Annotated in this window: 94 protein-coding genes, 1 tRNA gene and 3 pseudogenes (1 of these 98 running past the window's edge); 45 read left to right on the top strand and 53 right to left on the bottom strand. The window is 69.9% G+C overall.

Going from position 1 to position 115,343, the window contains the following annotated elements:
* From ACLZN2_RS35035 to ACLZN2_RS35000, 8 genes are all read left to right on the top strand, one after another.
* Positions 1 to 200: the end of a methyltransferase gene (locus tag ACLZN2_RS35035; RefSeq protein WP_416983493.1), read on the top strand. Its footprint begins 1,330 nt before the window's first position; the window shows 200 of its 1,530 coding nt (coding positions 1,331–1,530); its start codon lies off the left edge, out of view; its stop codon occupies positions 198 to 200.
* Positions 201 to 396: 196 nt separating this feature from the next.
* Entirely contained in the window at positions 397 to 2,583 is a 2,187-nt protein-coding gene (locus ACLZN2_RS35030) for a protein kinase domain-containing protein (RefSeq protein ID WP_416983492.1), read from the top strand.
* A 197-nt stretch (positions 2,584 to 2,780) separates the two neighbouring features.
* A complete protein-coding gene (locus tag ACLZN2_RS35025; protein WP_358988753.1) occupies positions 2,781 to 2,978 on the top strand; it encodes a hypothetical protein in 198 nt (65 codons plus the stop codon).
* 292 nt (positions 2,979 to 3,270) lie between these two features.
* Positions 3,271 to 6,144: a type I DNA topoisomerase gene (topA, locus tag ACLZN2_RS35020; RefSeq protein WP_416983491.1), complete on the top strand. Its 2,874-nt coding sequence runs from the start codon at positions 3,271 to 3,273 to the stop codon at positions 6,142 to 6,144.
* 202 nt (positions 6,145 to 6,346) lie between these two features.
* On the top strand, positions 6,347 to 9,724 hold the full coding sequence (tmk, locus tag ACLZN2_RS35015) for a dTMP kinase (RefSeq protein WP_416983490.1): 3,378 nt from the start codon (positions 6,347 to 6,349) through the stop codon (positions 9,722 to 9,724).
* Positions 9,725 to 9,847: 123 nt separating this feature from the next.
* Complete coding sequence (locus tag ACLZN2_RS35010) at positions 9,848 to 11,053, top strand: DNA polymerase III subunit delta' (RefSeq protein WP_416983489.1); 1,206 nt, start codon at positions 9,848 to 9,850, stop codon at positions 11,051 to 11,053.
* A 106-nt stretch (positions 11,054 to 11,159) separates the two neighbouring features.
* Complete coding sequence (locus ACLZN2_RS35005; protein WP_416983488.1) at positions 11,160 to 12,788, top strand: alpha/beta hydrolase; 1,629 nt, start codon at positions 11,160 to 11,162, stop codon at positions 12,786 to 12,788.
* Between the two features lie 107 nt (positions 12,789 to 12,895).
* Positions 12,896 to 12,969: transfer RNA gene (locus ACLZN2_RS35000), tRNA-Thr, on the top strand.
* A 128-nt stretch (positions 12,970 to 13,097) separates the two neighbouring features.
* On the opposite strand, the gene ACLZN2_RS34995 is transcribed toward ACLZN2_RS35000, so the two are convergent.
* Positions 13,098 to 14,702: a tyrosine-type recombinase/integrase gene (locus ACLZN2_RS34995; protein ID WP_416983486.1), complete on the bottom strand. Its 1,605-nt coding sequence runs from the start codon at positions 14,700 to 14,702 to the stop codon at positions 13,098 to 13,100.
* The gene (locus ACLZN2_RS34990; protein ID WP_416983484.1) at positions 14,699 to 15,379 is read right to left on the bottom strand and encodes a helix-turn-helix domain-containing protein; all 681 of its coding nucleotides are present in this window, start codon (positions 15,377 to 15,379) and stop codon (positions 14,699 to 14,701) included. The genes ACLZN2_RS34995 and ACLZN2_RS34990 overlap by 4 nt, the downstream gene beginning before the upstream one ends.
* Before the next feature lie 94 nt (positions 15,380 to 15,473).
* Between ACLZN2_RS34990 and ACLZN2_RS34985 the strand changes: the two genes are divergently transcribed.
* The 5 genes from ACLZN2_RS34985 (at position 15,474) to ACLZN2_RS34965 (ending at position 21,092) form a co-directional block, all read left to right on the top strand.
* Complete coding sequence (locus tag ACLZN2_RS34985) at positions 15,474 to 15,704, top strand: hypothetical protein (protein ID WP_381307977.1); 231 nt, start codon at positions 15,474 to 15,476, stop codon at positions 15,702 to 15,704.
* Between the two features lie 227 nt (positions 15,705 to 15,931).
* On the top strand, positions 15,932 to 17,215 hold the full coding sequence (locus ACLZN2_RS34980; RefSeq protein WP_416983482.1) for a DUF3631 domain-containing protein: 1,284 nt from the start codon (positions 15,932 to 15,934) through the stop codon (positions 17,213 to 17,215).
* Between the two features lie 451 nt (positions 17,216 to 17,666).
* A complete protein-coding gene (locus ACLZN2_RS34975) occupies positions 17,667 to 18,470 on the top strand; it encodes a DUF2637 domain-containing protein (RefSeq protein WP_416983480.1) in 804 nt (267 codons plus the stop codon).
* Positions 18,471 to 18,819: 349 nt separating this feature from the next.
* Positions 18,820 to 19,380, top strand: coding sequence for a MobC family plasmid mobilization relaxosome protein (locus ACLZN2_RS34970; protein ID WP_416983606.1), 561 nt, complete (start codon positions 18,820 to 18,822; stop codon positions 19,378 to 19,380).
* On the top strand, positions 19,377 to 21,092 hold the full coding sequence (locus tag ACLZN2_RS34965; RefSeq protein ID WP_416983479.1) for a relaxase/mobilization nuclease domain-containing protein: 1,716 nt from the start codon (positions 19,377 to 19,379) through the stop codon (positions 21,090 to 21,092). The genes ACLZN2_RS34970 and ACLZN2_RS34965 overlap by 4 nt, the downstream gene beginning before the upstream one ends.
* Before the next feature lie 202 nt (positions 21,093 to 21,294).
* Here the strand turns inward: ACLZN2_RS34965 and ACLZN2_RS34960 are convergent, their stop codons facing one another.
* From ACLZN2_RS34960 to ACLZN2_RS34915, 10 genes are all read right to left on the bottom strand, one after another.
* On the bottom strand, positions 21,295 to 22,284 hold the full coding sequence (locus ACLZN2_RS34960; RefSeq protein ID WP_416983478.1) for a carbohydrate kinase family protein: 990 nt from the start codon (positions 22,282 to 22,284) through the stop codon (positions 21,295 to 21,297).
* A 41-nt stretch (positions 22,285 to 22,325) separates the two neighbouring features.
* Entirely contained in the window at positions 22,326 to 23,168 is an 843-nt protein-coding gene (locus ACLZN2_RS34955) for a carbohydrate ABC transporter permease (RefSeq protein ID WP_416983476.1), read from the bottom strand.
* A 5-nt stretch (positions 23,169 to 23,173) separates the two neighbouring features.
* The gene (locus ACLZN2_RS34950) at positions 23,174 to 24,163 is read right to left on the bottom strand and encodes a carbohydrate ABC transporter permease (RefSeq protein ID WP_416983475.1); all 990 of its coding nucleotides are present in this window, start codon (positions 24,161 to 24,163) and stop codon (positions 23,174 to 23,176) included.
* 79 nt (positions 24,164 to 24,242) lie between these two features.
* Positions 24,243 to 25,586: an ABC transporter substrate-binding protein gene (locus tag ACLZN2_RS34945; RefSeq protein WP_416983474.1), complete on the bottom strand. Its 1,344-nt coding sequence runs from the start codon at positions 25,584 to 25,586 to the stop codon at positions 24,243 to 24,245.
* A gap of 95 nt (positions 25,587 to 25,681) precedes the next feature.
* Positions 25,682 to 27,160: a glycoside hydrolase family 32 protein gene (locus ACLZN2_RS34940; RefSeq protein ID WP_416983473.1), complete on the bottom strand. Its 1,479-nt coding sequence runs from the start codon at positions 27,158 to 27,160 to the stop codon at positions 25,682 to 25,684.
* Between the two features lie 597 nt (positions 27,161 to 27,757).
* A complete protein-coding gene (locus ACLZN2_RS34935; RefSeq protein ID WP_416983472.1) occupies positions 27,758 to 28,816 on the bottom strand; it encodes a LacI family DNA-binding transcriptional regulator in 1,059 nt (352 codons plus the stop codon).
* Between the two features lie 499 nt (positions 28,817 to 29,315).
* Entirely contained in the window at positions 29,316 to 29,498 is a 183-nt protein-coding gene (locus tag ACLZN2_RS34930) for a DUF397 domain-containing protein (RefSeq protein ID WP_416983471.1), read from the bottom strand.
* A gap of 9 nt (positions 29,499 to 29,507) precedes the next feature.
* The gene (locus ACLZN2_RS34925; RefSeq protein ID WP_416983470.1) at positions 29,508 to 30,362 is read right to left on the bottom strand and encodes a helix-turn-helix domain-containing protein; all 855 of its coding nucleotides are present in this window, start codon (positions 30,360 to 30,362) and stop codon (positions 29,508 to 29,510) included.
* Positions 30,363 to 30,369: 7 nt separating this feature from the next.
* Positions 30,370 to 30,894 carry a DUF6879 family protein gene (locus tag ACLZN2_RS34920; protein ID WP_416983469.1) on the bottom strand — a complete coding sequence of 175 codons (525 nt, stop codon included), beginning with the start codon at positions 30,892 to 30,894 and terminating at the stop codon, positions 30,370 to 30,372.
* Complete coding sequence (locus ACLZN2_RS34915) at positions 30,866 to 31,273, bottom strand: hypothetical protein (protein WP_416983468.1); 408 nt, start codon at positions 31,271 to 31,273, stop codon at positions 30,866 to 30,868. The genes ACLZN2_RS34920 and ACLZN2_RS34915 overlap by 29 nt, the downstream gene beginning before the upstream one ends.
* Before the next feature lie 363 nt (positions 31,274 to 31,636).
* On the opposite strand from ACLZN2_RS34915, the gene ACLZN2_RS34910 reads away from it, so the two are divergent.
* Both ACLZN2_RS34910 and ACLZN2_RS34905 read left to right on the top strand, forming a co-directional pair.
* Complete coding sequence (locus tag ACLZN2_RS34910; protein WP_416983467.1) at positions 31,637 to 32,362, top strand: ATP-binding protein; 726 nt, start codon at positions 31,637 to 31,639, stop codon at positions 32,360 to 32,362.
* A 305-nt stretch (positions 32,363 to 32,667) separates the two neighbouring features.
* A complete protein-coding gene (locus tag ACLZN2_RS34905) occupies positions 32,668 to 32,976 on the top strand; it encodes a hypothetical protein (RefSeq protein ID WP_416983465.1) in 309 nt (102 codons plus the stop codon).
* Positions 32,977 to 33,253: 277 nt separating this feature from the next.
* Here the strand turns inward: ACLZN2_RS34905 and ACLZN2_RS34900 are convergent, their stop codons facing one another.
* From ACLZN2_RS34900 to ACLZN2_RS34840, 13 genes are all read right to left on the bottom strand, one after another.
* Positions 33,254 to 35,380: a glycogen debranching N-terminal domain-containing protein gene (locus ACLZN2_RS34900; protein WP_416983464.1), complete on the bottom strand. Its 2,127-nt coding sequence runs from the start codon at positions 35,378 to 35,380 to the stop codon at positions 33,254 to 33,256.
* A gap of 143 nt (positions 35,381 to 35,523) precedes the next feature.
* Positions 35,524 to 37,164 (bottom strand): glycoside hydrolase family 13 protein, encoded by a 1,641-nt coding sequence (locus tag ACLZN2_RS34895; protein WP_416983463.1) that lies wholly within the window; start codon positions 37,162 to 37,164, stop codon positions 35,524 to 35,526.
* A 119-nt stretch (positions 37,165 to 37,283) separates the two neighbouring features.
* Positions 37,284 to 38,168, bottom strand: a complete 885-nt coding sequence (locus ACLZN2_RS34890) for a carbohydrate ABC transporter permease (RefSeq protein ID WP_416983462.1) — start codon at positions 38,166 to 38,168, stop codon at positions 37,284 to 37,286.
* Between the two features lie 6 nt (positions 38,169 to 38,174).
* Entirely contained in the window at positions 38,175 to 39,149 is a 975-nt protein-coding gene (locus tag ACLZN2_RS34885; RefSeq protein WP_416983461.1) for a carbohydrate ABC transporter permease, read from the bottom strand.
* A 37-nt stretch (positions 39,150 to 39,186) separates the two neighbouring features.
* A complete protein-coding gene (locus ACLZN2_RS34880; RefSeq protein ID WP_416983460.1) occupies positions 39,187 to 40,485 on the bottom strand; it encodes an extracellular solute-binding protein in 1,299 nt (432 codons plus the stop codon).
* A gap of 99 nt (positions 40,486 to 40,584) precedes the next feature.
* Entirely contained in the window at positions 40,585 to 43,167 is a 2,583-nt protein-coding gene (locus ACLZN2_RS34875; RefSeq protein ID WP_416983459.1) for a beta-glucosidase family protein, read from the bottom strand.
* A 191-nt stretch (positions 43,168 to 43,358) separates the two neighbouring features.
* A complete protein-coding gene (locus tag ACLZN2_RS34870; protein ID WP_416983458.1) occupies positions 43,359 to 44,369 on the bottom strand; it encodes a LacI family DNA-binding transcriptional regulator in 1,011 nt (336 codons plus the stop codon).
* A 1,476-nt stretch (positions 44,370 to 45,845) separates the two neighbouring features.
* A complete protein-coding gene (locus ACLZN2_RS34865; RefSeq protein ID WP_416983457.1) occupies positions 45,846 to 46,040 on the bottom strand; it encodes an acyl-CoA carboxylase subunit epsilon in 195 nt (64 codons plus the stop codon).
* Between the two features lie 19 nt (positions 46,041 to 46,059).
* Entirely contained in the window at positions 46,060 to 47,631 is a 1,572-nt protein-coding gene (locus ACLZN2_RS34860; protein ID WP_416983456.1) for an acyl-CoA carboxylase subunit beta, read from the bottom strand.
* A gap of 11 nt (positions 47,632 to 47,642) precedes the next feature.
* The gene (locus tag ACLZN2_RS34855) at positions 47,643 to 47,885 is read right to left on the bottom strand and encodes a hypothetical protein (RefSeq protein WP_416983455.1); all 243 of its coding nucleotides are present in this window, start codon (positions 47,883 to 47,885) and stop codon (positions 47,643 to 47,645) included.
* Positions 47,885 to 48,481, bottom strand: coding sequence for a VOC family protein (locus ACLZN2_RS34850; RefSeq protein ID WP_416983453.1), 597 nt, complete (start codon positions 48,479 to 48,481; stop codon positions 47,885 to 47,887). The genes ACLZN2_RS34855 and ACLZN2_RS34850 overlap by 1 nt, the downstream gene beginning before the upstream one ends.
* Before the next feature lie 37 nt (positions 48,482 to 48,518).
* Positions 48,519 to 50,222, bottom strand: coding sequence for a (2,3-dihydroxybenzoyl)adenylate synthase (locus ACLZN2_RS34845; RefSeq protein ID WP_416983452.1), 1,704 nt, complete (start codon positions 50,220 to 50,222; stop codon positions 48,519 to 48,521).
* A gap of 84 nt (positions 50,223 to 50,306) precedes the next feature.
* On the bottom strand, positions 50,307 to 55,658 hold the full coding sequence (locus ACLZN2_RS34840; RefSeq protein ID WP_416983450.1) for a type I polyketide synthase: 5,352 nt from the start codon (positions 55,656 to 55,658) through the stop codon (positions 50,307 to 50,309).
* Between the two features lie 321 nt (positions 55,659 to 55,979).
* Here ACLZN2_RS34840 and ACLZN2_RS34835 point away from each other — a divergent pair, with 321 nt between their 5' ends.
* Positions 55,980 to 56,429 (top strand): MarR family winged helix-turn-helix transcriptional regulator, encoded by a 450-nt coding sequence (locus tag ACLZN2_RS34835; protein WP_416983448.1) that lies wholly within the window; start codon positions 55,980 to 55,982, stop codon positions 56,427 to 56,429.
* Positions 56,430 to 56,444: 15 nt separating this feature from the next.
* Here ACLZN2_RS34835 and ACLZN2_RS34830 read toward each other — a convergent pair whose 3' ends face one another.
* The 4 genes from ACLZN2_RS34830 to ACLZN2_RS34815 all read right to left on the bottom strand — a co-directional run bounded on the left by ACLZN2_RS34830 (position 56,445) and on the right by ACLZN2_RS34815 (position 61,755).
* A complete protein-coding gene (locus ACLZN2_RS34830) occupies positions 56,445 to 58,301 on the bottom strand; it encodes an FAD-dependent monooxygenase (protein ID WP_416983447.1) in 1,857 nt (618 codons plus the stop codon).
* 105 nt (positions 58,302 to 58,406) lie between these two features.
* Positions 58,407 to 59,756, bottom strand: coding sequence for an NAD(P)/FAD-dependent oxidoreductase (locus tag ACLZN2_RS34825; RefSeq protein WP_416983446.1), 1,350 nt, complete (start codon positions 59,754 to 59,756; stop codon positions 58,407 to 58,409).
* A gap of 63 nt (positions 59,757 to 59,819) precedes the next feature.
* Entirely contained in the window at positions 59,820 to 60,560 is a 741-nt protein-coding gene (locus tag ACLZN2_RS34820; protein WP_416983445.1) for an AfsR/SARP family transcriptional regulator, read from the bottom strand.
* Positions 60,561 to 60,846: 286 nt separating this feature from the next.
* The gene (locus ACLZN2_RS34815) at positions 60,847 to 61,755 is read right to left on the bottom strand and encodes a LysR family transcriptional regulator (RefSeq protein ID WP_416983444.1); all 909 of its coding nucleotides are present in this window, start codon (positions 61,753 to 61,755) and stop codon (positions 60,847 to 60,849) included.
* A gap of 186 nt (positions 61,756 to 61,941) precedes the next feature.
* Here ACLZN2_RS34815 and ACLZN2_RS34810 point away from each other — a divergent pair, with 186 nt between their 5' ends.
* Positions 61,942 to 63,387 (top strand): MFS transporter, encoded by a 1,446-nt coding sequence (locus tag ACLZN2_RS34810; protein WP_416983443.1) that lies wholly within the window; start codon positions 61,942 to 61,944, stop codon positions 63,385 to 63,387.
* Between the two features lie 30 nt (positions 63,388 to 63,417).
* On the opposite strand, the gene ACLZN2_RS34805 is transcribed toward ACLZN2_RS34810, so the two are convergent.
* Positions 63,418 to 64,146 (bottom strand): LuxR C-terminal-related transcriptional regulator, encoded by a 729-nt coding sequence (locus ACLZN2_RS34805; protein ID WP_416983441.1) that lies wholly within the window; start codon positions 64,144 to 64,146, stop codon positions 63,418 to 63,420.
* A 525-nt stretch (positions 64,147 to 64,671) separates the two neighbouring features.
* Between ACLZN2_RS34805 and ACLZN2_RS34800 the strand changes: the two genes are divergently transcribed.
* The 3 genes from ACLZN2_RS34800 to ACLZN2_RS34790 all read left to right on the top strand — a co-directional run bounded on the left by ACLZN2_RS34800 (position 64,672) and on the right by ACLZN2_RS34790 (position 68,592).
* A complete protein-coding gene (locus ACLZN2_RS34800) occupies positions 64,672 to 66,003 on the top strand; it encodes a cation:proton antiporter (protein ID WP_416983440.1) in 1,332 nt (443 codons plus the stop codon).
* A gap of 49 nt (positions 66,004 to 66,052) precedes the next feature.
* The gene (locus ACLZN2_RS34795; RefSeq protein WP_416983438.1) at positions 66,053 to 66,385 is read left to right on the top strand and encodes a putative quinol monooxygenase; all 333 of its coding nucleotides are present in this window, start codon (positions 66,053 to 66,055) and stop codon (positions 66,383 to 66,385) included.
* A gap of 932 nt (positions 66,386 to 67,317) precedes the next feature.
* Positions 67,318 to 68,592 carry a hypothetical protein gene (locus ACLZN2_RS34790; RefSeq protein ID WP_416983436.1) on the top strand — a complete coding sequence of 425 codons (1,275 nt, stop codon included), beginning with the start codon at positions 67,318 to 67,320 and terminating at the stop codon, positions 68,590 to 68,592.
* A gap of 7 nt (positions 68,593 to 68,599) precedes the next feature.
* Here the strand turns inward: ACLZN2_RS34790 and ACLZN2_RS34785 are convergent, their stop codons facing one another.
* A complete protein-coding gene (locus tag ACLZN2_RS34785; protein WP_416983435.1) occupies positions 68,600 to 69,205 on the bottom strand; it encodes a hypothetical protein in 606 nt (201 codons plus the stop codon).
* Positions 69,206 to 69,429: 224 nt separating this feature from the next.
* Between ACLZN2_RS34785 and ACLZN2_RS34780 the strand changes: the two are divergent.
* Positions 69,430 to 69,606 (top strand): annotated as a pseudogene (locus ACLZN2_RS34780) (WYL domain-containing protein); the annotation flags it as partial.
* A gap of 539 nt (positions 69,607 to 70,145) precedes the next feature.
* Here ACLZN2_RS34780 and ACLZN2_RS34775 read toward each other — a convergent pair.
* Positions 70,146 to 71,591 (bottom strand): MFS transporter, encoded by a 1,446-nt coding sequence (locus ACLZN2_RS34775; RefSeq protein WP_416983434.1) that lies wholly within the window; start codon positions 71,589 to 71,591, stop codon positions 70,146 to 70,148.
* 823 nt (positions 71,592 to 72,414) lie between these two features.
* Between ACLZN2_RS34775 and ACLZN2_RS34770 the strand changes: the two genes are divergently transcribed.
* Complete coding sequence (locus ACLZN2_RS34770) at positions 72,415 to 72,636, top strand: hypothetical protein (RefSeq protein WP_416983432.1); 222 nt, start codon at positions 72,415 to 72,417, stop codon at positions 72,634 to 72,636.
* A 59-nt stretch (positions 72,637 to 72,695) separates the two neighbouring features.
* On the opposite strand, the gene ACLZN2_RS34765 is transcribed toward ACLZN2_RS34770, so the two are convergent.
* Positions 72,696 to 73,502 (bottom strand): nuclear transport factor 2 family protein, encoded by an 807-nt coding sequence (locus ACLZN2_RS34765; protein WP_416983431.1) that lies wholly within the window; start codon positions 73,500 to 73,502, stop codon positions 72,696 to 72,698.
* A 271-nt stretch (positions 73,503 to 73,773) separates the two neighbouring features.
* On the opposite strand from ACLZN2_RS34765, the pseudogene ACLZN2_RS34760 reads away from it, so the two are divergent.
* Positions 73,774 to 74,321 (top strand): annotated as a pseudogene (locus ACLZN2_RS34760) (Tn3 family transposase); the annotation flags it as partial.
* 252 nt (positions 74,322 to 74,573) lie between these two features.
* Here ACLZN2_RS34760 and ACLZN2_RS34755 read toward each other — a convergent pair.
* The 5 genes from ACLZN2_RS34755 to ACLZN2_RS34735 all read right to left on the bottom strand — a co-directional run bounded on the left by ACLZN2_RS34755 (position 74,574) and on the right by ACLZN2_RS34735 (position 79,161).
* A complete protein-coding gene (locus ACLZN2_RS34755) occupies positions 74,574 to 75,872 on the bottom strand; it encodes an MFS transporter (RefSeq protein ID WP_416983429.1) in 1,299 nt (432 codons plus the stop codon).
* A gap of 88 nt (positions 75,873 to 75,960) precedes the next feature.
* The gene (locus ACLZN2_RS34750) at positions 75,961 to 76,860 is read right to left on the bottom strand and encodes a dihydrodipicolinate synthase family protein (protein WP_416983428.1); all 900 of its coding nucleotides are present in this window, start codon (positions 76,858 to 76,860) and stop codon (positions 75,961 to 75,963) included.
* 88 nt (positions 76,861 to 76,948) lie between these two features.
* On the bottom strand, positions 76,949 to 77,656 hold the full coding sequence (locus ACLZN2_RS34745; RefSeq protein WP_416983427.1) for a B3/4 domain-containing protein: 708 nt from the start codon (positions 77,654 to 77,656) through the stop codon (positions 76,949 to 76,951).
* Positions 77,657 to 77,702: 46 nt separating this feature from the next.
* A complete protein-coding gene (locus ACLZN2_RS34740; protein ID WP_416983426.1) occupies positions 77,703 to 78,293 on the bottom strand; it encodes an FMN-binding negative transcriptional regulator in 591 nt (196 codons plus the stop codon).
* Positions 78,294 to 78,324: 31 nt separating this feature from the next.
* On the bottom strand, positions 78,325 to 79,161 hold the full coding sequence (locus ACLZN2_RS34735; RefSeq protein ID WP_416983425.1) for an EamA family transporter: 837 nt from the start codon (positions 79,159 to 79,161) through the stop codon (positions 78,325 to 78,327).
* Between the two features lie 118 nt (positions 79,162 to 79,279).
* On the opposite strand from ACLZN2_RS34735, the gene ACLZN2_RS34730 reads away from it, so the two are divergent.
* Positions 79,280 to 79,855 carry a helix-turn-helix domain-containing protein gene (locus tag ACLZN2_RS34730; RefSeq protein ID WP_416983424.1) on the top strand — a complete coding sequence of 192 codons (576 nt, stop codon included), beginning with the start codon at positions 79,280 to 79,282 and terminating at the stop codon, positions 79,853 to 79,855.
* Positions 79,856 to 80,010: 155 nt separating this feature from the next.
* Here the strand turns inward: ACLZN2_RS34730 and ACLZN2_RS34725 are convergent, their stop codons facing one another.
* Positions 80,011 to 80,802: an ester cyclase gene (locus ACLZN2_RS34725; RefSeq protein ID WP_416983423.1), complete on the bottom strand. Its 792-nt coding sequence runs from the start codon at positions 80,800 to 80,802 to the stop codon at positions 80,011 to 80,013.
* A 266-nt stretch (positions 80,803 to 81,068) separates the two neighbouring features.
* Between ACLZN2_RS34725 and ACLZN2_RS34720 the strand changes: the two genes are divergently transcribed.
* From ACLZN2_RS34720 to ACLZN2_RS34695, 6 genes are all read left to right on the top strand, one after another.
* Positions 81,069 to 81,554: a MarR family winged helix-turn-helix transcriptional regulator gene (locus ACLZN2_RS34720; RefSeq protein ID WP_416983422.1), complete on the top strand. Its 486-nt coding sequence runs from the start codon at positions 81,069 to 81,071 to the stop codon at positions 81,552 to 81,554.
* Between the two features lie 18 nt (positions 81,555 to 81,572).
* Positions 81,573 to 82,454, top strand: a complete 882-nt coding sequence (locus tag ACLZN2_RS34715) for a dioxygenase (RefSeq protein ID WP_416983421.1) — start codon at positions 81,573 to 81,575, stop codon at positions 82,452 to 82,454.
* 11 nt (positions 82,455 to 82,465) lie between these two features.
* Positions 82,466 to 84,088, top strand: coding sequence for an ATP-binding protein (locus ACLZN2_RS34710; RefSeq protein ID WP_416983420.1), 1,623 nt, complete (start codon positions 82,466 to 82,468; stop codon positions 84,086 to 84,088).
* 19 nt (positions 84,089 to 84,107) lie between these two features.
* A complete protein-coding gene (locus tag ACLZN2_RS34705) occupies positions 84,108 to 84,761 on the top strand; it encodes a response regulator (protein WP_416983419.1) in 654 nt (217 codons plus the stop codon).
* A 149-nt stretch (positions 84,762 to 84,910) separates the two neighbouring features.
* Positions 84,911 to 85,270 carry a protocatechuate 3,4-dioxygenase gene (locus ACLZN2_RS34700; RefSeq protein WP_381297892.1) on the top strand — a complete coding sequence of 120 codons (360 nt, stop codon included), beginning with the start codon at positions 84,911 to 84,913 and terminating at the stop codon, positions 85,268 to 85,270.
* A complete protein-coding gene (locus ACLZN2_RS34695) occupies positions 85,263 to 86,120 on the top strand; it encodes a class III extradiol dioxygenase subunit beta (protein WP_416983418.1) in 858 nt (285 codons plus the stop codon). Before ACLZN2_RS34700 ends, ACLZN2_RS34695 begins: the two co-directional genes overlap by 8 nt.
* A 14-nt stretch (positions 86,121 to 86,134) precedes the next feature.
* Here the strand turns inward: ACLZN2_RS34695 and ACLZN2_RS34690 are convergent, their stop codons facing one another.
* Both ACLZN2_RS34690 and ACLZN2_RS34685 read right to left on the bottom strand, forming a co-directional pair.
* Complete coding sequence (locus ACLZN2_RS34690; RefSeq protein WP_416983417.1) at positions 86,135 to 86,560, bottom strand: nuclear transport factor 2 family protein; 426 nt, start codon at positions 86,558 to 86,560, stop codon at positions 86,135 to 86,137.
* Positions 86,557 to 88,155 carry a bifunctional 3-(3-hydroxy-phenyl)propionate/3-hydroxycinnamic acid hydroxylase gene (locus ACLZN2_RS34685; protein WP_416983416.1) on the bottom strand — a complete coding sequence of 533 codons (1,599 nt, stop codon included), beginning with the start codon at positions 88,153 to 88,155 and terminating at the stop codon, positions 86,557 to 86,559. The genes ACLZN2_RS34690 and ACLZN2_RS34685 overlap by 4 nt, the downstream gene beginning before the upstream one ends.
* 220 nt (positions 88,156 to 88,375) lie before the next feature.
* Between ACLZN2_RS34685 and ACLZN2_RS34680 the strand changes: the two genes are divergently transcribed.
* From ACLZN2_RS34680 to ACLZN2_RS34650, 7 genes are all read left to right on the top strand, one after another.
* The gene (locus tag ACLZN2_RS34680) at positions 88,376 to 89,416 is read left to right on the top strand and encodes an AraC family transcriptional regulator (protein WP_416983415.1); all 1,041 of its coding nucleotides are present in this window, start codon (positions 88,376 to 88,378) and stop codon (positions 89,414 to 89,416) included.
* A 96-nt stretch (positions 89,417 to 89,512) separates the two neighbouring features.
* Positions 89,513 to 90,730: a CaiB/BaiF CoA transferase family protein gene (locus ACLZN2_RS34675; protein WP_381297902.1), complete on the top strand. Its 1,218-nt coding sequence runs from the start codon at positions 89,513 to 89,515 to the stop codon at positions 90,728 to 90,730.
* Entirely contained in the window at positions 90,720 to 91,592 is an 873-nt protein-coding gene (locus ACLZN2_RS34670; protein ID WP_416983412.1) for a citryl-CoA lyase, read from the top strand. Before ACLZN2_RS34675 ends, ACLZN2_RS34670 begins: the two co-directional genes overlap by 11 nt.
* A complete protein-coding gene (locus ACLZN2_RS34665) occupies positions 91,585 to 92,466 on the top strand; it encodes an extradiol ring-cleavage dioxygenase (protein ID WP_416983411.1) in 882 nt (293 codons plus the stop codon). The genes ACLZN2_RS34670 and ACLZN2_RS34665 overlap by 8 nt, the downstream gene beginning before the upstream one ends.
* On the top strand, positions 92,463 to 92,822 hold the full coding sequence (locus ACLZN2_RS34660) for a hypothetical protein (RefSeq protein ID WP_416983410.1): 360 nt from the start codon (positions 92,463 to 92,465) through the stop codon (positions 92,820 to 92,822). The genes ACLZN2_RS34665 and ACLZN2_RS34660 overlap by 4 nt, the downstream gene beginning before the upstream one ends.
* A gap of 52 nt (positions 92,823 to 92,874) precedes the next feature.
* Positions 92,875 to 94,212: an MFS transporter gene (locus ACLZN2_RS34655; RefSeq protein WP_416983408.1), complete on the top strand. Its 1,338-nt coding sequence runs from the start codon at positions 92,875 to 92,877 to the stop codon at positions 94,210 to 94,212.
* Positions 94,213 to 94,306: 94 nt separating this feature from the next.
* Positions 94,307 to 95,266 (top strand): amidohydrolase family protein, encoded by a 960-nt coding sequence (locus ACLZN2_RS34650; protein ID WP_416983407.1) that lies wholly within the window; start codon positions 94,307 to 94,309, stop codon positions 95,264 to 95,266.
* Between the two features lie 15 nt (positions 95,267 to 95,281).
* On the opposite strand, the gene ACLZN2_RS34645 is transcribed toward ACLZN2_RS34650, so the two are convergent.
* The 3 genes from ACLZN2_RS34645 to ACLZN2_RS34635 form a co-directional block, all read right to left on the bottom strand.
* A complete protein-coding gene (locus ACLZN2_RS34645) occupies positions 95,282 to 95,557 on the bottom strand; it encodes a muconolactone Delta-isomerase family protein (protein WP_381297913.1) in 276 nt (91 codons plus the stop codon).
* A 37-nt stretch (positions 95,558 to 95,594) separates the two neighbouring features.
* Entirely contained in the window at positions 95,595 to 96,302 is a 708-nt protein-coding gene (locus ACLZN2_RS34640) for an alpha/beta fold hydrolase (protein WP_416983406.1), read from the bottom strand.
* A gap of 157 nt (positions 96,303 to 96,459) precedes the next feature.
* The gene (locus ACLZN2_RS34635) at positions 96,460 to 96,873 is read right to left on the bottom strand and encodes a winged helix-turn-helix transcriptional regulator (RefSeq protein WP_381297917.1); all 414 of its coding nucleotides are present in this window, start codon (positions 96,871 to 96,873) and stop codon (positions 96,460 to 96,462) included.
* A 191-nt stretch (positions 96,874 to 97,064) separates the two neighbouring features.
* Here ACLZN2_RS34635 and ACLZN2_RS34630 point away from each other — a divergent pair, with 191 nt between their 5' ends.
* The 7 genes from ACLZN2_RS34630 (at position 97,065) to ACLZN2_RS34600 (ending at position 102,527) form a co-directional block, all read left to right on the top strand.
* Positions 97,065 to 97,925, top strand: a complete 861-nt coding sequence (locus ACLZN2_RS34630; RefSeq protein ID WP_416983405.1) for an ester cyclase — start codon at positions 97,065 to 97,067, stop codon at positions 97,923 to 97,925.
* Positions 97,926 to 97,997: 72 nt separating this feature from the next.
* Positions 97,998 to 98,399: a GlcG/HbpS family heme-binding protein gene (locus ACLZN2_RS34625; RefSeq protein WP_416983404.1), complete on the top strand. Its 402-nt coding sequence runs from the start codon at positions 97,998 to 98,000 to the stop codon at positions 98,397 to 98,399.
* 48 nt (positions 98,400 to 98,447) lie between these two features.
* The gene (locus ACLZN2_RS34620; RefSeq protein ID WP_416983402.1) at positions 98,448 to 99,524 is read left to right on the top strand and encodes an amidohydrolase family protein; all 1,077 of its coding nucleotides are present in this window, start codon (positions 98,448 to 98,450) and stop codon (positions 99,522 to 99,524) included.
* A complete protein-coding gene (locus tag ACLZN2_RS34615; RefSeq protein WP_416983401.1) occupies positions 99,524 to 99,955 on the top strand; it encodes a metal-sulfur cluster assembly factor in 432 nt (143 codons plus the stop codon). Before ACLZN2_RS34620 ends, ACLZN2_RS34615 begins: the two co-directional genes overlap by 1 nt.
* Positions 99,955 to 100,992, top strand: coding sequence for an alpha/beta hydrolase fold domain-containing protein (locus ACLZN2_RS34610; RefSeq protein WP_416983400.1), 1,038 nt, complete (start codon positions 99,955 to 99,957; stop codon positions 100,990 to 100,992). The genes ACLZN2_RS34615 and ACLZN2_RS34610 overlap by 1 nt, the downstream gene beginning before the upstream one ends.
* Positions 100,993 to 101,094: 102 nt before the next feature.
* On the top strand, positions 101,095 to 101,844 hold the full coding sequence (locus ACLZN2_RS34605; RefSeq protein WP_416983399.1) for a PIG-L deacetylase family protein: 750 nt from the start codon (positions 101,095 to 101,097) through the stop codon (positions 101,842 to 101,844).
* Positions 101,841 to 102,527, top strand: coding sequence for a 4-carboxy-4-hydroxy-2-oxoadipate aldolase/oxaloacetate decarboxylase (locus ACLZN2_RS34600; protein ID WP_416983605.1), 687 nt, complete (start codon positions 101,841 to 101,843; stop codon positions 102,525 to 102,527). The genes ACLZN2_RS34605 and ACLZN2_RS34600 overlap by 4 nt, the downstream gene beginning before the upstream one ends.
* A gap of 88 nt (positions 102,528 to 102,615) precedes the next feature.
* Here the strand turns inward: ACLZN2_RS34600 and ACLZN2_RS34595 are convergent.
* From ACLZN2_RS34595 to ACLZN2_RS34575, 5 genes and pseudogenes are all read right to left on the bottom strand, one after another.
* Positions 102,616 to 102,849, bottom strand: a pseudogene (locus ACLZN2_RS34595) (IS21 family transposase); the annotation flags it as partial.
* 203 nt (positions 102,850 to 103,052) lie between these two features.
* On the bottom strand, positions 103,053 to 103,268 hold the full coding sequence (locus ACLZN2_RS34590; protein WP_416983398.1) for a hypothetical protein: 216 nt from the start codon (positions 103,266 to 103,268) through the stop codon (positions 103,053 to 103,055).
* A 475-nt stretch (positions 103,269 to 103,743) separates the two neighbouring features.
* A complete protein-coding gene (locus ACLZN2_RS34585; RefSeq protein WP_416983397.1) occupies positions 103,744 to 104,163 on the bottom strand; it encodes a PIN domain nuclease in 420 nt (139 codons plus the stop codon).
* Positions 104,163 to 104,417, bottom strand: a complete 255-nt coding sequence (locus ACLZN2_RS34580; protein WP_416983396.1) for a type II toxin-antitoxin system VapB family antitoxin — start codon at positions 104,415 to 104,417, stop codon at positions 104,163 to 104,165. The genes ACLZN2_RS34585 and ACLZN2_RS34580 overlap by 1 nt, the downstream gene beginning before the upstream one ends.
* A gap of 1,068 nt (positions 104,418 to 105,485) precedes the next feature.
* A complete protein-coding gene (locus tag ACLZN2_RS34575) occupies positions 105,486 to 106,316 on the bottom strand; it encodes a hypothetical protein (protein ID WP_416983395.1) in 831 nt (276 codons plus the stop codon).
* 537 nt (positions 106,317 to 106,853) lie between these two features.
* On the opposite strand from ACLZN2_RS34575, the gene ACLZN2_RS34570 reads away from it, so the two are divergent.
* Positions 106,854 to 112,667, top strand: coding sequence for an AAA domain-containing protein (locus tag ACLZN2_RS34570; protein ID WP_416983394.1), 5,814 nt, complete (start codon positions 106,854 to 106,856; stop codon positions 112,665 to 112,667).
* Positions 112,668 to 113,073: 406 nt separating this feature from the next.
* On the opposite strand, the gene ACLZN2_RS34565 is transcribed toward ACLZN2_RS34570, so the two are convergent.
* The 4 genes from ACLZN2_RS34565 to ACLZN2_RS34550 form a co-directional block, all read right to left on the bottom strand.
* Positions 113,074 to 113,493, bottom strand: a complete 420-nt coding sequence (locus ACLZN2_RS34565) for a PIN domain nuclease (RefSeq protein ID WP_416983393.1) — start codon at positions 113,491 to 113,493, stop codon at positions 113,074 to 113,076.
* On the bottom strand, positions 113,493 to 113,747 hold the full coding sequence (locus ACLZN2_RS34560; RefSeq protein WP_013001761.1) for a type II toxin-antitoxin system VapB family antitoxin: 255 nt from the start codon (positions 113,745 to 113,747) through the stop codon (positions 113,493 to 113,495). Before ACLZN2_RS34560 ends, ACLZN2_RS34565 begins: the two co-directional genes overlap by 1 nt.
* Positions 113,748 to 113,990: 243 nt before the next feature.
* Positions 113,991 to 114,413, bottom strand: coding sequence for a hypothetical protein (locus tag ACLZN2_RS34555; protein WP_416983392.1), 423 nt, complete (start codon positions 114,411 to 114,413; stop codon positions 113,991 to 113,993).
* Entirely contained in the window at positions 114,410 to 115,240 is an 831-nt protein-coding gene (locus ACLZN2_RS34550) for an IS5 family transposase (RefSeq protein WP_416983391.1), read from the bottom strand. The genes ACLZN2_RS34555 and ACLZN2_RS34550 overlap by 4 nt, the downstream gene beginning before the upstream one ends.
* Positions 115,241 to 115,343: the final 103 nt, after the last annotated feature.

Raw genomic sequence — 115,343 nt, 5'->3', positions numbered from 1 at the left:
ACCGCGGGATGCGCCGCGCCACGAAGGTGGACACGGTCGGCGCGGGCTTCGCGGGCGTGTGCGACGGCTCCCTGAGCGCGGGCCGCATCCTGGACGCCATCGCCCAACTGGTGGGTGAGGACCCGGTGTCGCTGCGCGACCGTACGCCCGCCCAGATCCGGCTCCTGGTGGAGCAGGGCTTCCTGGAACCGGCGCAGTGAATCCGCCCTGAACCCGCCCGCAGCCCGTCTCGCCCGGGGCGGGGCGCGGCTCCTGGTACCCATGCGCCCGTTCTGGCGGGATTGGCAGGATTGCTGCGGAAAAGGCCTCCTGTCAGTGGTGCGTGCGAAGCTACCTTCAAGGGGACAAACTCCGCGCGTACTCGGGGGAGGCGCGCGCTGTCTCGGGGGAGGCGCGATGGCGGGGGAGACGCCGGACCGGGGTGCGGGCCGGATCGTGGGCGGCCGGTACCGGCTGCGGCGCACGCTGGGCGCGGGAGGCATGGGCCGCGTCTGGCTGGCGTACGACGAGGAGTTGGCCTGCGAGGTCGCGATGAAGGAGATCGCGCTCCCGGAGACGGCCACGGACGCCACCGAACCCGCACAACGCATCGCGAGGGCGCGCAGCGAGGCCCGGCACGCGGCCCGTCTGCGCGGCCACCCGCACGTGGCGACGGTGCACGACGTGGTGGTGCACGAGGGCCTGCCGTGGATCGTCATGGAGTACGTCCCGGACGCGGTCGACCTCCAGGCGGTCGTACGGCGTTCAGGGCCGCTCCCGCCCGCCCAGGTGGCCCGGATCGGGCTCGCCGTCCTCGACGCGCTCACCGCGGGACACCGCATCGGCATCCTCCACCGGGATGTGAAACCGGCCAACATCCTTCTCTCGCCGGACGCTTCGGGGGACTCCTACGCGCGCGTGCTGCTCACCGACTACGGCATCGCGCTCCAGCCCGAGTCCCGCGAACCCCGGCTCACCGCGACCGCCGGCATCCTCGGCACCCCGGGCTATCTCGCACCGGAACGCGCGCGGGGCGAGCCGCCGACCCCGGCCGCCGACCTCTTCTCACTCGGCGCCACGCTGTACACCGCCGTCGAGGGCCGCGGCCCGTTCGACCGCCACGGCGACTACGCCACCCTCACCGCCCTGCTCGGCGAGGACCCCACCCCACCGGCCCGCGCCGGCCAACTCGCCCCGGTGATCCTCGGGTTGCTGGTCAAGGATCCCGTGCGCAGGTCGTCACCGGAGGCGGCGGCCCGAGGGCTGGAGCAGATGGCCCGGCCCCTGGGGGACATGGCGCCTCCTGTGCAGGGCGCGCCTCCGGTTCACGGCCCCCACACACCGTCCGCCGCGGGAGCGGGCACGCCGCCGACGCCTCCGACGCCTCCGACTCCGCACACACCTGGTGTCCCGCCCGGCGCCCACACACCCGGAGCCTCGCCCACCCCGCACCCGCCCGGTGTCCTGCCCGGGGCTTACACGCCCGGTTTTCCGCCCGGTCCCCACACGCCCGGAGTCCCGCCGCGCTCCCACACGCCCGGCGACTCTCCCGGCCCCGCCCCCTACGGCCCCTGGTGGCCGCCTGCCGGGCAGCAGGCCCTCGGCGCCGGCAACCCCTACGCCGTGACGGCCGACCCCACCCCGGCCCCCGGAGGTTCACCGCCCTACGGGTCCGGCCCGGCGGTCGTCGGCCCCCCGCCTCCTGGGGACAAGAAACGGCTCGCTGTCGTCGCGCTCGTCGTGGCCGCCGTACTCGTGATCGCCGGTGGGGCGTGGGCGGCCGTGACGCTGTCCGGGGGCGACGACGACGGGAAGGGGGTGAGCGCGAGCACCAAGAGGTCGTCCGGTGCGTCGCCGGGGCAGTCGCCGACCGGTCCCGTCCTGCCGTACGGCGATGTCGTCGGCCTCACCGAACCGCTGCAGACGGGCGACTGCGTCAAGGCGGTGTGGTCGGGGACGCCGTTCAGGTCGGAGCCGAACCTCGGTGTCGTGGACTGTGCGGACGACTGGCCGGACGGGCAGGTCGTCGCGGTCGACACGGCCACGGACTACGCCGACGCCAAGGACCGGGGTGCCGCGCGGTGCGCCGCCCAGAGCGAGGCGGTCGTCGACGCGCTGCCGGACGCGGGCGGGTACGCCGTCGTGCCGACGCGGGACGGCTTCGAGGCGGCCGACGGCGGTACGGCATGTCTCGTACTCGGCCGCCATGCGGCGATCGGCGGGGAGGTGGGCCGGTTCCGGGACGCCGGTGTCGACCTGTGGGTCGGGCAGATGAGCGTCGGCGACTGCTGGATCTACGAGGACATCGAGGAGGGCAGCTACAAGTCGCTCCTCACGGATTGCGCCAAACCCCACACGGACCAAGTGATCGGGAACGTTCAGGCCCCCGACAAAATGAGCTACAAGAACGGCATCGACAACGCGACCAAGCTCTGCGGCAACAAATTCGAGTCGGTCTGGGCGCCCGGCGCCGAGCGCGAGGTCTTCGGCTGGATGACCGACGAGGACGACTGGAACGACGGATTCACCAAGATCGTTTGTACGGTGGGCCGGGGAGACAACGCGAAGACGACCGGAAAAATACCCGTGCCGGGTTCGGTGTGAGGCGCTTCGCGGCCCGATCCGCCCTCGGCGGACGCCGGGGAAGGCGACCGGTCCGGCCGGCCGCGTGCCCCGGCGGCGGCCCGCCGACCCCGCCCGGAGGTCTCTCGTTCACCTCGGGTTCGCCCGGGCGCCGCCCGTGCGTGTCAGCCTTCCCGGGGCGATGCACGCGCGGGTGGGAGAAAAGGGGCGGGGCGATCATGGAGAGCGGGCCGGCGATCTTCGCGGGGATGGTGTTCGCCCTGTTCGGAGGCGCACTGCTGGTGTGGACCGCGGTCCGGGTGCGGCATCGCGAACCCGTCGCCCAGGGTGTGAGCCCCGTCGCATCGGCGACCCTCGCGACCCTCGCCGCGCTCGTCGCGCTGGCCGTCGGAACGTGGTGCTTCACCCGCCTCTGAATCCGCCTCCCGAACCGGCGTCCAGGGCCCTGCCCCGACTCGTGTTTGAACCGCGTGAGCGGGGTCATGCCGGTAAAGGAGAGAACGGGTTCCGCTCCGGCGGAAAAGGACCGGTCGGCACTCCGGGCGGCAGGAATGGCGGTAGTCGGGTTACCGTTCGAGTGGCCGTTGCGGGCTTTTCCCGTTTGACACGGGGGCGGGATGTACCGTCACACTCCGCAGCGTCACCATGACCCGACCCCGGGAGCAAGGCCTGGGGAGGCCCCAGCGTCGACCGGAGAGAAGAGCGAAGTTGTCCCCGACCAGCGAGACCGCAAAGGGCGGCCGCCGACTCGTCATCGTCGAGTCGCCTGCCAAGGCGAAGACGATCAAGGGCTACCTCGGCCCCGGCTACATCGTCGAGGCGAGCGTCGGGCACATCCGCGACCTTCCGAACGGCGCCGCGGAGGTGCCGGAGTCGTACACCGGCGAGGTCCGCCGCCTCGGTGTGGACGTCGAACACGACTTCCAGCCCATCTACGTGGTCAACGCCGACAAGCGGGCGCAGGTCAAGAAGCTCAAGGACCTGCTCAAGGAGTCCGACGAACTCTTCCTCGCCACCGACGAGGACCGGGAGGGCGAGGCGATCGCCTGGCACCTCCAGGAGGTCCTCAAGCCGAAGATCCCCGTCAAGCGGATGGTCTTCCACGAGATCACCAAGGACGCGATCCGGGCGGCCGTGGCCAACCCGCGCCAGCTCAACCAGAAGCTCGTCGACGCCCAGGAGACCCGCCGCATCCTCGACCGCCTCTACGGCTACGAGGTCTCGCCGGTCCTGTGGAAGAAGGTCATGCCGCGTCTGTCGGCCGGCCGTGTCCAGTCCGTCGCGACCCGGCTCGTCGTCCAGCGGGAACGTGAGCGCATCGCGTTCCGCTCCGCCGAGTACTGGGACCTGACGGGCACCTTCGGCACCGGCCGCGCGGGGGACCCGTCGGACCCGTCGACGCTGGTCGCCCGGCTGCAGACCGTCGAGGGCCGACGGGTCGCGCAGGGCCGCGACTTCGACTCCCTCGGCCGGCTCAAGACCGAGAACACCCTCCACCTCGACGAGGCGAACGCCCGCGCCCTCGCCGCCGCCCTGGAGGACACCCGGTTCTCCGTGCGGTCCGTCGAGTCCAAGCCGTACCGCCGCTCGCCGTACGCCCCGTTCCGTACGACGACGCTGCAGCAGGAGGCCAGCCGCAAGCTCGGCTTCGGCGCCAAGGCCACCATGCAGGTCGCGCAGAAGCTGTACGAGAACGGCTACATCACGTACATGCGTACGGACTCCACGACGCTCAGCGACACCGCCGTGGCCGCCGCCCGGGCCCAGGTCACGCAGCTGTACGGCGCCGACTACCTGCCGGCCCAGCCGCGTACGTACGCCGGAAAGGTCAAGAACGCGCAGGAGGCGCACGAGGCGATCCGCCCCTCGGGTGATCGTTTCCGCACCCCCGCCGAGACAGGTCTGACCGGCGACCAGTTCAAGCTCTACGAGTTGATCTGGAAGCGGACCGTCGCCTCCCAGATGAAGGACGCGACCGGCAACAGCGTGACGGTGCGGATCGGCGGCACCGCCGCCGACGGCCGGGACGTCGAGTTCAGCGCCTCCGGCAAGACGATCACCTTCCACGGCTTCCTGAAGGCCTACGTCGAGGGCGCCGACGACCCGAACGCCGAGCTGGACGACCGCGAGCGCCGACTGCCCCAGGTCGCCGAGGGCGACGCGCTCAGCGCCGAGGAGATCACGGTCGACGGGCACGCCACCAAGCCCCCGGCCCGGTACACCGAGGCCAGCCTGGTCAAGGAGCTCGAAGAGCGCGAGATCGGCCGCCCGTCGACGTACGCGTCGATCATCGGCACGATCCTCGACCGCGGCTATGTGTTCAAGAAGGGCACGGCGCTCGTGCCGTCCTTCCTGTCCTTCGCCGTGGTCAACCTTCTGGAGAAGCACTTCGGCCGCCTCGTCGACTACGACTTCACCGCCAAGATGGAGGACGACCTCGACCGCATCGCGCGCGGCGAGGCCCAGTCCGTGCCGTGGCTCAAGCGCTTCTACTTCGGCGAGACCGCCTCCGACAGCGGCTTCGCCGCGGGCGTGGGCGGCGCGGCCGACGCCGGCAACGGCGACGGGGATCACCTCGGCGGCCTCAAGGAGCTGGTGACCGACCTGGGCGCGATCGACGCGCGCGAAGTGTCGTCGTTCCCCGTGGGCAACGGCATCGTGCTGCGGGTCGGCCGCTTCGGGCCGTACATCGAGCGCGGGGAGAAGGACAGCGAGGGCCACCAGCGCGCCGACATCCCCGAGGACCTCGCCCCCGACGAGCTGTCCGTCGAGCTGGCCGAGGAACTGCTCGCCAAGCCGAGCGGCGACTTCGAGCTGGGCACCGACCCGGAGACCGGCCACCCGATCGTCGCCAAGGCCGGCCGCTACGGCCCGTACGTCACCGAGGTGCTCCCCGAGGGCACCCCGAAGACCGGCAAGAACGCCGTCAAGCCGCGTACGGCCTCGCTGTTCAAGTCGATGTCCCTGGACACGGTCACCCTGGAGGACGCCCTCAGACTGATGTCCCTGCCGCGGGTCGTCGGCACGGACGCCGAGGGCCAGGAGATCACCGCGCAGAACGGGCGCTACGGGCCGTACCTGAAGAAGGGCACGGACTCGCGGTCGCTGCAGACCGAGGACCAGCTCTTCACGATCACCCTCGACGAAGCCCTGCAGATCTACTCCCAGCCCAAGCAGCGCGGCCGTGCCGCCGCGAAGCCGCCGCTGAAGGAGCTCGGCGAGGACCCGGTCAGCAAGAAGCCGGTCGTCATCAAGGACGGCCGCTTCGGGGCGTACGTCACCGACGGGGAGACCAACGCGACGCTGCGCTCCGGCGACAGCATCGAGACGATCACCCCGGAGCGCGGCTTCGAGCTGCTCGCCGAGAAGCGGGCGAAGGGGCCCGCCAAGAAGACGGCGAGGAAGGCCCCCGCGAAGAAGACCGCGACCGCGGCCAAGAAGGCGGCTCCGGCGAAGAAGACGGCCGCCAAGAAGACCGCGGCGAAGAAGACCACGACGGCTGCGGCGGCCAAGAAGACGGCCGCGAAGACGACATCGGCCTCGCGTACGACGTCTGCTTCGCGTACGACGACGGAGGACTGAACCGGCTGACGGACCGTCGGCGCCGGTCGTTCGACCGGTCGGACGACCGCGCCGGACGACCGGGCCGAACAGGTCGGGTTCGGCCACAGATTCCCCACAGCGGCTTCACGAAGTGAACGCCCCGGCATCACTTTGGTGTCGGGGCGGTCGTACGCCAGGGCAGGCGCCCCGGGCTGTCAGTCGCTGCCGATAGGCTGAAAGCATGACGCGAGCCGAGCAGCCAACGGCCCTCCCCCCGGCACCGGACGACGCCCTGGTGGCGGACTCCCGCGAGCGCGCCGTACGCGCCCTGTTGCGTGAGCCCCAGCTGAAGCGGCTGTGGTCCGCGCAGTTGGTGGGCGGTGTCGCAGACGCCCTCGCACTCCTGGTGTTCGTCCTCCTCGTCCTCCAGGCGGCCATCGCCGAGGGCTCGTTCGGGGGCGGCTACCGGGGCGTGGCGTTCGCAGTGGCGACCGTGTTCGCGGTGCGGATTCTGGCCACCCTCCTCTTCGGCGCGGTCCTCCTCGGCCCGGTGACCTCGCTCACCTCCCCGGAGGGCCCGCTCGACCGCCGCTGGACCATGGTCGGCGCGGACGGGCTGCGCGCCGCGCTGCTCCTCGTCGCGCCACTGTGGATCGACTGGACGCCGGACGACGCACTGGCCTTCCTGCTCGTCACCGCGTTCGTCACCGGTGTCGCCGAGCGCTTCTGGACGGTCGCCCGGGAGAGCGCGGCCCCCGCCCTGCTGCCCGCCCCGCCGCTGGAGGGCGCGACGGTCAGGCCGCTGCCGGACCACATGGAGGCCCTGCGCCGGCTGTCGCTGCGCACGGGCTTCCTGGCGATACCGCTCGGCGCCGCCACCCTGGTCCTCGCGGCATTGTTCAACAATCTTCTGGGCACCGGGATCGACTGGTTCGCCCAGCACCAGGCGGCTCTCGCCTCCTACGTCGCCGGGGGGCTCTTCGCCGGGTCCCTGTCGGTCGTGGTCTTCCTGGAACTGCCGTCGGTGCGCACCCCGCGCGCGCGGTCCCCGCTGGAGGGGCTGCGCCGGCCGAAGACGGCGACGGGCGTCGACACCGGCCGCACGGGCGTGATCCCGCTGCTGGTCCTCGCCTGCGCGGCCGTCGCCGCCTCCATCGCCGCCGCTGCCGCCGTCGCGGTGCTGCACGCCAAGGACCTGGGCGGCGGCCCGGTGCTGTACGGGCTGCTGGTGCTCACCCTGACCGGCGGGGTCGCCCTCGGCATCCGTACGGCACCGAAGGTGCTGGTCGCGCTGTCGCGGCGCCGGCTGCTCGCGCTGGCGATCGCCTTCACCGGCGTGGCCCTGCTGGCCGCCGGACTGGACCCCGATGTCACCAGCGTGCTGCTGATCACGGCTCTGGCCGGGGTCGGCGCGGGAATCGCGGCGAACACCGGGCACGCGCTGCTCGACCAGGAGGCCGAGGACAGCCGCCGTACACGCACGACCGAGCACCTGCACGCGGTGGTGCGGGTCTGCGTGGCGCTGGCCGCGGTGGGCGCCCCGCTGCTCGCGGCGCTGATCGGACCGCATCGACTGGAGAACGGCAAGTTCGTGTTCGCGCACGGCGGCGCCGCGTTCACCCTGATGCTGGTCGGTGCGCTGCTGCTGCCGGTGGCCGCGCTGGTGCTGGCCAAGGTCGACGACCGCTCCGGTGTCCCGCTGCGCCTCGATCTGCGCGACGCGCTGCTCGGCGGCGACGACCCGGCGGTGGCACCGGCCGCCAACGGATTCTTCATCGTCCTGGAGGGCGGCGACGGCGCCGGCAAGTCCACCCAGGCCGAGGCGCTCGCCGAGTGGATCAGGGCCAAGGGCCACGAGGTCGTCCTCACGCGTGAGCCGGGCGCCACCCCGGTCGGCAAGCGGCTGCGCTCGATCCTCCTCGACGTGTCGAGCGCCGGTCTCTCGCACCGCGCGGAGGCCCTGCTGTACGCGGCGGACCGCGCGGAGCACGTCGACACGGTCGTCCGCCCCGCCCTGGAGCGCGGCGCGGTCGTGATCAGCGATCGGTACATCGACTCGTCCGTCGCCTACCAGGGCGCCGGCCGCGACCTGTCCCCGACCGAGATCGCCCGCATCTCGCGCTGGGCGACGAACGGCCTGGTGCCGCATCTGACGGTGCTGCTGGACGTCTCCCCGGAGACCGCCCGCGAACGCTTCACGGAGGCGCCGGACCGTCTGGAGTCGGAGCCCGCCGAGTTCCACGCGCGCGTGCGCTCCGGTTTCCTCACGCTGGCCGCCGCCGACCCCGGCCGCTACCTGGTGGTCGACGCGGGCCAGGAGCCCGAGGCCGTCACCACCGTCGTACGCCACCGGCTCGACCGGATGCTGCCGCTTTCCGAGGCCGAGATCAAGGCCCAGGAGGAGGCGCGGAAGAAGGCCGAGGAGGAGGCCCGCCGCAAGGCCGAGGAAGAGGCCGCCCGCAAGGCCGAGGAGGAGCGCCTGGAGCGTGAGCGCCAGGAGCAGCTCGCCAAGCTGCGCGCCGAGGAGGAGGAGCGCAAGCGGCGCGAGCTGGAGGAGGCGCAGCGCCGCGAGGCCGAGCGCCAGGCCGAGGAGGCCCGGCTGCGCGCCGAGGAGGCACGCAGGCGTGCGGAGGAGGAGCGGCAGCGACTGCTCGCCGAGGAGAAGGCCCGCGCCGAGGCGGAGGCCCGCCGCAAGGTGGAGGAGGAGCGGCGCAGGGCCGAGGAGGAGCGGCAGCGCAAGGTGGCCGAGGAGGAGGCCCGGCGGCGTGCCGAGGCCGAGGCGGCCCGCCAGGAGGAGCAGCGCAAGGCCGAGGCCGCGCGTCTGGAGAAGCAGCGCAAGGCGGAGGAGGCGCTGCTGCGGGCCGAGGAGGCGCGGCGCGCGGCCGAGCAGGCCGCCGCGGCGGCCCAGGTCGGCCCCCGGGCCAAGCCGCCGACCGCTCCCGCGGCCTCCGCGGCGCCGGAGGCGGTGACCGTGCCGACGCCGGTGGTCACACCGAACGCTTCGGGCGGCCCGGTGGAGGAGACGACGGTCCTGCCGCGGGTGCGGATGGACAAGAAGCCGGACATGAGCAAGAGGCCGGTGGAGGACAAGGGGCCGGTGATGGACAAGAGGCCGGTGGAGGACACCACTCCGCTGCCCCGCGTCCGTATGGACAAGGACCCGGAGCCCTCGCGGCCGACCGGGAACGGGTCTGACGCCGAGGTGACGGCGGAGCTGCCCCAGCCGCCGACGCGGCCCACCGGAGCGGCCGACGAGACCGCCGTACTGCCGCCCGTGGGTGCCGCGGACGAGACCGCCGTACTGCCTCCGGCGGGCGCGGCCGACGAGACGGCCGTACTGCCTCCGGTACGGCAGGACGCTCCCGCGGACCGGATGCCGCCGGGGTTCTTCCGCGACGAGCGGGAGGGCGCCGGACCGGACGGCTCCGAGGACCGTACGCGCGAGCTGCCGCAGGTCGACGAGGCGGGCGCGCCCCGGCAGCGGCCGAGGCCCGACTGGGCCGAGGAGACGCCGCTGGACGACCTGCCGTCCCTCGCGGACGAACTGCTGGGACCGCACCGGGACGACGACTTCGACGAGGACCAGGGCGGGGGCCGCGGGCGCGGCCGACGGCGCTGAGCGTCATGCGGGGCTGAGAGCCGCGGGGGTCACCCGGCCGGTTCGGCGGGTGGCCCCCGTTGTCAGTGGGCGCCCGCACAATGGAGACCGGCAGCGGAATGTGACGGAAGGGCGGCGTGACCCATGAGCGTGTGGGACGACCTCGTCGGGCAGGAGAAGGTGAGCGAGCAGCTGACCGCTGCCGCCCGGGACGCCGACGCGCTCGTCACCGCGGCCGTATCCGCCGCCCCGCCGCCCGAGGCGTCGAAGATGACCCACGCCTGGCTGTTCACCGGCCCGCCCGGCGCAGGGCGGACTCAGGTGGCGCGGGCGTTCGCCGCGGCGCTGCAGTGCGTGAGCCCCGACCGTGCGCTCGGCGGCGCCCCCGGCTGCGGCTTCTGCGACGGCTGTCATACGGCGCTGATCGGCACCCACGCCGACGTCACCACCGTGGCCGCCGTGGGCACCCAGATCCTCGCCGAGGACATGCGCGACACGGTCCGCAAGTCGTACACCTCGCCGGCCACGGGCCGCTGGCAGGTGATCCTCGTCGAGGACGCCGAGCGGCTGAACGAGAAGTCGGCGAACGCCGTCCTCAAGGCGGTCGAGGAGCCCGCCCCCCGGACGGTCTGGTTGCTGTGCGCGCCCTCTCTGGAGGACGTGCTGCCCACGATCCGTTCCCGCTGCCGTCACCTGAACCTGCGGACGCCGGCCGTCGACGCCGTCGCCGACATGCTCGTCCGGCGCGAGGGCATCGAGCCCGAGGTGGCGGCCGCGGCCGCCCGCGCCACGCAGGGGCATGTGGACCGGGCCCGTCGGCTGGCCACTGATCCGGCCGCCCGCGAGCGCCGCGCGTCCGTGCTGAAGCTGCCGCTGCGGATCGAGGACATCGGGGGCTGCCTCAAGGCCGCTCAGGAACTGGTGGACGCGGCGGCGGAGGACGCCAAGGTGCTCGCCGAGGAGATGGACGGCAAGGAGACCGAGGAGCTGAAGGCGGCGCTGGGCGCGGCCCAGGGCGGCCGGATGCCGCGCGGTACGGCGGGGGTGATGAAGGATCTCGAGGACATGCAGAAGCGTCGGCGCACGCGTACCCAGCGGGACAGTCTCGACCTCGCGCTGACCGACCTCACCGCGTTCTACCGCGACGTCCTCGCCCTCCAGCTCGGCTCCCGCATCGCGCTCGCCAACGCGGACGCCGAGGACACCCTGGAGCGCCTGTCCCGCGGCACCACGCCCGAGTCCACCCTGCGCCGCATCGAGGCCATCGGTGCGTGCAGAGAGGCCCTCGACCGCAACGTGGCTCCGCTGCTGGCGGTGGAGGCGATGACGATGGCGCTGAGAGCGGGCTGACGGACTGGAGCGGGTGAACATCGGCCGACGGTTGACGGTGTCGCTCATCCGTGGCTGTTCGTACACGTACGGCACTCGCGCCGTAGCTCAGAGTTAGGCTCGCCGGATGTACATCAGGAGCTGTCCCCGCAGGCCCCGAAAGCCCAGCAGGACGCGCAGGACCCGCACCGGCACCGCCCTCCGTGTCCTCGCCCTCCCCCTTGCCGCAGCGCTCGCCGTCTCCGCCTGTTCCCCCGGGAGCTCGACGAGCACCGCCGGCGCCGCGGCGCGGGCAGAGCCGGCTGAGCTGGCTGAGCTGGCGGCTCTGCCGAAGTCGACGCCGTCGGCGCTGGCGCCGTACTACGAGCAGAAACTGGCCTGGCGCTCCTGCGATGTCCCCGGCTTCCAGTGCGCCACGATGAAGGCGCCGCTCGACTACGCCCACCCGGGTGCGGGTGATGTCCGGCTCGCGGTGTCCCGCAGGAAGGCGACGGGCCCCGGCAAGCGGCTCGGATCGCTCCTGGTGAACCCGGGCGGACCGGGCGCCTCGGCGGTCGGCTACCTCCAGTCCTACGCCGGCATCGGCTACCCGGTCGGGGTCCGCGCCCGCTACGACATGGTCGCCGTCGACCCCCGCGGCGTGGCCGGCAGCCAGCCTGTGGAGTGTCTCGACGGGCGCAGGATGGACGCGTACACACAGACCGACACGACCCCCGACGACCGGCGGGAGACGGAGGGGCTCGTCGAGGCGTACAAGGGGTTCACGGAGGCCTGCGGCGCGCACGCGGCCCCGCTGCTCCGCCATGTCTCCACCGTCGAGGCCGCCCGTGACATGGACATCCTGCGGGCGGCGCTGGGGGACCGGCGGCTGACGTATGTGGGGGCGTCGTACGGAACGCTGCTCGGCGCGACCTACGCGGGGCTGTTCCCGGACCGGGTGGGTCGGTTGGTCCTGGACGGCGCGCTGGACCCGTCGCTGTCCGCCCGCACGCTGAACCTGGAACAGACGGCGGGCTTCGAGACGGCGTTCCGGTCGTTCGCGAAGGACTGCGCACGGCGGCGGGACTGCCCCCTCGGCCGCAGGCAGAGCGAGGTCGGCCCGCGCCTCAAGGCGTTCTTCGGCACGCTGGACGGCCACGCCCTCCCCACCGGCGACCCCGACCACCGCAGGCTCGGCGAGGCGCTCGCCACGACCGGGGTGATCGCGGCGATGTACGACGAGAGCAGCTGGGAGCAGTTGCGCGCCGCGCTGACCGCGGCGATCGAGGACAAGGACGGCGCCGGGCTGCTCGCCCTGTCCGACAGCTACTACCAGCGCGACGCCGACGGCCGCTACACGAACCTGATGTCCGCCAACGCGGCCGTGAACTGCCTCGACCTCCCGGCCTCCTTCGCCACGCCCGAGCAGGTCGAACAGGCCCTGCCGTCCTTCGAGAAGGCCTCCCCGGTCTTCGGCAAGGGCCTCGCCTGGGCCTCGCTGAACTGCGCGTACTGGCCGGTGGGGCCCACGGGCCGGCCGCACCGCATCACGGCGAAGGGCGCCGCCCCGATCGTCGTCGTCGGCACCACGCGCGACCCGGCGACCCCATACCGCTGGGCCCGCTCCCTGACCCGCCAGCTCTCCTCCGCCCGCCTCCTCACCTACGTCGGCGACGGCCACACCGCCTACGGCCGCGGCAGCGGGTGCATCGACTCCACGATCAACGCCTACCTGCTCCACGGCACCCCCCCGACACCGAAGAAGCGCTGCTCATAGCCCCACCCGCACCCCCGGAACGGCAGCCTCCGGGGGTGGTACGGAGCACCCCCGGAAACTGTGTAGACTTACCGACGTTGCTGATCGCACCATGGTGCGGACGGCGCGCCGCCTTAGCTCAGATGGCCAGAGCAACGCACTCGTAATGCGTAGGTCTCGGGTTCGAATCCCGAAGGCGGCTCCGGCAAAGGCCAGGTCACATAGCCCGTGACCTGGCCTTTTGTGTTGCTCGGGGCATGACGCGTCACACGGCCGGGGTGCCGCGAGATGGCTTGCGTGAGCGATGCGTGAGCGGAGCGGTTCGGTGCCCTACTTCTTCGGCTTCTTCCGCTTGGCCTTCTTCTTGACCCTGGCCTCGGCTTTCGCCTTGGCCGCCGCCTTCTTGGCGGCCTTACGGGCGGCCTCCTCCGCCTCGGTCTTCCGCTGAAGCGGGACCAGCTTGGCGGTGGCTTCGGCCGCGTTCTTGCCGACCTGCGGCAGGACGCTCTGGTAAATGTCCCGCGTAATGCGGGTGTCGCTGTGCCCGAGCGTGTCCGACACGATCTTCACGTCGATGCCGGCGGCGAGCATGAGCGTGGCCGCCCCGTGCCGGAGGTCGTGCAGCCGGATCGGCGGGAGCCCGGAGGCGGCGACGAGGCGCTCGAAGAGGTCGGTCACCTTGCCGGGGTGCAGCCAGGAGCCGTCTTCCTGGGTGAAGACCATGCCGGTCTCGACCCAGGCCGTTCCCCACTCCTCGCGGTCGGCGTCCTGCTGTTCGCGGTGCCGCTTCAGGACGCTGACGGTGTCGTCGTCGAGCGCGACCACGCGGAAGCCGCTGTCCGTCTTGGGCTCGGAGGTCTCGACCTCCCACCCGTCCTGGACGAGCTGGGCGGAGACGGTCAGGGAGTGGTCATCGAGGTTGGTCTCCGACCAGGGCTGCGCGCATGCCTCGCCCCGCCGCAGGCCGCGGAACGCGATCAGGTGCCACATCGCGTACAGCCGGTCCTCAGCGAGGAAGTCGAGGAAAGCGCCAGTCTGTTCGGGCGTCCAGACCATGACGGGGGAGGGCTTCTCGCCCGTCTGCTCCCACCTGGCGACCCGCGCGTCCGTCCACACCAGAGCCTTCGGCTTACGCACAGGATCGAGCTCGACGTGGGCGGCCGGGTTGAAGGTGAGGATCTGCTGGCCGATCGCGTCGTTCAACGCAGACCGCAGCGTGGCCTTGATACGCAGCCGGGTAGCCGGGCCGGTCACACGCCGGAACGGCGGCATGGCATCGATCGCCGTCTTCATCACCTTGCGGCGGGCGCGGTTGTCCAGGCCCTTCCACGGCACGGTGGCCAACTCCTCGACCGCGGCCCGGCGCTGGGCGTTCTGCTCCAGGATCTCGGCATTGCCGTCGGATATGGCCGTGAACATGTCGCTGAGATGGCTCACGCGCAGCCGATCGAGACGGTGGTGGCCGATCCGAGGCTTCAAATGGAAGCGGATATCGGTCTCGTAGCGGCTGAGTCCCGACTTGCGGATGCGCTTGCCGTCGAGCCACCGATCGAGCCACTCGCCGACGGTCAGGCGACCGATCAGGTCCTGACCGGACTTCAGGCGCCGACGGGTCTCCTCGACATCGGGCAGTGGCGACTTCTCGTCGCCGACCTCCTCCAGCATGGCGGCGATCAGTGCCATGCCCTCGGGGTCGTCGGTGTCGGCGAGGCCGAGCAGCGCGCGTATGTGGTCGAGGTCGGCCTGGGCCGCCTTGAGGCTCTCGTAGCCGGCGCGGCTGAAGGAGCGGCGGGTGCCGTCCTCGCGGGGCGGGAGTTCCTGGCGTATCGAGTACGAGCCGTGCTTGCGGCTGGAGAGCTTCGGGCACTGCTTACCGAGCGGCTTCCCGGTATGAACGTCGCGGCAGTAGCAGCGGCGGTGGGTGGAACCCTTCAAAGATCATTCTCCTCATCGGTGTTGCCGACGGGTGGGTCGACGTCGGCGAGCTCTGGTGGCAGGTGCGGTGGTGTGCCGCCGTCTTCGCGGATGAAGGCGCGGGCGCTGCGGAGCCGGTACTTGGCTTCCAACGCCCTTTCGGCGTAGTCGGCTTGGGCGAGTACGGCTTCCTCGCGTTCGGCCTGGTTGGGTGCCGTCTCGGCCTTCCAGCGCTCGTGTTTCTCGCCTTTCAGTGCGGCCAGGGCGGCGCGCTGGTAGCGGATGTGGGCGCGGAAGTTGCGGAGCATGTCGTTTTCCATGCCGAAGTCCTCCCTGTCGCCGGTGAACCAGTGCATGGCATCCCATGTGGGGTCGGAGTGCTGCAGGGGAAGGCGCTGGACTCGGTCGACGTAGCCGACGGGGTAGAGCAGGCAGATCGGGTAGGTCCGCAGGGCTTCGGCGAGGACAAGGACGTCGACCAGGGGCAGGTTGGCGCGGCGGCCGGACTCCATGTTGGCGATCACGTTGCGCGGGATCGGGTGGCCGATCTCCTCGCAGCGGTCGGCCAGGTCCTGGGCGCTCATGCGCAGCTCCTTCCTTCGTCTGCGGACCTCGGCGGCCACCGTGGCCATCACCTGATCCACCCACTCGGGGACGTCGTCCTCGTCATCTCTAGGATCAAAACGGCGTTGTGTCATGGAGACACATTAGCTTCCCGATGATGGTTAGTGATCGCCTGGAGTCGGACGTGATGCCGCGTTCGCCGAGGGCTCACTCATGGACGGAGCATGTATGCGCGACAACGAGACCGCGGAGCAGCCCAAGGGTATGACGCGGGCGGAGCTGCTGGCCCTGCCTGTCGCCGTTGACCTGGACACCGGCAATCGGGCGCTGGGCTTGGGGCGGAGCAAGGGCTACGAGCTGGCTAAGCGCGGTCAGTACCCCTGCAAGGTCCTGCGGCTGGGCAAGGCGTACCGCGTCGTGACAGCCGACCTGTTGAGCCTGCTCGGCCTGGCCGCATGACCGTCCGAGCCCATAGCAGACGCTTCTGCGCTGAGCTGACACAGAAACGCTGGACTGTGTCGGGGCGTGGACGTACTGTCCGTGTTCCCTCGCCCCGGCCCAGGAAGCGAGAAAGCCCCCGGCGCGCCAACGCCGGAGGCTCCGCACACTCCACTGCCCGCATTCCAACGAACGACCTGCGTGAGCCGGGCCTGCATGCCCGACATCACCGGAAAAGGAGCTGCCCTGTGCAACCTACGACACCCGAGCCGCATTCCGCACCCGGCAAAGCGGCATGGCCGACGGTCGCGGTGCCCGGCCGGCCCAGCCGCGCGCTCGAAGCCGCCCCGGCGGCCGACGGCGGGGCACCGGATACGGTTCCGGTGGATCAGCCTGCCGAGGAGGCGGTGCCGGAACCCGAGCCGACGTACGGCTCCGAGCTGTTGAGTGAACTGCGTTCCCAGATAGCCCAGTTCGTGATCCTGCCCTCACAGCAGGCGCTACACGCGGTCACGCTGTGGGTGGCGGCGACGCACCTGCAGCCCGCGTGGCAGCACGCCCCGCGTCTGGCGGTTGTCGGGCCGGCGAAGCGGTGCGGCAAGTCAAGGCTGCTGGACGTGCTGACCGAGACGGTCCACGAGCCGATGCTCACCATCAACACCACGCCCGCGGCGATCTTCCGCTCCATCACCGACGAACCGCCCACCCTGCTGGTGGACGAGGCGGACACCATCTTCGGCACCCCGAAGCAGGCGGAGAAGAACGAGGAGATGCGCGGCCTGCTCAACGCCGGCCACCAGCGCAACCGGTACGTCACCCGCGTCGTCGGCAACGACCACACCCCACACCGGTTCGCCACCTTCGCCATGGCCGCGCTCGCGGGCATCGGCGACCTCCCGGACACAATCATGGACCGGTCGGTGGTGATTCGTATGCGCCGCCGGGCCGAGGGCGAGAGCGTCAAGCCCTTCCGCTCCCGCCGCGACACCCCAGCCCTCCACGACCTGCGCGACCGCATCGCCGCCTGGGCCCGGCCGCAGCTCGACGACGCCGCCGACATGGAACCGGCGATGCCGGTGGAGGACCGCGCCGCCGACACCTGGGAACCCCTGGTGATCGTCGCCGACCTGGCCGCCGGGCCCTGGCCCCGCCTCGCCCGCGCGGCGTGCGCGCAGATGGTCAGGGCCGAAGCGGAGGCCGAGGAGGACCACCCCAGCTCAGCGCGGATCCTGGCCGACATCCGGCGGGTCTTCGTAGCCCAGCGCGAGGTCGACAGCCTCTCCACGGACGAACTCCTGCACCACCTGCGCCAGGACATGGAAGGCCCGTGGGCGGAGTGGGGTCGCAAGGGACTGGGCCCACGTGAGCTCGGCTCGCTGCTGCGCGCCTTCGACATCAGGCCCGGCAACGTCCGCCTCGCCGACGGAACCCAGCGCAAGGGCTACACGCGCAACAAGTTCCTCGACGCGTGGCGCCGCTACTGCCCGACCGTCCACCCGGTCGGCACAGGCCCCGCGCGCAGCGAGGGCTGAGACCCACCCAGTCCCCGGTTGCCGTCCTTGCCGTCCCTGCCGTAATCCCGCAGGTCAAACGGCATGCAGGCAAGACGGCAACCGGGGCCAGGGCGGCAACACGATCATGACCGAGGTTCCTGCCCGCCGGGACGCCGCCCACATCCGTCTCGTGCCGTCCCGGACGTCCCCGCCGTATCACCGCAGGTCACAGCACATGCGGCCGGGACGGCAAGACGGATGCGAACCGTCCACAGCAACCGAACCGCAGCACCCGCCGCCCGTGCGTGCCCCCAGGACGCGCCGACGCCGCCAAGACGGAACACCGACCCCCCTGCCGTACCGGCCCTGACCTGCGCTTGCAACGGCCAAGACGGCAAAGACGGACCACGCCACCACCCCAGGAGAACCCCGCTTGACCACCCTCTCCACACCCACCCACCGGGACCATCGCCCTGGCGAAGGACGGCCGATGACGAGCAAGCAGGCTGCTGAGCGCTACGCGCTCGTCGCGGCGGGCGCTGTCATCGTGGCGCTCACCGCCAGCGGATTCTGGCTGTCGTACGCGCACCTCGCCGAGGTCGCCGGACAGCACGGCCTCAAGAACTCCCCCGTCCGCCAGTGGGCCTGGCCCGCGACCCTGGACGCCTTCATCGTCGCGGGCGAACTCCTCATGCTCCGCGCGGGCCTGCGCCGGGTGACCGACGGCTGGGCCATCGCCCTCACCGCCACCGGATCGGTCGGCTCCATCGCCCTCAACGTGGCCGGGGTCAACGGCACAGGCAACGCCAGCACCATTCCCCTGCTCGACTACGTGGTCGCCGCGGTTCCCCCGACCGCCGCACTGCTGGCCTTCGGCGTCCTGATGCGGCAGATCCACCAACTGGTCGACCAACCTGCCGACCACGCGGACGCCGGGCCCTACCAGTCGCTGGAACCACCGGTCACCGCGCCCGCCAAGGCCGCCGAGCCACTGGCCGAGCCGGTCCGGCCCGCTGAGCCTCCGGCCGCCGGTTCCGTCCAGCCGACGGAACCACCGCCCGAGGTTTCGGAGGGCAAGCCGCAGGGTGGTCGTCCGCCCAAGGCCACGCTCGCGGAGCTCGTGGAGGTTGGGCGGATTGCCCTCGCTGAGCACGGCACACTCAGCCGGTCCCTTCTCCGGAAGGCAGTTAAGGACAGGGACCTGACGATCAGCAGTCGGCGGCAGACCGAGGTGATGGAGATGCTCCGGCCCGAAATCGAAGCCGCCGCCAAGACCGGTCCGAGCAGCGGCTGACCGGAATCCCTACGGGGTGACCGCAACCCCTTCCGGTCACCCCAGCCAGCCGGCCACCGGACCGCTCGCCGCCCGCTTTTCCACACCTGTGGATGGGGTGCCGACTACCAGCCCACTCCATCCCCAGTCCTTCCCCGCCGGCCCGCCTGCCCCCGCCTCTTCCGGAGAACCGCCCGTGACGCACGCCCCGCATCGCTCCGACCACACTCCCGACGAGCCGCTGCCGCTGACGAAGTCCCCTACGCTGATGGGGCGTTTGCGGCAGGCGTTCGGACGGGCTGCCCCTGGCGGAGCCAGTAGTACCCCGAGTCCGACTCAAGGCCGGACTTCGGGGGTGTCCGCCCCGGGGGTGGCGGAGAAGGCCCAGCGCCAGGGAGCGCCGGACCAGGAGGCCGGAGCCGAGGGCGGCCCCGACCCGGACACGCTCCATGCCGTCCAGCAAGCCGTCCTGCGCCCCGCCGACAGCGCAGCCATCGCCGCCGGCGAGCCTGCCGTGCAAAGCGTGCTGCCCACGATCCGCCGCTTCACCGGCACCAAGCGCAACGACCGTGTCGGCCCGCTGCGCTTCACCGGCGACCAGCGAGCCCGTCTCCAGCAGGCCGCTGCCGAGCACGGCTACAAGGGCGACTCCGGCTTCGCTGCCGACATCGTCCTCGCCTTTATCACCGGCCGGTTCACCGCCAACCTGCCGCTGTCGGAGGACCGCCGCCGCACGCACATCTTCCGCGCTCAGGTCCTGCGCCAGCTCAACCGGATCGGCGTCAACGTCAACCAGATCGCCCGCGCCCTCAACAGCGACCACACCCCACCCGACATACGCCAGCGCCTCACCGAACTCCACCACCTGCTGGAGCTGATCGCCGAAGCCCTCCGCCAGCCCGCCGACCCGGAGACGGAGGCAGCCGCGTGATCGCCGCCATCAAGCCCGCCGGAGCCAACACCCGCGGCCTGCTCGCCTACCTCTACGGCCGCGGAACCCACGACGAGCACTTCGACCCGCACATCGTGGCCGGGTTCGCGATGCTCGGCATGCCCGACCCCGGCCGCGACGAGAACGCCACCCTCACCGAACTCGCCCGCTACCTCGACGAGCCCGTGCGGCTGCGCAACAGCGAGTTCGGCAAGCCGGTCACCGACCACGTCTGGCACTGCCCGGTCCGCGCCGCCCCCGAGGACCGCTACCTCTCCGACGCCGAGTGGGGCGAGATCGCCCAGCGCATCGTCCAGGCCGCCGGCATCGCCCCGGCCGGTGACGACCTGGCCTGCCGTTGGATCGCCGTACGCCACGCCGACGACCACATCCACATCCTCGCCACCACCGTCCGCGAAGACGGCCGCCGCCCCAAGCTCCATGACAGCGGCCTGCGCGTCGGCGATGCCTGCCGCGAGATCGAGAAGGACTACGGGCTGCGCCGCCTGAAGAAGGGTGATCGCACCGGCGCCCGCCGTCCCAGCCAGGCCGAGATGCACAAGGCCGAACGCCTCGGCTGGGACCAGCCCAGCCCCGAGTGGCTTCAGGACCGTATCCGTGCCGCCATCCCCCACGTGACCAGCGCCGAGGAATTCATCGCCTACCTCGAAGCCAGCGGCGTCGAGGTCCAGGTCCGGCGCGGCCCGTCAGGCGACCTCCTCGGCTACGCCGCCGGCCGCCCCGGCGACATCAACGCGGCCGGCGAGCAGATCTACCACCCCGGAAGCAAAATCTCCCCCGACCTCTCCCTGCCCAAAATCAAGGCCCGCCTCGAATCCAGCCGACCCGAAGAACACCCCACCGCCCGCCGCAACCACCCCAACACCCCCTGGCACCAAGCCACCGACGCACTCGACACCCTCCACACCGACCTCGCCGACGACACCCACGCCCAGGCCCACATCACCGCCCTCGGCGAACTCCTCGAAGCCACCGCCCAGAAGGCCCCCGCCAACCTGCGCGCCGAACTCCGGGCCGCCTCCAAGGCGTTCGCCCGCGCCCAGCGCTCCCAGGTCCGCACGGAAGACCGTGCCGCCCACGCCCTGCGCAGCGCGGCACGCGACATCGTCCACACCGCCACCGGCCCCGACGGCAACGCCCTGGCCGCCCTGGTCGCAGCCCTCGTCTGGGCTACCATCCTCGCCGGACGCTGGCACGACGCGAAGCACCACGCCCACCAGGCCGACGCCGCCCGCCAGGCCGTCCAGCACCTCCAGACAGCCGCCGACCTGGCCCTCGCCCCGACGCTCGCCGAACTCACAGCCCGCCCGCCCAGGGAGCAGGCCCGCCGCGTTCTGGCCAGCGACGTGCGAGCAGTCGTCCCCGACCACGCCGAGCGGATCCTCGCCGACCCGGCCTGGCCCGCGCTCGCCACCGTCCTTGCCGACGCGGAAGCCCACGGCCACCAGCCCCACCAGCTCCTCAAGGAAGCCGCCGCCCAGCGCGAGCTGACCACCGCCCGCCAACCCGCCCGCGTCCTCATCACCCGCATCCAGCACACCGGCCGAAACCCAGCACCCAACCGCCGTGCCGAGGCCGCCCGGCTAGGCTCGACGAGGGCAGGCTCGGTCCCCGCTCAGCAGGCCGGAATCGGCCGGCTTCCTGCGGTGACTCCATCGCCTACCGAACAGCAGCACCGACAGCGTCGGTAGACCCCCAGTGCTCCCCGGGCGCATATCGATCATGGCTGGGCCTGACGGATGGCCTCGCCGTTTGCGGCGGCGAGGCCAGATGAGGCCGCTGGGCACACGGCGATGGGTGGCTGATGGGACCACTACAGCAGCCACGGTGGCAGGCATGTCCGCTCGCGTGCCGGTGGTGTGTTCGTGTTTTTGGCGGGGTGCCGAGGGCGCCTCAGGTTTGACGCTGCAGGTGATCGTCGTGGGTGTCCGGGGACGTCAAGAGTGCTGCCCAGGGCGGGTCGGCGCCGGGGACGGAGCAGGTGAGGGCGGCGACGCGGGCGGCGAAGGAGCAGGCGGCGGCGGTGTCGTCGAGGGTGAGGGTGTCGAGTCGGCCGCCGAGGTGTCCGAGCGCGGTGAGGTGGTGCAGTAGGCCGGCGGTGAAGGAGTCGCCAGCGCCGACGGTGTCGACCACGTCGACGGCCGGTGCGGGGACGGTGACGCGGTGGCCGTCGAGGGAGGCGAGGGCTCCGCGTCCGCCGAGGGTGATGACGACGAGGCGGGCGCCGGCCGCGTGCCAGGTGTCGCAGGCTTCTTCGGGGGTGGCCCCGGGCAGGAGCAGGGCGAGGTCGTCTTCGCTGAGGCGGAGGATGTCGGCGAGGGCGCACCAGTGGTGGAGCCGCTGGTGGTAGGCGGCGGGGGCCACGAGGAGGGGGCGGACGTTGGGGTCGATGGAGATGGAGGCGTGCTCGCGTGCCTTGGTGAGGTAGTCCTCGATGTGACGGCCGCCGGGCTGGCGTATGAGTGCCAGGGAGCCGGTGTGCACGGCGACGGTGTCCCCGTCCGGCACGGTGGTGGACAGTTCGTCCGGAGTCCACTGCCAGTCTGCGGCGCCGTCGGCGAAGAAGGAGTAGGTGGCCTGGCCCTGCTCGTCGAGGTTGGCGATGGCGAGGGTGCTGGGCTCGGGGGCGTTCACGCTGCCGGAGAGGTCGACGCCGGAGGCGGTGAGGTGGTTGCGGAAGAGGGTGCCGAAGAGGTCGTTGGACAACCGGGCGAGGAAGCGGGTGGGGGTGCCGAGCCGGGCGAGGGCGAGGGCGGTGTTGGCGGGGCCGCCGCCGGGCAGGACGTTCAGCGCGAGTTGGGCGGGGGCGGAGCGGGCGGGGTCGGTGAAGGCGTCGGCGACGCACTCGCCGATGACTGTGATGCCGCGGGCGGGCGGGTTCATGGGCGGTCTCTCTGTGGATGAGGCGCAGTGCGGGCGGGGGTTCAGCCCTTGACGGCGGAGCTGGCGACGCCTTGGACGAACCATCGCTGGAAGAACGCGAAGACGATCAGGACGGGCAGGACCAGCAGGACGCCGAAGGCGAGGACCTGGCCCCAGTCCACGGGCATCTGGCCCTGGAAGACGCTCATCTCCAGGGGCAGGGGGCGTACGGCGGGGTCGGAGACCATCAGGACGGGCCAGAGGAAGGAGCCCCACTGGGTGAGGAAGGTCAGGATCGCGACGGAGGCGAAGACCGGCTTGCTCATGGGGATGATGATCGCGAAGAAGGTGCGCCAGGGGCCGGCGCCGTCGATGCGGGCGGCTTCTTCGATGCTGGGCGGGATGGCGCGGAAGAAGGTGGCGAACTGGTAGATGGAGAAGGCGTTGGCGATGAAGGGGATGGCCTGGATGTAGATGGTGTTGCGCTGGTCGTTGAACATGTAGAGGAGCGGGACTGCGACGGCTTCGAACGGGACGAGCATCAGCAGCAGGACGACGCCGAAGACGGCCTTCTGGCCTTTCCAGCGCAGGCGGGCAAGGCCGTAGGCGGCCATGGAGTTGACGATCATGCCGCCGAGGACCACGACGGTGGACAGGAGCAGGGAGATGCCCATGAAGCGCCAGAAGTAGCCGGTGGCGTCGGAGTTGAAGCTGTCCAGGACGGCCGTGTAGTTGTCGAAGGACAGGTGGGTGGGCAGGAAGCCTGACAGGCCGTCGAGTACCTGGTCGGAGGGCTTGAAGCTGCCCACGATCAGATACAGCACGGGCAGGACGAAGATGAAGGCCAGCACGCTCAGGACGGCGTAGTCGAGGAAGCGGCGCAGGGAGTTACGGGTCTGGGCCATGGGGATCAGTCCTCGTTGCCGGTGCGGACGACGCGGCGCTGGATGAGGGTCAGGGCGACGACGATCAGGAAGAAGACGACGGTGATCGCGGACGCCTGGCCGATGTTGTTCTGGTCGAAGGCGGTGGTGACGGCCTGGTACATGACCGTGCGGGTGGCGTCCTCGTCGAGTCCGCCACCCTTGACGAGGACGTAGACCTGGTCGAAGACGCGGAAAGACAGAACGGAGGTGAGCATGGCGACGAAGACGAGGGTGCCGCGGATGCCGGGCAGGGTGACGTGCCGGAACTGCTGCCAGCGCGAGGCCCGGTCGAGTTCGGCGGCTTCGTAGAGTTCGCCGGGGATCTGCTGGAGGCCGGCGAGGAGGATGACCATCTGGAAGCCGACGCCCTGCCAGATGGACAGCACGATGATCGAGGCCATGGCGGTGAGCCCGTCGCCGAGCCAGTCGAAGGCGCCCCAGTGACCGAAGCTCAGGGTGTCGAGGGCGGAGTTGAGCAGGCCGTCGCCGCTGCGGGCGAGGATGAGCCGCCAGATCACGGCGACCAGGGCCATGGGGAAGACGACCGGCAGGAAGAACAGCGACCGGAACACGCCGATGGCCTTCAGCTTGCGGTTCAGCAGGATCGCGAGCCCGAGGGCAAGGCCGGTCTGCACGGGGACCACGACCACGGCGAAGGTCAGGTTGTTGACCAGCGCCCGCAGGAACGGGCCGGACATGTCGGGGTCGGTGAACAGCCGCCGGTACTGCTCGACGCCGAAGAACGTGGGCTCCAGCGGGGAGCCGAGGCGCACGTTGTAGAAGGAGAGCACGACCGCGTAGACGAACGGCACGCCGACGAAGGCGATGAGGCCGCCGAGGGCGGGTGCGGACATCAGCAGCCCGTGCAGCCATTCGCGGTTCCCGCGCCGGGGCCGTGAGGGTTTGGCGGAGGCTGGTGGTGGGGTCGGCTTCCGGCCTGCGGGTGTGGCGGGTGCGGGGTTCACGGTGGTCACGGTAGGGGTCCTCTTCCGGGCCGGGACGCGGCGGACATGGTCAGGGCGTGTCCGCCGCGTCCCGGCTGCTTCATGCCGGTTACGGGATCTGGTAGCCGGCGTTGTCGGAGAAGTCCTGGTCGATGGCGCGGGCGGCCTTGGCCAGGGCGGTCTTGGGGTCGGCGCCGCCGTAGATGTCGCTCAGGGCCTGGCTGAACTTGGCGGTGACCGTGGGGTATCCGGCGGTGACCGGGCGCGTCACGGCGACGCAGGACTTGTCGATCTGGGAGTCGCCGCAGGGCTTGGCGAGCTGGTCGGCGAACAGCTGCAGCGGGCCGCCCTGCTTGTACAGCTCACTCTTGGCGAGCACGGACAGGGTCCCGGGAGGGGCACCGTTGGCCGTGGTCATCGCGGTGACGTTGGCGTCGTTGAGCAGGGTGTCGAGGAAGGCGCCTGCCGCCTTGCCGTTCTTGGTGCTCGCGCCGATGCCCCACTGCCAGGAGCCCTGGCCGGTCTTGGTGCCGTTGCCGAAGTCGGGCAGCGGCAGCACGACCAGGTCGTCGCCGAGGGCCTTGCTGTAGGTGGGGTACATCCAGTGGCCGACCCAGGTCAGCGCGACCCGGCCCTTGGAGAAGGCGTTGCCGTCGGTGTTGGGGTCGACGTACGTCTTCCAGCCCTGGAAGGTCTTCAGCGCCTTGGCCACTTCCGGGGTGTCCAGGACGCCTTCGGCCTTGCCGTTGGTCAGCAGTGAGCCGCCGGCCGACCAGACGATAGGGGCGAAGCCGTAGGTGCCCCACTCGTTGGCGAAGCCGCCCGCCTCTCCCAGGTCCAGGCTCTTGCCGTCGGAGTCCTCAGCGGCGAGCTTCTTGACGGCCGCGGTGAACTCGGCTGCGGTCCAGGCGTCCTCCACGCTGGTGGGGTACTTGATCCCGGCCTTGTCGAGCAGCTTCTTGTTGCCGTAGATCCCGAGGCCGGAGTCGAACATGCCCAGCCCGTAGTGCTTGCCGCCGATCTCTCCTTGCGCCTTGATCGCGTCGGTGGCGTTGGCCATGGTCTTGACGGAGACGTAGTCGTCGATCGGGGAGAGCTTCTTGTTGTAGACGAAGTTCGCCATGGTCGGGCCGTCGAACTCCATCACGTCCGGCAGCTTGGAGGCGTCGGTGGCGGTGATGGTCTTGGTGTAGTCGGCATCGGGGATCAGGGTCAGCTTGACCTTGATCTCCTTCTGCGAGGAGTTGAACGACTTCACCGCGTTCTGCACTGCGGTGGCCTCGGCCTTGACGCCCTGGTGGGCCCAGACTGTGATGGTGCCGGTGCCGCTGCCCTTCTCGGCGGAGGTGTCGGTGTCACTGCCTCCCCCGCAGGCGGCCAGCGCGGCCAGGGGAAGGACGAGGGCCAGGGCCGTACAGGCCGTCCGGACAGATCTTCTGCTTCCGGCGTTCATCGTGGGTGCCTCCGTGTGTGGTGCCGGGATGAGGGTGGGTGGTGCGGATGTGCCGTGGGGGTGTGGGGACTTGAGGGTGGGGGTGGGAGGGGCCGTCACGGGAGCCGGCCTTCCGGCTCTGCGGCCTTCGTGCTCGGCTCCTTGACGACGAGGGGGCGCAGGGCCCAGGCGTCGACGGAGTAACCGAGACTGACGTCCGGTGCGCTGTGCGCCTGGAGGCGCCACGGGCTGTCTCCCGTCGGATAGAAGCGCAGGGTGAGGACCTGGCCGGTGGAGGTCAGGAAGACTTCGGCGATGGAGTGGTCGACGACCACACGCAGCTCGATGGGCCGGTCGGCGGGGCAGGGCATCCGGTAGGAACCGGCCTGGGCACGGTCGTCCAGCGAGGCGTGATCGCGGTCGACGATGAGTTCGCCGGTGGCGGCGTCGTAGCGGATGTCGAGGTACTCGGAGCCGTCGGGGGTGGTGAGCAGCCGCAGACCGGCGCCTTCGGTCGGCTCCAGGCGGGCCGTCAGGTCGAAGGCGCGGCCGACGGAGCCGAGGTCCACCGGCTGCGGGCCGTACATCTCGCCCGAGGCGTGGACGGTGTGCTCGCCGCGCAGGGCGAGCAGTTCGGCCGCCGGCTGCTGCCGGAGTGTGCCGTCGGCGCCGACCGAGATCTCGCGGGGCACCGTGAGCACACCGGCCCACCCGTCGGCGACGGACCAGGCTTCCTCACGGGCCTCCCAGGACCAGCCCCACAGCAGCCACCGGCCGCCCGGCGCGCGCAACAGCGCGGGGGCGTAGCAGTCGGGGCCGTGGTCGACCAGCACCGGGGGGCCGGCCTCGAAGACACCGCCGTGTTCCTCGCCGACCAGGGCCACGAGGCATCGTGGAGTGGCGTCGTCCTCGTACCACGCGCTGAAGATGAGGGCACCGGGCCGTCCGGCCTGCGAGGGAAGGTACTGGGGACACTCCCAGCCCTCGCCGGTGCGCAGCTCCGTGGCCCCGACCGGCTCCGGCACGCGGGCATCGAACAGCCCCAGGTAGGTCCAAGTCTCCAGGTCGGGCGACGTGTACTGCAGGACCGCGCCGCGGCCGTCCGCGAGGGCGGCGCCGACCAGCATTCGCCAGCCCTCGCCGTCCCGCCACACGTACGGGTCGCGGTACATGGTGCAGCCCTCGGGCCACTCGGGGATGAGGAGGTTCTCGCGCGGGGTGAAGGTCCGGCCGCCGTCCAGGGAGGTGGCTGTGGTGATCGGCTGGTGCTGGGGCGAGCGGTCCCAGCGGTTCGCGGAGTAGAACGCGACCAGCCGCTCGCCGTCGGAGACGGCGTTGCCGGAGAAGCAGCCGTCGGCATCCTCGCCCCCGGCGGTCGGAGTCAGGGCGATCGGCAGCGGCTCCCAGGTCAGCAGGTCGGGGCTGCGGAAGTGGCCCCAGTGCATGTTCGCGTGCGTCGCACCGTAGGGGTTGTACTGGTGGAAGACGTGGTAGTGGCCGTCATGGAAGACCAGCCCGTTGGGGTCGTTGATCCAGTTCCTCGGCGGGCGCAGATGCGCGACGGGCCGGTACGGATCAAGGGGTGCGGTGGACACACACGTGCCTTTCGGTAGTGCAGGGGCGCGCGGGGACGGTCAGCGGACGGGACCGGCCATCGACGAAGTGACGTGCTTGCGGAATCCGAAGATCCGGCTTTCAACAGCACGGGGTGGGTGAAACGCCGACGGCATACGGATCAGGGTCGAGCGGAACTACCGGACACCGTCGCCAAAGTGAGGTCGGCCCGGGTCCACACTCGCGCTGACGCAGGCCATCGCGGGGCCTGGCCCCTGTGATGGAGCCGGTGTCGGGGCGCATGGTCAACGGTGCTCGCAGCGTGCGGACACCGAAGATCGAGTCCGGTCCTGGGGCCGCGTGCCCAGGGCGCCGGTGGCCTTCACCAGGACGCCTGGGTGAACCGTCCGGGACGTTCTATCGAGTCGACCCGCCCGCGCCCGCCGGGACGGCCAAAGCCCCCGGGGCGGCGCGGAAACAGGAGGCGGAGCCGGATATCAACCGGTCTCGGCGGCCCGACAACTCATTGAAAATGCTGGGGGACATACGTGTACCCTCACTGTGTTCCAAGTACCGACAGGACCGACGACCGGTCGCAACGGTCGCCTGTCGTAGTGCAATGCTTCGCCGTCCCGAGGTCAGAGTCGGGGCGGCGAAGCGACCGATGCCCGCGCCACCAGCGGGCAAGACAGCAACTCCTGGGCGTCCGGGCCCGGTGGCCGGCCCGGAGTCTTGGTGAGAGCGAGCAACTGGGCGACAGCCCGTGCCCCCATCTCGTAGTGCGGAAGCTGGACCGTGCTCAGCGCCGGGTAAAGGGCCTCACAGACCAGCTCCTGATTGTCGAACCCCACGACCGACAGGTCACCGGGGACGGACAGTCCCGACTCGGCGGCAGCCCGGTACGCACCGGCGGCCATCCGGTCGTTGAAGCAGAACAAGGCCGTCGGACGCTTCTCGGCCGTCAGCAGCCGCCGCGCGGCCCGGTAGCCGGCGGCCACATCACCGGCGGCCGTGCCCACGGGCACCGCCGTCTCGGCAGCGACCAGCGACGGGTCATAGGCGACACCGGCCTCGTCCAGAGCCTTGCGGTAGCCCTCGATACGGCCGTGCAGAGCCGGGATGTCAGCCGTTCCCACAACCATCCCGATCCTGCGGTGGCCGTGGCCGGTCAGCTCACGCACCGCCGTGTAACCGCCCTGAACCTCATCGGGCACCACGAACGGAACCGCGAGATCCTCGGGCCGGGCGTCCAGCAGCACCGTGGGCGTCGAGCGCAGGCTCTCCGGCAGCCTCACCACCCGGTGGTACATCGCCGCGTACAGCACACCGTCGACCTGCCGCTGGAGCAGCATCTCGATACTCCGGCGCTCCAGATCGGCGTCCCCTCCGGTGTTGACCAACAGCAGCACCATGCCCTGGGCCGCCGCGGCCTCCTGCGCACCGAGGATGATCCCGCCGGCGTTGGGAGTCGTGGCGATCTCGTCGCTGATGAAGCCGATGGTCTGCGAACGCTGTGTCCGCAGCCCCCGGGCCAGCCCGTTGGGCGCGTACCCGAGCTCCGCGGCGACCTGCAGGACCCGCTGCCGGGTCTCGGCGCTGGCCCGCTTGCCCTCCACACCGTTCAGGATGTGCGACACGGTCGCGGTCGACACACCCGCCGCCGCTGCCACGTCCTTGATCCCGATCCGGCGCGCCATGAACCCCTGCCCAAAGTAGTGGAAACCGGGTTGGCTAAACGTTTAGCCATCGGTGTGGACACGAGAGTGCCCCTGGTCAACGCTCCTGTCAATGGCCCGTTACGAACTCTTGTCCGCGACGTGTCCTCCGGCCGGTGGCTGTGCCTGCCGAGTGGCTTGACGGTGGCGGAGCCCACGCCCAGCGGGCGCCCAGGGGTGGCGATCTCCGCGCACAGCCTGGTTCGGATCGGATTCCCCAGGCGGGCGGCTTCGTCGCCTCTGCCGACCGCCAGTGTCAGACTGCTCGACCCGATGTCACCTACCTCGAAAGTGGCGACCACCCACCCCCGCACCACACCCGGCCCCTGTCCACCGTCACGCCCGGCCGGGCCAGCGCCGTCGGACCGGATGTTGACTCACTCTCGGCGATGTGGGGGCTGCTCGTGGGCCTCTTCGTAGATCCCCCGATTCGGGGGCTTACGCGGCTGCTCGCCTCAGAGTGCCAGCCGAACCCCCAGCACTATCCCTGCTTGGTGTGCTCCACGAACGCCGTCCAGGCGTTTCGCTGGACGGCCAGGACTCCCCGGTTGCGGGCCTTCGTGTCCCGAACCATCACGTTCTTCGCGTCGTTGTCGGCCACTTCGACGCAGTTCTCCGTCCCGGTGTAGGAGCTGGTACGCCAGTTCGAGGCCACGGGCTGCATGGTGCTCTCCTAGTCGCTCGGCATCTGATCGAAGTGGTGGATCGCGGTGAGGATGAGGTCCCGGACTTCGGCCCCGTAGACCGCTGACTGCTGCAAGAGGGCGAACGCCTTGGTGTACAGCTCGATCTCGCGGGGCTGGGTGACGGAGAACTCCGCCGAGTAGGTCTCGACGAGGACGAGCTTGTCGTCGAACATCGAGAAGGAGTTGCCGGGCCAGATGCCCAGGGGCGCGGATCGGGGGATGATGCCCAGGCTCAGCCGGGGAAGCCGCATCACCGCCAGCAGGCGGTCAAGCTGCCCCTTCATCACCTCGGGGCCGCCGAAGTTGGTGTAGAGAGCCTGTTCGCCGAGCACCACGTTGAAGATCCGGTTGCCCCGGTACAGGTACTGCTGCCGTTCGAGTCGCTTGGCGGTGGCCGCTTCCGCGTCGTCGGGGATCTCGTAGTAGTCGACGACCTGTCTGAACGTCTCGGCCGCGTAGTCCGCCGTCTGGATCGTTCCCCACACCAGCGTCGGGTGCCAGATGCGGAAGACCTTGGTCTTGGCGTAGACCGGCAGGGCCTTGCGCTGGCGTCGTTCCGCCCCAGTCTGCAGCTGCCGACGCCACTCGAGCCACAGCTCGTCGATGTGGCGCACCGTGGCTATCAGGTCATCAACGAGCTCTTGCCTGTTGGTCTTGATGCACCAGACCCGGATGTCGTCTTCGCTGGGGTTCTGCTTGCCGTTCTCCAGCCGGGAGACCTTGGACTCGGCCCAACCTGTGGCCACGGCGAATGCCCGGCCGCTCGCGAACCCCGCGTCCTTCCGGAATCCGCGCAGCCGGGCACCCAGTGCCTCTCGTGCTTCTTGAGCTTGGTTATTCACGGATGGGTCAGGGCTTGTACTCGGCGTGCGGGATGGCAGCGGCCCAGAGGAGGTCACGCACGCGAACGCACTCGGCCACGGTGTCCGGGTCCTCGATGATTTCCGACCCCAGCACTCGGCCTTCGGGGTCGAAGTGGCCGACGGCGAGGAGACGGTCGTCGTACAGCCACCAGTCGTTGCCGCCGACAGGGAAGTCGATGCCTTCCGGCAGACGGTGCCGCGGAAGCCATCGGATGTCCTCGCCGGCCTCCTGGTTGAGGTGGGTCAACGAGTGCTCCCAGCCGACGTACTGGGAGTGCGGCTCGGTGATGACCCGGACGCGCCTGACGGTCTTTCCTTCGCCCGTGACGCGCTTCATCAGTGTCATCCAAGGGTCGAGCCACGCGTAGTCGTCCGGCTCACCCCTCTGCCACCGTGCGTAGGGTGTGTCCTCGATGGGAGACCCGTAGTCGTCCCTCAGCTCCAGGTGGAAGGCATCGCGTTCGAAGCTGTTGAACAGCTCGTCACGCTGGGCCGAGGTGATCAGGTCCACTGTTCTCCTCCAGTAGGGCCGTGATCGAGGACTTGGGGACCTCGATGCAGGTCTCATAGTCGGGCATCCGCATCTGACTCAGCGCCTCGGGATCGGTCATCTCCGGGCCTTGCAGGATGCACGTGTCCTGTTCCGTGACGAGCATGATCGGGGCGGTGAAGCTCTTGATCTTGCCGGTCGTGTGTCCGTCCTCCGTCAGGTGCTCGAACAGCTCCGGCGGAACCTCGATCACCGTCTGACCTTCGGGCACGTCGAGCCGCATGAGCAAGTCGTTCGCGAACACCTTCCAGCCTTGGATGACGTAGCTGTCCTGGTCACTGGCGTACAGGGTGGGGCTGTCTCCGGGGGTGGAGTTCTTACCAAGGAACCGTAGCTTCACGGCTGCTCTCCCGTCCGCTGCCTTGCGCTGGTTTGCGCGACATGACGATGGTCAGCGAGGTACTCAGCCCAGTCAATCGACTTGCTGCAAACTCGCGCAATCTTCTTGGGGGTTGAGAGACAGCCGTCCTACGGTCGTCTCCAAACCCGAGCAACCAAGGGAAGCCGGCGGACGCGCCTGAGGTGTGGCGCCGAGAGCAACCTTCCTGCCCGTGACGTGCGGAGGACAGCGATGGCTCTTGCCTTGCAGAGTGCGACCGCTCCCGAGGCGACGCGCGGCAGATTACGGAGCGCTTCCGGCGGCATAGCCAGTGCTGTTCCGCCGCAGGGAAGGGTTCCGCAGGTACACGGTCCGGGGAGAGACATGGACCAGCCAGTTCGCTTCGTCGTCTCCTGCGCCCGCGCACCACAGCGAGTAGGGCAACTGCGCCGGATCAGTGCCGCTCACCTCCGGCTGTGGGGGATCGGCTCCTGCATCGACACAGCCAACCTGCTCATCAGCGAGTTGGTCACCAACGCCGTCCGGTACGGCGAAACGGAGGACGTCAGTATCTCCGTCTCGTACTGGCGGGGCGAGGTCCGCATCGAGGTGGCTGACGGAACTCCGGGCCGGCCGCAGGTGAAGAGACCGGCCGCCGACGAGGAGAGCGGTCGCGGCATGCTGATCGTCGAAGCCCTCGCCGAGGACTGGGGGACGAGCGCGGACGGCACCCTCACGTGGTGCACCATCGCTGTACCGGAACCGGTGGTGCCCAAGTCGGGGTTCTGGTGCGAGTGGCGCCAGGAGGACGGCAGGCAGCTCGCGCTCGCGGCCATTCCCACGCCGGACCGCGCGATCCGCTGGGCTCGCATCCAGATGCGCGTCATCGCCTCGGCCATCGACGCGTCGGTGGCCGGCTACGTCTGGGACTGGCTGTCCGACGGATGGCGCGCGCCCGCCGAGGCCCTGAAGAACGGCGAGGAGTTCACGCTCCCGCTCTCGGCCGGGCCGTACAAGTTCGTCTGGCATGCCCGTCCGGTGCGCTTCGTGCCCGTGGTCGGCGGAACCCCCCTGCCCCACCTCGCGGACGAGGAGCCGGTATGGGACTGAAGCCCGCCGAGCTGTGGAGTCGGTTCGAATGGCAAGGCGGGAGCTGCTTCAGGTGCGAGCGGACCGGACTTCCCGTGACCGAGATCGGCGATATCACCGTGGCAGGCGAGACCTTCGCCCTCCAAGCCTGCCAGCGGTGCGTGTTCAGGCTCGAACAGCTCCACTACACGATGAGTGAGCGAGCCGTCCGCCGGCAGCGCCCCCGGACGCCCGCGCCCGCACCGCCTCGCCCCATCACCCAGTGGCCCACCAGCGCGCCACTCGACAGACCGCCCGCCCATGTCGCGTAGCTGGGCAGCCGCGCCATGGGCGGGCCCTCGCCCCCGTCCCTGCCGTTCGAACTGGAGGTTCCCCCAAGACCTCAGAAGGACAGGTCGCGGCAGGGACGGGGCCGCCACCCGACCACGAGGAAGAGAGGTGCCTCGGCGACCGAGGAACAGAAACCACAGGAACTGGACGACGACGAGCTGTTCGACCTGACCGGCGCGGTAGGCGCCGGGATCGGCGTCGCCAAAGGACGAAGTACTCCCCCAACCGCCCGTCAGATCGGCACCGCCGCCGCGGAGGACGCCGCAGCCAAGCTCGCGGACCTCAAGCGCCTGGGGCAGACGTAGAGCCGCGTTGCCCACCAAGACACCCGTCGGCAGGCACCAATCCGCATTTCTCCCCGTGCTTGCCGGCGGGCCCATAGCGCCACCCGACGAGAAGTGAGGGACTGATGAGCGTCACCGCGTCACCCGCCCGAACCCATGGAGCCACAAGCCCGCTCCGCAGCCGTCCGGCCGTTCGCCGTTTCCTCGAAGGCCCGCCGCTCGACCCCGCCGACCTGTCCCTGGTCTTATCGCCGTTTCGCAGCGTGGTTGGGCGCTGAGGTGGCCTGGTGGCGCGGCATCAGGGTGTAACTGCGGTCAGCCCTTCCGGAACGGCAATGTCCACCGTTCCGTCCGCCGTGACTTTGACGTCCAGTTGGCCTCCGCCGACTTGGAGGCCCTTCACCGTGAGCGGTGCGTACGTCGAGGCGAAGTTGGGCGCGATGGTGACCGTGCCGCGGGGGACGTCTGCGTTCAGGCCCAGGGCTGCTTGGAGTACCGAAATTGCTGAGGCAGCCGCCCATGCCTGTGGTCGGCAGGACGCCGGGTAGGGGGCGGGGTACGGGCTCTGCTGGCTGCCGTGGCCGGCGAAGAGTTCGGGGAGGCGGGCGTCGAAGGCCGTCGACGCGGTCAGCAAGCCGGCTGCCAGCGAGGCGGCGGCGTCCGGGAATCCGGCCTTGACCAGGCTGTGTACGGCGATCGCCGTGTCGTGCGGCCAGATCGAGCCGACGTGATAGCCGTAGGGATTGAAGCCCACCGCGTCGCTGCTCAGGGTGCGCAGGCCGTGGCCTGCGTCGAGGTCGGGTCCGGCGATGCGGGCCGCGAGCAGTGCGCTCTCCTCGGCCTTGAGCAGGCCGGTGCCGAGGAGGTGGCCGAAGCCGGAGGTGACCGACTCGACCGGCCGGCCGTCGCCGTCGAGCGCGACGGCCGGATAGGGACCGCGTTCGTCCGTCACCCAGAAGCGGTCGCGGAAGCGGTCCGCGAGCCGCTCGGCCCATGCCTCCCACTCATCGGCCCCCGGCCGGCTGAACGCGCGCAGCAATGCCGCCCCGCCGAGCGCGGCCTCATAGGCGTACGCCTGGACTTCGCACAGCGCGATCGGCGCCGCGGCGGGGTGTCCGTCGCGGTGGCGGATGGCGTCGTCGGAGTCCTTCCAGCCCTGGTTGGCCAGGCCGCGGCCGGTGTGGTCGACGTACGTGAGGAAGCCGTTGCTGTCGGCGTCCGTCTGGTCGCGCATCCAGGCGAGTGCCGATTCGGCGTGCGGGAGCAGTTGTTCGACTTCCTGGGCGTCCAGGCCCCAGCGCCAGGCGTCGTGGAGGAGGGTGATCCACAGGGGGGTGGCGTCGACCGTGCCGTAGTAGATGGGTGGGAGTGTGAGCCGGTCCGCGATCTGCAGGGCACCGCGACGCGCTTCGTGAAGGATCTTGCCTGGCTGTTCCTCCGCGGTCGGGTTGGTGACGGTGCCCTGGCGGCGGGCGAGGGTGCGCAGGGTGCCGGCGGCGAGGTCGGTGCCGAGCGGGAGGAGCATGCGGGCGGCCCAGATCGCGTCGCGGCCGAAGAGGGTCAGGTACCAGGGGGCGCCGGCGGCCAGGAACTGGTCCGGTCGGCCCGTCTGCGGTGACTGCGGGTCCGTCAGGCGCAGCCGCTCCAGGTCGGCGACCGACTGGGCCAGCCATCGGTCGAAGCGCCGGTCCGCACTGCGCAGTACCGGAGTGCTCCAGGGCACCTGATTCGCCGGCGCGTCCGGGAAGTGGTCGCCGTCGTCGTGCGCGGCCGTGGCGGACAGGCGCGCGCTCCATGACTGGCCGGGTGCCAGGTGGATCTCGTACGACAGCTGCCCGGCTGGCGCGTCCAGTTCATCCGGTGCTGGGGTGCTGAGCAGGCGGACGGCGAACCCGCCGCGAGACCAGCCCAGCGCACCCGCCTCGGCCTGCGCTTCGGCCGGTACGTCCGCCAGGAGGCGGCCGGACTTCACCTGCTCGATCGGGGCGAGGTCGGTGGATGCTCGCACGGTGAGCCGGAAGCGGACGTGTCGTGTGCCGTGGTTGCTGATCTCGAAGGTCTCCTCCAGGCGGCCGGAGGAGACGGTACGGCGCCGGTACAAGGCGACCACCGGATCCGCCGTCACCTCGCCCAGGCCCCGTACGACCGCCCGGAAGCCCGCCTGGTCGGCCCCCTCCAGCCCGCCCGAGACCGGAGCGAGGGTGCTTGACTCCACGGCCACGGTCAGCCGGGCCAGCGCCCTGGTGTCACCGTGGTAGAAGCCGTCCGCCCCACCGTCCAGCTGCCCGTCGGGGTGTGAGACCACGAGGCTCGGTGCGCACACCGAGACGACGGCGTCGTGCGTGAAGGGCTGCAGGCCCTGCACGACTGGGCCGGGCGTCACGGCTACGGCGTCGGAGGTCTGGGGCGTGGTGGTGATGTCCAAAGGAGCGGAGCCTCTCGCGGTGGTACTGGCTGCATGGCGCCCCGCCGTGCCGAGGGTGGGGCCAGGGCCTGTCCGATCGGCGGGGAGTGACACCGGACAGGCCCTGGCGGATCGAGCGGGGCCGTGGCCCCAGTGACGGGCTGCTACACCTTGAGCCAGACCGCGCGGTCGGGTTCCACCCGTCCGTCCGCGACCGGGCCGCTGGCCAGCAGGATCGCGGTGTGGTCGGGCAACTGGTACGCCTCATCCGAGAGGTTGACGACGCAGAGGAAGCCGGGTTCGCGGCGGAAGACGAGGACTCCTGCGGGGGCGTCTTGCCAGGTCATGGTGCCGTCGCCGAGGGCGGGGTGGTCGCGGCGCAGGCGGAGGGCGGTGCGGTACAGCTCCAGCATCGAGGTCGTGTCGCCGGTCTGTACCTCCGCGCTGCGCTCACGCCAGTTGGCGGGCTGGGGCAGCCAGGGCCCGGCGTAGGCGTCCTCGGGGCTGAAGCCGAACGGCTCCGCCTGGCCGGACCAGGGGATCGGTACGCGGCAGCCGTCGCGGCCGCGGTCGGTGTGGCCGGAGCGTTCCCAGATGGGGTCCTCAAGGACGTCCACGGGGAGGTCCTCGACTTCGGGGAGGCCGAGTTCGTCGCCCTGGTAGATGTACGCGCCGCCGGGCAGAGCGAGCATCAGCAGGGCGGCGGCGCGGGCCCGACGGGTGCCCAACTCGAGGTCGACGGGGCCCTGGGGCTGGTAGCGCTCGTTGGGGACCCAGCGTGCGACGGTCTTGCGAGCGTAGCGGCTGGTGTGGCGCATGACGTCGTGGTTGGAGAGCACCCAGGTGGCCGGTGCGCCGACGCCGCTGAGCATGGCGAGGGAGTCGTCGATGACCGTGCGGAGGTCCTTGGGATCCCAGCTGGCCATGAGAAAGTCGAAGTTGAACGCGGTGTGCAGGCCGCCGGGGCGGACGTAGGCGGCGAGGCGTTCGGGGGTGTCGGCCCAGGCTTCGGCGACGAAGGCCCTCTCACCGGGGAACTCGTCGGCGACCTGGCGCCAGGTGCGGTAGATGTCGTGGACCTCGTCGCGGTCCCAGTGCGGGTGCTCGACGTGATGGAGGGGCTGCCCGTCTGCCGTGTCGGGGCGGAGTGGCAGGTCGGGCAGTTCGGGGTCCTTGGCGAGTCCGTGGGCGACGTCGATGCGGAACCCGTCGACGCCCCGGTCGAACCAGAAGCGCAGGATGGACTCGAACTCGGCGTGGACGTCGGGATGCTGCCAGTTGAGGTCGGGCTGTTCGGGGGCGTACAGGTGCAGGTACCACTCGCCGTCGGGCAGACGGGTCCAGGCCGGGCCACCGAAGCAGGAGACCCAGTTGTTGGGCGGCTGGGTGCCGTCGGGGCCGCGCCCGGGCCGGAAGACGTAGCGGTCGCGCTCCGGGCTGCCGGGACCCGCGTCCAGTGCCGCCTGGAACCAGGCGTGCTCATCGGAGGTGTGGTTCGGGACGATGTCGGGGATGATCCGGATCCCATGTTGGTGGGCTTCGGCGATGAGGTGCTCGGCGTCGGCGACTGTGCCGAACAGCGGGTCGATGGCGCGGAAGTCGGCCACGTCGTAGCCGCCGTCGGCCATCGGGGACTTGTACCAGGGATTGATCCACAGGGCGTCCACGCCAAGCGACTTCAGGTACGGCAGGCGGGAGCGCAGGCCAGCGATGTCGCCGACGCCGTCGCCGTCGCCGTCGGCGAAGCTGCGGATGTAGACCTGGTAGATGACGGCGGAGCGCCACCAGGGCGTGGAGGAAGGCATGGTGCTGAAGCGTCCTTTCAAGGGGGCATGGTGAGGGCCGGGCCGGAAGGAGCAGCTGCCTGGCCGCGTCCGTGCTCAGGCCGGCGGGGCCGGAGAGCACGGGCGTGACGTGCGTGGGGTCACTTCAGGCCGGTGGTGGCGATGCCGGCGACGAAGTGGCGCTGGAAGAGCAGGAAGACGATCATCACGGGGAGCAGGACGACGACACTTCCGGCGAGGAGGACGCCGAAGCGGGTGAAGTCCTGTCCGCCGCTGGCGAGGGCGAGGCCGACGGGGAGGGTGTACTGGCTTTCGTTCTGGGCGACGACCAGAGGCCACAGGAAGTTGTTCCAGGAACCGAGGAAAGTGATGATCCCCAGGGTGGCCAGGGCCGGTCGGGTCAGCGGCAGGATGATCTTCCAGTAGATGGCCAGTTCGCGGCAGCCGTCGACGCGGGCGGCGTCGATGAGTTCGTCGGGCAGGCCGGAGATGAACTGCCGCATCAGGAACACCCCAAAGGGGGTGGCCAGGAACGGCAGGATCAGCCCGAGCAGGGAGCCGGTCAGTTTCAGGTTGGCCACCAGCACGTACAGCGGGACGAAGGTGACCAGGCCCGGCACCATCAGGGTGGCGATGACGAGGGTGAACACGGCGCGCCGCCCACGGAACTCCAGTTTGGCCAGGGCGTAGCCGAGCATCGAGCAGAACAGCAGGTTCCCGGCGGTGACGGCCGTGGCCACGATCAGGGAGTTGGCGAACATGCTCGTGAAGTCGAGGTTGCTGAACAGCTCACGGTAGTTCGCGAGCGTGGGGCTGGTGGGGATGAGGACGGGTGGGACCTTGCGGATGTCCGCCTCGGGTTTGAACGCTCCGGACAGCATCCACGCGAACGGGGCGATCATGAGCAGCAGGAGGCCGGTGAGCGGCAGGTAGAGCCAGGGATGGCCCCATTCCTGGCGGATGCGCCGGCGGCGCTGTGCCTGGTCGGCGTGCGGCGGCGTGGGGGCGGTGGTGAGGGTGGTCATGGGGCATCAGTCCTTGTCGCGCAGCACGCGGAACTGCAGCACGGTGAGAGCGATGATCAGGACGAAGACGACGTAGCCGGCGGCCGAGGCGACGTCGTAGTTGCCGTTGCCGAACTGTTTGTAGGCGTACATCGTGGCGGACAGGGTGGAGTCCAGCGGGCCGCCGTCGGTCATGACGAACGGCTCGTCGAAGAACTGCAGGTAGCCGATGCCGGTGGTCACCGCGGTCAGCAGCAGGGCCGGGCGCAGCAGCGGAAAGGTGACGCGCCAGAACCGCTGCCAGGCGCCGGCGCCGTCGAGTTCGGCCGCCTCCATCAGGGACTGGGGCACCGACTGCAGCCCGGCCAACATGATGATCATGACGGTGCCGAGGTTGCGCCATACCGCCATGAGGATCATGACGGGCAGGGCGAAGCGGGTGTCGGCCAGCCAGGCGGGGCCGTCGATCCCGAACCAGGCGAGGACGGTGTTGACCAGACCGGCCCGTGGTTCGAGGAGGGTCTTCCACACGACGGCGACGGCGACGACGCTGGTGATCACCGGGAGGTAGAAGCCGACCCGGAAGACGGCGCGGAAGCGGCGGATGCCGTGGTTGAGGACGACCGCGGCCGCCAGGCCGGCCGCCAGGGTGAGGGGCAGGCCGACCAGGACGAAGACGGCGGTGTTGCGCAGGGCGTGACGGAACTGCTCGTCCTCGAAGAGCCGGACGTAGTTGTCGAAGCCGATGAACGACACGTTCAGCGGGGTGCGCAGGTCGGCGCTTTGGGTGTCGGTCAGGCTCATCAGCAGGGACCAGACGACCGGCAGCAGCATGAAGGCGAGGAACAGGGCGAGGAACGGGGCGGCGAGGATCCACGCCGCGCGGGCCTGGCGGCCGTGCGGGGTTCGTCCGAGTCCCCGGATGCGGCCGCGGGCTGTCGATGCGGGGCCGGTGGCGGGGTGTTCGTGGGTTTCCTGCCCGGCAAGGGTGTTCGTGGGCATGATGGTCATCCGTCCGTGCGGGGGGATGCCGCGGCCGTCAGCGGCCGGTGCCGATGCTGGTGGCCTTGGACTGCAGCGTCTGTTGCACCTTGGCGACGGTGGTCCTGCCGTAGGCGAGCTGCTCCAGCTGGGAGTCGATGACGTCGGCGATCTGCTGCCAGGTGGTGATCGCCGGGGGCGCCTTGGTGACCTTCAGCTGGGCCTGGAAGGCGGCCATCTTGGGGTCCTGGTTCAGCTTCCCCTGCGACCAGGACTGTACGGCCGCGGGCAGGTTGCCGGTGGCGTCCGCGTACGTGGCGAGGTTCTTCGGCTCGGTGAGGAACTTGACGAACTTCCAGGCCGCGTCGGAGTTCTTGGCGTCCTTGAAGACGGCCAGGTCACTGCCGCCGGCCAGACCGGCCGACTGCGTGCCCTTGGGCAGCGGCATGGTCTGCCACTTGCTGTCGAGGGCCGGGGCGTTGAGGTGGAGGTTGCCACCGGTGCTGGCGCCCTGCTGCAGGGTGCCGAGCAGTCCGTCCTGGAAGCCCTGGTTCTGGTCGGTCTTGTCGGTCGGCGCCAGGCCGTCCTTGAAGATGGTGCCGTAGTACTGCAGGGCCTTGGTCACCGCGGGGGAGTCGAAGGTGAACTTCTTGGTCTGGGGGTCGTAGATGTCGCCGCCCTGCTGCCACACCATCGGCAGCCAGAACAGCCAGGAGTTGAAGCCCATCAGCAGGCCGGTGGCATTGCGCAGCTTGGGGTTCTGCTTGCCCGCTGTGGCCTGGACGGCCTTCAGGTCCTTCAGGTAGCCGTCCCAGTCGTCGGCCGGTGCGCCTTTGATGCCGGCCTTGGTGGTGATGTCGGTCCGGTAGTAGATCACCGAGGTGTCGGCGATGAACGGCACCCCGTAGGCGGTGTTCTTGTACTTCGTCGTGTCCCACTGGCCGGGGAAGAACGCGGACGACTCGAACGAGGCGGGGGTCGCCTGGAAGCCGTTCATGGAAGCCATCTCGGCCATCCAGGTGGAGCCGATCAGCGACAGGTCGGGGGTGTTGCCGCCTGCGATCGCGGTGGTCAGCTTCTCGTGGGCGGCGTCCCACGGCACGGCGGTGATCTGGATCTTCACGTCCGGGTTCTGCTGCTCGAACGTCGCGGCCAGGCTCTTGAGGGCCTTGTCGGGGTCGCCCATCGACCACATGACCAGCTTGCCCTTGGCCTTCCCGGTGCCGAGCGTCGCCGGGGCGTCGGTGCCGGGCTCGGAGTCGGCGGACCGGCCGCAGGCGGTGGCCAGCAAGGCGGCGGTGATGGTGACGCACACGGCTTGCACGGTTCTGGCGGTGGTACGGGAGGTGGTACGCATCGTGCGGCTCCTTTGCGGTTGAACTGTCCTGCAGATGGCGGCTAGGGCCGGCCCGGGTGGAACGGCATGCGAGAGGGGGGAAGGACGGGGTAGGAGGGGTCAGCCGGCCGGGATGAGGCGGTCGCCGTCCGCGATCACCTCGACGCCCAGGCGCAGATCGCGGCTGGAGCGGCCGACACGTAGCCGGTAGCGGCCGGGCGGCGTGTGCCAGGCGCGCTTCCGGGTGTCCCAGACCTGGAAGACGCGGCTGGGCACGTGCACCTGGGCGGTGGTCCGGGCGCCTGCCTCGGCCCGCGCGGTGGTGAAACCGGCGAGCAGGCGGACGGGCCGGTCAAGGCCGTCCTGGGGCGGCTCCAGGTAGACCTGGACGACCTCCCGGCCCTCCCGTGGGCCGGTGTTGGTCACCTCCACGGTCAGCTGGAGTCCGTCTCCGCCTGCGGGGCAGGTCAGGGCTGCGGCGGAGACGGACGGTTCGGGGAGGGACACGGACTCGTAGTCCCATGAGGTCCAGCCCAGGCCGTGCCCGAACGGGAAGGCGGGGTCAAGGCCCTGGCGGTCCCAGGAGCGATGGCCGACGTGGACGCCCTCGTCGTAGGCCACGATCCCGTCCCGGGGAAGGGCATGGGGCACCGGAACGTCCTCCGCACGGGCGGGCAGCGTCCACGGCAGACGGCCGGACGGCTCGGTGCGCCCGAACAGGACGTCGGCCAGCGCATGCCCGGCCTCCTGGCCCGGCAGCCACGCCCACAGCAGGACCGGCGCCTCCGACGCCCAGGGCAGCAGCACCGGCGCGCCCGCGTTGACCACCACGATCGTGCGCGGGTTGGCGGCCAGCACCTTGCGCACCAGCTCGTCCTGCGGGGCCGGCAGATCCAGCCCGGTGCGGTCCCAGCCCTCGGACTCGATCTCCTCGTTGGTGCCCACCACGACCACGGCCACATCGGCCGCCTCAGCCGCGGCGGCCGCCTCGGCGATCTCCTCGTACGGCGTCGGCCCGGGCGGAGCGTGACGCAGTTGGGCGGTGACGAAGCGGCCGTAACCGCCGGCCTCGATCACGCCCAGGTCGATCCGGACGGACAGCCGACGCGGCTCGGGCCCCACCTCCACGTCGATGCCCTGCAGCGCGGGGTGGTGGTGGGTGGAGTCGAGGATGTGCTCGACTCCCCGGTCGTCGTTGCCGGACAGGACCTCCTCGCCGTCGACCGCGATCGTGAAGCGGCCGGCGCACCCGAACTCCAGCCGGTGTACCCCCGGTTCGGACAGCGTCAGCACGGTGTGCAGGACGACGCGGCGCGTGGCCGCGCAGAAATCGTCGTACGACGTCCAGTCCCCGCTCGTCCGGACCGTGCTGCGCAGGATCGTTCCGTCGGCGCCGACATGATCCGCCCGTACCCCCGGCGTGCCGGAACGGTCGTCCTCCCCGGCCGCGGTGAGCATCGTGTCCGGGACGAAGGGCGGGCGGCGCCGGGAGTCCCCACCCCGGTGCACCGTCAGCCGCACCTGTGACGGCAGCGCGGCACGCAGCCCCTCCTCGAAGGACACCGTGCGCACAGCGGGCACGAACGCGCTGCCGCCGCCCTGGAGGTAGGGCGCCACCGCGTTCGGGCCGATCAGCGCGACGCTGCCAAGGCCGTCCGCCGCCAGGGGCAGCAGCTTCGGCTCGTCCCGCAGCACCACGGTGGCCCGGGCGGCGACCTCCCGCAGCAGCGCGAACTCCTCTTCCGCCGGCGCGACAGACACCCAGGAACCGGACATTCCTGCGGATGTCTCCTCCGCGTGTGCCTCCAGCTCGGCGAGCCGACCGGTACGGCGGGCCAGACGCAGCAGCCGGAGCACCTTGTCGTCGATGAGCTCCTGCGACACCTGGCCCGCGCGGACCGCGGCAACCAGGGCCTCGCCCCACGGGCCCTCCGGCCCCGGCATCACCAGATCCAGGCCGCCGGCCGCCGACGCCACAGTGGAATTGGTAGCGGCCCAGTCGCTGATCACGGGCCCGTCGAAACCCCACTCGCCCTTCAGCACCTCGCGCAGCAGCCGGCTGTGCTCGGTCATCGGCGCCGCCTCCACCCCGTCGTCGACCCCCGAGTACGCGGCCATCACACTCCACGGCGCGGCCTCCGCGAGAACCTGCTCGAACGGGGCCAGATACACCTCACGCAGCGTGCGCTCGTCCAGCCGGGAGCGGTACCGGGTGCGGTCGGTCTCCGAATCATTGGCCACGAAATGCTTCAGACAGGCGCCCACACCCCGCTCCTGCAGACCACGGACCACGGCGCCGGCCAACGTGCCCGTGAGCAGCGGATCCTCCGAGAAGTACTCGAAATGCCGTCCCGCGACAGGGGTGCGCTGCAGGTTCACCTCCGGCGCCAGCAACACGTCCACACCCTTGCGGTGCGCCTCGTTCGCGAACAGACCACCCAGCCGCTGTGCGAGCGCCTTGTCCCAGGTCGCGCCCAGCGCACTGGGCGCCGGGGCCAGTCGCCCGGTGGCTTCGGGGTCGTCTCCGGTGCCCCGCACACCCTGTGGACCGTCCGACGTCGTCACCGGCAGCAGCCCCAGCCGGGGCTCGGCAGGCAGCCGCCACACGGTCTCACCCGTCAGCAACCGCACCTTCGACGGAAGATCCAGAGCGGCGACGCGACGGCGAAGCTCGGCGTCGACGGGCCAGGGAACACAGGACATGAAGATCCTTCCAAGCCTCTCCTCACCGCAAGCGGGCATGCCAAATCAGCCCATGTGCGACGAAGAGGAAGGCCGAGAAAAGTCGGCGGAACATTCAAGAAGGCAGGCGCGGTGCGGTACTCGGCGGCAGCACACCGCGCACCCTCTCCACCGCGAGGCACCCGTGCCTCGCGTATCTGTAAGAAGTCGGATCAGCTCGGAGTCGGCTGGACGGTCGACCCCCGCACCACAAGAGAAGTGGCAAGGGAACACGAGGCGGCGGCCTGAGGCGAGCCGCGCACATGCTCCAGCAGCATGCGCACCGCCGACTCGCCCATCTCCCGCATCGGCTGACGGATCGTGGTCAACGCCGGGTAGGTGTAGGACGCCAGCTCGACGTCGTCGAAGCCGACCACCGCGACATCCCGAGGAATCTCCAGCCCGGCCTCCCGCAGCCCGACCACGACCCCGGCCGCGGAGGCGTCGTTGTGCGCGAAGACCGCGTCGAAGGCCACGCCGTCCGCCAGCGCCCGCCTCACCGCGGCCCGCCCGCCCTCGAACAGGAACCCACCACTGAAGATGCCACGCCCGTCGACTGCGATCCCGGCCTCGGCAAAGGCATCGACGAAGCCCGCCAGCCGCTCCTGCGTACAGCCGTAGCCCTCCGGACCGGTCACGATCAGCGGGCGACGACGCCCGATCTCCAGAAGGTGGCGCGCCGCCTGCTCACCCCCCTCCCGGTTCGTGGTCTCCACATAAGGGAAACCCGGCCGGTGACCGCGATCGTCGATCAGTACCACCGGCAGCCCTGACGCGTGCAACTCCGCGATGTACCCGAGGGTTCCCTCAGGCTCGATCACCAGCAGCCCGTCGAAGGACTTGGCCGCGACCTGCACACCCACCCGACGCAGTGACTCCTCGCCGCGGTTGCCGGTCAGCAGCCGCATACCGAAGCCCTCACGCTCCAGCGTGTCGAGCACCGCCTGCACGACCGTCCCGGTCCACGCCCAGCTCATCTCCGGAACCAGCATGCCGATCACCTGAGTACTGCCACGCGCGAGCCCGACCGCCCCGGCACTCGGCACGTAGCCGAGCTCCGAGATCGCCTCGCGGACCCTCAGGACCGTGGCCTCCTGGATCTCGCCCTTGCCGTTCAGCACCCGCGAGACCGTCGTCTTGCTGACGCCGGCCCGCGAGGCCACGTCAGCGATGGTGATGGCCACGCCACCTCCCTTTCTCCGTGTCGCTGCGGGCAATGTTTGTCCCGCACCGAAGGAACCGATCGTACAGAGACCTGTGAAACCGGTACCGGGAGGGATTCCGGAACCGGTTTCGGAACCGGTTCCGGCAGTGAAGCACCGTGAGGCCCAACCGGTCAACACACCGGAACAAACTCATTCGCGGGATTTTCGTGCCCTCTGTACCGAGCAGGGCGAATGGCCTGCCTACCCTGTCCACCCTGCGCACCATGCAGATCGAGGTGCCCAGCGCATCTCCATCCTCGGATTCCATGATCAGCTGACAGCCGCATGGCTCAACCTGGCCACCGTCACCCAGCCTCCTCCGGCATGGGCCACCCAGCCGCTGAACTGGTCTTGGAACTCATCAACGACTCCGAGTGGCTTTATCAGTGAGTCTCACCTACGAAGCCACCGACTCAAGCGTGACGATAGGTTCCCCTCGCTGTGGGGCCATGACGCCGACTGCAGCGTCTCGGGAAAGTGCTGGTCACTCATTTGCGATGCGTGAGCGATGCGTGAGCGGACGGCGAGGCAACATATGGATTCAGCAGCAGGCACGGACCGGCCCGCAAGTCGCTGATCAGGGAAAACGGTATTCGGTGTGATCATGCGGCACCGGCCATCACGACCCCGCGAGCCCTCGTAATGCGTAGGTCTCGGGTTCGAATCCCGAAGGCGGCTCCATGGTGGACCCCAGGTCAGGCCTTTGACCTGGGGTTTCTTGTTTTCGTTGACCTTGGAATTCGGGCAGGTCGGACACTTGTGGTCTGTGCATCGTAATGCGTAGGTCAGAGGTTTGGTTTCTGTGACGAGAACCCAGATCTAAGCCTCTGAACTGGCCTTTTGTTTTTCGGAGCGGCTGGCTCCGCCTCGTAACAGGGGTCTCCGGTGGACAAGCGGTGGACAGCTGTGCAGCGGGGGTGCAGTCCCGCTCAGATTCCGACGAGGACGGCTGGCCCTTTGGCTCATGGCGGCAGCGCCATCCGTGGTCCGTCGCTCTCGTAGGTCTCCGACAAGAGTGGCGGCTCCAACCGCAACCGATCCAGATGCCGAGGTGAAGGTCGTACGGCCGTACATCGCCGACGAGCACTTTCGTGCTCGCTTCCGCCGCGAGGTGGAGGCCGCGCGGCAGGCAGGCGGTTTCTGGACCGCCCCCCGTGATCGGCGCCGGCCCGGACGCCGTCACCCCGTGGGTCGCCAGCCGGTACATACCCGCTCCCCATCTCGGCTCGCTCGTTACCCGATGGCGCGCTGGCGGACGCGGCCTGGGGTCCGGACCGACCGAGGCGGGTGTCCTTCTTCGTGGTCAGGTGCGGGGAGAAGTTGTCCGGCTCGGGCGTGGAGCCAAGCGTCGTTGGCGTGGTGCCGCGGTAGCGGAGCTTGCGGTTGCCGAATGGCGTCCTCGGCGGGACGTGACCTCTGGGGCCGCCGTACCTGCCATCGGCCAGTGCTCACAGCTCAGTGCCGCCAACTGTGCGGAGCAGGGAAGCCGTGCTGCCGCTCCCAGCGACGCCATCTGGCCTTGCCATGGCTGGGACCGATCGGAGCGGAGGTGGGTCGAGCAGCCGCGCGGGCGAGGAGGATCGCGGTGATGGCCGCGACCTCCTCGGGCTCGGCATGGCCTTTCTCGACGCGCAAGGTGGGGGCGCTCATGGCTGAGTCCCTTCGTGTATCACTGCGGGGGGTTGCCGTGCTTACGGGACGGCAGGTCGGCGTGCTTGGTCTGGAGCATCGCCAGCGAGCGGATGAGAACCTCACGGGTCTGCGCCGGGTCGATCACGTCGCCCACCAGGCCGCGTTCGGCGGCGTAGTAGGGGTGCATCAGCTCGGCCTTGTACTCCTTGACCATCTTCTGGCGCATCGCCTCGGGGTCCTCGGCCTCGGCGATCTGGCGGCGGAAGATGACGTTGGCGGCGCCCTCGGCGCCCATCACGGCGATCTCGTTGGTCGGCCAGGCGTAGGTGAGGTCGGCGCCGATGGACTGGCTGTCCATGACGATGTAGGCACCTCCGTACGCCTTGCGCAGGATCAGCGAGATCCTCGGCACGGTCGCGTTGCAGTAGGCGTAGAGGAGCTTGGCTCCGTGTCGGATGATCCCACCGTGCTCCTGGTCCACGCCGGGCAGGAAGCCGGGTACGTCCAGAAGGGTGACGATCGGGATGTTGAAGGCGTCGCACATCTGGACGAAGCGGGCCGCCTTCTCGGATGCCTCGATGTCCAGCACCCCTGCGAGGGACTGCGGCTGGTTGGCGACGACGCCGACGACCTGGCCGTCCAGCCGGGCCAGCGCGCAGATGATGTTGCGCGCCCAGCGCTCGTGGACCTCCAGGTACTCGCCGTCGTCGACGATCTCCTCGATCACCTTGGCCATGTCGTACGGGCGGTTGCCGTCGGCCGGAACGAGGTCCAGCAGGACGTCCGACCGGCGGTCGGCGGCGTCCGTGGACTGCACCCGGGGTGGGGTCTCGCGGTTGTTCTGCGGGAGCAGCGACAACAGGTAGCGCACCTCGGCGATGCACGTCTCCTCGTCGTCGTACGCGAAGTGGCACACACCGGAGGTCTCGGCGTGCACGTCCGCGCCGCCCAGGCCGTTCTGGGTGATCTCCTCACCCGTCACCGCCTTGACCACGTCCGGGCCGGTGATGAACATCTGCGACGTCTCGCGGACCATGAAGACGAAGTCCGTCAGGGCGGGGCTGTAGGCCGCGCCGCCCGCGCACGGGCCGAGCATCACCGAGATCTGCGGGATGACCCCGCTCGCCTTGGTGTTGCGCTGGAAGATGCCGCCGTAGCCGGCCAGCGCCGAGACGCCTTCCTGGATACGGGCGCCCGCGCCGTCGTTCAGGGAGACCAGCGGAGCACCCGCCGCGATGGCCATGTCCATGATCTTGTGGATCTTCGTGGCGTGGGCCTCGCCCAGCGCGCCGCCGAAGATACGGAAGTCATGGGCGTAGACGAAGACCGTACGGCCCTCCACCGTGCCCCAGCCGGTGATGACACCGTCGGTGTACGGCTTCTTGGCCTCCAGGCCGAAGCCGGTCGCCCGGTGCCGGCGCAGCTGCTCGACCTCCTGGAAGGAACCCGGCTCCAGCAGCAGCTCGATCCGCTCCCGGGCCGTCAGCTTGCCCTTGGCGTGCTGCGCCGCCGTCGCCTTCTCGCCGGGACCGGCCAGTGCCTGCGCACGGATCTCGTACAGTTCGGCGACCCGTCCGCGCGCGTCGTGTACCACCGGCTGGGGAGTCATGCCGGCCGGTCTCAATCTTCCAGCCGGAGCACTGACTCGTCGAACCTGGCCATGGTTCCGCTGTAGCCGCCGGTGAGCGCGGAGAACCAGACGGCGTCGCGGGCGCCGATCCGGTCGCGCTCCAGGACGAGCGGTCCCTCGGCGGTGGCGACGCGCACGTAGTCGCCGACGGTGTCCGTCGTCGCGGAATCGCTCGTCACCGCGTCCAGCAGGGTGCGGAACTCCGGGACGTCGAGGACGTACAGGGTGGCCATCAGATGTTGTCCCTCTCGTATCGTGCCGCGATCAGTTCGGCCTTGCGCTGCCAGGTGGCCTTGAGGGACGGATCGCCCTTGCGGACCACGTCGGTCAGCGCGGCCACGGTCAGCTCGGCGTCGCGGGCGTCGATGTCCCCGAACTCCCGTAGCGGGCGGGTGATTTCGAGCTGGATGCCGTTGGGGTCGTCGAAGTAGATGGATTCGATCATTTCGTGGGCCAGCGGAGGGGTGACCCGGATTCCGGCGGCCTTCAGCTTGGCGCGCCAGGCCAGGAGTTCTTCCTCGGTGTCGACGTGGAGGGCTATGTGCCGAGACACGTGCATGAGGTCGTCGGGGGCCTGGTCCTGGGGGAGGTCGAAGTAGTAGAAGAAGGCCAGGTGGTTGCCCTTGCCCAGGGCGAAGAAGAAGTGGACGAAGTCCGGGAAGTCCTCCGACAGCCAGCCGGTTCCCGTGACGGCGTGGACGAGCGGCAGGCCGAGGGCGTCGCGGTAGAAGGCCACGGTGGCCTCGGGGTCCCAGGTGACGTGGGCTAGGTGGTCGACTCCCTGGAGCGAGAGCCGGTCGTGCGGAGTGGGGCTGCCAGTGGGTTCCATGCTCGTTTCCTTTCCTGGCGTACGGGTGGGGCTGCCGTTACGGGCGCGGAAGCGCGGTCACCCGCGCGGGCCGGGCCCGGCCGGGTGTCGGCCGGGCGGGGACGGCCGGTTCGCCGGCCAGCTTCCGCAGGGCCTTCTTGTCGATCTTCCCGACCGGCGTCTGGGGCAGTGCGGGGAGGAACATGAGCAGTTCCGGGGTCTTGAAGGCGGCCACACCGCGCTCGTGGAACAGGCGCTGGATGTCCGCGAGATCGAGCGTCTGCCCGCCCTTGAGGACGACACAGGCGCACACCGACTCGCCCAACTCCCGGTGGGGCGAGGGCACTACGGAGACGTCGGCGACCTGCGGCAGGCTGCGCACCAGCTCCTCGACCTCGTCGGCGGAGATCTTCTCGCCGCCGCGGTTGATGAGGTCCTTCGTGCGGCCCTCCACGGTGAGATTGCCGGCCCCGTCCTGGCGGACGACGTCTCCCGTCCGGTACCAGCCGTCCGCGGTGAAGGCACGCGCGTTGTGCTCGGGGGCGGCGAAGTAGCCCCTGGGCGTGTAGGGGCCGCGGGTGAGGAGCCGGCCCGGCTGCCCCGGGGGTACGGGCACATCGTCGTCGTCGACGAGGAGGATCTCGTCGTCGGGGCAGATGGGCCGCCCCTGTGTGGTGAGGACCAGGTGGTCGGGGTCGTCGAGCCGCGTGTAGTTGAGGAGGCCCTCGGCCATGCCGAAGACCTGCTGGAGCCGGCCGCCGAGACCGTCCAGGAGGCTTTGCGCCTCGGCGGGGGACAGCACGGAGCCGCCGACCTGGACCACCTTCAGACTGGACAGGTCGTGGTGGTTCGTTGCCGCGGCATCCAGCCAGCGTCGGGCGACGGCGGGGACGAGCGAGGCGACGGTCGCCCGCTCCTGTTCGATCGCGGCGAAGGCGGCCTCGGGGTTCGGCGACGGCATCAGCACAGCCCGGCCGCCGTTCATCAGCGCCGCGAGGACGCCGGGGCTGGCCAGGGCGAAGTTGTGCGCGATGGGCAGGACGGCGAGATAGACCGTGTCCTGGCCGTAGCCGCAGACCTCGCCACTGCGGCGGGCGTTGTACTCGTAGTCGTTGTGCGTCCTGGCGATGATCTTCGGAAGGCCCGTGGTGCCGCCGGACAGCAGGAACAGCAGTACCTCGCTCGCGTCGGGGGCGAGGGCATCGAGCCGGTGCCGCCGGGCGGCCGGGTCACCGGTGGCGGTCATGAGCGCGCGCAGGTCGACGTTGCCGGGGCGCACCGTGTCCCCGACGACCAGGACCCGGCATCCGTGGCCGCGTATCCGTGCGACGTGTTCGGCGAGCGACTGGTGGTCGAAGTCGCGCCAGTTGCTGGGCGCCACCACGGCCGAGACCTCGGCGAGCTCGGCCATGTACGTCAGCTCGTGCTCGCGGTGCGGGGGCAGGGCGAGGACCGGGGCCACGCCGAGCCGGGCGCAGGCGAGGACGAGGGCGATGAACTCCCGGCAGTTGGGCAGCTGGACGAGGATGTTGTCGCCGCGTTTCAGGCCGGTGCGGGCCAGACCTTCGGCCAGGATGTCCGCGGTCTCGGCGAGTTCCCGGTAGGTGATGCGCCGGTCGCCGTCGACCAGGGCGACGCGCGGCCCGTACGCGTCCGCCCATTCCCACATCAGCGCGCCCAGCGGCCGCTGCCGCCAGTAGCCTTTCGCGACGTACTGCTGGACGAGGTCGTCGGGCCAGGGGACGGCACCCGCTCGTGTCATGGGTCTCTCCTGCTTCTGCGGTCCTGTACGCACGGATCACGGGGCCGGCGGCGGCGAAGACGCCGTCGCCGGCCGGTTGTCCGATCAGCCGACGAGGAGCTCCGCGTCGGTGCGCTCGGCGACGGGTTCGATGTCGGAGGGCATGTCCGTGTCCGCCTCGGCCGGCGTGAGTTCGCCGCGCAGGAACCCGGCCACGGCCTCCACCGAGGGCCGCTCCCACAGCAGCGTGGCCGGCAGGGCGAGCCGGAACCGCTTCTCCAGGCGGCGCCGTACGACCACGGTCATCACCGAGTCGAGGCCCAACTCCGTGAGCGGTGCCCGCACGTTGAGATCCGCAGGGCTGGTCTTCATGACGTCGGCGACACTCTGGCGGACGGCGTCGATCAGGTAGCCGTGCAGCTCGTCGGGGGACAGGGACTCCCACTCGGCGTTCCCGGCGTCCGCGGACGCGGCGCCCTCGGGGTCGTCGACCGTCAACTCGCTGAGCAGCCGCGGCCGTACGGCACCCGGCGTCGGCGGCAGCGTGCGCAGGACGGCGTAGTAGGCGCTGTCGTGCCGGTCGGCCAGCTCCCAGCAGCGGAAGGCCTCCGCCACGGCGATGTCGGCAGTGCCGCGTGCCTCCAGCTCGGCGTCGATCACCTCGGAGGAGGTCGACATGCCGAGCCCTCGCCACGACGTCCAGCCGAAGCTGACCGTGGCGTGGTCACCGGCGGCCCGCCGGTGTTCGGCCAGAGCGTCGAGGAAGGCGTTGCCGGAGGCGTAACTGGCCTGTCCGGGCAGTCCCAGGAGCAGACCGCAGGACGAGAACAGGGTGAAGAAGTCGACGCTGCCGGGCGGGAAGATCTCGTGCAGGACCAGGGCGCCGTCCACCTTCGGCCGCATCACCGTGCGCAGCGAGTCCTCGGTCAGATCCGCGAGCATGCGGTTGTCGAGGACACCCGCGGCATGCACCACGCCCCTGATCGGCGGGAGTTGCAGTTCGGACGGGGACAGCAGCCTGGCCGCCTGGTCGCGGTCGGTGATGTCCAGGGCGAGGGCCCGTACGGTCACGCCGAGTGCTTCGAGGGACCGCACGGCCTCGATCTGCCGCTGAACGCGCGGGTCCTCGACCGTGTCCCAGCTTTCGCGGGGAGGCAGCCCGGAGCGTCCGGCGAGCACCAGACGCCGGGCACCCCGGCCGGCCATCCAGTGGGCGATCTCCAAGCCGAGTGCGCCGAGACCACCGGTGATCAGATAGGTGCCGTCGGCCCGGAACTCCGTCGCCGCCGAGGTCGCGTCCCTCTCGATCCGGGCGAGCCGGCTGACGGTCCACTGCCCGTCGCGTACGACGATGACGTCCTCGCCCCTGACCGAGCCGAGCACGGACAGCAGCCCGTCGGCGTCCGGCGACGCACCGTCCGCCGCGAGGTCGACGATTCCGCCCCACAGGTCGGGGTGCTCACCGCCGATCACACGGCCGAGCCCCCAGAGGCTGCCGTGACCGAGGCTTGTGCCGTCGGCGCTCTCGCGCACCCCCTGAGAGACGCACCACAACTTCGGCCGGGCCGCGAGCCGCGCGGCGGCGAGCCACTGCGCGGTGCCGGCCAGCAGCCAGGTCGCGCGGAAGGCTGCGTCGGTCACGGTCTCCGTCGCGGCGGTGACCGCGGGCACCACCAGCACTGCCGTGGACGCCCCGAGCCGCTCCCGCACGGTTTCCAGTTCTTGAGGCATCGTCAGGCTCACGCAGGGGGTGCCCGCGGTGGTCAGTTGCCCGGCAAGGGCGGCCTTCACCGTGGTGTCGTCGCCGACCAGCACGACGAGGCCGGGACGGTCGGCCGAGGAGGCGTCGAGTTCGAGGGGCCGCCACACCATCTCGTGGACGAGGCGACGGGGGCTGGCCGCCGCCCCGGGATCGCCGTCCAGCACGCCGTAGCGCAGTCCGCGCAGGGCGGCGACGACGCGTCCCGTCTCCTCCGCGATCTCGACGTGCACGGTGTCCGTGGCCGCCGTCCCCTCGGCCACCCGCACGCTGATCAGCACGCGGGCGGGCGAGTCGCCGCGCAGGGCGACCTCCCGGATGTGCGCGGGCATCCGCAGCGTGGGCGGGCCGTCAAAGGCGACGGAGGCGATGGAGAGGGCGGCGTCGAGGACGGAGGCCCAGGAGGTGGGCCGCTCCTCGCGGTCGCCGTCGGCACGGACGCGGGCCAGCAACTCGCCCGGGCCGCACAGGAGTTCCTCGACGGCCCACGGGAAGCCCATCGCAGCGACACCGATCGAGGCGAGCCGGTCGATGGGGAAGTCCGGGGAGAGGGACTCCGTGCAGCGGCTCAGGACGTCCATGAGCGGGAGCATGCGGTCGTCCGCGACCGTCACGCCATGCGACACCGACGCCGTGGTGTGGGTCAGCCAGGCCTGGCCGTCCTCGTCGTCCGCTCCCTGGTCGAGCAGCCGCGACGCCAGGCGCACGGTGCCGTCCTGCAGGGTGACCTGAAGCTCCCTCGCGGTGGTCACGGAGACGGGCACGCGAAGCGACACGTCGCTGAGCGCGGGCCGCTCGCCGGAGCCGGTGGCCGCGGTGAAGAAGGTGTTCAGCAGGACGGTGGCGGGGATGATCTCGACGCCCTGGACGGGGTGGTCGCCGGGGTAGGGGCGGCAGGTCTCGTCGAGGTAGGTCTGCCAGACCTGCAGCGGCGTCGTCCCGGTCACCACCGTGCGCGTGCCGAGCAGGGCGTGGCTGTCCACGTCGTGGCCGCCGCCACCGGCCAGTTTGGGCCCGGACTCGGCCCAGTAGGGGCGGTGCTGCCAGGCCGGCGGGGGCAGTTCCGCGAGGGCGGACGCGGGCCACATCGCGGCCCAGTCGATCTCGCCGCCGTGGCAGTGCAGGGCGCCCAGGTTGGTCAGCAGCGTCTCGCGCTCCGGCTTGCCGCGGCGCAGGGTGTGGGCGACCAGGGCGTCGGTGACGCCGAGGCTGTCGAGGGTCTCGTCGATCGAGTGCGCCACGACAGGGTGCGCGGAGACCTCGACGAACCGGCGGTAGCCGTCCTCGACCGCGGCCGTGACGGCTTCGGCGAAGCGGACCGGGTTGCGCAGGTTGGCCGCCCAGTAGCCGCCGTACCGGACGGGGTTCGCGCGAGGGGCGTCGAGAGCCGTCGTGTAAACGGGAAGCACGGCGGGGCGGATGTTCAGGTCGTGGTCCGCGGCCGCGAGTTCGTCGAGGAGCGGATCCATGTGGCTGCTGTGGAAGGCCACATCGGAGTCCACACGCCGTACGACGAGCCCCTCGTCCTTCCACTGGGCGCTCACGGACTCCACCGCGGCCGCGTCACCGGCCACCACGGTGGAGGACGGCGAGGCGGAGATGGCCGCGACGACGTCGGTCCGGTCGGCCAGCCGCCGGGCCGCCTCCTCGAACGGCAGGTTCACCATCGCCATGCCGCCCAGGCCCGCGACCCGGCGCAGCAGGATCGACCGGCGGCAGATCAGCCGCGCACCGTCCTGGAGGCTCAGTACGCCGGCCGTCACGGCCGCCGCGATCTCGCCCACCGAGTGCCCGATCACCGCGTCCGGCAGGACGCCCTGGGCACGCCACACGGCGGCCAGGCCGACCTGCATGGCGAAGATCATCGGCTGGATTCGGGAGACGTCTCCCAACTCGCCGTCGCTGATGACCTGGCGCGGGGAAAACCCGATCTCCGCCATGAAGACGGGAGCGATCTCGTCGATGACGGCGGCGAACTCCGGGTCGGTGGCCAGGAGTTCACGCCCCATGCCGGCCCACTGGGCGCCGTGCCCGGAGAACACCCACACGAGCCCCGCACCGGCGGCGGCCTCGGATGCGCTGCGCCCGGACGCGACGCCCGGTACGGACTCCTCGGCGGCCAGGGCCCGCAGCCGGGAGACCAGCTCGGCGCGGTCGCCCGCGACGACCGTCGCACGATGGGCGAGGTGGGACCTGCGCCGGGCGAGGGTGTGCCCGAGCGCTGCCGCCGAAGGCGCGGTGCCTTCGGTCTCCAGCGCGTCCGCGAGCCTCCCCGCGTAATCCCGGACCGCGGCCTCGGACGCGCCGGACAGCGGGTACACCCGGGCGGCGGGCTGCGCGTCGTGGCCGTCCTCCGCCGGTTCGGCGCCCTGGGGCGCCTGCTCGAGGATGATGTGGCTGATGGTCCCGCCGTACCCGTAGCCGGACACACCGGCCCGGCGCGGACCGTCGGTCCGCGGCCAGGGCGTCGGTTCGGCGACGACGCTGAGGCCGGAATCGGCCCAGGGAATGGCGGGGTTGGGCCGCTCGAAGTTGGCGGTCGGCGGTATCCGGGCGTGCTGCAGGGCGAGTACGGCCTTGATGACACCGGCCACGCCCGCACCGGCTTCGAGGTGGCCGATGCTGGGCTTGACCGAACCGATGAGACACGGGCGGTTGGCCGGACGGTCCGCGCCGAACACGGCAGCCATGGCGCCCGCCTCGATCGGGTCGCCCATGCGGGTGCCGGTGCCGTGGGCCTCCACGAAGTCGACGGAGGCGGGGGAGATCCGCGCGTGCTCGTAGGTGCGCCGCAGCAGGTGCGTCTGTGCCTCCTGGCTGGGCGCCATGATGCCGTTGGTCTTGCCGTCCTGGTGGATGCCGCTGCCCCGGACCACCGCGAGGACGCGGTCACCGTCGCGCTGGGCGTCGCTGAGCCGCTTGAGGACGATCACGCCGGCGCCCTCGCCGCGGCCGTACCCGTTGGCGGAGGCGTCGAAGGACTTCGAGCGGCCGTCCGGCGAGGTCGCGCCGGCGGCGTCCAGGACCATCGTCAGCCCCGGCCCCGCCATGATCATCACGCCGCCGGCCAGGGCGAGCGGCACCTCGCCCAGGCGCAGGGACTGGCAGGCCTGGTGGATGGCGACCAGGGACGAGGAGCACGCGGTGTCCACCGCGACGCTGGAGCCGCGCAGGTCGAGCGTGTACGAGATCCTGTTCGCAACCGCGCAGAAGGCGCCGCCGATGCCCGTCCACGCCTCGATGCGCGGCAGGTCCTCAAGGAGACGCCGTCCGTAGTCGTCCGAGCCGACACCGATGAAGACACCGGTGTCGCCGCCGGCGAGCGAGCGCGGCGGAACACCCGCGTGCTCCAGGGCCTCCCAGGCAACCTCGAGCACGATCCGCTGCTGCGGGTCCATCAGCTCCGCCTCGCGCGGGGTGATGCCGAAGAACTCCGCGTCGAATCCTTCGATGTCGGACAAGAACCCGCCGAAGCGTGTGGTGTGCCTGAGCAGCGCCGCGTTCTCCGCGCTGGAGGAGGCGTACGGCTCCCAACGCTCGGACGGGATTTCACCGATGGCGTCCTTGCCCGCCATCAGAAAGTTCCAGAACCGCTCGGGAGAGTCGATGTCGCCGGCGAACCGGCATCCCATTCCGATCACCGCGATCGGTTCGATCGCCGTCGCTTCTCGCCCCGCATCCGGAGTCTGACTGACCACTGGAGAATGCCCCCTCGTCACTGCCTGGGGCCGTTCTCTCAACCACGTGGGGAAAGAAGGGCCCTCGTCGGGCGTACGAGAAGATCCTGGACAACGCGACATGCCGCCCGCCTGCGGCATACATGGGGGCCGACGTCGGAGGGGGTGGACGTCTGGAGCCCAAAGCTTGGTGCGGCTAAACGTTAGCCGACCAATTGTTGCGCGGCAAGGGATCCCGGGGAATCCAAGTGGGGTGTGTGGAGGCGAACTTGTAGCCTCTGCAAGAAGATCGAGGTCGACGGCAGGGGGCGCCGGGTGAATCGCGCATTTGACGACGGATCAGTGAACCAGTTGCTGGCAAGCATCGCCCGCTCCCACCGCAACCTCGCGGGCGCCCTGCTGCGTCAGGTGGGCCTCTACCCCGGGCAGGAACTGCTGCTGATGCGCCTGTGGAACCGCGACCATCAGCCGCAGGGCGATTTGGTGACGGCGCTTCGGCTGGAGGCGTCGACGGTGACGAAGATGCTCAAGCGACTGGAGGCCCAGGGCTTCGTCACGCGGCACCGCCCGCCCGACAACCAGCGGATCGTGATCGTCTCCCTCAGCGACAAGGGCCGCGAACTGCAAGGCGAAGTGGAGGAGCTCTGGCGGGAGCTGGAGCAAGCCGCTGTCGGCAGCATGACCCCGTCCGAGCTCGGCCGGACACTCGACGTCCTCCGGCGCCTGGAGGCCGGCCTCGCCGAAGCCCAGGCGTCCCGCGAGCCCCGGCCCTCCCCGTCCGAAACGGAGTAGGGCCGGGGCCTGGGGTCAGAGCCGGGCCAGCGGGCGCGCTACGACGATGTCGAGCCGCCCGGACAGCAGGGCAGTGTGGATCCGCGTCCCCCAACTCTCACCGCGATGCGAGTCCGGCGCGGCGAGCGCCCATCCGTCGGGCGCGTCCAGGAGGACGATCTTGCGCGAGCTCTCGCGCACCAGGTCCGCGTAGGCGAGGGCCCGCCCCCACCCCCGCTCGGTCAACTCCTCTCTCGGCAGCCGCAGATGTACGCCGATGGCACCTGCCCGCGTTTGCTCCGAGCACCACTGGACGAAGTCCTCACCCTCGGAGCTCCATGCGGGTACCGGAGGACAGTCGACGCCGACCACCACTGACATACCGTCCTGCGGCGCCGCAGTCGTCAGCACCCGCTCGATCATCCGGATCCCCACCGCACGCGCGAAGGCCTCGCCGCCCGCGTCCTGCGCCCGCAACAGGGCCATGGGTTCCGCACCGTTCCATCGGACCCGCTCGATCGCTGCCCGCCAGGCGTCCTGACTGCCGTCGGGTCCGCCTGCGGACCAGTCCACGATGACGAGTCCACCGCCGGCCTGGGCGCTCGACTCGACAGCGTCCGGCGGCGTCACCGTGGCGATGCGGTTCGCCAGAATGGTGCCGTCCACTGTGAGCGGCAGGGAGACGGCCGAGCGAGCAGGCCCGGGCTCTGGCGGGGCGTCGGGTGCCGACCGGCGTGCGAACCAGGACTCGACCTCGTCGATGCGCGACGCGTGACGACGCTTCAGACCCGCGTACGAAATGGCTCCGGTCCTGGTGAGGAAGTGGAAGCCGAACTGCTCCGGCTCCATGTGCAGACGCCGGGCGAACGTGCCCCACCAGTGCATGCTGGGCGCGGCCCAGTTCTGGGTGCGCTGCACCTCCGGCCGCCGCTTGGCCTCGTACGCGCGGAACGCGTCGGCCGTCGTGCCCTCAGTGTCCAGGGCCTCGGCGAGGGCGATCGCGTCCTCCATGGCCATCTTGGTGCCCGAGCCGACCGAGAAGTGGGCGGTGTGGGCTGTGTCCCCGAGCAGCACCATGTTCCGGTGTGACCAGCTGTCGTTGCGCACCACCTGGAACGAGGCCCACTTGCTGTTGTTGACCAGCAGGGGATGGCCGTCGAGATGCTCCTTGAAGATTTCTTCGAGCAGTTCCTTGGAGTGGATGTCGCTCACACCCGGGGCCTGCGCCTCGTCCGTGGAGACGTCCATGCCGGCCGCTCGCCAGGTGGCGGTGTCCGTCTCGACGATGAAGGTGCTGGTTCCCGGCTCGTACGGGTAGGCGTGCGCGGCGAACGGGCCGAAGCGCGTCTGAACGAAGGGGAAGGTCACCCGGTCGAAGCGCGCAGGGGTCCCGAACCAGATGTACTTGGGCCCCGACGCGTCGACGGTCGTGCCGAAGAACTCCGCATACGCCCTCCTGGTTGCGGAGTTGGCGCCGTCCGCGACTGCCACCACATCGGCGTCGTGGAACGAGTCCGCTAGCGGTATCTCGTGGTGGAAGTGCAGCTGGGCGCCGACCTCGGTGGCCTGTTCCTGGAGGATGCGCAGGAGCGTTCTGCGGGAGATCGCCGTGAACCCGTAGCCGCCGTACCGAAGGGAGCGGCCCTGGTGCCGCAGTTCCATGTCGGTCCACTGCGCGCTCGCCTCGCGCAGGCGCCGGCAGGTTTTCGGGTCGGCCTGCTCGAAGGCGGCCATCGTGCGGTCGGAGAAGACTACTCCGAAGCCGAACGTCGCGTCCGCGGCGTTGCGTTCGTAGACGGTGACCGAGGCCTGAGGGGCACGCAGTTTGATGAGGCGGGCGAGGAAGAGGCCGGCGGGTCCGCCGCCGATCACGGCGAAGGTCTGAGGTCGCATGGTGGTGGCTCTCCTGGGAGCAGAAAAGAGGGCGGACGAGGGGAAGCCCCGGCGAGCAGCGCACCGCTCTGCTCGCCGGGGCTCGTGACTGAGGGCCGTAGGGCGTCACGCCACGGGGGCGGGTTCCTTGGCGGCCTCCTCGTCCTCCGCCACGTTCAGCTCCTCGTAGAAGGGGCAGCCCCAGTAGGGCTCGAACGGGGCGAAGGTGTCCCACTTCGACTGGGCGCGAAGGTGCCCGAGCAGGACGTTGCGCGGGTTCCAGAAGTCACCGCTGACCAGCCGCGCGACCCACTTGTTGCTGCCGAGCTGGTCGCCGGAGATGTCGAAGCCCGCGTCCGTCAGGAAGCCGCGCAGGCTGTAACCGGCCTCGTAGTAGGCGTAGATGAGGCGTCCGTAGACGTCGTAGCCGGTCTTGTAGAAGTTGGAGTAGGCGAGCTGAAGCTCGTCGGCGCGCTCCGGCTCGGACAGGATGGCGTCCACCGCCTCGGCGGCCTTCAGGCCGGTGCACATGGCGAGGAAGACACCGCCGGAGAAGATCGGGTCGAAGAAGGTCGCGGAGTCGCCGACCATGAACCACCCGTCGCCGGTGATCGTGTCGGAGTAGTAGCAGTAGTCGGTCTCCACCTTCAGCTCGCCGATGGGCTCCGTGCCCGTGAGGCGCTGGGTGATCCGGGAGATACGGGACACGTGGTCCCGGAAGACGGCCTCGCGGTCGGCCACGCCGTGCAGCAGGTCGCGCGGCATGACCGCGCCGACGCTGATGGTGTCCGACCAGATCGGTATCGCCCACACCCAGCCGTCGGCGTGGCCGCCGATCTGCAGGTCGCCCTCGACACCGGGGTTGTACTGCTCGTCCAGGCCCTTGAAGTGCTGGTACGCCGCCACCATGCGCAGGCTGTCGATGCTGCGGCGCAGCCCGAAGGTGTGCGCCACCTTGCTGGCCCGGCCGCCGGCGTCGATGACGTACGGCGCGTGGGCGGTGTAGCTCTTGCCGCCGTACTCGTAGCGCACGCCCACGACGCGGTCGCCGTCCCGCAGCAGCTCGTGGACCGTTGCCTCCTGCAGCACTGTGGCGCCGTTCTCCTGCGCCACGTCGGCCATCGTCTTGTCGAAGTGGGCCCGCTCGACCTGGAACGTGACGTGGTGGCGGCCGGGCCCCTGACCGGCGAACGGGATGCGCCCGAACCGTCCCTTGCGGCCGCCGCTGAACTCCGCCCCGTGCTTGAGCACGTACCCCTGCTCCAGGACGCGCTCGTACGCGCCGAGTTCTTCGAGAATTGCGGATATCGGCGGCAGCAGCGACTCACCGATATGAAATCGAGGGAGGGAACGCCGCTCAAGAACGAGCACGGACCGCCCCGACTGGGCAAGCTTGGTCGCCGCCGTGGTGCCCGCCGGGCCGGCACCGATGACGATGACATCCACCTGCTCGAGCGGGGTCTGGGCAGAATTCACTTACGGTCTCCTTCGAAAGGCGTGAACCGGGAATACGTGAACTGGGAAAGTGCGGACGATTCGTCAGGCTGCGAAGCAGTCGAGCAGCATTCCGCCGCGCTGCGGGAGGTGCTCAAGGGTCGGATCGCCGTTGAGGATCGCTCCGTGCAGACGGCTCAGCTGGTGCGACGGATCGATACCCAGGTTGGTGACGAGAGTGCTCCGGAGCCCGGCGAACACTTCAAGGGCCTGGGATCGTCGGCCGGCCCGATAAAGGGCGACCATCAATTGTGCGTGCAGGTTTTCGTGGAAGGGGTGCTCGGCCGTGAGGTCCGTGAGATCGCCCAGTATGTCCAGGTGCCGGCCCTGGCGCAGTTCGGCCTCCATGAGCTGCTCGACAGCGGTCACCCGGGCGTTGTTCAGCCTGGTCACGTGCGCTTGCAGCAGCGGACCGGTGCTGACGTCGACCAGGGCGGGCCCACGCCACATGTCCAGAGCCGACCGCAGCACCAGCGAGGCGCGCGCGTAGTCGCCCGTGGCGATTTCGCGGCGGCCCCGGGCCGCGAGATCCTCGAATCGGTGGTATTCCAGGACGGCCGGATCGACGGTGAGCTGATATCCCCCGTGGAAGGTTTGGAGGAGATCCTTCGGATCGAGTGAAGCGCCGCTCAGCTCAAGGTCTTTGGCGAGCTGTTGGCGGAGGCGGACAATATAGGTCTGTAGTGTTATCTTTGCGCTCTGCGGCGGGGTTTCGTACCAGAGTTCCTGCACCAGGTCGCGCAGCAGGACGACCTGATTGCTGCGTACGGAGAACAGGGCGAGCATTTGCCTGATCTTGGGTGCCCTGGGAGCCGCCTCGTTTCCATTGATCTGAAATTTGAACGGACCAAGGGTGCCTATTTCCATCTGCCCTCCGCACACAGTTTTGCGCCGCTTGGCATTGCGTGACTTCAGGTGTGGAACTTAGGCGGCGATTTGCGTCGTACACAAGGTGTGCGGCACTAAGGTGTGAGCGCTCGGTATCGGAGGGCGTACCTCAAGTGATCCCCGTGGATGCCTCGACCGCCACCGACCGGTACGAAGGCCGGTATCGATCAGGCCTGTCGCGGGGTCAAGCGGCTCGTTCGAGCTCCTGGAAGGCCTCGCGGGCCGTGGCGAGGAACGCCGGCACGCTGGGCCGCAGCTCCGCCCGGCGCAGCCAGGTCATCGTGATCTGGGTCTGCGAGGCGCTGCCCGTCAGGGGTACTGCGGCCACTTCGCCGCGGGCGGCGGGTCCGGCCACCGCGATCTCGGGCAGCAGCGCGCAGCCCATGCCCGCGGAGGCGCACTGGCACAGGGCGGCCATGCTCGCGACCTGGGCGTCGATGACGGGCGCGTCCGGACCCAGCGTGTGGATCAGCGTGTCGAGCATTTCCCGGAATCCGCACCCCTGCGGGGTGGCGAGGAACGACTCGCCGCGCAGGTCCTGGCCGACGACCCGGGCGTAGGACGCGAGTCGGTGGTCGATGGGCGCGACTACCATCAGCCGGTCAGTGGTGAGGGGCTCGCTCGCCAGGAGCTTGTCCTGGGGTGCCTGGCCGAAGGTGAGCGCGACGTCGATCTCGCCGCGCCGGACCCACTCGTAGAGCTGGCCGCGACCCCCCTCGCGCAGCGTCACCTGGACGCGCGGGTAGAGCCGGCGGTAGCGGGCGAGGATGGCGGGCAGCCGGTGCGCGCACAGGGTCTCCAGGCCGCCGATGGTCAACTGGCCGCCGGGCTCCCGGGCTTCGTCCTCCACGGCGGTGCGCGCCTCCTGGACGAGCAGGAGCATCTGGTCGGCGTACTCGACCAGCCGTTCACCGGCCGGAGTCAGCGACAGCTTGCGGTTGGTGCGGTCGAAGAGCTTGGCGGCGAGCTCGTTCTCCAGGGCCTGGATCTGCTCGGTAACGCTGGACTGGGCGTAGTTGAGCTCTGCCGCGGCCCGCGTGAAGTTGAGTGTGCGCGCCACGGTTCGGAACGTCCGTAGGTGACGCAGTTCCACAGCTCCCGCCCTTCTGATCGGCTCTGCCGATGGTCGTCATCGGAAGTGCCCGCTTCTGCAACCGGGTTCGCACTGCAAGGATTTCAGGTATCGCCCCCTGCCCACAACCGGTCCCGGCGATATCTCATGCTGCCGTTATGCGGCTTCTGCTCAAGAACACCCCCGTACCTCCTTGGGAGGACAGCCATGTCCAGCCAGTCCGCCAGCCCCCCGAACGTCTCCCGTCCGTCTCCCGGCGCCCCGCCCGGCACATCCGCCACCGCATCGAAGGGGCTCCTGCTGCTGGGGCTGTCGCTCGGTTACTTCATGGTGATGCTGGACACCACTGTCGTCACGGTGGCGCTCCCCGCCATCGGCGAGGATCTCTCGGGCTCGCTCGCCGGACTACAGTGGGTCTCCAACGGATACACGCTCACCTTCGCGGCCCTGCTGCTCACCGCCGGTGCGCTCTCCGACCGCTACGGCGGCCGGAAGGTCTTCCTGACCGGCCTGTGGCTGTTCGCCGTATTCTCCGGCCTCTCGGCGGTGGCCACCTCCATGGGCGCGCTGATCGCCCTGCGGGCCCTGCTCGGTATCGCGGGCGCTCTGCTCCTGCCCACGTCACTGGCGATCATCGCGCACGCCTACACCGATCCGGCGGCCCGTGCGCGGGCCATGGGCGGCTGGGCCGCGATCAGCGGCACTGCGCTGGCCGCGGGTCCGCTGGTCGGGGGTGTCCTCACCGACACGCTCGGGTGGCAGTCCATCTTCCTGCTCAACATCCCGGTCGGGCTCGTCAGTATCGCCATCACGATGAAGTACGCCCCGGTCAGCGCCCCCAAGCCCGCCAAGGGACTCGACTTGCCGGGCCAGATCAGTGCCGTTCTGGCCCTCGCCGGCCTGACGTACGCGCTCATCGAGAGCCAGCCCAAGGGCTGGGGCTCTCCCGAAGTGCTCGGCGGATTCGCGGTGTTCGCGGTGGCCGGGGTTCTGTTCGTGCTTGCCGAGCGCCGCAAGAAGACCGCGACCCACGCCCCGATGCTGCCGCTGGAGATGTTCCGCAACCGGACGCTGTCCGCCGGCCTGTTCGCCGGACTCCTGGTCAACTTCGGGCTCTCGGGAGTCCTGTTCGTCCTGTCGCTCTTCTTCCAGGAGGCGCTCGGCTACTCGGCCTTCACCGCGGGCCTGGCCTTCTTGCCGCTCACCCTGCCGACGGCCTTCAACCCGATCTTCACCGGCCGTCTCGTGGCCAGGATCGGCGCCCGCAAGCCCGCCATCGCAGGCTTTCTGATGATGGGCGTCGGCGTCCTGATCCAGTCCGCCTCCACAGCGGACTCCACCGTCTCGCTCGTCGCGATGTGCGTCGGCCTGCTGGTGCTGGGATTCGGTGTCTCCTTCTCCATTCCGCCGCTGATGACGGCGATCGTGGGGTCGGTGGCCAAGGAGCAGGCGGGTATCGCCTCGGGCGCGCTGAACTCCGCGCGCCAGACCGGTGCCGTCCTGGGCGTGGCCGTCCTGGGCGCGGTGATGGGCGGTGCGTCGTCGGCCAACGACGGCACCCGGGTCGCGCTCGTGGTGGCCGGCCTCGTCCTGCTCGCCGGAGCGGGTGTGGTGGCCGCGTACATCGGCCGCCCCGCAAAAAACAGCGCCTGACGGGGCGGGCCGCCGGAAGAAGCCGACCGACTATGAGAAGAAGCCGGCCGGCCGACGCGCGGAGATCAGGGATGCGGCTCGGGCCTTGTTCACCGCGTCGATCCGTGAAACGGCGCCCAACTTACTGAAGATGTTGCGCAGATGCCGCTTCACGGTCGGTTCCGACAGGCCAAGTGAAGCGGCGATCTGCGCATTGCTCATCGCGCAGGCCGTCAGATCGAGCACCTCACGTTCCCGGTCGGTGAGCCGGACGTCGTTGCTCTGCCTCCCGGACAGCAGCAGCGCCTCGGGCGGTACGGCGAGGAACACGCGTCGGCTACTCTCGCGGCAGGCGCGCACGGTGGCGATCAGTTCGTGGCCGGACGCGGTGCGCGAGAGGAACCCGCGCACTCCCGCACTGAGGAGTTCCTGCACGAGCCCGAAGTTGGCATGGGCGCCCAGTATCACGATGGCCGCCTGGGGGGCTGCCTGTCTCAGGTGGTGCACTGTCATCGTCGCACCGTCGGCATCGCGGATGCCGAGGAGGATGACATCCGGGTCACGTGCGCCGGCCAGAGCGAGTGCCTCGCTCATGGCTTCGGTGTCGCCCACCACCGCGATCTCCTGGGCATCGGACAGGAGACTGCACAGTCCCTCTCGGAACAGGGCTTCCTCGTCGATCAGGAGAACTTTGCTGACCTGGGGCCCTAAGACCGGTGACGCCGCTGCTGAAGCGCTCTTCACGCTTGTTCGACTCTGGCCTACGTGAACGTTGTCCATACTCTCCTCGGATCCTCCGGGCAGAACGAAGAGGCGGGCCGGCATGGCCCAGCCCCGAGTTGGGACCGGATATACGGACATCGATGCGCGGAGCGGGAGACAGCACTGTCTGTCCCGCTGCGGGAGTCATGGCATGGGTGTGGATGCTGCCTCAACGCGTGGAGACGTCGGGCGTACGGTGACTCATTCGAAATGTCGGACTCGCGTCATTGGCTTACCGGCCTGCATAGCGCCCCCCCCGATTCGCGCGGTCAAGTCCTTTAAGAGTCAACCCCCCAACCGTTGTGACGGTATCAGCCGCATGTGTGATGCAGGTAATCCGAAAGCAAAGGATCCACGGTGAGTGATTGTTAGGCGGCTGGCCCTCTGTCGTCACGTCTTATGGCTTGATCTGTACTTGCAGCACGCACCCCGGACGTGCCAGGCGAACGCGGGTCGATGACGCATGCAACTTCCATGTGATCCGCAGTGGCGACCCGCCATCCTCGGGTATCGCATCTGTATCCGTTGGGGTTAGGGGGATTCGTGCAGCACGCCATCCACTTGGCGGCGGCCGCCGACAAGAATCTCGAACTGGTATTGAAAGTCCTGCCGGCCATCGTCGTGATCCTGGCGGCCTCGGCAGTCTGCGGCCGGCTCGCGGTCATGGCGAAGCAGCCCCGCGTACTGGGAGAAATGATCGCGGGCGTACTGCTCGGTCCGACATTCTTCGGCGCGCTGTTTCCCGACGTGCAAAAAGCCGTGTTGCCCGTGGAGACGAAGCCGATTCTTTATGTGCTGAGCACCATTGGGCTGACCTTCTTCATGTTCCTCGTCGGGGCGGGACTGGACCACGGGTCGGCCGACGGGGCGAAGCAGGGCAGGCAGGCCGCGGTCCTGGCGATCTCGGGTGTGGTGCCGTCGTTGCTACTCGGGGCCGGGGCGGGGTACCTGCTCCACGGCCGCCTGTCCCGCGACGACGTGAGCCCTGTCGAATTCGCCTTCTTCGTCGGCGGAGCCTTGTCGATCACCGCCTTCCCCATGCTGGCCCGAATCCTCTACGAGCGCCGGATGCAGAATACGACGCTGGGGCGCATGACATTGCTCGGCGCCTCGATCGACGACGCGGCAGCGTGGTGCTTCCTCGCCGTACTGTCCGCGGTGCACGCCGATGAAGGCGCACTGCACGCGGTCCGCACCATCACGCTCTCGGTCGTATTCGCCCTCGTCATGTTGCTGATCGTAGCCAAGTGGCTGCGCCCGCTAGGGGCTTCCGTGGAACGCACAGGGCGCCTCGGTTTCGACCAGATGTACCTGGTGGTCGGCATCGTCGTGCTGTGCGGTTACATCACCGACTACATCGGGATCTACTCGGTCTTCGGCGGATTCATCGCAGGCCTTGCCATGCCGCGAAACCCCGCGTTCCGCGAGGCATTGCACAGCCGCATGATGGATTTCGTGTGTGTGCTGCTCCTGCCCGTCTTCTTCGCCTTCTCTGGCCTGAACACCCAGTTGAACGGGCTCGCGGGATGGGGCATGGTACTTCCCTTCCTGCTGATCCTGGCGGCTGGTTTCGCTGGAAAGTACTTCGGTTGCGCCTTTGCGATGAAGGCTTCAGGATTCTCCTGGCGTGAGTCTTATGCCGTCGGCGGACTGATGAACGCCCGCGGCCTGATGATCCTCATCTTCATCAACATCGGTCTGGCGCAGGGGATGATCACGCAGGACGTCTTCTCTCTCCTGGTGCTGGTGGCCGTGATCACCACCGCCGCCGCGCTGCCGTTGTACAAGCTGGCGCTGCCCGAGCGCATGGAAAAGCAGTTGGAGACCGGGCAGGAGATACAGGCTCAACTGCCCGAATTCGCCCGCATGACCTGATCGGAACCACTCTCGACTCCCATCTCCCAGCCCGAGGAGCCCACCACCCATGAGTGAAACCGTCATCCGCGCCGACGACGGCACCGTTTCCATGATCAACGTCTTCGAGGTCGAGTCCGAGCGCCAGCAGGAGCTGGCCGAACTGCTCAGCGAGGGCGCCGAGAAGCACATCCGGCACCGGCCGGGATGCATCTCGGTGAACATCCTCCTCAGTAATGACGGCAAGCGGCTCATCTACTTCGCCCAGTGGCGCAGCAAGGCCGACATCAAGGCGACCATGTCGGACCCCGACTGCCAGGTCTACCGCGACAAGGCAGCCGAACTGGCCAAACCGGACGCCCACGCGTACTCGGTGTTCGCGGTTCACCATCCGGAGAGCTGACAGTCGATGAACGCTGAAGACGGCCCGCCAGAATGGGCCTGACGTAGTACGCACCGGCCCGGCCACCTCTCCCGGATGACCGGGCCGGTCCGCCGCCATGCCTACGACCGGCTCGACCCAGCCGAACGGTGAGAGCACACCGACGGCGTTCGAGAAGGCTTGCGGCGTTGGCCGCCTCCGCACCAGCGCAGGAGGGGCCTTGTGTACTCGCTACAAGTGGACACGCAGAATGCGAGCTGGTGCAATCAGGAGGGCGGCCCGCTGCTGCTAGAGCCCACGCAGTGTCAGTGGCAGCTGCCTCTGGTGGACAGCCGGTGGACAGACGCCTTCGGATGGTGCAACACCAGTCGTCACGGATCGACATGCGACACGTGCTCTGATCAGGAGAAACGTCACTCTGCAGCACGAGCAGGCACCACGCAACATGATCGCTCATGGTCTCGTAATGCGTAGGTCTCGGGTTCGAATCCCGAAGGCGGCTCCATGGTGAACCCCAAGTCGGGCCTTTGACCTGGGGTTTCTTGTTTTGGTTGACCTTGGAATTCGGGTACATCGGACACTTGTGGTCTGCGCATCGCAATGCGTAGGTCGAGGGTTCGCTCTCGGTTGCCAGTTAGCCGTGAAAGGGCTCTGACCAGCGAATTTGATGTACTGAGCGCTTCGGGTGCCCATGCGGGCGAATGTGCCGGTGGACGGCCGGTGGACAAGCGTGCGTGACGGTCAGCCAGAACCGCCTCGCCGACCCTGGGGGAGCCGCGGGTTTCCGGTGCCTTGGGAATGGTGGTCGGGGGCGTAGGGCGGCTTGTGCTTTTCCGACAGGCTGAGGGGAAAGCCGGGCTACCGAGGTGCGATGTTCATCGGTGAGGTTTTGCCGCAGTGACGCCCGCAGATGGGACTCACATCCGTGGGAGGATCGGCAGGTGGGCTGGAGTGTGGCGGAGGTGGCAGCGTTGGTGGCGGACGAGGCGATGGCGCAGCGCCTGCTGGGTTGGCTGGTGCCCGACGGTGATCAGCTCGTCGCGATCTCGGTGGCTGAGGTCGAGCGGTTCTGCTGGTACGAGCTGCCTCGCAAGTGGCACGCGGACTCCTCTGAGCGGCGGCGGGCTGTCGCCGTTTTGGCCGATCTGCTGGCCGGAGTGGGCCGTGTTCGGGCCGCCGCGGTGTGTGCGAGCGCGACCACCGCCGAGGTGCTGGCGGCTTGGCAGCGCTCCGAGGAGGCGGGTCTCGCGGCCTACCGCAAGGCCGCGGCCGCTTCGCCCACGACTCCGCCGGACGTTCCCGAGCTGAGCTGGGGGCAGGTCATGGGTGTCCGGGAAGCGCTGGCCCGTGCCAACCTCGAAGGTCGGCTGGAGCAGGCTCTGGACGAGGGCGAGCTCGACCCGGACGCGCGTACGTTCCCGGCCGCGCGCCGACGGCTCGTCCAGCACTGGCTCACCACCGCGCAGCCCGTGTTCGAGGACCGCGCCCCGCTGGAGGCCGTGCGGCGTGAACGGCGCGAGTTGTGGGCCGCGGCGCCCCCGGCCGAGCGCCGCGCTCTGCTCGCCGCCGTCCTGCCTGCTCTGGAGGAGTCGGATGCGGCCCCCGTGGACACGGCTGAGCCGTTGCGGTGGCTGCTGGAGCAGATCGGTGACGGCGTCACCCTGACCCAGGCCGGCTACCTGCCGCGGGAACTGGTGGCAACCGCGTTCGCCCGCTACCCGCACTGGTACCCGATCGGCAAGGGGCCGCGCTCGGAGGCGGACCTGTTCCAGCTGGCCGACCTGCACGAACTCGCCCGCACCCACCGGCTGGTGACCAAGCGCGACCGTACGCTCAAGCTCTCGGCCGCCGGGCGCGCCCAGCTGACGGACCACCGGCTGCGTCAGCACACGGCCGCGCTGGCCTGGCTCGGCACCACCGCGGCGGAGCGGCAGGTGGCCGAGTCCGCCCTGGGCGTGCTGTGGGCCGAGCCCCGGCTCCGCGAGTACCTGCGCGATGCCGTCCATCCGGTGCTTGCCGCGGGCTTCACCCACGGCGACGGCAGCGCGCTGGAGGTGAAGGACACCGAGCGGCTGCTGTGGAGGTTCTGGCATACCGGTCGCGAACTCGGCTACCTCGACGAACGGGACCAGTCCGTCGACGCCCCGATCTCCCTGTCCGCCACCGGCCGCCCGGCTGCCCTCGCGGCGCTCCGCGTCCTGGCCGAGGGGCCGCGCGACCGCGTCTGAACGCGGCTCAGCGGGCTGTCAGGTCGGCGTCGGTGAGGCGCCGCATCAGTGAGGGCTTGCCGCGGTGCTGTTCGCGCAGCTCGTCAAGGCGCCGGGCGAACTCCTCGGGAGTGCCCGCCCGGTCGTGGACCTCGCGGAGATCTTTCAGGAGCGTGACGGCGGTGTCGTAGGGGCCAGGCTGCTTCTGCCTGATCAGGTGGGCGATGTCCTGCCAGGCTTGCCGGGTGTTCTCGGCCAGGCGGTCCAAGTGGCTCTCGCGAGCCCGCTGTTCGGCTCGGCGGGCCTGGGCGCGGGCCTGTTCCTGTTGCCGGGTGTGCTCTGTGCGCACCTCGTAGGCAGCGTCGAGGAGTTCCGCGGCTGATCGGCGCCGGGGGGCGGTGGACGGTTCGGCTGTCCTGCGGGACGCGGTGCGGTGGCGGGCCAGCAGGGCGGGGCCCGGTTGTGGGGCGGTGCCCAGGGCGGCGTCCAGCAGCAGGGTGTCCTTCTCGGGTGATGGCAGGGCGCGGATCCAGGCGGCGAGTGCGTCCTTGTCGATGGCCTGGGAAGGGGCGGCACCGCTGGCGCGGCCGGCCGTGGTGAGCAGGTGCGCGTCGACGTGCAGGAAGTCCGCCAAGGCGCTTTGCGGGCCGGTGAGTTGGGCAAGGCCGGCGGGTACGGGCGGCTCGATGGCATGGGTGTACTCGTCCTCGTCGACGTCCTCCTCCAGCTCCCAGCGGGTGAGTGCGGAGAGCCAGGCCAGATAGAGGGGGCGCAGGTCGCCTGCGGCGAGTTCGGTGCGCAGGGTGGTGAAGGAGGCGAGGGTGAAGGAGGTCTGACCTGCCTCCCGCGAGCTGTCCGGTGTTGCGCCGGGCGGGGCGGATCACACGACCGCCCCGGACCCGAGTCCGGGCCGCGCTGACCGCCGCCTGCCATGAACACACCCGCGTGCGCCTCGAGTACCGCTCCGGCACAGGCGAGGAGACCGTCCGCGAGGTCGAGCCGCACCGCGTGGTCGGCACCCGCCGCCGGTACCTCGTGGCCCGGGACACCACCCGCCACGACTGGCGGACCCTGCGCCTGGACCGGATGCGCCTCACTCGCACGATCCCCGTGCCCCGCTTCGGGCCCCGCCCGCTGCCCGCCCGCCGACATCGCGGCCTACGTCCTCGATCGCGTCGACCGCACGCCCTGGCCCTACCCGGCCGAACTGATCGTCCAGGACGCCGCCCACCGCCTGGCCGAGTGGCTGCCTCCCAACGCCGTCGTCGAACCGATCACCGGCACCACCAGCCGTGTCACCCTCTCCGCCGACTCCCCCCGCCACCTCGCCCCGTTGCTCGGCCACCTCGAAGCCGACTTCCGCCTCGCCCACCCCGACCGCGACACCGAACTCGCCACCGAGATCCAACGAGTTCACCACCGATATGCCGCAGCCGCCGGCGTCGCCCCGGCCAGGATGCCCGCGGCCCGCCTGCCGGCCGACAGCACCCGCACCGCCCCCTGATTTCCCGCGGTGAGGCCGCCGGTGCGCAGTGCGCGTCCCGTGCCGTCGGCACGGGACGCGTCGGGGGGTGTCAGCCCGCCACGGCGGGGCTCGGGGTGGCGACCGGGACGGGGCCGGCGCTGCGTCGTCCGCCCTTCAGGAAGGCCGCCGCTGTGGCCGCGGACAGGACCAGGATGCCGACCGCCCACCAGATGGCGGTGGCGTAGCCGTGGACGTTGGCCTGGCCGAGCAGGCGAGCGTCGTTGTGGTGGGCGACCAGCCAGGTGTGGGTGGCGCTGGCGGCGATGGTGTTCAGCAGTGCGGTGCCGATGGAACCGCCGATCTGCTGGGCGGTGTTGAGCATCGCGGAGGCCACGCCCGCGTCACGGGGCTCGACGCCTTCGGTGGCGAGGTTGGTGGCGGGCAGCAGCGCGGTCCCCATGCCCAGGCCCAGCAGGAGTTGGGCGGGCAGTACCAGCGTGAGATAGGAGCTGTCCACCTTCAGCTGGGTCAGCAGCGTCATACCGACCGCGGCCACCAGGAGTCCGGAGGTGATCAACACCCGAGGTGACACCCGGGTCATCAGCAAGGTGCCGATCTGGGTGGATCCGACGATCATGCCCACGATCATCGGCAGGAACGCCAGACCGGTGAGGACCGGGCTGAACCCCTTGATCGCCTGGAGGTAGTAGGTCAGGAAAAGGAACAGGCCGAACATGCCGATTATCGACAGTCCCAGGGAGAGATAGACACCGGCACGGTTACGTTCGGTGACCACCCTCAGGGGTAGCAGCGGGGACCCGGTCCGCGACTCCACGAGGACGAATGCCGTCAGCAGGACCGCGGCGGCAACAAGCAACCCCACGGTGACGCCCGCGCCCCAGCCGTCGCTCGCGGCCCGGGTGAAGCCGTAGACCAGGCTGACCAGACCCGTGGTGGCCAGCAGCACTCCCGGGATGTCCAGCCGGTCGCGGTTGCGCGCGTCGGGGGGCTCGTGGATCACCGGCATCGCGCCGAGCGCGGCCACCACGGCGAGGGGCGCGATGATGTACTGCGACCAGCGCCAGTCGAGGTATTGGGTGACCGCTCCCCCGAGGATCAGTCCCATGCCGCCGCCCGCACCGGCGATCGCGCTGAAGACGCCGAAAGCCTTGGCACGTTCCCCGGTCCTGGTGAAGGTCACGGTCAGCAGCGACAGCGCCGCCGGGGCCACCAGCGCGCTGAACGCGCCTTGCAGGGCCCGGGCGGTCAGCAGCATGGCGGTGTTGACCGCGGCCCCGCCGAGCACCGAGGCCGCCGCGAAGCCCGACAGTCCGATGACGAACGTCCGCTTGCGGCCCGCCAGGTCGGCGATCCGTCCGCCCAGCAGTAGCAGGCCACCGAAGGCCAGCGTGAAGGCGGTGATCACCCACTGGCGGTCGTTGTCGGATATCCCCAGGTCCCGCTGGGCGGCGGGCAGCGCAACGTTCACTATGGTGCCGTCGAGCAGCACGGTCAGCTGAGCAAGGGCGATGAAGGCCAGTGCGATCCATCGCATACGGGGTGAATCATTCTTTTCTGACATGACAGGTCCTTCGATTCTTGTGGAAGGGATGAGCGATCCGAGGTGACGGGTGGCCGTCGCGTAGGCGACACGCAGTGTCAGTGACGCGCGTCGCGTTCCGTGCGGGGCTGCCCAGTTCATCGAGCGTGATGGCGGCACCGGGCAACGCCGTCTGCCGCGAGCCGCCCTGGAGCGCGTCGAGAAGCAGTTCCAGGTGCCGGTGGACGCAGCGGTCGGTACCCAAGTGGGCCGCTGGCCGAGAGGAGTCGGGAGAGCTGGGTGACGGCGACGATGATGTCCCCGACGGCGATGTCGGTGCGCAGCTCTCCGGAGCGGTGGGCAGCGTCCACAAGGGCCGGGTCGTTCGGTCGAGCCGCTCCCTGGCCTCGATGAAGCCGGGGTCGTCCTCGTCAACGCCGTCAGACAGCAGCGGGTACAGCCCACCGTTGCGCTCGTCCGCCGCCGCGTGGACGAAGCGCCGTAGTGTCTCGAAAGCGAAGGGTTCACCGGCCGGCGCCGCCTCCGCCGCTTCGGCGATGCGGCCTCAGGCCCCGGCCCAACCGTCCGGGCCCCTGCAAGCCCTACCTGAAACGCCGGTCCGCCGCAGGCTGCACGAACGGCCCCCACCTACACCGCGAACTGATCGCCGGGAAGCCTTCCGTCACCCACAGGATGATCCGCGCCCGCATCGCCACCCGGCGCGCCGCACCGGCGCGAGCGCCGCCTCGCCCCCCCCGAGCATGCGGCGGGTCACCGGCTGGAGCACCGGCCACGCCTCGACCTGGGCGAAGACGAGCGGACCGCGCTGAAGGAGGTCATGGCCCGCCGCCCCGAACCGGATTCCGCCGACGGACGCGTCCGGCGCTCCGGTGAGATCCTCACCTGCCGACTCGGCTCCACACTCCCCATCTGGATCGACGCCGTCGCCGTCAGCCAATTGCCCGGCCTCACGGGATTGGCCCTCCACCTGCTCCGAGACCTCGACGCGGTGACCGCCTACTTCACCCTGCGCTGGATCTACTGCGGTACGAAGGGATGACGGGTGGCGGATGAGGACGACGCCGATCCACACGGCGGCGGGCGCCGCCGACCGCACGGTCAGAACATGGTGTTCTCATTGCGGGAGGTCTCCGGGACCGGCTGTACGGCGTCCCAGTGCTCGACGATCTTTCCGTCACGGACGCGGAAGAACTCGATGCAGGCGAAGCCGCGGTCGTCCGGGTTCAGCTTGAGGTGGTGGTGGACCGCGACATAGTCGCCCTCGGCGATGACCCGCTTGACATCGATGGTCACCTCCGGGTTCCCGGCGAACAGCCCGGTGAACAGTTCCGTGGCAGCGGCGACGCCGTCGGCATGCTGCGGGTTGTGGTCGATGAACGACTCGACGGCGTACCGCTCGAACACGGTCGGGTCCTTCTCCACGGCGAGCTCGTGGAACAGCGCCGTCACGAGCTTCTTGTTCTCCGCGGTGTCCGCGTTCGGGTCGGGCTGGCTGGCGACCGGCTCGCTGATCGTGGTGAACAGGTCGTGGCCGCCCACGACGGTCTCCGGACCCGGCTGGATGACGTCCCAGTGCTCGACGATCCTGCCGTCCTCGACCCGGTAGATGTCGACGACCGCGCTGGGGGTGGCGCCGGGTGCCGCCGCGGACTCACTGTGCAGCAGGACCAGGTCGCCTTCGGCCAGGGCCCGGTGGGTGGTCTTCGTCCGTTCCGGGAAGGTCTTCCGGAAGAAGGTGATGAAGCCCTTGAGCCCCTCGGGGCCGTCGACACCCTGCGGGTTGTGATTGGTGTACGTGGTGCCGACGAGCTCGTCGACCACGTCGAGGTTTCCGTAACTGAACAGCTGGTCGTAGAAGTGGGTGACGATCTTCTTGTTCTCGGCGGACATGGTGGTGGCTCTCACTTTCCTTAGTTACGACTTGTGCGTAACCACATCATCAGTCACTGGCGGGCGGGACGGAAGAAGGCACTTCCATGTCAGCCACGCACATGGGAGTGCCTACACAGCCCGGCGGCGTTCGTTGCCTGCTTCAGCCGGCCGAGCTACTCGACGACGGCCCACTCGGTGTCGTATCCCAACTTGAGGCCGGTGTCCTCTCGCAGCCTGTCGTCGTCCAGCCTGAGCCGCTGTCCGAGGAGGCCGGGTTTTGCCGGCATCGGTGCCGTCGTGGACAAGGTACGGGCAGCTGAGCAAGGCGCAGACGATCGAGCGGGCGCCGGAGCCGCGGCGGACCGCGCTGCTGACGGCGGTGGTGCGGCAGCTGGAGGCGCAGGCGGTCGACGACGCCTTGGACCTGTTCGCGGTGCTGATGGCGAACCGGCTGATCAGCCCGGCCCGCCGGGCGTCGGACCAGGAGCGCCCGGCGATGCTGCCGCAGCCGGAGAAGGCGGCCCGGATCCTGGCGAAGGCGTCGAAGATCCTCGCCGACGAGCTGGACCTGGTCGCCGATCACGAGGCGGACCTGGACGTGGCAGCGCTGTGGGCGGCGGTCGAGGAGGCCGTGCCGCGTACGGCGGTGGCCGGGGCGGTCGCGACCGTCGAGGCCCTGGTGCCCGAGGACGACGGCTCGGCCGAAGCCGCGATGCGCGAGAAGCCGACCCTGCGCTACAACACCGTGCGCCCGTTCCTGGCGCTGCTGGGCGAGTCGGACGCGCTGGACGCCGCCCCGGCCGGGCGGCGCATCCTCAAGGGGTGCGCCGCCTGCCCGCGCTGTCCCGGCGAGGGCGGCCTGCATCAGGTGCTGGGCCGGCTCGGGCAGCAGCCCGCCCAGGGTTTGCGCCCCTTCCGGAACCCGGACGCTGTCGAGGAGGGCGAGGACGAGGCGTGAGGACGTGCCGTTCGGCGGTTGGGCAATGCCGTCGTCCTCGTCCTGCAGCTGGGCGGCGAGGGCGTGGGCCTCTTCGGGGTCCGGGTAGGAACGGGTCGGGACACCGGTGCTGGTGTCCGAAGTCTCGGCAGGACGTTTTCAGTCCGTCAGGTCGATGCGCGGCCGTCGGGGCCCGGAGTCCTGGTCGCGTGTTCGCTCTTGGTCTGGGCCCGCGAGGGTTCGGGCGGTGGGAGGTCGGGGTGGGCGTTGCGTCGGCGATGGCGGCGTTCGGCGGAGGAGAGCATCGTGGCGGTGAGGGTGAGGGCGGTGGCCAGGAGGAGGGGGAGGAGGAGGCCGGTGCTGATGAGGGCGCCGGCGGTTGCTGTTCCGGCGGATCCTGCGGTGATCTTCAGGGCGCCGACCCAGACGAAGATCTGTCCGCGTGCGTTGTCGGGGGCGTATTCGTTGCGGGCGGCGAGGGTGGCGGCGAAGAAGTAGGCGTTGGCGATGCCGGCGGCGGCGTAGGCGGCGAGGGCGAGCGGGAAGGAGGGGGCGAGGGTGATCAGCAGGAGGGTGGCGCCGAGGGTGGCGGCGAGGCGGGTCGTGAGCCGGTCTGCTTCGGTGCGGGAGGGGCGGATCATGACGCCTGCGGATCCGGCGAGGTTGCCCAGGCCGTAGGCGGCGGTCAGGAGTCCGGCCGCGGGGGCGCCGACGCCGAGGGAGGGGGTGCCGGCGACGGCGGTGATGGGGAGGGCGGCGACACTGAAGGCGACGGTCACGGTCAGATACAGCGTGCGGCGCAGGGGCCCGGAGGCGAGGATGCCCGTGAGGGTGCGGATGGGGCGGGGGACGTCTGCGGCTTTGCCGGGGGCCGGGGTACGGGGCAGGAAGCGGATGACGGCGGCGGCGATGAAGCAGCCGGCGGCCAGGGTGAGGGCGGCGGTGGCGGGTGAGGCCCCGGCGGCGAGGGCGGCAACGAGGGTGGGGCCGACGGTGCCGCTGATGCCGTAGGTGGCCACGTCCCAGCCCTGGGCCCGCCGCTGGCGTCGCCGGCCGTGCCCGGCGATGGCGGGCAGGCGGCTGCTGATGCCTCCTGTGAGCAGGGGCCCGAACAGGCCGGAGACGACCAGCAGGGCGGCGGTGACGGCGGGGTGGGTGTGGGGGTAGAGCAGGACGGCGGCGGCCAGGGCGGTGCCGTGGGCGAGGGAGGCTGCGGCAATGACGGTGCGGCCGTCGCGGGCGGTGTCCAGGCTGCGGGCGACGAAGGGACCGAGCAGGTGGGGGGCTGTGATGCAGGCCCCCAGGGCTCCGGCCAGCCAGCCCGAGCCGCCGCCGGCGGTGACCATCAGCACGATGGCCACGACCGCGCCTCCGTCGGAGGTGCGAGCCAGGGTCGCCGCGATGATGTAGCGGGCCAGCGGGCCCCAGCCGGGCTCGTCGACGCACTGGTCGGTGCTTGGGCGCATGGCCGCGCGTTCTCCTGCAGGAAAGGGGGGCGGAGGAATGTACGGAGCGCAGCCGGCCTCCCGCGTGTGGGAGGGCGGCTGCCGACTGTCAGGTGTGGAGTTGGAGCTGCTCGATCACCGTGGCGAGGTGGGCGCGTTCCTTGGTGCCCAGTCCGCGCAGCGGCAGCGGGAGGTTGCGGTGGGCGGTCAGGCCCAGGTGGGCCGCGGCCGCGGCGACGACGCGCAAGGAGCCTCCGTGCTGAACGAAAAGGTCCCACAGGGGCTGCAGCCGCTTCGACTCCTGTTCGGCCTGCTCGTGCCGACCTGCCTGTGCCGCGCGGGTGAGGGCGAGGGCTGCTTCGGGGAAGGTGCCGCCGATCACCGAGTACCAGACGTCGCATCCCGCGTTCAGCCCCCGGGCCGCGGCCGCGTCTCCGCTGATGCCCACGGTCACTGTCTCGGGCAGGAGTCGGCGCAGATGCTCGACACGAGCCCGGGCCTGCTCGGGATCGGCGGGGAGGGCGGGAATCTTGATGGAGGCGACCTGCGGCAGCCGGGCCAGGCGGGTGTACAGCTCGTCGGTGAACGTGAAGTGCGTGGTGCCGGGGTTGTCGTAGATCACCAGCGGGACCGACAGGCTCGCGGTGACCTCCTCGAACAGGCCGAAGACGTCCTCGTCGGTCAGCGGCTGGTAGGACACCGGCGCCAGCAGGACGGCGGAGGCCCCGGCGTTCTGCGCGTCCTCGGCGGCCTGGAGGACCTGGCGGGTGCGCAGGGCCCCGATGCCGACGATGACCGGCACGCCGTCGGCGTGCTCGACGGCGAGCCGGGCGACGTGCGCGCGTTCCTCACGGGTCAGGTACGCGTAGGAGCCGGTGGAGCCCAGCGCGCCGATGGAGTCGACGCCGGCGGCAGCGAGCCGCTGGACCAGCGCGGCGTACGCCTTCTCGTCGACGTTGCCGTTGCCGGGGACGGGAGTGAGCGGGAAGGCGCTCAGACCGGTGAACAAGAAAGGCCTCCAGAGGGGGTGCGGGGTGGACCTTCAGCGGCGGCGAACCGTGGCGCTGCCGGCATGCCGCTGTGCGGACAGGCGGTGGTCATACGGTGGTGTCGGGGTGCGCCGGGCTGAGGTAGTGCACGGTGCTCGTGTCGCAGTGCGGCTGCAGAAGGGTCTGCAGGTCGCCGGCCGCGATCTTGAGCAGGTCCTCGTCGCGGGTGGCGGCGACGGTCTCCAGGACGAAGGCGACGCGGGTGGAGTCCTCGGTGACGCGGGTGCGGTGTGCGTCGCGGTGGTTCCAGTGCCGGGTGAGCACGTCGGTGGTGTCCGTGTAGATGACCTCGCCGGGCTTGGGGATCTCGACGGTGTCGGTCTCGCCGAGCGGGGTGAAGCTCTCGCTGCCGTCGGCGTAGCGGATCTCGACGTCGCCAGTGACCTGGGCGAGGTCGAAGGCGCCGGCGGGCAGGCCGTGGCAGACGGAAACGGCGTTGTAGGAGTCGACGGCCGGGTTGATTCGGGGCAGAGTGCCCTTCTTGGCCAGGCGGCGGCCCAGGGCGTCGACGCTGGGCCGGATGCGGCGAGGGTTGGTACCAAAGGCGCGGTAGACGGCATGCCACGCCTCAATGCGCGGGTGGTTCTCGTCGGCCGGGGCCCAGGAGCCGTCGGCGAGCCGAGCCTCCAGTTCCTCCAGCGCGGCGGTAGTGGCCGGCCACGGTTCGCGGCCGCGCAGACCGGTGGCGGTGACGACGGCAATGAGGGTGTCGGGGAAGGCGGCAGCGACGTCGGGAGTGATGCGGAAGAGGGTCATCGGAGGTCCGTTCCGGGGTGGGGGGATCTTGAGGGGGGGGGAGGGGCTAGCGGGGGCGGATGCGGTCCGCAGGCCGCCAGGGTGGGGACGGCCCGCCCGGTCCGAGGCCAGGTGCCGGGTGCGGGCGGGCGTGATCGGCTCGTTGATCGGTGGACTCGTGGTCGCCCTCCGCGGTCTTCGCGCGGGCCTCGATGATGTCGAGGCGCAGCCAGTGAAGCCCGGGACCCGGCCGTCTGCAGGGCAGGCCATCAGCCTCGGCCGGTCGGCGCTTGGGCGCGGTAGCGGCGTCGGGATCGTCGGTGATCGTGGCCCGGCAGGTGAACTGGGCGGCCGCGAAGTGACGGGTGCTCCCGCACAAGGCGTGCGGGCCGTCGCGCTCGGCGAGCCTGCGCCGCACAGGGAGGGCGGGGACGGTGAACGTGACGTCCGGGGCCGCCTCGACCGCTTCCCAGACGGGGTTGTGCCGGGTGAAGTGGAGCAGCAGGGTGTCGCCGTCGCGGATGAATTGATCGGGTACGGCGAGAGGTGCCTGCCCTGGAAGACCGTTGACGCTGAGGATGCCGAAGTCGTGGCCGTCATCGATCCAGGTCTGCCACTCGGCCGTGTCCAGGACGGTGTCCCAGGGCTGGACGACCATGCTCGGGTCCTTCCAAAGGGCGGCGGAATGGTCAGGTGAGGGCGAGGAGGCTGACGGCGACGGCGGCGGTGCCCAGGCCGATCAGCTGGCCGCGGTGGATGCGCTCGGCCAGGACACCGCGGGCGAGCAGGACAGTGCCGGCCGGGTACAGGGCGGTGATCACGGCGACGACGGCGAGGTCGCCGCTGCGGGCGGCGAACAGGAACAGCAGGTTGGCCGCCGAGTCCAGTACGCCGGCCGTGGCCGAGATCGCGTACGCGGGCTTCTCCGGGCCCAGCCGCCGGAACATCACTCCGGCCGCGGCCAGGGTGACGGCGGAGGACACAGCACGGCCGACGATCAGCGGGCCCACCCCGCTGTCGGAAGGCGCCTGGTGCAGGAAGACCAGCTGCAGAGCGATGGCCGCCCCGGCGCCGAAGGCCAGCAGCAGCGCGGTGCGCGACGGCCGCGCCGACTTCGCGCCGTGCCCGGCGCTTACCAGCACCACCGCCGCCAGCGCCAGCGGCAGGCCGATCAGCCCGGCCAAGCCCAGGTGCTCGCCCTGCAGCAGGCCGACGCCCACCGGCAGCATCGCCGAGACCAACGCGGTGATCGGCGACAGCACGTTCATCGGGCCGATCGCCAGAGTCCTGTAGAGCAGAGCAAACGCGGCGGCCGACGCGACGCCGGAGGCCGCGCCCCAGGCGAGGGTGGCAGGGGCGAAGGAGGCGCCGAGGAAGGGCCACAGCAGCAGCTCGATGGCGAGCGAGGCCGGCGCGGCGATCATCACGGTCCGCAGGACATGGGCTTTGCGGGCGCCCAGGCCGCCGAGAAAGTCGGCGCACCCATAGGCCAGGGAACTACCCAGGGCCAGCAGGAGAGCGATCACGGTACGTACATCCCTTACTATCAATGGAACGACTAAACCGTACAACGCACCGACCGTGATCTCAACCGACCGACTGTATGGTGCAGCACATCGACCTAATGCTGGAGAGACGAAACCGATGACCGAGACCGAGACGGCACTGCGGACGCTCGCGCACAACGTCCGTACGGCACGCACCCGCGCAGGACTGTCCCTGGACGAACTCGGCCGCCGCGCCAAGGTCAGCAAGGGCGCCCTGGTCGGACTGGAGAAGGCCCAGGGCAACCCCAACTTCGCCACCCTGGTCCGCCTCGCCGACACCCTCGGCATCTCCGTCTCCGCGCTTATGGAAGGCAGCCCCGAGCAGCGCGTACGGGTGGTGAGCGCCGACGCCGTCATGCCCCTGTGGAAGGGCGAGCGAGGCGGCGAGGCCCGGCTGATGCTGACCACCGGCGGCCCGGCGGCCACCGAGGTCTGGCGCTGGACCCTGGAACCTGGCGAGGAGTACCCCAGCCACCCCCACCAGACCGGTGTGACCGAGACTGTCAGCGTCACCGTCGGCGAGATGATCCTCGTCGTCGATGGCACCGAATACCCCGTCGCCGCCGGACAGACCGCCACCTTCGACGCCGACACCACCCACACCTACCGCGGCACGGGCACCGAGACCTGCCACCTGATCATGACCGTCCACCTGCCCCCGGGCCCGGCGTAGTGCCCCAAGGGCTCCGGCACGGCCGGACCGCCTGCCCGTCGGTAAAGGACCGTTTGACGACAGGCAGCTGACACGTCCAATGAACCGGGGAAATCCAGGGGTTCGCGGCGGCCCAGATCCAATCGGGGATCCATGGAACGAGATGGACACCGCGGCTAGAACACGGTGTTGTCGTTCTTCGATGTCGCCGGGACGGGCGCCGTGACGTCCCAGTGCTCGACGACCCGGCCGTCCCGGACCCGGAAGATGTCGACGACGGCTGACCCGAGGTCGTCCGGGGTCAGTTGAAGGTGATGATGGAAGGCGACGTAGTCGCCCTCGGCGATGACTCGCTTGACACTGATGCTGAGCTCCGGGCTCGCCGCGAAGCCGCACGCGAACTGGTCCTTGGCCGCGGCCGTGCCGTTGGGTGCCTGCGGAGTGTGCTGGTAGTACGGGTCGGCGGCGTACCGGTCGAACGCGGTGAGGTCCCGGTCGGCGGTCACGTCCTGGAACAGGGCCCAGGCGATCTGCTTGCTCGCGGCGGTGGACACGCCTGGGTCCGGCGACTGCCTGCGCGGCGCGCTCAGCGTGCCGAACATGTCGTTGCCGCTGGCTGTCCGGGCCGGAACCTGCTGCATCACCTCCCAGTGCTCGACGATCTTGTCGTCCCGGACCCGGAAGACGCTGACGATGGCGTGGCTCGGGGTACCGGGCTCCAGCACGGCGTTGGTGTGCAGCAGGACCAGGTCGTCCTCGGCGATGGCCCGCTCGATGGTGAGGTGCATCTTGGGATGTATGGCCCGGATGCCGGTCACGACGTTCCGTAGTGCCGCGGGGCCGTCCGTCGACTTCGGGTTGTGATCGGTGTACTCGGTCCCGACGAACTCGTCGATGACGGCGAGGTTGCCGTGACGGAACAACTCTTCATAGAAGTGAACAACAAGTTCTTTGTTTCGGGCGGTCATGACGGCGCCTCCGTTTCGATCCGACTGCCGGACAACACCTCTGGTGGAAAGTGGTGTTGTGGTTCGCCGAGCACTCAAGGACCGGGTTGCCTCTCGTAAGCAGAAACATCATCAGTTATCGGAGGCAAAGGGCGTAAGAAGGCACTTCCGTGTCAGTGACGCACACCGGTGTGCGTGCGGGCCTCCGTCCGGATTGACTTGACGGTTCAAGTGAAATCGGCTTCAGTGTCACTTGACGGTTCAAGCAAATGGATGTGGGTGAGATCGTGGGTGAAGCGGAGTCCCGGTGGCTGGATGCCGAGGAACAGGCGACCTGGCTGGCGCTGACCGGCGTACTGGTCGGGCTGCCGGCCGCGCTCGACGCCCAGCTTCAACGCGACGCCGGGATCAGCCACTTCGAGTACCAGGTGCTCGCCGGGCTCTCCATGACCCCGGACCGGACGCTGCGGATGAGCAGCCTCGCCGAATTCGCCGCAGGCTCCCTCTCCCGGCTGTCCCACACGGTCAAGCGGCTGGAGAAGCAGGGCTGGGTTCGGCGCATGCCCGACCCGGACGACGGGCGCTGCACCCTCGCCGTTCTCACCGACGCCGGCTGGGAGAAGGTCCTGGCCACCGCCCCCGGCCATGTCGCCGAGGTGCGCCGTCTGGTGTTCGACCCGTTGACCAGGACCCAGCAACGGCAACTGCGCGAGACGGGCCGCCGTATCCACCACACCATCGACCCCGACGCCCCCTGGCCGGGCGGCGGTTGACCACCAAGAGAGGCCCTCATGTCTTCTGTCCTCGCCCCCGCGACACCCGGCGGCGCCTACGACGCCTTCCTGCCCGGGGCACTGTCCCGCGCCCGCACCCAGCGGGAGTGGACGCCGGCGGACGGCCCGCTGCCCGCCCTCTACCTCAGCCACGGCGCGCCCCCGACCTTCGACGACGGCCCCTGGCTGCGCCAGCTCTTCGACTGGGCGCAGTCCCTGCCCAAGCCGAAGGCGATCCTGATCATCTCCGCTCACTGGGAGGACGCCCCGCTCGCCCTGTCCAGCGCCGCTGCGGGCACCCCACTGGTCTACGACTTCAGCGGCTTCCACCCGCGCTACTACCAGATGCGCTACGACACCCCCGACGCCACGGCACTCGCCCGGCGCATCGCCGCCACCATGCCCGACGGCGAACCCCTCTACCAGCACCCCTCCCGGGGCCTCGACCACGGCGCCTGGGTCCCGCTGATGGCCATGTACCCGCTGGCCGACATCCCGGTCCTGCAGATGTCCATGCCGAGCCAGGACCCCTCGCGCCTGATGGCGCTCGGCCGGCGCCTCGCATCCCTGCGTGAGGAGGGCATCCTCGTCATCGGCTCCGGATTCATGACGCACGGCCTGCCCTTCCTCACCCGGGAGATGTTCACCGAGGGAGTCGTGCCCGCCTGGTCCTCCGACTTCGACGCCTGGGCGGCCGACGCGCTGGCCCGCGGTGACGTCGACGAACTCGCCGCCTACGCCACCCGGGCGCCCGGCATGCCGTACGCCCATCCCACCCCGGATCACTTCCTGCCGATCTTCATCACCCTGGGCAGCGCCACCGACCCGGAAGCACCCGCACTCACAGCCATCGACGGCTTCACGATGGGCTGCGCCAAACGCTCCTTCACGCTGAACTGACGGGGGCTCACATGATCGGTCAACGGCAGGGCGATACCGAGGTTCGAGAAGGGGCGGCCTGGTCGTGTCTTGTCGAGCACGCGCCCGACGGGCTCGCCGTCATCGACGAGGACGGCCGGTTCGTCCAGGTCAACGAGGCCGGGGCTGCTCTGTGCGAGTCCCCGGCCGGGGAACTGATCGGGACGCGGGCGCCGTTCGAGCTCGTACACGGATTCTCGGCAGACCGGCTCGGCCTCTTCGACGACGGCCCGGACGAACAGGTCTGCACCTGGGTCGCCCCGAGCGGCAACCGCCATGAGTTCGCCTACCGGACGCGCTCCGTGCCGGGCCACCGTACGGTCGTGGCGTTCCGCGACGTGAGCGCGGAGCGCCGTCGTCGGCGCCGGGTCGTCGCCATGGCCCGTACGGCGGCGAAGCTGGCGTCGGAGGGTTCCATCACCGACATTCTCGACGCGCTCGCCCGCGAGGTCCTGGGCGCGGACATGCTGGCCGCGGTGCAGATCATGACGCTCGACGAGTCAAGGGAAAGCCTGCAGATCATGGGCACGGCCGGGTTCCCGCCCCGGAATGACTTCTTCGCCCTGATCATGGCGTGCCGTGACCGCGGTGCCACGCTGCACATGATGGATGCCATCGAGCGGGGAAGACCGGTCGTGGTGCCGGACCGGGGCGCCCTCATCCAGACGGACCCGGCCTGGGAGCCCCTGCGGGAACATCTCGGCACTCCGGAGTGGGACTGGTTCGCGAGTGTTCCGCTGCTGATCCGCGGACGGGTCACCGGCGTCATGAACGCCTTCTTCGCCCCTGGTCAGGTCGTTGGACGGCGCACCCTCGAGTTCCTTGAGGCCATGGCTGACCAGGCAGCCGTCGCCGTGGACTACGCGGCTCTGGTCCGCAGCGAACGGGAACTGGCCCGGCGAGAGGAGCGTCGTCGGCTGGCCCGGGATCTGCACGACTCGGTCGTGCAGCAGGTGTTCTCCATCGCGATGCAGGCCAAGTCGATGTCGGTGCTGGGTGCTCAGGCGGACGCTGTTCCGGGCGAGGGCGTGCGGCGGATCGCCGACGAGGTCGGAACGCTCGCCAGAACAGCGCTGACCGACCTCCGCGCGATGGTCCACGAGCTGCGGCCCCCGTTGTTCGCCGAACTCGGCCTGGAGGAGGCCGTACGCGCCTTCGTGGACAGCACGGCGAACCGCACGGGGCTGCGCTTCGACCTCGACTTCGGCTTGGGCCTGGCACATGTCGCCGCGGAGACGTCCGAGGACGTCTACCGGATCGTGACCGAGGCCGTCCACAACGTGGTCAAGCACGCGGAAGCCGACTCGGTGACGCTCCGGACGGAAATCCGCGACCACACGCTGGCCGTGACCGTCACGGACGACGGCAGAGGCATCCCCGGCGAACACACGGCGGACACCGCGTCCGGCGGGGGCTACGGACTCACCAGCATGCGGCAGCGGGCGGAGCACTGGGGCGGCACGTTGTGGATCGGCCCTCGCACGGGCGGTGGGACATCGGTCCGTGTGGTGATCCCGCTTCCGCTCACGGTTCCGGCGGCCTCGGGCGGCCGTACGGTCCACGGCTCGGCGGGCCAGGTGAAGGGCTTGCCGTTGGGAAACGCTCTCGACCGATGACACAGGGACGAGGACTCACATGCGAGTGATGATTGTCGACGACCACGCGGTGGTCCGCCGCGGTATCCGAGCCTATTTGGAGGTGCTGGGCGAATTCGAGGTGGCCGCGGAAGCCGCCGACGGGCAGCAGGCACTCGACCGGCTCCGGGAGATGTCCCTGCACGGGCAGTTGCCGGACGTCGTGCTCGTCGACCTGCTGATGCCAAGGATGGACGGTGTGGCGGCGACCGCCCACATCACCCGTGCCCACCCGGACGTCAAGGTCGTGGTGCTCACGAGCTTCGGCGAGATGGAACGCGTGCACGCGGCCCTCTCGGGCGGGGCGTCCGGCTACCTCCTCAAGGACGCCGAGCCGGACGAGGTCGTCGCCGCATTGCGTGTCGCGACGCGTGGCGACGTCTTCCTGCACCCCTCGGTGGCCCGCCGTCTGACCCAGGAGGTCGTGTCGCCGCCCACCGGACTCAGCGCCCTGACCGGTCGCGAACGGGACGTGCTCATCCTGGTCGCGCAGGGGCGCTCCAACCAGGAGATCGCCGACGCCCTGGTGATCAGCGAACGCACGGCCCGTACTCATGTCAGCAACGTGCTCCGCAAACTCCAGCTGACCTCCCGGACCCAGGCAGCCCTCGTCGCGGTGCGCGAGGGGCTTGTGCCGCAGCAGAACACGGCATGAGCGCGTACGTCATTCGTCGCGAAGCGACGCCGACATCAAGCCCGTGCGATCGGGACACGAGGGCGATGGCCTGCGGACGCCCGCGACCTACGGTCGGAGCAGACCGCCCGGCAGTGCGCCGGCGCGCAGCCCGATCCAGGGAGCACCGCATGACAGGCCGAAGCAGGCTGGAGCCGCCGTGGACGTATGTCTTCGACGGCCCCACCAGCCGTCGAGGACACCGGATGAACAAGCTCTTCATGTCCCTGCGAGAGGAGGGTGCCCGCGAGGAGTTCCTGGGTGACGAGGCCGCCTACTGTGTGCGGTTCGGCCTTTCGGACGAGCAGGCCCGAGCGGTCCTGGTACGGGACTGGCAGGCGATGATCGACCTCGGGGGCAGCATCTTCTACGTCTACAAGCTCGCCATGATGGACGGGCTGTCCATGCAGTATCTCGGCGGTGTCTTCACCGGCATGTCCGAGGCCGAGTTCAAGGCGGCGATGATGGCGGGAGGACGGACCGATGTCTGAGGTCATCTGGGGACTGGCCACCTCTCACGTCCCCTCCATCGGGGCCGCGATGGACCGCGGCAGGACGGCGGACCCCGGGTGGGCACCCCTCTTCGAGGGTTATCAGCCGGCCCGTGAGTGGCTGGCGCGGCGCACCCCGGACGTGGCGATCCTGATCTACAACGACCACGCCAACGGCGTCGACCTCGACATCGTGCCCACCTTCGCCCTCGGCACCGCCGAGCGGTACAGGGTCGCGGACGAGGGCTTCGGGCGTCGCCCGGTGCCTGATGTGGTCGGGGCTCCCGAGCTCTCCTTCCACCTTGTGCAGCAGCTGATGGACGAGGGGTTCGACCTCACCGTTTTCCAGGAACTGGACGTCGACCACGGTTTCACCGTGCCGCTGTCGGTGTGGACCCCGAACCCCGGTGACACCTGGCCCTGTCCGGTCATCCCCCTGCTGGTCAACGTCATCCGGTACCCGCAGCCGACCGCCGCACGATGCTACGCGCTGGGCCAGGCCCTCGGGCGGGCGATCGCGTCCTTCCAGGGGGCCGGTACGGTCGGCATCCTCGGGACCGGTGGCATGTCCCACCAGCTGGCCGGCGCCCGGGCCGGGTTCGTCAACCCGGACTTCGACCACATGTTCCTCGACGCCATCGCGAACGACCCGGAGAAGCTCGCCGCGCTCAGCCGCGAGGACTACATCCGTGAGGCCGGCTCCGAGGGCATCGAGCTGATCATGTGGCTCATCATGCGCGGTGCCCTGAACGAGCGGGTCCGCACAGTGCATACGGCCTACCACGTGCCCGCGTCCAACACCGCCGCCGGTCTCGCCCTCTTCGACAACCGCCCGGACAACACGGACTGACGAGGCACGAGGCTTCAGTGCTGCTGCCAGTCGCGGTCGACCCTCAGCCTCACCAGGCGCAGTTCGTCGCCCTCGGTGACGAACACGGCGTGGTACCGGCCGAGGGCGGTCATGACGGGTGGGTCCGTCTCGAGCGACCACCGCTGGTACGCCGCCCGCCCCACGACACCGGGGCCGTGGGCGGCGACCTCGACCTCGACCTCGTGCAGCAGGTGCCGGGTGCGGCCGCCCGCGGTGAACGCGGCACGGTAGACCTCGGTCAGCTCCTCGACGCCGCGGTACTCCGGCCCGCCGAAGCTCACCGAGGCTTGCCGCAGCTCGGCGAGCACTCCGCTCATGTCGTGGTCGTCGACGGCGCGCAGATAGCGGACGAGGGAGTTGACCACGTTGTGCCGGGCGCGGACCGGACGCAGGTCCGCGGCCCGGTGCTCGGAGCTCATCGAGCCGCGGAGGTGGGCGCGTGCAGAGCGGCACCGAGGTGATGGAGCAACGTGGTGAGGTCCTCTGCGTCGGCGGCGGTGCCGTAGACGTAGAAGTCGGGCCGGATCAGCACGGCGACCGCGCCGAGCTGCGCCAGCCATTCCGCGTAGCTGCCGGTGGTGTCCACGACCCGGCCCGTACCGGGCTCGGTGTCCAGGGCGACGACCTTCCAGCCGAGGCCGGCCAGCAGCGCGGTGTCCTGCGGGCGCAGCCGCTCGCGCAGGCCCGGGTCGGCCAGCAGCAGCACGCCGCCGGGGCCGACGACGTCGTCGAACAGCCCGCGCCGGGCCCCGTCGTCCACCTCGGCCTGGACGGACAGCAGACCGCCGCCGGCGTCATCCCGCCGCAGTCCGGCTCCCAGGCGCGGCAGCGGCCGCGGCGGCTGCTCGACGCCGGCGGCGAGATCGGCCCGCATCGCGGTGTCCCGCTCCGCCGCGGCGTCCGGGTCGGCCAGGCAGATGACCTCGCCCAGCTCCATCGAGGCCTGGATGAAGTGCCGGACGTGCTCGGCGCGTTCGGGCCCGTAGCTGTCGAGGATGTCGTCACCGGCGCGGCCGTCGAGGACCAGTTCCAGCTTCCAGGCGAGGTTGACCGCGTCGCGCAGGCCGCTGCACATGCCCTGGCCGGCGAACGGCGGCATGAGGTGCGCGGCGTCACCGGCGAGCAGCAGCCGCCCTTCGCGCCAGGTGTCGCACCAGCGGGCCTGGAAGGTGTAGACGGTGTGCCGTTCGAGCTTGGCGCTCTGCGGGGTGATGCCCCACGGTTCGAGCAGCCGCCACGCCGTCTCCTCGTTGCCCAGCTCGTCGGCCGTCTCGTCCGGCAGCCGCATGAACTCGAACCGCCGTCGGCCGGGGCCGCCGGGCACCAGGGTGGTGGGCCGCCGCGGGTCGCACAGTTGCCAGGCGGCCGGGGAGAAGTCGAAGCCCTCCAGCGGGGCGTGCATCAGCAGGTCGACGACGAGCCAGTCGTGGAAGTAGCCCAGGTCGGTCGCGGTCGACCCGATCCACGACCGGACGAGACTGTTCGCCCCGTCGGCGCCGATGACGTATCGGGCGGTGACCGTGCGCCGTTCGCCGGTCGCCGACCGCGCCTCCACGGTGACGGCTTCCGCGTTCTCGGTGTGGGTCACGGCCTCCCAACCAGGCAACACCGTGACGGATTCGAGGAGTTCGACCCGTGCGTCGAGGAGTGCCTCCAGAGCGGGTTGGTAGAAGAAGTGGCTGACGTGCCAGCCCGACGGTCCGAGGCCGCGCCAGTCCATCCGCAGCAGCGGCCGACGGTCGGCGGACCGCCACTCGTAGAACTCCTTGTAGGGGCTGACGACATCGGTCACCGAGTCCGGCGGGACCCCGACGGACTGGAAGATACGGCCGACCTCGTCGTCGAAGTGCACCGCCCGGGGCAACGGGTAGGCACGCGGCCGGCGTTCGATCACCACGACGCGCTTCCCGCGCCGGCCCAGCAGCAGCGCCAGGAGCCGGCCCACGGGGCCGTATCCGATCACCACCACGTCGGCGTGCAACTGCTCGGCCACCGCTTCGTCCGTCCCTGTCATAGCGCCTTCCTCGGGTTCGTGACTCGCACCATGAGAGCGACAGTAGGAATGAGTGCCCCGGGCATCGAGACACATCGCGCACGGCCGCGGCCGGTTCGCGCATCGCCGTCGCCCGGCTTACCGGTTCATGAGGCATCCCTTACGTCCGCCCCGTGGACCACAGGGGGCCCGAAGCGTAGAAATCAGCCAGGCAAACCGTGTGACGACGAAGAGGTGCCGTATGCACGCTGACACGCAGGCCCGGCCGTCCTCGTCCGGTCTCCCCGACCTGCCGTACGAGGCATTCCTCGACGCGCCCAACGAGGTCACGGCCTCCGACTTCGGCCTGTTCCGGGACACCCTCAACCGGCACTTCTACCCGGCGCGGATCGACGCGCTGGGGCGTCGGCCGGCCTCGTGGCAGCCGCGGATCAGCGCCGTGCACCTCGCGCTGACGACCATCGGCTACGTCCGGCCGGGGACCACGGCCAGCGTCGACCCCGGGGAGCTGCCCGCCTACCACGTGAACGTCGTCCTCACCGGCCAGGTCCTCTCCCGGTGCGGCGAAGAGGAGGCGCTCGCCTCGCCGCGGACGGCGACCGTCTTCAGCCCCGGCCGGCACACCACGTTGCCCCGGTGGGAGGCCGACGCCACCCAGCTGTCGATCAAGATCACCCGGAACCGGGTGGAGGAGGAGCTGGCCGCCCTGCTGGGCCGACCGGTCGTCAAGCCCATCGACTTCCACCTGGCGTTTCCCGTCGACGGCGGCCCGGGCCGGCGGTGGATGTCGATCCTGTCCGCCCTGCTGCACTCGGTGAACGTCCCCGGCGATCCGCTGCCCGGACACCACCAGGAACTCCTAGAACGGAGCCTGGTCACCGGCCTGTTGCTGTCCCAGCGGCACTCCTACACCGAACAGCTGCTCACCGGTCCGCACCCTCCCATGCCCCGCGGGACGCTGGACCGGGTCGTCGAGGAGATCGAGCGCGCGCCCGACCGCCCCTACACCGTCGCGGACCTGGCCCGGCGGTCCGGCATGAGCGCACGCAGCCTCCAGTACGCCTTCCAGGAGCGCTACCAGATCAGCCCGATGCAGTTCGTACGTCAGGTGCGGCTCGATCGCGCTCATGACGACCTCGCACAGGGCGCCGGTTCCGTCGCCGACATCGCCGCGCACTGGGGGTTCACCAACCCCAGCCGCTTCGCGCGCGCCTACCGTGACCGTTTCGGGGAGTTCCCCGCCACCACCCTCGGCACCGCCCGCGGCCGAGTGCGTCGCTGAGAGGTCCGCCGCCGACGCGCGCCACGGCGTTGCGCGGATCGGCCGCGCCGCTTGCGCGAAGCGGCTGCCCTCGACCCCTCCTTCCCGTGCACGGTGATGGCCGCAGTTGTCCGCATCACACATGGAGGGGCTTCCGTGAGCGCCGCACCACCATCCGCGGGCCCGCTGAGCGGGCTCGTCGTGGCCGACTTCTCCCGCGTGCTGGCAGGCCCGTACGCCACCATGCTGCTGGCCGACCTGGGCGCTGAGGTGATCAAGGTCGAGGGGCCCGGAGGGGACGACACCCGCAGCTGGGTCCCCCCGGTCCGCGGCGACGTCGCCACCTACTACCTGGCCATCAACCGCAACAAGCGGTCGATCACGCTGGACCTGAAGGACCCCGGCGACCTCGCGCTCGCGCACGAACTGTCGGCGCGGGCCGACGTGCTCATCCAGAACTTCAAACCGGGCGGTCTGACCCGCTACGGCCTGGACCACGACACCGTCCGCGCCCGCAACGAGACGGTCATCTACTGCTCGATCAGCGGTTTCGGTACCGGCGCCGGGGCGAAACTGCCCGGCTACGACCTGCTCGTACAGGGCATGTCCGGGCTGATGAGCCTCACCGGCGACCCGGACGGGCCGCCGTTCCGCGCCGGCATCTCCGTCTTCGACGTGATGACGGGCCTGCACTCGGCCATCGGGATCCTCGCCGCGCTGCACCACCGGGACCGCACGGGCGAGGGACAGCACGTGGAGACCAATCTGCTGTCCTCCGCGCTCTCCGCGCTGGTCAACCAGACCTCCGCCTACGTCGCCGGGGATGTCGTCCCGACCCGGATGGGCAACGCGCACCTGAGTCTGTTCCCCTACGAGCCACTGCGCACCGGCGACGGCGAACTCATCGTCGTGGCCGGCAACGACGGCCAGTTCCGCAAGCTCGCGGCGGCGATCGGCCGCCCGCACCTCGCCGCCGACCCGCGCTTCGACACCGTGGGCAAGCGCAACGACCACCGCGAGGAGCTACGGCCCCTGCTGCTGGAGGCGCTGGCCACGAAGAGCGCCCAGGAATGGTTCGGTGTCCTCACCGACGCGGGACTGCCCTGCGGGCCGATCAACACCATCGCGGGAGGCGTCCGGCTCGCCGAGGATCTCGGCCTGGAACCGGTCGTGGAGGCAGGGGACGGCGACGACTCCGTCCCTACGGTCCGCAACCCCGTCCGGCTGTCCCGGACACCGGCGACCTACCGGCTCCCGCCACCCGCGCTCGACGAACACGGCACCGAGGTCCGCGCCTGGCTCACCGCCCCACGGGAGGACGACCGTGACCGATGAGACCGACGACCGGGAACGTGTCGACCGCCCGGTCTATCCCACCGCGCTCGGTGCGTCGACCCCTACGGCGATCACCCTGCTCGGCACTGATCTGGCCCAGGACGTGATGGGGAAGGTCGGCTTCGGTGAGCTGGCGTTCTGGCTGGCCGCCCAGCGGCGGCCCACACCGGGGGAGACCCGGGTGTTCGAGGCTGTGCTCGCGGCGCTGGCCGACCACGGCTTCACCCCGACGGCGATCGTCACCCGGCTGACCTACCTGTCCGCTCCGGACTCCGTGCAGGGCGCCCTCGCCGCCGGGCTGCTCGGCGGCGGCTCCCGCTTCCTCGGGGTCACCGAGGACTGCGGCCGGTTCCTGCACGACGTCCTCACCGGAGCGGACGGCCCGTTGCCCACCGACGACGCGGGCTGGGACGCCCTCGCCCTGGAGACCGTACGGGCGCAGCGCGCGGCCCGCCGGTTCGTTCCCGGCCTGGGGCACCACGTGCACAAGGACGGCGACCCCCGCGCCCCACGGCTGCTGCGGATCGCTGCCGAGGAGAACCAACTCGGCCCGCACCTGTCCCTGTTCGCGGCGATCGGCCGGGTCCACCCGCAGGTGCTGGGCAGAAAGCTGCCGCTCAACGGCGCCGGAGTCTGCGGCGCGGCCCTGGCCGACCTCGGACTGCCCCTGGAACTGCTGCGCGGCTTCGCGCTGCTGGCCCGCACCGCCGGCCTGATCGGGCAACTGGCCGAGGAACTGCGCCACCCGGTGGCGAACGAGATCTTCCTGGCGGTGGACCTCAACAACCGGTCCGTCGCTCCGGACCCCTACCTGCCCGACCCCCTTGCCCCCCACGACACCGACGGAGGCCGTCATGGCTGAACTGGCCGCGGTCATCGCGTCCACCCACCACCCCTTCTACTACCGCACCAGCACCGCCACCGGCGAGGACCGCCCGCCGTTCGCCGACGAGTGGGTGGCCAAGATCGAGCGCTTCCGGCAGACCCTGACCGCCGCCGAGCCCGACGTCCTGGTGATGATCGGCAGCGACCACTTCCACCAGCTGTGGCTGGACAACATGCCGCAGTTCCTGATCGGCAAGGCGCCGGTGTTCGACGCCAACTGGTACAACGAGGAACGCGAGTTCGGCCTGCCCCGGATGCTCCTCAAGGGCGAGGAGGACCTCGCCGCGCATCTGCTGCGCGACGGTCTGGACCGCGACTTCGACCTGGCCTTCTCCAACGAGCTGCGCATCGACCACAGCATCACCTGCCCGATCATCACGCTGCGCCCCGAGGCCGACCTGCCCATCGTGCCGGTCTACACCAACATCTTCGCCCCGCCGCTGCCGCAGCCGAAGCGGTTCGTCCAACTCGGCCGGGCGATCCGGGAGATGGTCGAGTCCTGGGACAGCGACAAACGGGTCGCCGTCATCGGCACCGGTCATCTCTCGCTGGAGCTGGGCGGCCCGCGTCAGTTCGGTGAGCACGGTCCCGACCCGGAGTTCGACCGCAAGGCGGTGGAGTGGATCGCCTCCGGAGACATCGAGGGCTGTCTGTCCGAGGTGACCCTCGACAGCCTGCACGCCCCCGGCAACGCCACCCACGGGTTCATGGACTTCCTGCTGATGATGGGGGTGGCCGGCGAGGGCAGGAAGGCCGACCACGTCGACACCCTCGACCTGTTCCACACCATGGAGGCGTACTTCACCTGGTATCCCGGCGGCACGCCGCGCGCGGCGGAGGTGACCCGGTGAGCAAGTACCTGCTGAACAAGTTCCTCTACACCGTCGACCGCGACCCCGAACTGGTCGAGCGTTACCGCACCGCTCCTGCCAACACCGTCGACTGGTGGGAGGACGAGATGGCCGGAAAGCTGCTCAACTGCATCGACGCCGAGCGGACCACCTGGCTGTCCTTCACCGAGGACGAGCGCGACGCGCTGCGCCGGCACGACCACGTCGCCCTGTTCGAGATGGGCGCCCACCCCTTCCTCACCCTCACCCTCTTCATCGCCCTGTTCGAGCGCGACCACGGGCCGCTGGAGTACCAGAGGGCGTACGCCGAGCGCATGAAGCACATCCGGATGCCGTACCCCGACATCACCACATGAGCAGACAGAACGGTCCTCGCCGCTGAGGACATTCCCTGAAGGGAAACCGCCCGTGAAAGCAAACCCCGGCACACTGCGCGCCCCCGCCACCCCGTCGTTCCTCCTGCTCACCGCAGTGATCGCCATGTTCGAGGGCTACGACCTGTCCGTGTACGGCACCACGGTGCCGTCTCTGCTGGCCACGCCGTCCTGGAGTCTCTCCGCGGGGGAGGCTGGTGACATCGGGTCGTTGACGGCGTTGGGCATGCTCATCGGTGCCGGCGTCGCCGGGGCGACGGGCCGTCGCATCGGTCCCCGCCGCGTCATGTTGAGCGGCCTGACGTTCTTCTCCCTGTGCATGCTCGCCGCCGGCCTGGCAGGCGGCCCCAGCACTTTCGCCACGTCCCGCTTCCTGGCCGGCGTGGGTCTGGGCGTCGTGCTTCCCATGCTGACGGCCGTCGTCGCCGAGATGTCCCCCGCCGGGCGCCGCGCCCGGAACATCGGTGTCGTCATGGCGGCTCAGTGTTCGGGCGCTCTCGGCGCCCCGCTGCTCGGAGCCTGGCTGCTGCCCGACGTCTCGTTCCGCGTCCTGTACTTCGTGGGCGCGACGGCGCTCATCACCGTCGTTCCCTGGGCCCTGCTGCGGCTGCCGGACAGCCCGCTCCACCTGCTGCGCACCGGACGTCCCGAAGAGGCCACCCGCGTCGCCGCGCGGTTCGGTCTCCCCGAGCCGCAGCTGCCGGACGAGGCACCGAGGGACCGTCTGCTGGGGCTCGCCCCGCTGCTCTCGCGCGGGCTGGCACTCACGACCGTGTTGTTCTGGCTGATGACGTTCTGTGGACTTCTGCTGAGCTTCGGCTTCAGTACCTGGTTGCCCACCATCATGCAGCGAGGCGGGTTCTCCACCGGCAGCGCGCTCACACTGACCAGTCTGTCCTGGATCGGTGCGGGCATCGGCCTGGTCCCTGGCGGTCTGCTGGCCGACCGTCTCGGTCCCCGCCGGGTGGTGGCCGGTGTCTTCCTGGCCGGCGGCGTCGGCCTGCTGGTGATCAGCCGGGGCCCGGCCGACTGGCTGCTGTATGTGTCCCTGCTGGTGAGCGGACTCGGACTGCTCGGTGTGCAGGCCATAGTCAACGCCTTCCTCGTAGACCGGATGCCCCCTGAGCTGCGTACCTCTGCGGTGGGCTGGGCCCTGTCCGTCGGCCGACTCGGCGCCATCACGGGCCCCTCCCTCGGCGGCCGGATCCTGGACTCCGGACTTGACCTGAAATGGAACTTCTACATCTACGCCGGCGTCGGGGCCCTGGGCGCGCTGGCCGCAGCCTGTGTCCCGCGCCGCCGCGCCTCCCACCCGGAGACCCGGCCGCAGGCACCTCCCGCGGTCGTCCTCCACCCCGACTCGGCCACCTGACCGCTGCCGGCCCTGAGCTCGGCGGCGTCCGGGCCGTCGGCACCGCGAACGGCCCGGACGTCCGGTCCTCCTACGAAGGGCAACGAGAACCACCATGCGAAAGATCGCTCTCGAAGAACACTTCACCACCGCCGCCATGGAGCACTACAGCCTGCCCGGCGCCGCCTTGTTCGCACCGGACTACTGGAAGACCTCATTGCGACGGCTGCTCGACATCTCCGAGGTCCGGCTGGCCCAGATGGACCAGTACGGAATCGACGTCGAAGTTCTCTCGCTCGTCTCGCCCGGCATCCAGGCGGAGCGGGACACCGCCACGGCGGTGCGGAACGCGGCCCTCAGCAACGACTCCCTCGCCGAGATCGTGGCGAAGAGCCCCGGACGATTCGCGGGCTTCGCCGCACTGGCTCTGCAGGCCCCGGACGCCGCCGTCGCCGAACTGGACCGCGCAGTCACGCAGCTCGGCCTGCGTGGCGCGCTCATCAACGGCCACACGAACGGCGAATACCTGGACGCGGAGAAGTTCCTGCCCCTTTGGGAACGGGCCGAAGCCCTCGGCGTCCCCCTCTATCTGCACCCGGCCAACTCCTTCGACACCTGGCACAACCTGCGCGGTCACGAGGAGCTGATCGGCCCGATCTGGAGCTGGGGTGTGGAGACCGCCACGCATGCCCTGCGTATCGTCTTCTCCGGTGTCTTCGACCGCTTCCCGGGCTCCACCCTGATCCTCGGGCACATGGGCGAGAGCCTTCCGGGCATGCTCTGGCGCCTGGACACCCGCTGGGAGTTCGCGAACCGTCGCGGGGTCAAGCTCGACAAGGAGCGGCCCTCGGACTACATCCGCGAGAACGTCATGATCACCACGAGTGGGGTGTGCGCGCAGGCACCGCTGCTGGGCAGCATGCTCGCCCTGGGTGCCGACCGCATCATGTTCTCGACGGACTATCCCATGGAGGGCAACGCCGAAGCCGTCGCCTTCATCGAGAACGCCCCGATCAGCGAGATCGACCGGGCGAAGATCTACCACCTCAACGCCGAACGCCTGCTGGGACTCTGACGACTCGTCAAGCGCTCACCGCTCCTGTGGGTGGGTGGCGAGCGCTTCCACGGTGACGTCCATCCACTTCCACATGGGCAGCGAGGTCAGGGCGTCGTGCAGGGCCGCGGGGTCCTCGGCCTCGTACAGGCCGATCGTGGCGTTGCGGCCCGGAACCCGCCAGAGCCGCATGAGCACGCCCGCCTCGCGCAGCTCCATGGCGCGCTCCCGTTCGCCCTGTCTCAGCTGCTCACGGACGCTGTCAGGGGTGTCAGCCGGCAGCCGGTTCTCGGTGCGGACCAGGAATTCCATTGCGGTCTCCTCTCAGTGGACAGGTGGCCGGGAGCGGTCATCGGGCGGCGATCTCCAGCAGCAGGGCGGCCAGCTCGTCCGGGGCGGTCACCATGGCCTCGTGACCGGTGGCCAGCTCGTGCACCGGCCAACCGCGGCCCGCGGCGCGCTTGGCCTGCCCGGTGAAGACCCGCATCCAGTCGACGCACTCGATGAACGCCCCCGGCACCAGGTCGGCCCCGCCGGTCAGCCAGAGCGGTTCGGTGTAGGTGAGCCAGGGGTGGGGGGTCAGCCGGGGGGTGAGCCACTCGATGTCCGCCTTCCGCGTCACCCCGAGTCTGTCCAGCGGCCGTACCGGGACGAGCCAGCCGAACCCGGGCCCGGTGACGGACTCGCGGTAGTGCCCGGCGACCGTCTCGGGGAGCAGGTCGATCGCGGAGTCGCCGTCGCCCCCCACGAACGCGTCGAGATGGACACGCGTGGACAGCCGCTCCGGTACGCGGTCGGCGACCCCGGTGACGACCTGGCCGGCGTAACTGTGCCCCACGAGGACCACATCGCGTGTGTCGTGCGCCTCCAGCAGTGCCACGACGTCCTGGACGTGCGTGGACAGTCCCACTTGGGGATGCAGCAGATGGGCCCGGTCGCTGAGGCCGGTGAGGGTGGGGGTGTACACCTCGTGCCCGGCCGCGCGCAGGGCCGGGGTCACGCGCTGCCAGACCCAGCCGCCGTGCCAGGCACCGTGGAGGAGGACGAATGTGCTCATGCGGGCGCCACCTTCTGCTCATCGGCACCGCGCCTTCTACGACGGTGACGGAACCGACGGTAGGGAGCGGCAGGTGGCTTCGGTAACACGCGAATGACCCGATCCGGGCGGAGGCTCGTCGCGCCCGGTCTACGTCATCCGTCGCGGGCGGCCTTGATCAAGCGGGCGCCGGCACGGAATCGAGCCCCTCGGCCGCGGCCTCGTCATGGTCGACGCGCGCCTGGCGGATGTCGTCGCGATGGGCCACGGCCCATTCGTGGAGCGCGGTGATCGGGGCGAGCAACGTACGGCCCAGTTCGGTGAGTTCGTAGTCGACGCGTGGTGGAACCGTGGCGTAGGCCTTGCGGCTGACCAGGCCGTCGCGCACCAGTTGGCGCAGGGTCAGCGTCAGCATCCGCTGGCTGATGCCGTCTATCTCACGGTGCAGTTCGTTGAACCGATGGGTGCGCTTGCCGAGCCGCACGACCACCAGGGTGCTCCACTTGTCGCCGACCCGGTCGAGTACCTCGCGGATCGGGCAGTCCTTGTCGAGGGGGTCGGGTACGGGCACAGCGCTGTTCGTGACTGACATGAAAGTGCCTCCTTACGTCCTTCTCGATAGTCACCCATCATTGGGTTACGCACAAGAGGTAACTACGCGGCCCCTGCTCAGCCCGGCTCTCGCCGATGCGCCGCCCCAGGGAGCTCTCTTCACGAAAGTGAGTCACAGCCATGCTTATTTCCCCGAGTCGTACCCGAAGAGCAGGACGGGTCCTGGTTGCCATGGTCACGGCCGGTGTGCTGTCGGGCGGGGTTGTGGCCGCCGCGGAGGCATCGCCCCGACCGGTCCGCGTCGCCTCGGCGCATGCCGGAGACCGGGAGGCCGCGGCGAACAGGGCCATAGTGGTCCATTTCTTCGACCAGCTGTTCAACCACGGCAACCTCGCCGTGATCGACAAGTTCGTCAGGCCGGACTACATCCAGCACCACCCGAACTCCCCGGACGGCACCGGAGCGTTGCGCCAGTACGTCACGGGCCTGCGCGCCGCCCACCCGAAGCTGCACGTCACCGTCGAGCGGGCCATCGCCGAAGGCGACCTGGTCCTGCTGCACTCCCACAGCGTGTCGGATCCCGGTGACAAGGGCCAGGCGGTCGTCGACATCTTCCGGGTCCAGGACGGGAAGATCGCCGAACACTGGGACGTGATCCAGGACGTGCCGGACAGCACCGTCAGCGGCAACGACATGTTCTCCACGCTGAGCGCCCCGCGCCGACAGTGGCCGGACCCGCGGGTGTCCACCGCCAAGAGCAAGCGGATCGCGACGACCATGTTCAACGAGGTGACCGTCGGCCGGGACGTCACCGCCTTCGACCGGTACGCCGTAGACCCCTTCTACCAGCACAATCCGCAGTCGCCCAACGGCGTCGCGGCCGCCAAGGGCTTCTTCGCCTCCGTCCTGGAGAACCCCGGCTTCAGCGTCAGCGTCGAGCAGGTCATCGCCCAGGGCGACTACGTCGCCGTCCACGCCCTCTACAAGTTCGCCCCCGACGACCCCGGTACCCCCGTCCTCGACCTGTACCGGGTCCGCGGCGGCAAGGTCGTCGAGCACTGGGACGTCATCCAGTCCGTCCCGGCGACCTAGGGGGCCCATGACAACACCGTGTTCTGACCGCGGTTTCTCCGCCACACCCGACGCACAGGAGAGAAGGACGACATGACGGAACGCCTCAGCTACGACATCGCACGCCAAGCCGCCGAGGCCACTCTGGAGATCGCACGCGCCGAGGGCCTGAAGGTGTGCGTCACCGTGGTCGACAGCAGCGGTGCCGTCAAGGTGCTGCTGAAGGACGACGGCGCCGCACCGATCGGCGTCGAGACGTCGCGACGCAAGGCGTACACGGCGGCGGTCATGCATCTGCCGACCGCCGAGTTCGCGGAGTTCGGCAAGGACTCCCACCTGATCGACAGTCAGCTGCTGGCCATCCCCGGCGGACATCCGATCGTTACGGACACCGATGAGGTCATCGGAGGCATCGGCGTCGGCGGTGCGTTGGCTGCCACCGACGACCGCCTCGCGGCAGACGGGCTGAAGAGCATCGCGGCCCTGCTGGCCTGAGCGGAACCAATCACACATTCAACGGGACGAGCACAGAAGGAGCCGACAATGATCGATGACACCCTCGTGGTCGAAGGTGTGGCCCACGACTACAACTTCCTGCCCGAGAACTGCGTCGACGAGGACAACGTGGGCCGCATGGTCGGCGAGCACATGCACCACCTCCACGGACAGTGGAGCGGGCCCGACTACACGATCGAGAAGTCGATGTGGATGGAGCACGGAGCCGGTCCCGAGGTCCTGGGCCGGGCCGTCCTCGCGGAGAGCCAGTCCGACATCATCGCCTACCACGAAACGCCGATCTACCACTTCTTCCATGACGGCGGATCCCCGCTGGCCACCGGCCTCGCCATGCGCGAACGCTGGCCGAACCGGGTGTTCCTCTACGGCGCGGTGTCCCCGCTGCGCCCCGGCGCGGTGCGACGCGTCGACGAACTCGTCGACGAGTACCAGGTGAACGCGCTCAAGTTCTACCCGTACGACCTGATCGACGGGCGGATCACCGGACTGGACATGAGTGATCCGAAGACGTCCTTCCCGGTGTACGAGCGCGCGCTGGAGCGCGGCGTCAAGGTCATCGGAATCCACAAGGCACTCCCGGTAGGACCCGGACCGGCGGGCTCCCTGCGGATCGACGACGTCGAGGGTGCCGCGCTGGAGTTCCCGGACCTGACCTTCGAGATCGTCCACGGCGGGCTGGCGTTCGTCGAGGAGACCGCGCTGCTGATGGACACCACCACGAACGTCGTGGTCAACCTGGAGGTGACCGCCTCCCTGGCACGTACCGCCCCGCGCCGGTTCGCCAAGGCGATGGGGGCGTTCCTCGCGGCGCGCAACGGTGCCCAGCGCATCATCTGGGGCACCGGCTGCCTCGCGGCCCATCCCCGCCCGTTGATCGAGGCGTTCTGGAACTTCGAGACTCCCCAGGACCTGGTCGAGGAAGAAGGCCTGGAGCCGCTCACCCTCGAAGCGAAGAAGGACATCCTCGGCCGCAACTTCCTGCGCATGCACGACATCGACGAGAAAGAGCTGCGAGCCCGGATCGCCGGCGACGAGTTCGACACCGACGAACTGGCGCCCGCCTGGGGCGGCAACGTGGAGCCGGTGCGGACAGAGGCGGCGTGATGAACGACGTCATCCAGACCTCGGACCGTGAGGCGCTCACCGAGGCGCGGGTCCGGGAGGTACTCAACGAGATCGTCGACCCATGCAGCACCGTCGCGGGCGTCCCGGCCGGCATGGACGACATGGGCATGATCAGTGAGGTCCAGTTCCGGGACGACGGCGCGGACGGTCGGCGGATCGGCGTGAAGATCACGCTCACCGACCCCACCTGCATGCTGCTGGCCACCTTCGTCAACGAGACGCGCATACGCCTCTCCGCCCTGCCCGGTGTCGTGGGCGTCGACGTCACCCTGGACCACGAGACGGAGTGGAGCGAGGACAGGCTCGCTCCGCACTACCGGCTGCGCCTCGACGAGCACCGGGCCGAGAAGCGCAGAAGGCTTCTGCCTTTGACGCCGCTGAACTCGGGGCGCAACGGCAAGGAGCGCTGATGAACGACCCGTCCGCGGCCTCGGCCGCATTCCGGGACCTGGCCGCGGTACGGGCACACAACGCCACGGTCACCCAGCGCTTCATGGAAGGTCTGAGCAAGGAGCCCAAGCCGGCCGCCACTCTTCCCCCGCCGGACGTCCGGGTGCTGCGTGACATGGTGTTCGGCCGCGCGGACAGCGCCGAGGGCGAGGTCGAACTGCGGATGAACCTCTACCTGCCCACACCGTCCCTCCTGCCGGCGCCGGTGATCGTGTGGCTGCCCGGCGGTGGCTGGCGTATGCAGCGCCGGGGAGTGGGGCCGAACCTGATCCGCCTGTTCGCGCGGCGCGGCTACGCGATGGCCGACATCGACTACCGCCCCAGCACCGGCGCGATCTGGCCCGCCCAGCTCGACGACGTCACCGCGGCGCTGCGCCATCTGCGTCGTATCGCGTCGGAGTACGGCCTGGACGCGGACGCGATCGGCCTGTGGGGGAGTTCGTCAGGAGCCCACCTGGCGCTGCTCGCGGGCTTCGCCGGAGCACGCCCGGACCGCGACGACGCGCCCGCGGTCCGGGCGGTGGCCGCGGGCTACCCGTCCACCGATCTGCTGCGCGTGTCCGAGGACGCCCTTCCCGGCGGCATCCTCGGCGACCAGGACCCGGACGACCCGTCCTGGGGCCTGCTGGGCGGCCGGCCCGCCGACCTGCCCGACCTCGCCCGCGACGCCAGCCCTGTCCACCAGGTCGGCCCCGGTGCCCCGCCGGTCCTGCTGCTCCACGGCGACGCCGACCTGGTGATCGGCCCGGCACAGGCCCGCAGACTGTTCGACGCCTTGGTGACCGCCGGCGCCGAGGCGCATCTCCTCCTGGTCCACGGCGTCGACCACGGCTTCCTCAACACGGCGGCCTGGGAGAACCCGGAAGCACCCTACCGGGCCACCCTGCACTCGTCGCGGGACGCGATGGGCACCGGCGAGCGCGAGGTCGTCCTCACCCCGGGCCTGGTCGAGCGGTTCTTCGACCGCCACCTGCGCGGGGACCCCTGGAACGGCTGAGACCAGCCCAGCCCACCGCACACAGGGCAGGACCGGTTCGGCGATCGATCAGCTCGGGCGCGCACCTGTCCAGTAGATCCGTCCAGCAAGGAGATCAGAACAATGACGCAACACACTGCGCTCGCCGGCCCACGTTCGACTCTCGTGATCACCGCGCATGCCGGGGACTTCGTGTGGCGGGCGGGCGGCGCCATCGCCCTGGCCGCTTCCCGGGGCGAGAAGGTCACCATCGCCTGTCTGACCTTCGGTGAGCGCGGGGAGTCCGCCAAGGCCTGGCGGGAGGGCAGGAAACTCGACGAGATCAAGGCGATACGCCGGGACGAGGCCGAGCGCGCCGCCGCCACCCTCGGCTCCGAGGTCCGCTTCTTCGACGCCGGCGACTACCCGCTGGTCGCCACCGCCGAGCTGACCGACAAGCTCGTCGGGGTCTACCGGGCCACCCAGCCCGACGTGGTCCTCACCCACCCCGTCGAGGACCCCTACAACGGCGACCACCCGGCCGCCAACCGGATGGCGCTGGAGGCCCGCGTCCTGGCGCAGGCCATCGGCTATCCGGGCGAGGGCGAGATCATCGGCGCCCCGCCGGTCTTCTACTTCGAGCCGCACCAGCCCGAGATGAGCGGCTTCAGGCCCGAGGTCCTCCTCGACATCACCGAGGTCTGGGAGACCAAGCGCAAGGCGATGGAGTGCCTCGGCGCCCAGCAGCACCTGTGGGACTACTACACCGACCTCGCCGTCCGCCGCGGAGTCCAGCTCAAGCGCAACGCGGGGCCGAACCTGGGCCTGGCCCACAAGACCATGGCCGAGGCGTACATGCGTCCCTACCCGCAGATCGCGAAGGAGCTGTCCTGATGGGTGTCATCGTCACCGACCCGCCGAAGGCGGACCTGAAGGATGTCGACGCGCTCGCGCGGTACGGCGTGGCCACCGTCAGCGAGGCCATGGGCCGCACCGGCCTGCTGGGCCCGGACATCCGGCCCGTCCAGCAGGGCGTGCGCGTCGCCGGCACCGCCGTCACCGTGCTCAGCTGGCCCGGGGACAACCTCATGATCCACGCGGCCGTCGAGCAGTGCGGCGAGGGCGACCTCCTGGTCGTCACCACCACCTCCCCGTGCACGGACGGCCTGTTCGGCGAGCTGTTCGCGACCGCGCTTCAGCAGCGCGGGGTGCGCGGAGTCGTCACCAGCACCGGTATCCGGGACACCCAGGAGCTGCGCGAGATGGGCTTCGCCGCCTGGTCCCGGGCGGTCTCCTCGCAGGGCACCGTCAAGGCCACCGGCGGCTCGGTCAACGTGCCGATCGCCGTCGACGGCCAGGTGATCCACCCGGGCGACGTGATCCTCGCCGACGACGACGGTGTCGTGGTCGTACCCCGGGAGCGCGTCCGCGAGACGGTCGAGAAGTCCGAGGCCCGGGAGGCCAAGGAGGCCGCCACCCGCGCCGCGTTCATCGACGGCCAGCTCGGCCTGGACCGCTACGGACTGCGCGAGGTCCTCGAGCGTCTCGGGGTGCGTTACCAGCCATACGACGCGTAGCCGTGGAGAGGGACGGTCGGCACGGCCTGGTCACTGTGTGGCACACCTGTCCGGGCATCGGCAGGAACGGCGAACGCGAGGAGTCGAGCCTGACCGTGAGCCCGTAGTGGTGGCCGATCTCGATGATCTGCGGCTGCGTACGGGTATGCGGGTGATGTGGTCGCTGGTGACCGTCCGCCCGTTGTCGGTGAGCGCGTAGGCCGGGGCTCCGCCGATCCGCCGCATCGAGGCAACTGGCGATCGTCGGCAGGGTCTTGTCGAGCATCGGGATGACCACCCGGAATCCCGACCAGGCCGGCCAGGCGCACCGCAGCCAGGTCCTGTGGCGGACGGCCCAGCCGGGCCGCTGTCCGTCGAGACGCCGTACGCCGGGCGCGCGGCGACAGCGATCTTGTGCGGGCGGTGCCGCTCACCGCCGAGGGGCAGCACTTCCGCGTCGGACAGGACCTCCGGGAACGCGCCAGGGCCCGGGAGGTCCTGTCCGACGCCTTCGCCGGGCAGCAGGAGCCGTTCGGACGGGTGGTGTCAAGCCGTCGACTTGGGGACGCGCACCGTGATCAGGGTGCCCGCGCCGAGCGCGGTGTCGATCACGAGTCCCATCCCCGTGCCATAGATCTGCCGCAGTCGCAGGTCGATGTTGCGGAGTCCGACATGGACCCCCTCCAGCTCGCTGGCGAGGGCATCGCTCAGTCGGCCCGGGTCCATCCCCACCCCGTCGTCCTCGACGGTCACGATCGTCATGGCTCCCTCGTCCCGGGACGCAGCGGAGCGGGGCTGCGGGGCGGTCCGTAGCTGGTTGTGCCCAACGGCCCCGCGTCCCACCAGGCCAGTTTGCTGGCGTGCGTGACCCGGGAGTGCTCCGCAGCCGCGGTGAGCCGGACGCGCTCTGTCGCCACTCGCGGCCCGGTCCTCCAGCGCAATCAGGTAAATCTGGCGGATACGGAGCGTCAGGCCGGTGGCGACGGGCTTGGTCGTTGTCCCGAGCAGAGGTGGAACAGGCGGAGGAGGGCGCTTGCGATCGGCGCCAGGAAGAAGATGCCGAGGGCCAGTTCGAGGAGGCCTACCCCGGCGGTCCAGCCCAGGACCCGCAGGGATCCACACAGCTAGGCGGTACAGGGTGACCAGTGCGCTGACGCAGGTCAGCTGCCGAACTCCCCAGCGACCATCCGATGAGGGACACCAGACAACTCATCGGAGGTGAGGAAGGCGGGCATTCTCATCGGTCGGCGCTGCCGGGCGGAACGACCCATTCGGTGGGTTGGCCGGTGAGGGAGGCGATCATGTCGAAGTCGCCGTCGTAGTGGAGGACCGTCCGCCGGTGCAGTTCCGCTGTGGCGGCGATCAGCAGGTCGGGCAGGGACAGGGCGCGGTGGAAGCCTGCGTTGAGAGCGTGGCGCTGGACTTCCAGGGCGCGGGCGAAGGCTCGGTCGTCGGCGTGGAGGTAGTCGAAGGCGTGGAGCCAGGTGCTGATCCGTGTCGCCTCCGAGCTGTCCCGTGCGGAGTGGATCATCTCGAACTCGGTGGGCTGGCATACGGCGAGGAGGTAGCGCTCGTGCAGAGGTCTGATCACCTCCTTGACGCTCGGCTTCGTCCAGCGGGCGAGGGCGGACTTGTCGATCAGATAGCGGTCCTGCATCAGACGGCCCGGCCTCCGTCCCGGTCGCCGTCGCGCTTGAGGGAGCCGTCCGCGTTGCGGGGCCCGGTGTTCTCGACGATCTCACTGAAGTCGAGCTCGCCGGCCTCCATAGCGTCGAAGCCCTCTTGACGAAGGTGCCTCTTGACGGCGTCTTCCATGGCGAGGCGGACGGCTTTGGCCTTGGTCTTGGTCTCGAAGATGCGCATGGCCTCGGTGACCATGTCTTCATCGAGGTCGATGACGGTTCTGGCCATTGTGGTGATCCTCTCAGAAGTGCTTCTTCCAGCGAAACGATACCAGTCATCGGCTATGGTAGATATCGTTTTGATCGTAGGTTCCGTCACGGATGGAGACCGTGGCGTTCACGGTGACGTGCCGCGCGGTCGCCCCTTGTGAGAAATGGACAGTCGTCCTCATGCCGGGCTCCACCCCTATCGGGGGTTTCGCCAGAAGCGATGGGGTGGCGGGAGGTGGTCGACCAAGCGACCCTGCCGGTGGACAGCCGGTGGACAGACGCCTTTGGACGGTGCATCACGGGGTGGCACGGGTCAACCTGTCGTACGTGCTCTGATCAGGAAAAACGTCACCACGCAGCACGACGAGGTACCAGGCAACACGAACGCTCATGGTCTCGTAATGCGTAGGTCTCGGGTTCGAATCCCGAAGGCGGCTCCATGGTGAACCCCAGGTCAGGCCTCTGACCTGGGGTTTCTAGTTTTCGTTGACCTTGGAATCTCGGCGAATCGACACTGTCCGTCTGTGCATCGCAATGCGTAGGTCGCCGTTTCACATGCTGTTGTCGATAGGCTGCCGCAAGGCTGTGACCAGCTGTTTTGCTCGGCTGAACCACGGAGCCCGTCAGATCTCGATGTCTTCGGTGGACAACCGGTGGACAGCTGTGCGTGATGGACAGTCAGGAGTTCTCTCGCCGAGTGCGGGTTCTGGCGCCGGTCGGGCGGTCCGGGTGCTGCGATCAGCGGTCTCGGTCTTGTGTTGTTCTGACAGCCGTAGGCGGAATCGGCGGTCCCGTTGATACACATGGGGGAACGGCCTCGGGGTGGCGCTCAGCGTCGGAGGGCGACGACCTCGCCCTCCGCGTTCATGGCGCGGAGCCGTCGTGCAGACTGGGGCAGGGAGACTTGCGCGAAGGTGAGCTGGACTTCGTCTGGTAGGGCGACTCGGGACAGCCCTCTGGCGGTCGTGGACGCCTTCGCGGGCACGGCGAGCTCATCGCGAAGCGGCTGAACCCTGGTGGCGTGCTTGCGTTCAGCCATGCAGAGCCCATCGGGGGCCACGAGGGCCCACAGGCGATGTACGGCAACCTACTGAAGTCCCTCGACCTGATCCTTGGCCCACCACAGGAACGCGGCAGCGTGCTGCTGGTTGGCGAAGCTCTGGCCGACGAGGTCATTCAGGAGGTCGTTGCTCCAGAGGATGAGCCGGCCGAGGGTCCAGTTCACCGACTCGGCTGCTGGCAGCTCCAGTCCGTAGACCATTCGCGCGATCTCGCGCTTGCCGCCCGCCTCCGTCGTGTACTTGAGGATCGTCAGGAACCGGTCGGGGTACATCACGCAGAGAACCCTCGTGAGAAGGGCCTCCTTGAAACCGGTCATGGCGAACGGCTTGGTGCCGTCCAGCAGATGCTGGAGCCGGTCTTCGAGCGGCACGTCGTCAGGGCCGTACAGGAGGTACTCGATCGTCCTGCGGGTCGCCTCCCCGGCCGTGGCATCGCCCATGTCGTTCCACGCGGAGTTGAAGGTGGCTTGATTGCCGGGGCGGGCTCCGACCTCGGAGTTGGCGAAGTCCTTGAGGACTCTGGGGTCGCACGTCCACAGCCCGTCGGGGGAGAAGATCTGCTGGTACTTCGACCAGTAGGCCGCCACGTCGGGGGCGAAGTCCGGTTTGACGGCGAGGTACTGCTCCTTCAGCCGGGCCACGCGCTCCAGCTGCTCGGGATCGACGTCCTCGGGTTTCGGGAAACGGGCCTTGAGGTCGTCGAAGGAGCGGAGCGGGTTCCTCTGCGGGACGGTGGGCTCCTTGTGCTCCCATTCGTAGCCGCACCGGTGCTTCACGAGACGACGTCCGCCGTCGAGCGTGCGGATCACCTCGATGTCCTCGTCGTCGCTGCACAGTGGACACATAACCAACGCCATGGCTACCCCCGTTCCAACAGTGCTCGTGCCCATCCCGAGCCGATGCACTTGTCCACCCAAGGGCCGCATTTTTGCATTCGGCAAAGGTGGGCGGGATGTGGGGCCATCCAGCGAGACTGAGGTTGGGGACCTCCTGTCCGTCGGATCCGCCTGTCCCCGGCTACGGCTCGTCCTGGTCCTCGGCGCCCCATGGCAGCCTGGGCAGCGCGCCGCCCTTCCCTCGGACACGGATCCGAGCGGGGTGTCTCTCACTACGAGAACAGGAGCGCCGTGCGGGACAAGGCTGGGCGTCCCGGGCAGCAGCTTCGTTGGTGCCCGGGAGGTGGCGCTGTTCCACGCCGACGAACTGGCGGATCAGGTCGTCTACTCGCGCCGCCCAGTCCGCGGGCATGAAGGCGCATTGCTCGAAGACAACATCCGGACCGTCACGCGCGTCGCAGCTCAGCAGAAGGCGGTACTCGCCCTCTCAGACGGTCCACGCACATAGGATGCGCACAATCTTCATACTTTGGTTCCACCAGTTCAGCGAGGTGGCTCGTGCCCGCATCCGCCGTGACGCCCGACGATGTTGTCCGCCACGTCTTCCGTTACCTCGCGGAGGTGGGTGAGAGCCGCACCAAGCCAGTGCGGACACACGACGACGCCAGGCACCAGGTGTGGTTCGCCGACCTGCCCGCGCAGTTCGGCTCCTTCCTCACCGACACCGTCCCCGGCGACACACCGTTGTGGCTGCGGGCAGACCGCCCCGTACGGCACGAACCGCCGGCTCCGCCGCTGCCGCTCGCCCACTGGCTGGACGACCGGGAGATCCGCGACTCGGCAAGGGAAACGCCCCCCGAGCCGCGGGCGGAGACGGACATACCGGTGGACGAGATCTCCGCCGAGGGAAGCGCACGCACCCGGCACATCACCGTGTCCCTGGCCGACTCGCCCCAGCGTGACACCGTGTACGCCCAGTACCGCGCATGGTCCCGTGAATGGGAAGGGTGGGCGCGTCGCGACCGCGTCATGAAGCCCGTCGTACGTGCCTACGACCGCCTCTACCGCCTGTGCGTGGACGCCTCTGAACTCGGCGAGAGCTTCGAACTGGTCGTCGGATTCGGCTACCTCACCTGGTCGGCGCAGGGCGAGCCGATCCGTCGCCATCTCGTCACTTGCCGGGCCGTCATCACCATCGACCCCGACACCGGAGCCATCGCCGTCGGACCCGATTCCGAGCACGGCAGCCCGGTGCTGGAGGAGTCCATGCTCGACCCCGGGCAGAAGGCGCGGGCAGACACTCGTGCCCTTGTACGGCAGGAGCTGGAAGCCGCCGGCGACACCACGGATCCGCAGCTCGCCGACCAACTGCACCGGGCCCTCACCACCTGGATCATCGCGGCCCACGAAGCAGGACGCTACGACCGCGCACCGAATCGGCACCGAGCAGCGGGAGACCCCTCCGTACCGGTCGTCAGCTTCGCGCCGGTGCTGCTGCTCAGAGAGCGCACCCGGCGCAGCATGCTCGAAGCGCTGCGCGCCGTCGCCCTGTCCATCGAGCAAGGCGCCGAGCCCACCGCTCTGCTGCGGGCGATCGCCGGTGCGGGCGGTGACCGCCCGCTGGGGGAACCGGGCAGTGGTGACGCCGCGGGTCCGCCGCCGGAGTTGTACTTCGCGCTGCCCTCCAACGACGAACAGCGCACCATCGCCGAGCGGCTGCGGGACCGGGATCTCGTCGTGGTCCAGGGACCGCCCGGCACCGGCAAGACGCACACCATCGCCAATCTGGTCACCGACCTTCTCGCGCACGGCAACCGCGTACTGATCACCAGCCATACGGCACGTGCCCTGAAGGTTCTGAAAGACAAACTCCCCGTCGGCATCCGCGAGTTGTGCGTGAGCCGTACCGACGACGGAGTCGGGCAACTGGAACTGGAGCAGTCCGTCAAGGCCATCCTCGACCGGCAGGGAGACTTCTCCTCACGGGCATACCGGCGACGCATCCAGGAGCACGAAGAGCGCCTCAGATCCGCCCGGTCCGCGCAGGCGCTCGCCCTGAAGGCGCTGCGTGCGCTGCGGGAGCAGGAGACATACCACCATCCGGCCGAGATCGGCGACTACGAGGGAACCCTGGCCCGGATCGCCCAGCGGCTCGCCGAGGAACACCCGCGGTTCGGCTGGATCGGCGCCGTCCCCGCTGACGCCCCGACGCTGAATGCCGAGGTTCTCACGCGCCTGCGCCGTGCGGCGCTCGCCTTCACCGACCGACACCGTGCTCTCGCCGCATCGGTGAGTGCCGCGCTGCCCGAGCCCGGGCAGTTGCCCACGGTGCCCGCCTTCGCCGAGGCGGTCGAGACGGTCAAGGCGGCAGAGGCCGACCTCGCCGCGCTCCGGCAGGACGGTTCCGTCTCCCGCCTCGACGACGCCGTGTCCGCCCTCACCCCAGCACAGCAGGACCAACTAGCCACCGCGCTCGACCACTTCACTGCCGCAGCCAGGGCAGCCACCTCGATGCCGGCCGCCTGGGCCGCCGAGCTGCGCGACGAAATCCTCGCTGGGCAGGACCTCGGCGCGCGCAGCCGCCACGAGCGCACCACCGCGGCCCTGACCACGATCGAGGAGGCGGAGCGTGCCCTCGGCGCCACCCTGGTCACTGGCCTGGAGGCGTACGACGTGCCGACGGCCCTCGGTCTCGCCGGCACCCTCCGGGACGGGCTCGCGTCCGGTGCGAAGCTGCGCGGAGCCCTGGGTATGAAGACCAAGCTGCGCAAGGCTGTCGGCGACTTCCCCGAGACCGTGCGCGTCGACGGCCGCGCCGTGGAGACAGCGACCGCCGCGTCCGCCGTGCTGCACCGCGTCACGCTGGAGCGGCACCTCCAGGGCATCGAACAGGAGTGGGGCGACGGCCACGACGCATGGCAGGCCACCGCCCGGCGCACCGCCCGCCTGCGCCAGGACATCGCCACCCTCACCACTCTGACCGCTCTCGCCGACCTGCGCCACGCCGTGGTCGGCACAGCCGCAGCCGCACCAGGGCTGGCCGGCGTCGGCTGGAGCGACCCGGAGCGGGCCGCCATCGTGCGAAACCTCCTGAAGGCCAGAGCAGCGCGCAGGAACGCCGACCCTGCCCGCACCCTGATCGACGACGCACTGCGTGTACTGCGCGCCGCGGCACACCGCAGGGGAGCCTCGGCAGCCCTGGAACGAGCCCGCGCCGCGGTCGAGTCCCGAGACCCCGCGGCCTATAGCGCCGCGGTGAACGACGTGGACGATCTGCGGGAGGCACTTGCGCGCAAGAAGGCATGTGACGACTCCTACCGGCTGGCCGCGGCCGAACTCCCAGACCTCGCCGACAGAGTGGAGTCCACACCCGAGGACGAAGAGTGGGACACGCGGCTCGCGGACTTCGAGGCCGCGTGGGCGTGGTCGGTCTGGTACGACCGTATGAAGGAGCTGACGGACCCGGAGGTCGAGGCCCGGCAGATGCGGCTGCTCGCCGAGGCGGACGTCGAGATCCGCATCGGCCTGGAACGGCTGGCGGCCGACAAGGCCTGGTTCAGCTGTCTGTCCCTGCTCACGGACGACCAGGCCGTGGCCCTCACCTCGTACCAGCAGAACGTCCGCAAGCTGGGCAAGGGCACCGGCAAATACGCGGCCACCTACCGCCGACAGGCCCGGGAGAGCTTGCAGGCCAGCCAGGCGGCGGTGCCCGCCTGGATCATGCCGCTGCACCAGGTGACCGAAACCGTGCCGATGGACCGGGCCGGGCGCTTCGACGTCGTGATCGTCGACGAGGCCAGCCAGTCCGGCCCCGAGGCGCTGTTGCTCGCCTGGCTGGGTGCGAAGGTGATCGTCGTCGGCGACGACCAGCAGGTCAGCCCCGCCCAGGTGGGCGTGGACCATGACGAGCAATTCGCGCTCCAGCGACGGCTCCTCGCCCAGTTGCCCGCCGCCCGCCGCAACCTGTTCACACCGACCGCCAGCCTCTTCGACATCGCGTCCGGTCTGGCCGGAGGCCGCGGCAGGCTGATGCTTCAGGAACACTTCCGGTGCATGCCGGAGATCATCGGATTCTCCAACGAGCTCTGCTATGGCGGCCGGCTCCAGCCGTTGCGACAGTACGGTGCCGACCGGCTGCGGCCATTGCGCCCGGTGCATGTACCCGATGGCTACGTCGAAGGGAGCGGGCAGAAGCAGGTCAACCGGTCCGAGGCGGCGCGGTTGGTGGATGAGGTCGCCCGGTGCATCGCCGACCCCGCCTACGCGGGGCGCACCATGGGTGTGATCACCCTGCTCGGCGCGGGGCAGAAGTACCTCATCGAAGACCTGCTGGCCGACCGGATCCCGCTGGACGAAAGACAGCGCCGACGCCTGCGCGTGGGCAACGCCGAGGAGTTCCAGGGCGACGAGCGCGACATCGTCTTCGTCAGTACGGTCGTGTCGCTCACCGGCCCCGATGGGCCGCGCCGCATCGGCTCCTTCAGCAGCTCCCTGAACCGGCAGCACCTCAACGTGGCCGCATCCCGGGCCCGCGACCAGGTGTGGTTGTTTCACAGCTTCACTCTCACGGAACTCGGCGAGACCGATCTGCGGCGTGCCTATCTGGACTGGTTCTCCCGCCCGGCCGAGGAGCAGGACGGCCTCGGCCTCGGCGAGGTCCGGCCGGACGTTCCGCACGAGGCCTTCGACAGCCTTTTCGAGCAGCGTGTCTACCTGGCACTGCGGGCCCAGGGCTACCGGGTGCGGCCGCAGTATCCAGCTGGCCGCTACCGCATCGACCTCGTCGTCGAGGGCGGCACCAGACGCCTTGCCGTGGAGTGCGACGGCGACGCGTTCCACACCGAGGAGAACGCCGACGCGGACGCGGCACGCCAGCGCGAACTGGAGCGCGTGGGCTGGACGTTCGTCCGCATCCGAGGCAGCCGCTTCTTCCTCGACCCGGAACGGGCACTCGAACCGCTGTGGGCGGAACTCGACCGACTCGGCATCGAGTCGGCGGCGTACCCACCTGGCGGCGGGCTGCGGTCAGCGTCGCCCTTGAACCGAGCCCCTGAGGACAACGTTGCGGGCCCGACCGGTGACCTTGTGGACCCGACCGGGGACGGCGGCACGGTCCCCGACGGCGGTACGGTTCCGGCAAATGACGGCAGTACAGTCCCCAGGCGCGACGGCGACACGGACCCGATCGGCCACAGCCCTACGGTCCCTACCGGCCACAGCGACGACGCCCCCATTGGCAGCGTGGAGCCCGACGTCATCGAGAGACTGATGCGCGGCGCATCCAATGGGGGCGTCATCAGTCAGCGGGCCTTCGCACTGGAGGCGGACCGACTTGGGCTGAGGACCGATGAACAGCGGCAAAGGCTTCGTGACGGGCTGGCCGCTGCTGGCATTCACGTAAAAGTGTCGCGCCGGGGAGGCGTGAACCTCCATCCCCCGCACGGCGCCGAGGAGGCGCAACCCCAATTCGTGACCGTGGCACGGCTGCACCGCGACGAGGTCAATGCAGCCCAGCACGCGTTCAGCATGCGGGCGACCGTGCCCGGGACCGCACGGTTTCTCGGGGGAGCGGGTGCGCCGGGCTTCCCGGGGGCCGACGCCGTGGACATCCTGCGCGAGGGGCATGCCGTGGTGCGGGTGTCCCACCCCGAGGTGCATGCCATGATCCGCGCCGCGATCGCCCACGCAGACGTACCGGTGCTGGGAGACGACGGTCAGGTGGGGCTGGCGCGGCACCACGCACCCGGATCCTCCGGCGCTTCCGACGGCCGCACGACAGAACTGCTGCGTGCACGACCGGCAGCTGACCGGGCCCCGGTGAAGAGTCTTCCGGCTGTGCCGCGGCAGCCGACCCGCGGCGACGAACCCACCCCCGTGACGGGATCCGCGGTGCCGGGCGGTGCCGGGGCCTCCCTCCGTCTCCCGGTCGACCGGCTCAGCGTCGCCGCCCATCGACGGGTGCAGCGCGAGCTCCAGCGCGTGCAGGACGCGCTGGACCAGCCGCTTCCGGAGATCGTGGCCGTGGACTCGTCGTCCAGGAATGCCCAGCTGTCCGATCACGACAGGCGGCGCCAGGCCCTGCAGGAGCGCCGCAGCCACCTGCGTGCCGTGCTCGACCAAGTGGTCCCTGACTCCTCCCTGACGGGCGGGGTGATGGTCGTCCCTGGATGCCTAGTCGGAGTTGAGGACCCGGACGAGCCCGGCATCATGACGTACGAGATCGCGATGCTCGCGGGTGACGAGGCGGAGCGGCTGAGCCCCGACACCCCGCAGGGAAAGGCGCTGATGTGGCGAGAGGTCGGGGACGAGGTGAGCTGGCAGACGGAGCGGGGCACGCGCATGCGCGTCATCGTCCGGTACATCCAGGACTGAGACCGCAGCGGAGCGGGGCTGCGCGGCGGCTGGGGGGGGGCGGTCCGTAGCTGGTCGTGCCCAACAGCCCCGCGTCCCGCCGGGTCAGTTTGCCAGCGTGCGCGACCCGGGAGCGCTCCGCAGCCGCGGTGAGCCGGACGCCGGTGGCGACGGGCCTTGGCCGCCGTCCCGAGCAGAGGTAGAACAGGCCGAGGGGGGCGTTTGCGATCGGCGCCAGGAAGAAGATGGCGAGGGCCAGCTCGACGAGGCTTACCTCGGCGGTCCAGCTCAGGCCCCGCAGGGATCCGCGCAGAGCCCGGCTGTACAGGGTGACCAGTGCGCTGACGCAGGCCGGCTGCCGCACTCCCCAGCGACCATTCGATGAGGGACACCAGCAACTCATCGGGGGTGGGGAAGGCCGGCATTCTCATCGGTCGGCGCTGCCGGGCGGTACGACCCATTCGGTGGGTTGGCCGGTGAGGGAGGCGATCATGTCGAAGTCGCCGTCGTAGTGGAGGACTGTTCGCCGGTGCAGTTCCGCTGTGGCGGCGATCAGCAGGTCGGGAAGGGACAGGGCGCGGTGGAAGCCCGCGTTGAGGGCATGGCGCTGGATCTCGAGAGCGCGAATGAAGATGTCGTCGTCGGTGCGGAGGTAGTCAAAGGCGTGGAGCCAGGTGCTGATCCGTGTTGCTTCCGAGCTGTCCCGTGCAGAGTGGATCATCTCCAACTCGGTGGGCTGGCATACGGCGAGGAGGTAGCGCTCATGCAGAGGCTTGAGTACCTCCTTGACGCTCGGCTTCGTCCAGCGGGCGAGGGCGGACTTGTCGATCAGATAGCGGTCCTGCATCAGGCGGCCCGGCCTCCGTCGCGGTCGCCATTGTGCTTGAGGGAGCCGTCTGCATTGCGGGGCCCGGTGTTCTCGACGATCTCACTGAAGTCGAGCTCGCCGGCCTCCATGGCGTCGAAGCCCTCCTGCCGCAGGTGCCTCTTGACGGCGTCTTCCATGGCGAGGCGGACGGCTTTGGCTTTCGTTTTGGTCCCGAAGATGCGCATGGCCTCGGTGACCATGTCTTCATCGAGGTCGATGACGGTTCTGGCCATGTGGTGATCCTCTCCTCTCGGAGGCGTTTCTGCCAGTGAAATGATACCATTCATCGGTGGTGATAGATATCGTTTCGGTCGTAGGTTCCGTCGTGGATGGAGGCTGCGGCGTTCACGGTGACGTGCCGCGCGGTCGCCCCTTATGAGAAATGGACAGTCGTCCTCAGAGGGCAGTACGTGACGTGATGCCCGTTTCGGGCTTTCGGGTGGGGCTGTCGGGCTGGTCGTGGCCTGACCAGGCGGCTACGACTGTGGCTTGGTGAACAAGCCCTGCTCGGGCTCGGTCAGGATTCCGCGTTCGGCCAGCCGCTTGAGCTTGAGCCGGACGTTGTTGACGTTGTTGGGTGCGATCTCCAGGTCCATTGCCTCGCAGACCGTCCGCGCCCGCAGCGGGGCGTCGGCTGCGGCGAAGACCGCCATGATCTGCTGGTAGGCCGGATGGTCCGGCAGCTTCACGGGCGGCGGTGTCGGCGAGGCCGGCTCGGGCAGCGCCAGCAGTGTCTTGCGGGTGATGCGCACCTCTTCGGCGAGGCGGTCGAACTCCTCCAGTTGCGCGGTGAGTTCCGTGATGTGCGCTCGCGTCGCTTCGGCCTGCGCGGCGAGCTCACGCTCTTGCTCCTCCAGGCGGGCGAGGACCGCCCCCAGGGTGAGCTCGTCGTTGTTCATGCGCCGCGCCAGGTGGGGGTGGAGGTCGCGGTGAGCATCCTGGACATCCGGTCGCTTATGGCCCAGTACACCCTCGACTCGGCTGAGGCGGGCCGGTGTTCGTAGTCGCGGACCAGTCTGCGGTGCAGCATCATGATCCCGTTCACCTGCTCCACTCGCCACCGGATCGGTTGCGGCACGAACCCGCTGGTCGTCGGGTTGCGCTCGACGACTTCGACCTCGATGCCGACCTTCTTGCCGTGGTCGACGACGGCGTTCTTGAACCCCTGGTCCACCAGGGCCTTATGCACCGTGTCGGTGTCGGCGGCGACCCTGTCCAGCAGGGCGATGCCGGCGGCGTTGTCGTGCGCGGACGCGGCCAGCACCACCACCGCGATCACCAGACCGAGAACGTCAACTGCCAGGCCGCGCTTGCGGCCCGGGACTTTTTTTGCCGCGTCCTTTCCGGTCGTCTTCGCGGGCACCCCGGCGGCCGCGTGCAGACTCTGGGTGTCGAGCACCACCAGGCTCGGGTCGGCCTTGCGCCCCCGGCTCTCGCGGACCTGCCAGCGCAGCAGGTCGTGGATGGTCTGGTCGGTGCCGTCGTCGCGCCACTTGTAGAAGTAGTACTTCACCGCTCCGACCGGCGGCAGGTCGTGGGGGAGGTAGTCCCACTGGCAGCCGGTACGGGACTGGTAGAGCAGCGCGTTGACGATCTCCCGCATCTCGTAGGCGCCCTGGTGGCCGCTGACCGAGGGATGCCGGGCCTTCCAGGAGGCGATGACCGGCTCGATCAGGGCCCACCGCTCGTCGGACAAGTCGCTCTTGTAGGGCTGGCGGTCGCTCACGAGGAACACTCCAGCACGGCAGGACTCCCCGATCAGCCCCGATACGCCTGTGCCACACGTTCCAGCGACAACAAACGCGGCACTACGTCACATACCGCCCTCT

The sequence above is a fragment of the Streptomyces sp. T028 genome (assembly GCF_048159505.1).
GTDB lineage: Bacteria > Actinomycetota > Actinomycetes > Streptomycetales > Streptomycetaceae > Streptomyces.
The sequence above is the reverse complement of the archived record's forward strand: the minus strand, read 5'-3'. Positions and strand labels throughout refer to the sequence as shown.

Coding starts and splice junctions, on each gene's coding strand:
- ACLZN2_RS35030 (WP_416983492.1), top strand. CDS start 397: ATGGCGGGGGAGACGCCGGACCGGGGTGCGGGCCGGATCGTGGGCGGC.
- ACLZN2_RS35025 (WP_358988753.1), top strand. CDS start 2,781: ATGGAGAGCGGGCCGGCGATCTTCGCGGGGATGGTGTTCGCCCTGTTC.
- tmk (WP_416983490.1), top strand. CDS start 6,347: ATGACGCGAGCCGAGCAGCCAACGGCCCTCCCCCCGGCACCGGACGAC.
- ACLZN2_RS35010 (WP_416983489.1), top strand. CDS start 9,848: ATGAGCGTGTGGGACGACCTCGTCGGGCAGGAGAAGGTGAGCGAGCAG.
- ACLZN2_RS35005 (WP_416983488.1), top strand. CDS start 11,160: ATGTACATCAGGAGCTGTCCCCGCAGGCCCCGAAAGCCCAGCAGGACG.
- ACLZN2_RS34990 (WP_416983484.1), bottom strand. CDS start 15,379: ATGACACAACGCCGTTTTGATCCTAGAGATGACGAGGACGACGTCCCC.
- ACLZN2_RS34985 (WP_381307977.1), top strand. CDS start 15,474: ATGCGCGACAACGAGACCGCGGAGCAGCCCAAGGGTATGACGCGGGCG.
- ACLZN2_RS34975 (WP_416983480.1), top strand. CDS start 17,667: ATGACGAGCAAGCAGGCTGCTGAGCGCTACGCGCTCGTCGCGGCGGGC.
- ACLZN2_RS34960 (WP_416983478.1), bottom strand. CDS start 22,284: ATGAACCCGCCCGCCCGCGGCATCACAGTCATCGGCGAGTGCGTCGCC.
- ACLZN2_RS34955 (WP_416983476.1), bottom strand. CDS start 23,168: ATGGCCCAGACCCGTAACTCCCTGCGCCGCTTCCTCGACTACGCCGTC.
- ACLZN2_RS34945 (WP_416983474.1), bottom strand. CDS start 25,586: ATGAACGCCGGAAGCAGAAGATCTGTCCGGACGGCCTGTACGGCCCTG.
- ACLZN2_RS34935 (WP_416983472.1), bottom strand. CDS start 28,816: ATGGCGCGCCGGATCGGGATCAAGGACGTGGCAGCGGCGGCGGGTGTG.
- ACLZN2_RS34930 (WP_416983471.1), bottom strand. CDS start 29,498: ATGCAGCCCGTGGCCTCGAACTGGCGTACCAGCTCCTACACCGGGACG.
- ACLZN2_RS34910 (WP_416983467.1), top strand. CDS start 31,637: ATGGACCAGCCAGTTCGCTTCGTCGTCTCCTGCGCCCGCGCACCACAG.
- ACLZN2_RS34905 (WP_416983465.1), top strand. CDS start 32,668: ATGGGCGGGCCCTCGCCCCCGTCCCTGCCGTTCGAACTGGAGGTTCCC.
- ACLZN2_RS34895 (WP_416983463.1), bottom strand. CDS start 37,164: ATGCCTTCCTCCACGCCCTGGTGGCGCTCCGCCGTCATCTACCAGGTC.
- ACLZN2_RS34890 (WP_416983462.1), bottom strand. CDS start 38,168: ATGACCACCCTCACCACCGCCCCCACGCCGCCGCACGCCGACCAGGCA.
- ACLZN2_RS34885 (WP_416983461.1), bottom strand. CDS start 39,149: ATGCCCACGAACACCCTTGCCGGGCAGGAAACCCACGAACACCCCGCC.
- ACLZN2_RS34880 (WP_416983460.1), bottom strand. CDS start 40,485: ATGCGTACCACCTCCCGTACCACCGCCAGAACCGTGCAAGCCGTGTGC.
- ACLZN2_RS34875 (WP_416983459.1), bottom strand. CDS start 43,167: ATGTCCTGTGTTCCCTGGCCCGTCGACGCCGAGCTTCGCCGTCGCGTC.
- ACLZN2_RS34865 (WP_416983457.1), bottom strand. CDS start 46,040: ATGAGCGCCCCCACCTTGCGCGTCGAGAAAGGCCATGCCGAGCCCGAG.
- ACLZN2_RS34860 (WP_416983456.1), bottom strand. CDS start 47,631: ATGACTCCCCAGCCGGTGGTACACGACGCGCGCGGACGGGTCGCCGAA.
- ACLZN2_RS34855 (WP_416983455.1), bottom strand. CDS start 47,885: ATGGCCACCCTGTACGTCCTCGACGTCCCGGAGTTCCGCACCCTGCTG.
- ACLZN2_RS34850 (WP_416983453.1), bottom strand. CDS start 48,481: ATGGAACCCACTGGCAGCCCCACTCCGCACGACCGGCTCTCGCTCCAG.
- ACLZN2_RS34845 (WP_416983452.1), bottom strand. CDS start 50,222: ATGACACGAGCGGGTGCCGTCCCCTGGCCCGACGACCTCGTCCAGCAG.
- ACLZN2_RS34830 (WP_416983447.1), bottom strand. CDS start 58,301: ATGCGACCTCAGACCTTCGCCGTGATCGGCGGCGGACCCGCCGGCCTC.
- ACLZN2_RS34820 (WP_416983445.1), bottom strand. CDS start 60,560: ATGCTCGCCCTGTTCTCCGTACGCAGCAATCAGGTCGTCCTGCTGCGC.
- ACLZN2_RS34810 (WP_416983443.1), top strand. CDS start 61,942: ATGTCCAGCCAGTCCGCCAGCCCCCCGAACGTCTCCCGTCCGTCTCCC.
- ACLZN2_RS34805 (WP_416983441.1), bottom strand. CDS start 64,146: ATGGACAACGTTCACGTAGGCCAGAGTCGAACAAGCGTGAAGAGCGCT.
- ACLZN2_RS34795 (WP_416983438.1), top strand. CDS start 66,053: ATGAGTGAAACCGTCATCCGCGCCGACGACGGCACCGTTTCCATGATC.
- ACLZN2_RS34775 (WP_416983434.1), bottom strand. CDS start 71,591: ATGCGATGGATCGCACTGGCCTTCATCGCCCTTGCTCAGCTGACCGTG.
- ACLZN2_RS34770 (WP_416983432.1), top strand. CDS start 72,415: ATGGCCCGCCGCCCCGAACCGGATTCCGCCGACGGACGCGTCCGGCGC.
- ACLZN2_RS34755 (WP_416983429.1), bottom strand. CDS start 75,872: ATGCGCCCAAGCACCGACCAGTGCGTCGACGAGCCCGGCTGGGGCCCG.
- ACLZN2_RS34745 (WP_416983427.1), bottom strand. CDS start 77,656: ATGACCCTCTTCCGCATCACTCCCGACGTCGCTGCCGCCTTCCCCGAC.
- ACLZN2_RS34740 (WP_416983426.1), bottom strand. CDS start 78,293: ATGGTCGTCCAGCCCTGGGACACCGTCCTGGACACGGCCGAGTGGCAG.
- ACLZN2_RS34730 (WP_416983424.1), top strand. CDS start 79,280: ATGACCGAGACCGAGACGGCACTGCGGACGCTCGCGCACAACGTCCGT.
- ACLZN2_RS34725 (WP_416983423.1), bottom strand. CDS start 80,802: ATGACCGCCCGAAACAAAGAACTTGTTGTTCACTTCTATGAAGAGTTG.
- ACLZN2_RS34715 (WP_416983421.1), top strand. CDS start 81,573: ATGTCTTCTGTCCTCGCCCCCGCGACACCCGGCGGCGCCTACGACGCC.
- ACLZN2_RS34710 (WP_416983420.1), top strand. CDS start 82,466: ATGATCGGTCAACGGCAGGGCGATACCGAGGTTCGAGAAGGGGCGGCC.
- ACLZN2_RS34705 (WP_416983419.1), top strand. CDS start 84,108: ATGCGAGTGATGATTGTCGACGACCACGCGGTGGTCCGCCGCGGTATC.
- ACLZN2_RS34700 (WP_381297892.1), top strand. CDS start 84,911: ATGACAGGCCGAAGCAGGCTGGAGCCGCCGTGGACGTATGTCTTCGAC.
- ACLZN2_RS34695 (WP_416983418.1), top strand. CDS start 85,263: ATGTCTGAGGTCATCTGGGGACTGGCCACCTCTCACGTCCCCTCCATC.
- ACLZN2_RS34690 (WP_416983417.1), bottom strand. CDS start 86,560: ATGAGCTCCGAGCACCGGGCCGCGGACCTGCGTCCGGTCCGCGCCCGG.
- ACLZN2_RS34685 (WP_416983416.1), bottom strand. CDS start 88,155: ATGACAGGGACGGACGAAGCGGTGGCCGAGCAGTTGCACGCCGACGTG.
- ACLZN2_RS34680 (WP_416983415.1), top strand. CDS start 88,376: ATGCACGCTGACACGCAGGCCCGGCCGTCCTCGTCCGGTCTCCCCGAC.
- ACLZN2_RS34675 (WP_381297902.1), top strand. CDS start 89,513: ATGGCCGCAGTTGTCCGCATCACACATGGAGGGGCTTCCGTGAGCGCC.
- ACLZN2_RS34665 (WP_416983411.1), top strand. CDS start 91,585: ATGGCTGAACTGGCCGCGGTCATCGCGTCCACCCACCACCCCTTCTAC.
- ACLZN2_RS34650 (WP_416983407.1), top strand. CDS start 94,307: ATGCGAAAGATCGCTCTCGAAGAACACTTCACCACCGCCGCCATGGAG.
- ACLZN2_RS34645 (WP_381297913.1), bottom strand. CDS start 95,557: ATGGAATTCCTGGTCCGCACCGAGAACCGGCTGCCGGCTGACACCCCT.
- ACLZN2_RS34640 (WP_416983406.1), bottom strand. CDS start 96,302: ATGAGCACATTCGTCCTCCTCCACGGTGCCTGGCACGGCGGCTGGGTC.
- ACLZN2_RS34635 (WP_381297917.1), bottom strand. CDS start 96,873: ATGTCAGTCACGAACAGCGCTGTGCCCGTACCCGACCCCCTCGACAAG.
- ACLZN2_RS34630 (WP_416983405.1), top strand. CDS start 97,065: ATGGTCACGGCCGGTGTGCTGTCGGGCGGGGTTGTGGCCGCCGCGGAG.
- ACLZN2_RS34625 (WP_416983404.1), top strand. CDS start 97,998: ATGACGGAACGCCTCAGCTACGACATCGCACGCCAAGCCGCCGAGGCC.
- ACLZN2_RS34620 (WP_416983402.1), top strand. CDS start 98,448: ATGATCGATGACACCCTCGTGGTCGAAGGTGTGGCCCACGACTACAAC.
- ACLZN2_RS34615 (WP_416983401.1), top strand. CDS start 99,524: ATGAACGACGTCATCCAGACCTCGGACCGTGAGGCGCTCACCGAGGCG.
- ACLZN2_RS34610 (WP_416983400.1), top strand. CDS start 99,955: ATGAACGACCCGTCCGCGGCCTCGGCCGCATTCCGGGACCTGGCCGCG.
- ACLZN2_RS34605 (WP_416983399.1), top strand. CDS start 101,095: ATGACGCAACACACTGCGCTCGCCGGCCCACGTTCGACTCTCGTGATC.
- ACLZN2_RS34590 (WP_416983398.1), bottom strand. CDS start 103,268: ATGACGATCGTGACCGTCGAGGACGACGGGGTGGGGATGGACCCGGGC.
- ACLZN2_RS34585 (WP_416983397.1), bottom strand. CDS start 104,163: ATGCAGGACCGCTATCTGATCGACAAGTCCGCCCTCGCCCGCTGGACG.
- ACLZN2_RS34580 (WP_416983396.1), bottom strand. CDS start 104,417: ATGGCCAGAACCGTCATCGACCTCGATGAAGACATGGTCACCGAGGCC.
- ACLZN2_RS34575 (WP_416983395.1), bottom strand. CDS start 106,316: ATGGCGTTGGTTATGTGTCCACTGTGCAGCGACGACGAGGACATCGAG.
- ACLZN2_RS34565 (WP_416983393.1), bottom strand. CDS start 113,493: ATGCAGGACCGCTATCTGATCGACAAGTCCGCCCTCGCCCGCTGGACG.
- ACLZN2_RS34560 (WP_013001761.1), bottom strand. CDS start 113,747: ATGGCCAGAACCGTCATCGACCTCGATGAAGACATGGTCACCGAGGCC.
- ACLZN2_RS34555 (WP_416983392.1), bottom strand. CDS start 114,413: ATGAACAACGACGAGCTCACCCTGGGGGCGGTCCTCGCCCGCCTGGAG.